This is a genomic window from Gimesia benthica (assembly GCF_009720525.1).
Taxonomy (GTDB): Bacteria; Planctomycetota; Planctomycetia; order Planctomycetales; family Planctomycetaceae; genus Gimesia; species Gimesia benthica.
On the sequence record NZ_CP043930.1, the window covers coordinates 4,377,593 to 4,492,935 of the forward strand.

Annotated in this window: 87 protein-coding genes and 1 pseudogene (2 of these 88 running past the window's edge); 35 read left to right on the forward strand and 53 right to left on the reverse strand. The window is 53.6% G+C overall.

Annotation, left to right across the window (positions count from 1 at the left end):
- Both F1728_RS16995 and F1728_RS17000 read left to right on the forward strand, forming a co-directional pair.
- Window positions 1-501, forward strand: the end of a protein-coding gene (locus F1728_RS16995) for a lactate racemase domain-containing protein (protein ID WP_228030211.1). Its footprint begins 798 nt before the window's first position; the window shows 501 of its 1,299 coding nt (coding positions 799-1,299); its start codon lies beyond the left edge, outside the window; the stop codon is at window positions 499-501.
- A gap of 24 nt (window positions 502-525) precedes the next feature.
- Window positions 526-1,179 (forward strand): RraA family protein, encoded by a 654-nt coding sequence (locus F1728_RS17000; RefSeq protein WP_228030212.1) that lies wholly within the window; start codon window positions 526-528, stop codon window positions 1,177-1,179.
- Between the two features lie 358 nt (window positions 1,180-1,537).
- Here F1728_RS17000 and F1728_RS17005 read toward each other — a convergent pair whose 3' ends face one another.
- Complete coding sequence (locus F1728_RS17005) at window positions 1,538-2,098, reverse strand: hypothetical protein (protein WP_155365096.1); 561 nt, start codon at window positions 2,096-2,098, stop codon at window positions 1,538-1,540.
- 364 nt (window positions 2,099-2,462) lie between these two features.
- Between F1728_RS17005 and F1728_RS17010 the strand changes: the two genes are divergently transcribed.
- Window positions 2,463-4,256: an ankyrin repeat domain-containing protein gene (locus F1728_RS17010; RefSeq protein WP_155365097.1), complete on the forward strand. Its 1,794-nt coding sequence runs from the start codon at window positions 2,463-2,465 to the stop codon at window positions 4,254-4,256.
- A 7-nt stretch (window positions 4,257-4,263) separates the two neighbouring features.
- Here the strand turns inward: F1728_RS17010 and F1728_RS17015 are convergent, their stop codons facing one another.
- Complete coding sequence (locus F1728_RS17015; protein ID WP_155365098.1) at window positions 4,264-6,333, reverse strand: sigma-54-dependent Fis family transcriptional regulator; 2,070 nt, start codon at window positions 6,331-6,333, stop codon at window positions 4,264-4,266.
- Between the two features lie 374 nt (window positions 6,334-6,707).
- On the opposite strand from F1728_RS17015, the gene F1728_RS17020 reads away from it, so the two are divergent.
- The 4 genes from F1728_RS17020 to F1728_RS17035 all read left to right on the forward strand — a co-directional run bounded on the left by F1728_RS17020 (window position 6,708) and on the right by F1728_RS17035 (window position 10,740).
- A complete protein-coding gene (locus F1728_RS17020) occupies window positions 6,708-6,998 on the forward strand; it encodes a putative quinol monooxygenase (RefSeq protein WP_145044847.1) in 291 nt (96 codons plus the stop codon).
- Window positions 6,999-7,077: 79 nt separating this feature from the next.
- Window positions 7,078-8,769 carry a dihydroxy-acid dehydratase gene (gene ilvD / locus F1728_RS17025; RefSeq protein ID WP_155365099.1) on the forward strand — a complete coding sequence of 564 codons (1,692 nt, stop codon included), beginning with the start codon at window positions 7,078-7,080 and terminating at the stop codon, window positions 8,767-8,769.
- A gap of 434 nt (window positions 8,770-9,203) precedes the next feature.
- Window positions 9,204-10,079, forward strand: coding sequence for a HEAT repeat domain-containing protein (locus tag F1728_RS17030; protein WP_155365100.1), 876 nt, complete (start codon window positions 9,204-9,206; stop codon window positions 10,077-10,079).
- Window positions 10,080-10,275: 196 nt separating this feature from the next.
- On the forward strand, window positions 10,276-10,740 hold the full coding sequence (locus F1728_RS17035; protein ID WP_155365101.1) for a hypothetical protein: 465 nt from the start codon (window positions 10,276-10,278) through the stop codon (window positions 10,738-10,740).
- Window positions 10,741-10,971: 231 nt separating this feature from the next.
- Here the strand turns inward: F1728_RS17035 and F1728_RS17040 are convergent, their stop codons facing one another.
- Window positions 10,972-11,418, reverse strand: a complete 447-nt coding sequence (locus tag F1728_RS17040) for a hypothetical protein (RefSeq protein ID WP_155365102.1) — start codon at window positions 11,416-11,418, stop codon at window positions 10,972-10,974.
- A 797-nt stretch (window positions 11,419-12,215) separates the two neighbouring features.
- Here F1728_RS17040 and F1728_RS17045 point away from each other — a divergent pair.
- Window positions 12,216-12,458 carry a hypothetical protein gene (locus F1728_RS17045; RefSeq protein ID WP_155365103.1) on the forward strand — a complete coding sequence of 81 codons (243 nt, stop codon included), beginning with the start codon at window positions 12,216-12,218 and terminating at the stop codon, window positions 12,456-12,458.
- Between the two features lie 68 nt (window positions 12,459-12,526).
- Here F1728_RS17045 and F1728_RS17050 read toward each other — a convergent pair whose 3' ends face one another.
- From F1728_RS17050 to F1728_RS17070, 5 genes are all read right to left on the reverse strand, one after another.
- Window positions 12,527-16,036, reverse strand: a complete 3,510-nt coding sequence (locus F1728_RS17050; RefSeq protein WP_155365104.1) for an ABC transporter permease — start codon at window positions 16,034-16,036, stop codon at window positions 12,527-12,529.
- A 34-nt stretch (window positions 16,037-16,070) separates the two neighbouring features.
- Window positions 16,071-16,763 (reverse strand): ABC transporter ATP-binding protein, encoded by a 693-nt coding sequence (locus F1728_RS17055; protein WP_155365105.1) that lies wholly within the window; start codon window positions 16,761-16,763, stop codon window positions 16,071-16,073.
- A 20-nt stretch (window positions 16,764-16,783) separates the two neighbouring features.
- The gene (locus F1728_RS17060; RefSeq protein WP_155365106.1) at window positions 16,784-17,215 is read right to left on the reverse strand and encodes an acyl-CoA thioesterase; all 432 of its coding nucleotides are present in this window, start codon (window positions 17,213-17,215) and stop codon (window positions 16,784-16,786) included.
- A gap of 94 nt (window positions 17,216-17,309) precedes the next feature.
- Entirely contained in the window at window positions 17,310-19,316 is a 2,007-nt protein-coding gene (locus F1728_RS17065; protein WP_155365107.1) for a sodium:solute symporter family protein, read from the reverse strand.
- Window positions 19,316-19,600, reverse strand: a complete 285-nt coding sequence (locus F1728_RS17070) for a DUF3311 domain-containing protein (RefSeq protein WP_155365108.1) — start codon at window positions 19,598-19,600, stop codon at window positions 19,316-19,318. The genes F1728_RS17065 and F1728_RS17070 overlap by 1 nt, the downstream gene beginning before the upstream one ends.
- 415 nt (window positions 19,601-20,015) lie before the next feature.
- On the opposite strand from F1728_RS17070, the gene F1728_RS17075 reads away from it, so the two are divergent.
- The 6 genes from F1728_RS17075 to F1728_RS17100 all read left to right on the forward strand — a co-directional run bounded on the left by F1728_RS17075 (window position 20,016) and on the right by F1728_RS17100 (window position 26,306).
- Entirely contained in the window at window positions 20,016-21,032 is a 1,017-nt protein-coding gene (locus F1728_RS17075) for a 3-keto-disaccharide hydrolase (RefSeq protein ID WP_228030213.1), read from the forward strand.
- A 250-nt stretch (window positions 21,033-21,282) separates the two neighbouring features.
- Entirely contained in the window at window positions 21,283-21,879 is a 597-nt protein-coding gene (locus F1728_RS17080; protein ID WP_155365110.1) for an NfeD family protein, read from the forward strand.
- A gap of 138 nt (window positions 21,880-22,017) precedes the next feature.
- Window positions 22,018-23,067 carry a flotillin-like protein FloA gene (gene floA, locus F1728_RS17085; protein WP_145443011.1) on the forward strand — a complete coding sequence of 350 codons (1,050 nt, stop codon included), beginning with the start codon at window positions 22,018-22,020 and terminating at the stop codon, window positions 23,065-23,067.
- 83 nt (window positions 23,068-23,150) lie between these two features.
- A complete protein-coding gene (locus F1728_RS17090) occupies window positions 23,151-23,867 on the forward strand; it encodes a hypothetical protein (protein WP_155365111.1) in 717 nt (238 codons plus the stop codon).
- A gap of 67 nt (window positions 23,868-23,934) precedes the next feature.
- Complete coding sequence (locus F1728_RS17095; protein ID WP_155365112.1) at window positions 23,935-25,041, forward strand: glycosyltransferase family 4 protein; 1,107 nt, start codon at window positions 23,935-23,937, stop codon at window positions 25,039-25,041.
- A 62-nt stretch (window positions 25,042-25,103) separates the two neighbouring features.
- Window positions 25,104-26,306, forward strand: a complete 1,203-nt coding sequence (locus tag F1728_RS17100) for a CinA family nicotinamide mononucleotide deamidase-related protein (RefSeq protein WP_155365113.1) — start codon at window positions 25,104-25,106, stop codon at window positions 26,304-26,306.
- Between the two features lie 16 nt (window positions 26,307-26,322).
- Here F1728_RS17100 and F1728_RS17105 read toward each other — a convergent pair whose 3' ends face one another.
- From F1728_RS17105 to F1728_RS17145, 9 genes are all read right to left on the reverse strand, one after another.
- Complete coding sequence (locus tag F1728_RS17105; protein WP_155365114.1) at window positions 26,323-30,579, reverse strand: DUF4332 domain-containing protein; 4,257 nt, start codon at window positions 30,577-30,579, stop codon at window positions 26,323-26,325.
- Window positions 30,576-31,907 carry a metallophosphoesterase family protein gene (locus tag F1728_RS17110; RefSeq protein ID WP_155365115.1) on the reverse strand — a complete coding sequence of 444 codons (1,332 nt, stop codon included), beginning with the start codon at window positions 31,905-31,907 and terminating at the stop codon, window positions 30,576-30,578. Before F1728_RS17110 ends, F1728_RS17105 begins: the two co-directional genes overlap by 4 nt.
- Window positions 31,908-32,104: 197 nt before the next feature.
- Entirely contained in the window at window positions 32,105-32,524 is a 420-nt protein-coding gene (locus F1728_RS17115; RefSeq protein ID WP_145044797.1) for a response regulator, read from the reverse strand.
- A 325-nt stretch (window positions 32,525-32,849) separates the two neighbouring features.
- Complete coding sequence (locus tag F1728_RS17120; protein WP_194242410.1) at window positions 32,850-33,881, reverse strand: alpha/beta hydrolase; 1,032 nt, start codon at window positions 33,879-33,881, stop codon at window positions 32,850-32,852.
- A gap of 213 nt (window positions 33,882-34,094) precedes the next feature.
- Window positions 34,095-35,378 carry a beta-ketoacyl-ACP synthase II gene (gene fabF, locus F1728_RS17125; protein ID WP_145192235.1) on the reverse strand — a complete coding sequence of 428 codons (1,284 nt, stop codon included), beginning with the start codon at window positions 35,376-35,378 and terminating at the stop codon, window positions 34,095-34,097.
- Window positions 35,379-35,553: 175 nt separating this feature from the next.
- Window positions 35,554-36,042, reverse strand: coding sequence for a 3-hydroxyacyl-ACP dehydratase FabZ family protein (locus F1728_RS17130; RefSeq protein WP_145192232.1), 489 nt, complete (start codon window positions 36,040-36,042; stop codon window positions 35,554-35,556).
- A 144-nt stretch (window positions 36,043-36,186) separates the two neighbouring features.
- Window positions 36,187-36,573 carry an acyl carrier protein gene (locus tag F1728_RS17135; RefSeq protein WP_145044789.1) on the reverse strand — a complete coding sequence of 129 codons (387 nt, stop codon included), beginning with the start codon at window positions 36,571-36,573 and terminating at the stop codon, window positions 36,187-36,189.
- Between the two features lie 192 nt (window positions 36,574-36,765).
- Window positions 36,766-37,518, reverse strand: coding sequence for a 3-oxoacyl-[acyl-carrier-protein] reductase (fabG, locus tag F1728_RS17140; RefSeq protein WP_145044787.1), 753 nt, complete (start codon window positions 37,516-37,518; stop codon window positions 36,766-36,768).
- A 75-nt stretch (window positions 37,519-37,593) separates the two neighbouring features.
- The gene (locus F1728_RS17145) at window positions 37,594-38,082 is read right to left on the reverse strand and encodes a 3-hydroxyacyl-ACP dehydratase FabZ family protein (RefSeq protein ID WP_145044785.1); all 489 of its coding nucleotides are present in this window, start codon (window positions 38,080-38,082) and stop codon (window positions 37,594-37,596) included.
- 676 nt (window positions 38,083-38,758) lie between these two features.
- Between F1728_RS17145 and F1728_RS17150 the strand changes: the two genes are divergently transcribed.
- Complete coding sequence (locus F1728_RS17150) at window positions 38,759-39,241, forward strand: PilZ domain-containing protein (RefSeq protein ID WP_194242411.1); 483 nt, start codon at window positions 38,759-38,761, stop codon at window positions 39,239-39,241.
- A 2-nt stretch (window positions 39,242-39,243) separates the two neighbouring features.
- Here F1728_RS17150 and F1728_RS17155 read toward each other — a convergent pair whose 3' ends face one another.
- A complete protein-coding gene (locus tag F1728_RS17155; RefSeq protein WP_155365118.1) occupies window positions 39,244-40,038 on the reverse strand; it encodes an SDR family NAD(P)-dependent oxidoreductase in 795 nt (264 codons plus the stop codon).
- A gap of 409 nt (window positions 40,039-40,447) precedes the next feature.
- Here F1728_RS17155 and F1728_RS17160 point away from each other — a divergent pair, with 409 nt between their 5' ends.
- The 5 genes from F1728_RS17160 to F1728_RS17180 all read left to right on the forward strand — a co-directional run bounded on the left by F1728_RS17160 (window position 40,448) and on the right by F1728_RS17180 (window position 47,158).
- Window positions 40,448-42,094 (forward strand): DUF1549 and DUF1553 domain-containing protein, encoded by a 1,647-nt coding sequence (locus F1728_RS17160; protein WP_155365119.1) that lies wholly within the window; start codon window positions 40,448-40,450, stop codon window positions 42,092-42,094.
- 63 nt (window positions 42,095-42,157) lie between these two features.
- Complete coding sequence (locus F1728_RS17165) at window positions 42,158-43,432, forward strand: DUF1501 domain-containing protein (RefSeq protein WP_145044777.1); 1,275 nt, start codon at window positions 42,158-42,160, stop codon at window positions 43,430-43,432.
- Window positions 43,433-43,558: 126 nt separating this feature from the next.
- Window positions 43,559-44,125 (forward strand): sigma-70 family RNA polymerase sigma factor, encoded by a 567-nt coding sequence (locus F1728_RS17170; RefSeq protein ID WP_145044775.1) that lies wholly within the window; start codon window positions 43,559-43,561, stop codon window positions 44,123-44,125.
- Window positions 44,118-46,262, forward strand: coding sequence for a DUF1549 and DUF1553 domain-containing protein (locus tag F1728_RS17175; RefSeq protein ID WP_155365120.1), 2,145 nt, complete (start codon window positions 44,118-44,120; stop codon window positions 46,260-46,262). Before F1728_RS17170 ends, F1728_RS17175 begins: the two co-directional genes overlap by 8 nt.
- Window positions 46,263-46,405: 143 nt before the next feature.
- On the forward strand, window positions 46,406-47,158 hold the full coding sequence (locus tag F1728_RS17180) for an SDR family NAD(P)-dependent oxidoreductase (protein ID WP_155365121.1): 753 nt from the start codon (window positions 46,406-46,408) through the stop codon (window positions 47,156-47,158).
- Between the two features lie 18 nt (window positions 47,159-47,176).
- On the opposite strand, the gene F1728_RS17185 is transcribed toward F1728_RS17180, so the two are convergent.
- The 3 genes from F1728_RS17185 to F1728_RS17195 all read right to left on the reverse strand — a co-directional run bounded on the left by F1728_RS17185 (window position 47,177) and on the right by F1728_RS17195 (window position 50,040).
- Entirely contained in the window at window positions 47,177-47,581 is a 405-nt protein-coding gene (locus F1728_RS17185; protein WP_155365122.1) for a PilZ domain-containing protein, read from the reverse strand.
- A 169-nt stretch (window positions 47,582-47,750) separates the two neighbouring features.
- Window positions 47,751-49,094, reverse strand: coding sequence for a Trk system potassium transporter TrkA (gene trkA, locus F1728_RS17190; protein ID WP_145044767.1), 1,344 nt, complete (start codon window positions 49,092-49,094; stop codon window positions 47,751-47,753).
- A gap of 49 nt (window positions 49,095-49,143) precedes the next feature.
- Complete coding sequence (locus tag F1728_RS17195; protein ID WP_145442997.1) at window positions 49,144-50,040, reverse strand: ABC transporter permease; 897 nt, start codon at window positions 50,038-50,040, stop codon at window positions 49,144-49,146.
- A gap of 332 nt (window positions 50,041-50,372) precedes the next feature.
- On the opposite strand from F1728_RS17195, the gene F1728_RS17200 reads away from it, so the two are divergent.
- From F1728_RS17200 to F1728_RS17220, 5 genes are all read left to right on the forward strand, one after another.
- Window positions 50,373-51,035: a hypothetical protein gene (locus tag F1728_RS17200; RefSeq protein WP_155365123.1), complete on the forward strand. Its 663-nt coding sequence runs from the start codon at window positions 50,373-50,375 to the stop codon at window positions 51,033-51,035.
- 336 nt (window positions 51,036-51,371) lie between these two features.
- The gene (locus F1728_RS17205; protein WP_155365124.1) at window positions 51,372-52,616 is read left to right on the forward strand and encodes a DUF1207 domain-containing protein; all 1,245 of its coding nucleotides are present in this window, start codon (window positions 51,372-51,374) and stop codon (window positions 52,614-52,616) included.
- 88 nt (window positions 52,617-52,704) lie between these two features.
- A complete protein-coding gene (cobA, locus tag F1728_RS17210; protein ID WP_155365125.1) occupies window positions 52,705-54,228 on the forward strand; it encodes a uroporphyrinogen-III C-methyltransferase in 1,524 nt (507 codons plus the stop codon).
- Window positions 54,229-54,452: 224 nt separating this feature from the next.
- Window positions 54,453-55,121 carry a hypothetical protein gene (locus tag F1728_RS17215; protein WP_145044757.1) on the forward strand — a complete coding sequence of 223 codons (669 nt, stop codon included), beginning with the start codon at window positions 54,453-54,455 and terminating at the stop codon, window positions 55,119-55,121.
- 76 nt (window positions 55,122-55,197) lie between these two features.
- Window positions 55,198-56,733, forward strand: coding sequence for an HTTM domain-containing protein (locus F1728_RS17220; RefSeq protein WP_155365126.1), 1,536 nt, complete (start codon window positions 55,198-55,200; stop codon window positions 56,731-56,733).
- Between the two features lie 29 nt (window positions 56,734-56,762).
- Here the strand turns inward: F1728_RS17220 and F1728_RS17225 are convergent, their stop codons facing one another.
- On the reverse strand, window positions 56,763-58,145 hold the full coding sequence (locus tag F1728_RS17225; RefSeq protein WP_155365127.1) for a hypothetical protein: 1,383 nt from the start codon (window positions 58,143-58,145) through the stop codon (window positions 56,763-56,765).
- Between the two features lie 382 nt (window positions 58,146-58,527).
- On the opposite strand from F1728_RS17225, the gene F1728_RS17230 reads away from it, so the two are divergent.
- The 3 genes from F1728_RS17230 to F1728_RS17240 all read left to right on the forward strand — a co-directional run bounded on the left by F1728_RS17230 (window position 58,528) and on the right by F1728_RS17240 (window position 70,981).
- On the forward strand, window positions 58,528-62,073 hold the full coding sequence (locus tag F1728_RS17230) for a hypothetical protein (RefSeq protein ID WP_155365128.1): 3,546 nt from the start codon (window positions 58,528-58,530) through the stop codon (window positions 62,071-62,073).
- Between the two features lie 84 nt (window positions 62,074-62,157).
- Complete coding sequence (locus F1728_RS32440) at window positions 62,158-70,221, forward strand: hypothetical protein (protein ID WP_155365129.1); 8,064 nt, start codon at window positions 62,158-62,160, stop codon at window positions 70,219-70,221.
- Window positions 70,222-70,297: 76 nt separating this feature from the next.
- Window positions 70,298-70,981 (forward strand): metal-dependent hydrolase, encoded by a 684-nt coding sequence (locus F1728_RS17240; protein WP_155365130.1) that lies wholly within the window; start codon window positions 70,298-70,300, stop codon window positions 70,979-70,981.
- Here the strand turns inward: F1728_RS17240 and F1728_RS17245 are convergent.
- From F1728_RS17245 to F1728_RS17270, 6 genes are read right to left on the reverse strand one after another with little or no spacing between them, the layout of a single operon-like run.
- Window positions 70,978-71,331 carry a Rieske (2Fe-2S) protein gene (locus tag F1728_RS17245; RefSeq protein ID WP_145044745.1) on the reverse strand — a complete coding sequence of 118 codons (354 nt, stop codon included), beginning with the start codon at window positions 71,329-71,331 and terminating at the stop codon, window positions 70,978-70,980. The genes F1728_RS17240 and F1728_RS17245 overlap by 4 nt on opposite strands.
- 13 nt (window positions 71,332-71,344) lie before the next feature.
- On the reverse strand, window positions 71,345-72,595 hold the full coding sequence (locus F1728_RS17250; RefSeq protein WP_194242412.1) for a DUF4350 domain-containing protein: 1,251 nt from the start codon (window positions 72,593-72,595) through the stop codon (window positions 71,345-71,347).
- Window positions 72,567-73,349, reverse strand: a complete 783-nt coding sequence (locus F1728_RS17255; protein WP_155365132.1) for a DUF4129 domain-containing protein — start codon at window positions 73,347-73,349, stop codon at window positions 72,567-72,569. The genes F1728_RS17250 and F1728_RS17255 overlap by 29 nt, the downstream gene beginning before the upstream one ends.
- Window positions 73,346-74,266 (reverse strand): hypothetical protein, encoded by a 921-nt coding sequence (locus F1728_RS17260; RefSeq protein ID WP_155365133.1) that lies wholly within the window; start codon window positions 74,264-74,266, stop codon window positions 73,346-73,348. Before F1728_RS17260 ends, F1728_RS17255 begins: the two co-directional genes overlap by 4 nt.
- A complete protein-coding gene (locus tag F1728_RS17265; protein ID WP_228030214.1) occupies window positions 74,263-75,342 on the reverse strand; it encodes a stage II sporulation protein M in 1,080 nt (359 codons plus the stop codon). Before F1728_RS17265 ends, F1728_RS17260 begins: the two co-directional genes overlap by 4 nt.
- Window positions 75,332-76,225 (reverse strand): RDD family protein, encoded by an 894-nt coding sequence (locus F1728_RS17270; protein ID WP_155365134.1) that lies wholly within the window; start codon window positions 76,223-76,225, stop codon window positions 75,332-75,334. Before F1728_RS17270 ends, F1728_RS17265 begins: the two co-directional genes overlap by 11 nt.
- 342 nt (window positions 76,226-76,567) lie before the next feature.
- Between F1728_RS17270 and F1728_RS17275 the strand changes: the two genes are divergently transcribed.
- A complete protein-coding gene (locus F1728_RS17275; RefSeq protein WP_155365135.1) occupies window positions 76,568-77,698 on the forward strand; it encodes a prenyltransferase/squalene oxidase repeat-containing protein in 1,131 nt (376 codons plus the stop codon).
- A gap of 29 nt (window positions 77,699-77,727) precedes the next feature.
- On the opposite strand, the gene F1728_RS17280 is transcribed toward F1728_RS17275, so the two are convergent.
- The gene (locus tag F1728_RS17280; RefSeq protein ID WP_155365136.1) at window positions 77,728-78,450 is read right to left on the reverse strand and encodes a creatininase family protein; all 723 of its coding nucleotides are present in this window, start codon (window positions 78,448-78,450) and stop codon (window positions 77,728-77,730) included.
- 90 nt (window positions 78,451-78,540) lie between these two features.
- A complete protein-coding gene (locus F1728_RS17285; RefSeq protein WP_155365137.1) occupies window positions 78,541-79,002 on the reverse strand; it encodes a GNAT family N-acetyltransferase in 462 nt (153 codons plus the stop codon).
- Window positions 79,003-79,418: 416 nt separating this feature from the next.
- On the opposite strand from F1728_RS17285, the gene F1728_RS17290 reads away from it, so the two are divergent.
- Window positions 79,419-80,561, forward strand: a complete 1,143-nt coding sequence (locus F1728_RS17290; RefSeq protein ID WP_155365138.1) for a hypothetical protein — start codon at window positions 79,419-79,421, stop codon at window positions 80,559-80,561.
- Window positions 80,562-80,650: 89 nt separating this feature from the next.
- Here F1728_RS17290 and F1728_RS32240 read toward each other — a convergent pair whose 3' ends face one another.
- The 8 genes from F1728_RS32240 to F1728_RS17330 form a co-directional block, all read right to left on the reverse strand.
- Window positions 80,651-83,032 (reverse strand): hypothetical protein, encoded by a 2,382-nt coding sequence (locus tag F1728_RS32240; protein ID WP_155365139.1) that lies wholly within the window; start codon window positions 83,030-83,032, stop codon window positions 80,651-80,653.
- Between the two features lie 157 nt (window positions 83,033-83,189).
- Window positions 83,190-84,602: a sulfatase family protein gene (locus tag F1728_RS17300; protein ID WP_155365140.1), complete on the reverse strand. Its 1,413-nt coding sequence runs from the start codon at window positions 84,600-84,602 to the stop codon at window positions 83,190-83,192.
- Window positions 84,603-84,631: 29 nt separating this feature from the next.
- Window positions 84,632-85,402 (reverse strand): DUF480 domain-containing protein, encoded by a 771-nt coding sequence (locus tag F1728_RS17305; RefSeq protein ID WP_155365141.1) that lies wholly within the window; start codon window positions 85,400-85,402, stop codon window positions 84,632-84,634.
- Window positions 85,403-85,449: 47 nt separating this feature from the next.
- On the reverse strand, window positions 85,450-86,337 hold the full coding sequence (locus tag F1728_RS17310) for a M28 family peptidase (protein WP_155365142.1): 888 nt from the start codon (window positions 86,335-86,337) through the stop codon (window positions 85,450-85,452).
- 83 nt (window positions 86,338-86,420) lie between these two features.
- Window positions 86,421-86,957: a tetratricopeptide repeat protein gene (locus tag F1728_RS17315; protein ID WP_155365143.1), complete on the reverse strand. Its 537-nt coding sequence runs from the start codon at window positions 86,955-86,957 to the stop codon at window positions 86,421-86,423.
- 125 nt (window positions 86,958-87,082) lie between these two features.
- Complete coding sequence (locus tag F1728_RS17320) at window positions 87,083-88,459, reverse strand: MBL fold metallo-hydrolase (RefSeq protein ID WP_155365144.1); 1,377 nt, start codon at window positions 88,457-88,459, stop codon at window positions 87,083-87,085.
- 17 nt (window positions 88,460-88,476) lie between these two features.
- Window positions 88,477-89,043 carry a rhodanese-like domain-containing protein gene (locus F1728_RS17325; protein WP_155365145.1) on the reverse strand — a complete coding sequence of 189 codons (567 nt, stop codon included), beginning with the start codon at window positions 89,041-89,043 and terminating at the stop codon, window positions 88,477-88,479.
- 53 nt (window positions 89,044-89,096) lie between these two features.
- Window positions 89,097-89,405 carry an ArsR/SmtB family transcription factor gene (locus tag F1728_RS17330; RefSeq protein WP_145192139.1) on the reverse strand — a complete coding sequence of 103 codons (309 nt, stop codon included), beginning with the start codon at window positions 89,403-89,405 and terminating at the stop codon, window positions 89,097-89,099.
- 177 nt (window positions 89,406-89,582) lie between these two features.
- Here F1728_RS17330 and F1728_RS17335 point away from each other — a divergent pair, with 177 nt between their 5' ends.
- Window positions 89,583-90,497 carry a metallophosphoesterase family protein gene (locus tag F1728_RS17335; protein WP_155365146.1) on the forward strand — a complete coding sequence of 305 codons (915 nt, stop codon included), beginning with the start codon at window positions 89,583-89,585 and terminating at the stop codon, window positions 90,495-90,497.
- Between the two features lie 113 nt (window positions 90,498-90,610).
- The gene (locus F1728_RS17340) at window positions 90,611-92,083 is read left to right on the forward strand and encodes an arylsulfatase (protein ID WP_194242413.1); all 1,473 of its coding nucleotides are present in this window, start codon (window positions 90,611-90,613) and stop codon (window positions 92,081-92,083) included.
- 27 nt (window positions 92,084-92,110) lie between these two features.
- Here the strand turns inward: F1728_RS17340 and F1728_RS17345 are convergent, their stop codons facing one another.
- The 7 genes and pseudogenes from F1728_RS17345 to F1728_RS17365 form a co-directional block, all read right to left on the reverse strand.
- On the reverse strand, window positions 92,111-93,319 hold the full coding sequence (locus F1728_RS17345) for an SGNH/GDSL hydrolase family protein (protein ID WP_155365148.1): 1,209 nt from the start codon (window positions 93,317-93,319) through the stop codon (window positions 92,111-92,113).
- A 58-nt stretch (window positions 93,320-93,377) separates the two neighbouring features.
- Entirely contained in the window at window positions 93,378-94,973 is a 1,596-nt protein-coding gene (locus tag F1728_RS17350; RefSeq protein ID WP_155365149.1) for a CehA/McbA family metallohydrolase domain-containing protein, read from the reverse strand.
- Window positions 94,974-95,065: 92 nt separating this feature from the next.
- On the reverse strand, window positions 95,066-95,200 hold the full coding sequence (locus F1728_RS32245) for a hypothetical protein (RefSeq protein WP_261344453.1): 135 nt from the start codon (window positions 95,198-95,200) through the stop codon (window positions 95,066-95,068).
- A gap of 51 nt (window positions 95,201-95,251) precedes the next feature.
- A pseudogene (locus tag F1728_RS32250) lies at window positions 95,252-95,596 on the reverse strand (outer membrane protein assembly factor BamB family protein); the annotation flags it as partial.
- Complete coding sequence (locus F1728_RS31700) at window positions 95,578-96,330, reverse strand: PQQ-binding-like beta-propeller repeat protein (RefSeq protein ID WP_228030215.1); 753 nt, start codon at window positions 96,328-96,330, stop codon at window positions 95,578-95,580. The pseudogene F1728_RS32250 and the gene F1728_RS31700, both read right to left, overlap by 19 nt.
- A 114-nt stretch (window positions 96,331-96,444) precedes the next feature.
- On the reverse strand, window positions 96,445-97,923 hold the full coding sequence (locus tag F1728_RS17360) for a sulfatase-like hydrolase/transferase (protein WP_155365150.1): 1,479 nt from the start codon (window positions 97,921-97,923) through the stop codon (window positions 96,445-96,447).
- Between the two features lie 70 nt (window positions 97,924-97,993).
- The gene (locus F1728_RS17365; RefSeq protein WP_155365151.1) at window positions 97,994-99,301 is read right to left on the reverse strand and encodes a phenylacetate--CoA ligase family protein; all 1,308 of its coding nucleotides are present in this window, start codon (window positions 99,299-99,301) and stop codon (window positions 97,994-97,996) included.
- A gap of 309 nt (window positions 99,302-99,610) precedes the next feature.
- Between F1728_RS17365 and F1728_RS17370 the strand changes: the two genes are divergently transcribed.
- Together F1728_RS17370 and F1728_RS17375 are read left to right on the forward strand one after the other, a co-directional pair.
- On the forward strand, window positions 99,611-100,183 hold the full coding sequence (locus F1728_RS17370) for a hypothetical protein (protein WP_155365152.1): 573 nt from the start codon (window positions 99,611-99,613) through the stop codon (window positions 100,181-100,183).
- A 230-nt stretch (window positions 100,184-100,413) separates the two neighbouring features.
- Entirely contained in the window at window positions 100,414-102,168 is a 1,755-nt protein-coding gene (locus F1728_RS17375) for a DEAD/DEAH box helicase (protein ID WP_390644247.1), read from the forward strand.
- Window positions 102,169-102,171: 3 nt separating this feature from the next.
- On the opposite strand, the gene F1728_RS17380 is transcribed toward F1728_RS17375, so the two are convergent.
- The 4 genes from F1728_RS17380 to F1728_RS17390 form a co-directional block, all read right to left on the reverse strand.
- Entirely contained in the window at window positions 102,172-103,452 is a 1,281-nt protein-coding gene (locus F1728_RS17380; protein WP_155365154.1) for an alpha/beta hydrolase family protein, read from the reverse strand.
- Window positions 103,453-103,568: 116 nt separating this feature from the next.
- Window positions 103,569-104,003, reverse strand: coding sequence for a diacylglycerol kinase family protein (locus F1728_RS31300; protein ID WP_194242414.1), 435 nt, complete (start codon window positions 104,001-104,003; stop codon window positions 103,569-103,571).
- A gap of 14 nt (window positions 104,004-104,017) precedes the next feature.
- A complete protein-coding gene (locus F1728_RS31305; RefSeq protein ID WP_194242415.1) occupies window positions 104,018-107,071 on the reverse strand; it encodes an LPS-assembly protein LptD in 3,054 nt (1,017 codons plus the stop codon).
- A gap of 244 nt (window positions 107,072-107,315) precedes the next feature.
- On the reverse strand, window positions 107,316-108,680 hold the full coding sequence (locus F1728_RS17390; protein ID WP_155365156.1) for a glycosyltransferase family 39 protein: 1,365 nt from the start codon (window positions 108,678-108,680) through the stop codon (window positions 107,316-107,318).
- 467 nt (window positions 108,681-109,147) lie between these two features.
- Here F1728_RS17390 and F1728_RS17395 point away from each other — a divergent pair, with 467 nt between their 5' ends.
- A complete protein-coding gene (locus F1728_RS17395; RefSeq protein ID WP_155365157.1) occupies window positions 109,148-111,442 on the forward strand; it encodes an efflux RND transporter permease subunit in 2,295 nt (764 codons plus the stop codon).
- Here the strand turns inward: F1728_RS17395 and F1728_RS17400 are convergent.
- The 4 genes from F1728_RS17400 to F1728_RS17415 form a co-directional block, all read right to left on the reverse strand.
- Complete coding sequence (locus F1728_RS17400) at window positions 111,431-112,552, reverse strand: citrate/2-methylcitrate synthase (protein WP_155365158.1); 1,122 nt, start codon at window positions 112,550-112,552, stop codon at window positions 111,431-111,433. The two genes, F1728_RS17395 and F1728_RS17400, sit on opposite strands and share 12 nt — an antisense overlap.
- Before the next feature lie 177 nt (window positions 112,553-112,729).
- Complete coding sequence (gene hemC / locus F1728_RS17405) at window positions 112,730-113,698, reverse strand: hydroxymethylbilane synthase (protein ID WP_155365159.1); 969 nt, start codon at window positions 113,696-113,698, stop codon at window positions 112,730-112,732.
- A gap of 78 nt (window positions 113,699-113,776) precedes the next feature.
- Window positions 113,777-114,961 (reverse strand): DUF502 domain-containing protein, encoded by a 1,185-nt coding sequence (locus F1728_RS17410; protein ID WP_155365160.1) that lies wholly within the window; start codon window positions 114,959-114,961, stop codon window positions 113,777-113,779.
- 73 nt (window positions 114,962-115,034) lie between these two features.
- Window positions 115,035-115,343 carry the end of a ComF family protein gene (locus F1728_RS17415; RefSeq protein ID WP_155365161.1) on the reverse strand. It continues 450 nt past the right edge of the window, so 309 of the gene's 759 nt are visible here — the last part of the coding sequence; its start codon lies beyond the right edge, outside the window; the stop codon is at window positions 115,035-115,037.

Genomic DNA, 115,343 nt, shown 5'->3' on the forward strand with positions numbered 1-115,343 from the left:
GGGAAGAACATCAGCGGTTCGGGAATGGATGCCTGCGTGGTCGGACGCAAGTTCAATGACCATGCCGCCACGGAACGGGATGTCGTCGCCTGCAAACGAATTATGATTCGCGGTTTGACCGAAGAGACGCATGGTAACGCGTGCGGCATCGGTCTGGCCGAGTTCACGAACGAGCGGACCGTGGCGGGGGTGGACTGGCAGAGCACCCGCATTAATACGATTACGGGGAGTCATCCTACCGCCGGGATGGTTCCACTGGTGTATCCGAATGACCGTGAAGCCATTGAGGCGGCCCTGCAGACTGTGGGGCTGGTGGAACCCGAGACCAGTGGCATCGTACAGATTTACGACACGCTTGAACTGAGCGAAGTTGTCGTCAGCGAAACGTACCTGGAGGAGATCAACAGCCGTGACGACCTGGAAATCATTTCCGGGCCGTTCGACTTGCCTTTCGATGCAGAAGGGAATCTGGCCTCCGTTTTTAAGAAACCGCAACACTGAAATTTAACCAACAGGAACCCATTCATGTCCACGACTGAAGGCCTCTCCAACGAAGCTTTGGATGAACTTGCCAAGTATGACACCCCGACCGTCTGTAATGTGATCGAGCTGTGGAACATCCGTCCGCGGAACGTCGGCTTTATGAACGATACCATCAAAGCCTGCTTCCCCAAGATGCCTCCCATGGTTGGCTACGCGTTGACTTCCACTTTCCGCAGCATGGCACCGCCGCGCAGTGGTGACGTTTACGCCGGTCTGGATAACCAGGTCGCTGCGTTCGAATCACTGCCGGGTGCACCGGTTGTCGTTTACCAGGACATGGACGAGCCCACCGCTTCTGCCACGTTCGGCGAAGTGATGTGCAGCACTTATAAAGCATACGGTGCGAAAGGGATCATCACCTCCGGCGCCGGTCGTGACCTGGACCAGGTCGAAGCCCTCGACTTCCCCGCGTTTACGAACGGTGCGATCTGTGCTCACGGATACTGTCACACACTGGCCGTCAACGTGCCGATTACCGTGGGTGGCATTCCGATTTATCCCGGCGACCTGCTGCACGGTGATTTGAACGGCGTGACGACGATTCCTCACGAGATCGCTTCCGAAATCGCGGATGCGTGCAAGGATCTGATGAAAGCTGAAGACATCGTGCTGGACTACCTCAAGGGGGCAACCTGACTCCCGAAGGTCTGGGCGAAGCCCGCAAGGAACTGGCGGCCGAAGTCGGCAAGCTGGGCAAACGGCTGCGGGGTGAGTAGTTGATACTCTTCGCGAAGTAATAAAAGAAAAGCCGGCTCGTTGGGGCCGGCTTTTTTTGTTCCTGATTTAATCTTTAACTGCCGCAGGTAACAGGTGGTCGCGGTGTAAATGTCGTCCGTTGATGAGATGGGCCTTGCTCTTTAGATTTTGAGTGTTGGGAAAGGCTGCTCTGATGGGGACGCGAGAACCGGGACCTCCTGCTCGCTGCGCTCGGCTCGGATTTGATCCGAGCCCACCCGCTGACAGAGTGGTTTCTATTTAAGAAGGGACGCTGCGTTTAATTCATCTCGACGATGTCGACGTCGTCGATGATGGCGGTGCCGCCGGCGTTGCCTGCTGCGGGGATGCCGATGCGCAGTCGGACGGTTGACGTTCCTTCGGGGACGAAAATGTCGGTATGAATCTGTTCCCAGGAATCGAGGTCGCCGGGGAGATCACGCTGTGGAGAACGTGCCATGCCGACGAATTTTCTGCCACTGGCGTCGATGCACTGGACAACGATCATGGGCATCGTTTTCAAACCTTTAGTGCAGACGCGGGCGGAGACGCGGTAGGCTTTGCCGGGAGTCAGCCCTTGCAGGTCCTGGTGAATGTTGTAGGCGACGATCTGCTCGGGGTGATCCGAGGCGACGGTGATGGACAGCGCGCTGCCCTGTTTTTTCGCGGCTGTGACCTGTGTGGTCTGGTAATTGACCAGGTGCTGTCTGCCCGGTAGCGAAGTGTAAGACCAGCCGGTCGGCAGGCCGGTGCGGACGTCTTTCTGTTCGAAGTCTGCGTTGATGACTGTGGGGCCTGCTGCCGTGGCAACACCCAGTAACATGGTCAGCATGATTTCCATAACCCGATCCTCCTTGAATACAGATGGTTTTCGAATGCCCGCAGTCTGGGGATGAGACAAGGCAAATCGGATGCCAGTTCTGGAAAACGATAATCCTGGTAAGCTGGCAAGCTGAGGTGTGAAGTCAGCGGGGTGAGATGCCTCCTGATGTGAAAGAATTACAGGGTGCGGCACCCGGATGTTACATTTGGATATGCTGTTGTGTGGATTTGTTGGCGGACGGGTAGGTTCCGGACTGGCTAAATTACGACTCTCACCCCTCCTGCTTTGCTGAATTAGTTTTGGACGAGGGGGGCACGAACCTGATACACTACAGGTAGTTTTTCCGAGAACCCTTCTGCTCACTGACCATGAGGAATGTACCATGCTCAGCCGCCTCTCTTTTCTCACATTGTTTCTCCTGATCACTACAAATGCCTGGGCAGAAGAGGAGCCACGGAAATACACGCTCGATCATCGACTTGTAATCGCTGCGTTCCAACTGGATGTGGCACAGGTGAAGAGCCTGCTGCAGGCGGGAGCGAAACCTGATGCCCGTCTTGGTTTTTATGATGGTGAGCTATTTCAGGACATATGGTCGCTGGGTTATTCGCCTTACGGCTCTGATAAATGGACGCCTCTCCTGGCGGTTGCCCACAGTCACCGCGAACCTCAGCCGGAGAAAATGACAGAGAATACTTCTGAAGCTCGTGATCGAGCGGAAGAAAAACGTAAACAGATTGATCCCCGGTTGATTCAGGAACGCGATAAGCGACGCGTGGCTATTGCAAAGTTGTTGATCGATCAAGGGGCGAAACTTGACCTGGATGATGGGTATGGTTCAACCGCGCTGAGTACATCAATTTATCAGGGGCACGATCCGCTTTCGCTGGCTTTACTCAAAGCGGGAGCAGATCCCAATACGAAAACGGGGGTTTATATCGATGGAACGGATGGTATTACTCCGTTACATCGGGCGACAAAAAGTCCCCCAGTACTCAAGGCAATGATCAAACGGGGAGCCCGGCTCAATGTACAAGATAGTGAGGGAGAGACGCCCCTGCATTGGGCCGTCTCGGAACCCAATGCGGAAAGTGTGAAATTGCTGATCGAGGCTGGGGCGAATCTGAATATTAAAGATAAGCGCGGATTTACCGCAATGCCCGGTCTGGTGGACCCCGAGTTGTATGAGTTATATGACGAGACTGAGAAACAGAAAGCGTTGGAAAAAAAGAAGATCAGAAAATTATTCCTGGCGGCGGGAGCAAGGCCACCCGGTGAAGAAGCTAAGGTTCCTGAGGTTGATGAGTCAGAATTATCTGAAGTGGAGCGACTGCGTCTGAAATTCCTGCGAGCTGCGTCGGGGTATTCCAAAGGAGAAGCAGCTCGAAAGTTGTTTCTGTCGCGGACTGCCAGTGAAATAAATGGGCTCTGCTATGACGAATCTGATTCGGTTGCTCTTTCAGCTGCCTGGCAGCGACTGGAAAAGCAGACGGATGCGCTTCTGTTGGGGTCTGACAGGGGGGCCGCAAATATCCCCATACCGCAAAAATACTCACGCGAGTTTCTGGGCTTTGTCGAGGGGCGGCTCAAAGTTTCTATTCCTCATGCCTGGTCCAGAAATCTGTTAAGAGCAAGTTTCAACTCTGAGGTGAAAACAATATTTGATGTCAGGTACCGGCCATTTTCAGACTATCAGAAGAAAGGATTGCATACTTTTCCGTATGTTTATGCAGACAGAGAATTCATCAGCTATACCGGAACCGCAAGTTTTGACGAAGACGAGAAAGCTTTCGAAGGAGAATCTGCGCATGCCGATTATCCAGAGGAACTAAAAGGCAGAATCGAAAAAGCATTGAAAGAGGAAGATCCCATTCGCGTGACGGGGATTGCCAGCCAGGGACGTGCTGTTTTTGTTCTACATCAGGATGGACCGGTCAATCCCGTCTTGACGTGTATTGCGACAGAAGACAATCAGGAGCATCCTAAATTATACTGGCAGACAAAGCTGGATACGATGTGGGTAGGGACCAAGCTGGGTGCCTGGTTCTCCGAATTCCGGGTCAGGAAGGGCAAAGTCTTCCTGTTTCATTGTAATACCAGTTCCATCGGCATCGAATGTCTGTCACTCAAAGATGGCCAGCGCGTGTTTTCATTCAATTCAAGATTGCCAGAGTAACCGACCCTTAGTCGTCGTCTTCTTCGGACATGTCGCTGGCTTCCTGCATTTCCAGCTGGCCCATTTTGCGGTAGAGGTTGGAGCGGTGCAGGCCAAGGCATTTGGCGGTTTCGCTCATGTTGCCGCCCACGCGTTTGATGGTGCGGCGGATGTATTCCTGCTGGAAAAGGCGGGTCGCTTCTTTGAGGCTCAGGTCGGATGACATGTCGACGACGGAGTCACGGCTGGGGCTGAGGATGAAGGCGAGGTCTTCGACTTCGACGCGGTCGCCCGCACAGAGGAAGGCGACGCGTTCCATCAGGTTCCGCAGTTCGCGAACGTTGCCGGGCCAGAGATGGGCCTGTAAACGCTTTTTGGCTTCAGCAGACATCTTCAGCACGCGGCGGTTGGCCTGGCCACAGAACTGGGTGAGGAAAAACTCGGCCAGCAGGATGACGTCTTCCGGGCGTTCGCGGAGGGGCGGCAGTTCGAGGGTGACGACACTCAACCGGTAGAACAGGTCTTCGCGGAACTTTTTGTCGCGGACGGCATCGGCGAGCTTTGCATTGGTCGCGGCGACGACGCGGACGTTGATCGGGATGCTTTCAGAACCGCCGACGCGGGTGATGACTTTCTGTTCCAGAACCCGCAGCAGTTTGGCCTGGCCGCCCAGGCTCATGTCGCCGATCTCGTCGAGGAAGAGTGTACCTCCTTCGGCGAGTTCGAACTTACCGATACGGGTTTCGTGGGCGTCGGTGAAGGCACCTTTCTCGTGGCCGAAGAGTTCACTTTCGAGCAGGGTTTCGGTCAACGCTGCACAGTTGACGGCGATGAACGGTGTATTCGCGCGGGGACCCTGGTAATGCAAGGACTGGCTGACGACTTCTTTCCCGGTTCCGCTTTCGCCGAGGATCAGTACGGGGAGATCGGTGCTGGCGAGACGTTCGATGGTCGAGCGGAGCGCATCGATGGCCGAGCTCTTGCCGATGATCCGGACTTTCTGCTTGGCCTGTTCGGTGAGCTGGTCGCGGCTGCGGGAGAGCTGTTCGAGTTCGCGGGTGTTTTCCAGTGCGGTGGCGGCCTGGACGCCGAGCTCTTCGAGGCTTTGTGCGTCATCGTCGTCGAAGTCGGACTTGCCGGCCTGCTTGTTCATGACTTCGAACGCGCCGATCAGTTCGCCGGCGTTGTTGCGGAGCGGGACGCAGAGCAGGTTGCGGGTGCGGAAGCCGCTGGACTTGTCAACACTGGGATCGAAGCGGTCGTCGTTGTAGGCGTCGTCCACGGTGACGGTCTTGCCGCTGTGAATCACTTCGCCGACGATGCCGACATCATCGGGGAGGCGGAGTGTGTTGCCTTCGACACCCAGGGCGGGGCAGGCGACGACCTGTTTGTGTTCCTGGTCCCAGATGAAGATACTGGAGCGTTCGCTGACGAGCAGGCGGGTCGCTTCTTTGGCGATCAGTTCCAGCAGCGACTGGGTATCGCGGGCCGACGAAAAGCTGGAAGCGATGTGCAGTGTGGTTTCGAGGCGGCCGATCCGTTTGACGTGCTTTTCGCGTTTCTCCACGATCGAGAGCGCGTAACCCAATACACGGGCCGCGACGACGGCGTTGCTGAGGGCTTCGCTGGTCAGGTCGCGACCGCCGACGAGCAGTACCGTGCCGGGACGGACGTCTCCCAGGGGGGCGGCGATGTAGAACCAGTCGGCCTTTTTCTCGTCCGCACCGAGGCCGGCGGCGTCGCGGTCGAGGGCTTCGTTACAGAGGTTGGTGGGGAAGCTGGCGGCGGAGTTGCGGCCGAATTCGAAAATGGTTTCCCACTCGGGCTTGCGTTCGATGAGCGTACACCACTGGCAGGAGAGTTCGGTGGCCAGCTGGGGCAGAAACTGGCGCAGGTAGTCGGCGGCCGTGGTCTGCTGGGTCGCTTCTTCGAGCAGCTGGTCGCCCAGCTGGATCAGAGAGGCTGCGTCGTCAAAGCGGGAAAATAATGGCAGTCGCTTCCAGTCCAGCCATTCCACTGTTTCGATTTTACTCACCGGATACTCCCTCAAAAGAATCAAAAGAGCCTCTTTCGTGATGGAAGGGGCAGGTTTTGTCATCCATTCGCTGCTCTTTCATGTCGGAATGATAACAGAAGGTTGGGAATGCGTCATCCAAGTGTGGACTCATTTTGCGTTTTTTTCCGCACGCCTTGATGAAAGCCCACTGCAGCTTGCCGAGGCGGGAAGATTGCGGTGATCGGCAAAGCTTCGCCAGACTGTTTATCCTTCTGGCTATGTCGTATGTACTGGCGAATAGTTCAGGTGGGGTGATGCGGGGTCTGCGGGGGTGATTTGGTGTGGGGTGTAGTGATTGAATCGCGGTTTACTGTCACTTCAGGCGGCGGAGTGTTACTGTATGGGAACAAAAGAGAGTCTGAGGTCTGACTTCTCAAACAGCAATGTTTCATTCCCTGTCGCGAGTGAGAGCGCTTATGTTTTGTCTCAATGTGATTCTGACCTTGAAAGACGCAGCGGACGCGACCGAAATCGAAGGTCTGCTGGCGGAAGCCTGTCGCCTGTCGCGAACAGAGCCGGGCTGTCTGCGATTTGACGTCTATCATGCGGAAGCCGATCCGGCGACCTTCGTACTCGTGGAACACTGGGCCAGCGAACAGGCCTGGCAGGACCACCGCGAAGCAAAGGCGTTTAAGGAAATCTACGAACCGCAGGTGCTGCCCCGTGTCGAACGGGTGCCCCACCGGGTGAAACTGCTGGTGGAATAAATCGGGAGCGTGCCTGCGTGCCGCTCCGTGTCTCCCATCATTGAACGATATTGTACTACACAACAGAGGAAAACCGTCGATGTCATCCGATTCCCAACCGATTCTGAACCGTTACAGTTCCCGCATCACCCAGCCCCGTTCGCAGGGGGCATCTCAGGCCATGCTGTATGCCACGGGCATGACCGAAGAAGATATGAACAAGGCCCAGGTCGGGATTTCCAGCGTCTGGTACGAAGGTAACTCCTGTAATATGCACCTCAACATTCTGGCTGCCAAGGTCAAAGAGGGTGTGCAGGCAGCCGGCCTGGTGGGAATGCGGTTCAACACGATCGGCGTGAGTGACGGGATCTCGATGGGAACCGACGGCATGTCGTACTCTTTACAGTCCCGCGATTTGATCGCAGACAGCATCGAGACCGTGACCTGTGCCCAGTGGTACGATGCGAACATTTCACTGCCCGGCTGTGACAAGAACATGCCCGGGTGTCTGATCGCGATGGGTCGTTTCAACCGTCCGTCGCTGATGGTCTATGGCGGAACCATTGCTCCCGGCTGTCTGAACAATCAGAAGCTGGACATCGTCTCCGCATTCCAGTCGTACGGGGAATACCTGGCCGGTTCGATTGATGACGAAACACGTAAGCAGATCGTGCAGAAGAGCTGTCCGGGCGCTGGTGCCTGCGGCGGGATGTATACCGCGAACACCATGGCGTCAGCGATTGAAGCTCTGGGGATGTCACTGCCTTACAGCTCATCGATTCCGGCTGAGCATCCCGATAAACTCGAAGAGTGTTACCGGGCCGGTGCAGCGATCAAGAAGCTGCTGGAACTGGACCTCAAGCCACGCGACATCATGACACGCGAAGCCTTTGAAAATGCGATGGTGCTGACCGTTGCTCTGGGCGGTTCGACCAACGCCGTCCTGCACCTGCTGGCGATTGCCCGCTCGGTGAATGTCGAACTGACCATCGACGACTTCCAGTCGGTCAGCGATCGCATTCCGCTGCTGGCAGACTTCAAGCCCAGTGGTAAGTACGTAATGGCTGACCTGCAGGAGCAGGGGGGAACCCCGGCTGTGCTGAAGTACCTGATCTCCGAAGGTCTGATCAACGGCGACTGCATGACCGTCACCGGCAAGACCCACTCCGAAAACCTGGCCGATCTGCCCGGTCTGAAAGAGGGACAGGACATCGTGCACAAAGTCAGTGACCCGATCAAACCAAGCGGTCACCTGCAGATCCTGAAAGGGAACCTGGCTCCCACCGGTGCGGTTGCCAAGATCACTGGTAAAGAAGGTCTGGTTTTCGAAGGAACCGCCAACGTATTCGATTCCGAAGAAGACATGCTCAAGGCCCTGGAAGACAAGAAGATCAGCAAAGGGGATGTGATCATCATCCGCTACGAAGGCCCCAAAGGGGGACCGGGGATGCCTGAGATGCTGACCCCGACTTCGGCCATCATGGGTGCCGGCCTGGGTAAAGACGTGGCCCTGTTGACCGACGGTCGTTTCTCCGGCGGTTCACACGGCTTCATCGTAGGCCACATCACTCCCGAAGCCCAGGAAGGCGGACCGGTTGCCCTAGTGAAGAACGGGGACAAGGTGATCATCGACGCCGAGAACAATCGCATTGATATGGAAGTCAGCGACGCAGAACTCGAAGAACGCCGCAAAGCCTGGACGGCTCCTCCGTTCAAATACACGCGGGGTACTTTGTATAAATACATCAAGAACGTGAAGTCCGCTTCCGAAGGTTGTGTGACCGACGAGTAAGCGCTGGCTTGAACTGGTGAAATCAGAAACGCCCGGAGCCGGTTGGCTGCGGGTGTTTTTTGTTGGCAGGGTGTAGCTGTTTTTATCTACCACGAAAGCCACGAAAAGCACGAAAGTAGTGATTGTGAAAAGAACCTGGGTGGTCGCGGATGTAATCCGTGATTGCCAGAGGCAACAGGATGTCTCGGTGTGAAGGTTGTTTGTTGATGAGTTGAACCTCACTGGTCTGTTACAGGTGGGGTAGGTTGTTCTGATTTGTGTGAGTGAGCTGGGACATCCTGCTCGCTGCGCTCGGCTCGGATTGCATCCGAGCCCACCCGGTTATTTGTTTATTTTGTCTGAAAATTCAAACTCTGGGGATTTCTGGAAACCAAAGTGCAGTGGTGGTCGTCTCTATCAGGAGTGGGCGAATTCTTTCAGAAGGAGAGACTGCCATGCGTGTGATGTTCCTGAGCTGGGGTGGATGTCTGTTGCTGCTGAGCTGTCTGACTGCGCCTGTGTGGGCGCTGGGCATGGAAGACTTTGGCAATAAACCGTTGAATGCGGGGAACTTCCAGGAGTGGCCGGGGATTATGCCGGTGGTGAATGATACGCACCGGGTGTACCACTACTGGGTGAATGGCAGCGAGGCTTGTTTCTATCAAGGCGATACTGCAGCAGTCAACGCGGCGTTAAAGCACTTCGCGGCGACCCCGGAGAAGGTGCATGAAGTTGTGCTGCTGCCGGGACCGGCTGAAATTAACTCATTTATGAAAGACAAGACATTCAAGTTCAACTGGAAACTGCAAATGGTCGGCGGGGTAGCAAAACATATGGCATCGCAGGATCAGGGAGCCCAGATCTGGAATGAGCATCCGATCCTGACGATTTATATCGGGGGGGAAATCCAGTTTGACAAGTTACAGATCCCCAAAGGGGTGGTCGTACTCGAACAGGCCGATCTGGAAAAACGTTATGCCCGGGCCCTGAGCAGTACTGACCGAACTGTACGCGGCTGGAGTACTGGCTACCTGGCGGCGGTGAACCGCTATAGTGAATCGAATATGAAAGCGATTGCGAAATTACTGCAGGACGAACAGAACTGGGTGCGGCTGAATGCAGCCGGGGCGCTGGCGACTTATGGCTGGCAGGCGAAGCCACTGTTGCCGGCCTTACGCGAGGCAATGCAGACAGAAGACGAACAATTGAAAACGCGGATCCAGCAGACAATCGAACGCATCGAACAGGCCCCAGATGAGAGTGCCGCTGCGAAAGCACGGCAGGCAAAGCTGGATCAAATTCACGAGTATTGCGCGGGGTTGAAGAAGTAAGCGTAGGTTGATTTTGATTTTACTACCACGAAAGGCACGAAAAACACGAAAGTGGTGGAACCGGGTTTGAGGGGGAAATGTCTCTCTGGTTGTTGTGAGAGAAACTGGGACTTCTGGTTTGTTACTCTCGAGCTCAGGTTATATTTGGGCGTACCTGATTGATTCGTCGTTTTCTACTGGAGACCATTCCCGAGCCATGAATTTCCTGATTTACCGCTATCAGTGTGGTAGTTGTCAGTGCTGGTTTGAGCATTACGAGATGACTCCCGTTGTCTATGGTGAGTTTCTGATGCGGAGTGCAACGCGGCGGGCGGAACGCTATTTAAATGGGCTCACCGACCCGGTTTATGAGGAAGTCGCTCGATTACTTCGCCTGGAAACGAGCGTTGGGAGCCGGAGTGACAGGGAACAGTCCGATCTTTTGCAAACCATTTTTGGGGTGGCCTGTGATCCGGATGCGGATGGTGGGTTATTCCAAATGAATCTGCTGCCCCGTTGTCCTGATTGCGGGGGTGAGGAGATCAGCCATTATGTAGCCTCCGAGCCACCCCGATTTGTTGATCTGGAGATTCCTCACGTAACACATCACCGGTGGAATGCGCTGAATCAGGCAGAGAAACTTCTGGTTCTGGAGAATGAACTCAAACAACATGGGTTTTGAGTTTACTACCACGAAAGGCGCGCAAAACACGAAAGTGGTGGCCAGGTTGTGCTTTTTATTTGCACGGTTCATACCAAAGTTGTTTCAACCGGGGCTAAGGCCCTGCGGCTAATGGGTCTGTTGTGCTGGCGATGTGTTATCTGCAGGTCTGTTGTAGAACCATGGTGTCTGGTTTTCACTGGTGTTGCAAGTGTACCTCGCTTCGGTGGTGCCTTTGGTTAGGATTCGGGGTCAGCTGTATTTTTTCTTGAGCTTGTTGTAGTAGTCGTTGAGCTCTTCGTCGGTCATGTTCTCGATCTCTTCGATGGACTTGTTGAAGTTTCGGCTCTGGGTGTACTTGACGGTGAGTTCGATGCCCAGAAGTTTGTCGATGCGTTCGCAGGCGCGGAGGCGTTCGTGCCGGGATGATTCCGGGTCTTCGATGATACTGCGGTAGAAGTAAAAGGAATCGGTGCGGTGTTCGTCGTCTTTGCGTTCGACGAATTCCTGCATTTCGCGGCGGGCACGGTGGAGATAGCGTGTGGCGGAGCGACGGCTGAGATTGTAACGGGTGGCGATCGCGGTTTTGATGTCGGACGCGTATCTGCCGAGGGCGATCATTTTCTGGATGAGACGGACGACGACGGTCTGTTCGTCTCGGGAGAGATATCTGCGGGGAGGAGTTGTGGGTTCGGTCATGGGTGAATCCTTTGCTGTTAGGAGCTTCGGTTTTGGGTTGGGGCAGGTTGTTGCGACCTCCTGCGCGCTGCGCTCGCCCGATTCTGTGAGCGGCAAGGCGCCAGCCGCCGGTATAAAAGGTTGACGCGAACCTTAGTACCGGTGGCTCGCGGCATTCCGCTCATGAGGGGGTGTTCTATGAATTCCCATCATGGATCAGAGCATGCGGGCTGTCGCGAGGCGGGCGACCACACAGGGTCGCCCCTACGTTTAGTGGAATTGATAGTCGAGTGTTTGTGATGGAACTGATCCTTTTCTCTTGCAGGTTTTGTAAAGTGCTTCCGGGCCGGTTAACCGTTGTTCGGAGTGAGGCTGATTGTGTGGAAGGGCACGTGGGGGTCAAGACAGAATTTTGTCCTTTTGTGTCCGGGATTTTGTCCTGGTGTGTCTCGGATTTTGTCCCGATCTGTCTGGGGTTTGTCCCGCTGTGGCCTGGCTGCTTAAGGGGGAACGATTGCGAACCGCTGCGGGTTGTTCCAGTGAATCGAGAGTGAAAATCGATGGTGATTCAGGTGTTGTTGAGACAGTGATGCTTGATGTTCCCGTGTGTGTTGACGTGCCTCGCGCGCGAGCCAGAAAGGGAACAGCATACGCTTCGGCAGGTGGGGAACAAGGGGAGTCTGTTCAGCTGGGAGTGCGGGAAGTTCAGTGGCGCAGACGCCGTGATGAAAAAATGTTTCGTACTGTGACTGGGATGTGTTAGGATGAATGACTTACTGCTGAGTGTCGTTTGAGGGACCGAAGTGAAAGGGCTTGAGATGATGAATGAATCAAAAGAGAGCAAAGCCGATGTGAATCAGGCGGTTCCCAAATATCAGATGGTGGCTTTATCCATCGGTCTCTTTTTTGGTTTCGTTGTCAGCCGGGAAATTCGTGAGGCCTTTCGAGAATCGGCGGGCGACTGGGGATCTTTGGGGATTGCGGTCGTGCTGTCTGCTGTGAGTGCAGGTACGCTTGCCTACATCGTTGCCAAAGTACTGGAACGCAAATCTGCATCGTGAGCCGTTGCTGGCAACCGTTGTTAACACGGCCGCGCCGCTGGGAATAATCACACCCACCAGAGGCGGGTTTAATGCGATCTCAATGTTGCCAGGATGGGAGCCCGGACCGCGGAGAGGACTGCGAAAAAGGCAGACATCATACCGGTAATCAGCACCGCGAGAAGAATCAACATACCGCTGAACCAGGGGATGTCCGCACCGGTGGAGAGCAGGTGCGGCAGCATGGCCAGCAGAGCTGAGACGATGCCGGACGCGAGACCCCAGATCAGCAGGAAGGCGTTTTCCGCGAGGACGATCAACGCGACATCGGAGCCAGTCATGCCGACGGCGCGGAGCAGGGCCAGTTCGCTTCTTCGTTCAACGACGTTTCGCAGCATGACGGTCGCCAGCCCCAGGGTGCCGAGGAGGAGACCGAGGCCGCCCAATGTCTGGAAGGTGGAGAGGTAGGTGTTCTGGACGGCGAGGAAGTCAGCAAGACGATTGGCGACGAGGTCGGCATCGAAGCCGTATTCGGTGAGGCCGGTCTCGAGTATGGACGAGAGTTGGGCGGCGTCCTTCGGCGGGATTTCGATCAGGAAATACTGGAAGCCGGTCTGTTCGGGGAACAGCTGCTGGAAGTGCTGTTCGGAGATGAGCAGCACGCCCTGGAAGATGCTGCCATCGAACATGCCTTTGATTTTCAATTTGTGTTCGGGACGTTCGTCGGAAGGAATGCCGACACTGGCGCCGATGCCTTTATGGAGGCTGTACATGAGCGTATTCATATCGCCCAGGGCGGGGATGGAACCATCGTCCTGCGGCTGGTTGAGCAGTTCCCAGGGATTGTCGCCCGGGGTGTCGGCGAATTTGAAGCCGCCGCGTTCGATGAGTTCCTGCGGCACGCCGAGGATGGTGGGGACGGTGGTTTGATAGATATTCAGGCAGCTGGCGTTCTCACCCGGTTTGACGCGGAAGGGGATCGCCTGCATTTCTTTGAGCAGCCGTTTCGTTTCGGGATCGTCGGGAGCGTTGACCAGCATTTTGTCGCGACCATCGACTGTGTTGAGGTCAAAGATCAGGGGGGACGAAGTTTCCGCGACGAGGGTGAAGCCGCCGTTACCGGAGTCTTTGTCGGGTTCTTCGACGGCGGGGTTACGATGTCCTGCGGCGACGGAGACAAGGACGAAGGTCGCCGAGGCGATGAGCGCGGTGGTAAGGACGCTGCGTTGACGGAAGCGACCGGCGTTACGGAAGCCGAGCTTCATCAGTGCAAAGCCGCCGTTCCCCTGGATGGGGGTGGTGGAATCGGTGCGGAGAAAACTGGAGAGGAAGCTGAGGCTGGCAACCAGCGAGAGCGTTCCCACCAGGAAGAAGCAGACTGTCTGCCAGGAGAAGCCGGAAAAGGCTTCCTGTTTGGGAATGATTCCGGTCACGGTGGCGAGGACCAGTACGAGCGCGAGGACCGTGGAGATCTTCCAGGTGAGGCCGACGCGTTTTGCGGCGCGAGCGGGTTCCTGGTCGGGACTGTTTACGCCGGAGAGGAGGCCGCGAATCGAGATCTGTTTCAGTTCGGACATCGATTTCCAGATCACGAAGCCGGAGAAGAAAACGGCGATCAGAAAGCCGATAGCGAGACTCTGGGGAGTCAGGTCAACGAACAGAAAGCGGGTGCCGATAGCGCCGATCCACCAGGTTCTGAGACCATAGAGCATGAGCGATGCATAGCCGATGGCAGCCAGAATACCGAGGATGCCTCCGGAGAGGATGACGAGGAGGGCTTCCTTGAAAATGATCTGCCGGACTTGTGCGGGGGTAAAGCCGATAGCGGAGAGCAGGCCGATGGAAGAGACGCGACGATCGACGCCCAGCTTGAACAGCAGCCGAATGAGGATGATAGCCGAGAGGATGATGAAGAAGCTGAAGCCGATAAACAGACCACTGAAATCGGTGGTTCCACTGGCGGCAGCCAGTCCGAGAAATTTGATGGGCTGGACGGCGAGTCCCATTTTGAGAACATCGATATTGCTGAGCAGAGACGCTGCGAACGCGGTCGATGTTTCCTCCGTGTTTTTGTCGGGCAGGGTTGCGAAGCGGAGCGACGTCAAGGTACCGTAGCGGCTGTTCCAGAGCGTCTGGGCGGTTTCCAGAGCGAGGAAGGCTTTGGGAGTGGCTTTATATTTGTCCCAGTATTCTTCGTCGCGGTCGGTGACTTTATCGAGTTTCATGGGGAAGGGCTGTTCCCAGTCGCCGAAGGTGTCTGCATCGGTGATGCCTTCCATATCGGGCGTCAGTTTGCGATCGGCAGCGGGAGTGCCATCGAGGGCAACGATGCCGGCGACAGTGAAGGTCTGTTCGACTTCGGGCAGTTCTCCCCGGGAGCCGACGACGTGGTATTTCATCCGCAGTTGATCGCCGACTTTGGTCTTAAGGTCGTTGGCCAGCCATTCATTGAGGACGATTTCGTTTTCCTTGAGCGGAAGCTTTGGTTTAGCGCCGATGAACTTAAAGGGGCCGAACGGTGGCTGCTCGGGGAAGTCGAGGCCCGCGACGATGGAATACATGGAGTAAGGAGTTTTTTCCTCGCCGGTGGGGGTTTTCAGCGGACTGAATTCATTGGCGATGTAGACCATGACGGGCGAGGTGGCGACGTCGAGTTTTTTCGCAGCTGCGCGGCCGGCCTGTTCGATCTGCGGGTCGAGGATCATCTGCTCGCTTTCGAGCGAGAGGTAGTTCCGTTCTTTGTTGGGAATGATCTTGAGGTTCAGGTCTGCGAGAGTGAGGCTCTGTTTGAGAGCCGCTTCCAGGCCCTGGGCGACGATGCGGGCCTGGGGAGAGTCGGGGATCGATTCCGCGTGGGAGCTGAAAAAGAGGGAGTTGACCCGGGCGGGCCGTTGCTTGGGATCGCGGCGAGAGGGTTGAATTTCATCGAGATCGAGCGCGGCCTGCAGGGTGTCGAGCGAGAGAAACAGGTCGAGCGGGAGCTGTTGATTGGGGAGCAGAGCGAGGCGGCCGGCCTTGGAGTCTTCATCGAGAATCTGACTGACGGTGAGGGTGATTTCGACCGACTGTTCTTCTTTCTCACCCAGCAGCGAATCGCGGGGGATGGCAGAAGGGAGTTCGATCCAGAGGGTGATCTGATCGCCGACCGAGGCTTCGAGCTGCTCTGCGACGCGGGAGTTGAGGATCGCCTGATCGTCTTCGGGGGCAGGGATGTCGCCATGATCGAGGAGCGACCAGAGACGTTGATCGGTGCCGAAGATGTTGACCTGACCGACGCGGAGGTGCAGGTCTTCCCGGTTCTTTTCCAGCGCGCCACGGAGGACGAGCGCTGGTGCGATGGTTTCGATGCTTTCCGGGAGAGCGGAGGACTTCTGCAGATCGTCGGCCAACTGCTCGCGGAAGAAGCGATGACCGGAGACGACGTAGTCGATTTTGCCGAGACGGTCGAGTGTCATCTGTCTGAGGCTGGCGCGAACGGAATCGCCGACGATGAGGGCGCCGCCGATGACAGCGGTGGCCGCGATGACTCCGAGGAGTACGGCGAGGTTGGTGCGCCAGTGATAAGTCAGACTTTTGATGACAAAGCGCGCTTGATTCATAACTCGAACTCTTCTGCAGTTAGAACATTCGATTTCAGACCGATTCGGTCACGAGGAGACCGTCGCGTAATCTTTGATGTTGCGGAAAGAGGGCCGCCAGTTCGCTGCTGTGGGTGACGCAGATCAGAATGGTGTTCTGTTCCTGGTTGATTTCCAGCAGGAGTTTGCCGATGGATTCGGTATTGGCCCGGTCCAGGTTTCCCGTGGGTTCGTCAGCGAGCAGCAGACGCGGATTATTGATCAAGGCCCGGCAGACTGCGACCCGCTGGCGTTCGCCTCCGGAAATCTGGGCGGGACGATGATTGAGTCGATCTTTGAGCCCGACGCGTTCCAGCAGGTGGCGGGCACGTTCCTCGGCGTCGCTGGAAGATCCCTGATGAACCATGGTGGGAATCAGGACATTTTCGAGAACCGAGAACTGAGGCATCAGGTGATGGTCCTGAAAAATGAAACCGATATTCTGGTTGCGAAACTCGGCCTGTTCTTTGTCGCTGAGGACGAACGGGTTCTGGTTGAACTGGATGACTTCACCCGCGGTGGGCTGATCGAGCACGCCGAGGATGTAGAGCAGCGTGCTCTTGCCGGAACCGGAGGGACCGGTAATGGCGAGCGCTTCGCCGCGGTTGAGGGTGAGATCCACGCCGGCGAGAATCGACAGCGATTCATCGGCGAGGGTGAACTGTTTGGTTAAGTTGCGGACAACTAATTGCTCGGGAGCGTCGTTCATGTCAGTCCCTGCCGGTAGAGTCAGGTTGTGGGATGCTGTGAGTCTTCAATTTTCTGTTGAATCCACTCGGGGATCTCGATGGACTTCATCGGTTCGCCATGCGTGAAATGGCAGCAGACGGTTTTCATGCGTCCTTTGGCGATTTTGGTGTCATCCCGCCAGAAGTCGTATTCGATAGTCAGCGATTTGACGCCGACCCGTTCGATGGTGAGACGAATTTCGAGGAGGTCGCCGTAGAAAGCGGGAGATTCAAAAGAGCATTGGGCGGAGACCCGCGGCCAGCCGATGACGGAGCCGTCGGGCTGTTTATCGACGATGGTCATGCCGAGTGAGCGATAGTATTCGTGCTCGGCCTGTTCCATGTATTTGTAGAAGTTTGAGAAGTGGACAATGCCGGCCATGTCCGTTTCGTGAAATTCCACGCGGCGAATTGTTTTAAAAGTGCAGGACATGCATCTCTCAATAGAAATCAGAAAACAGCAGACTGCGGCCTTAAATCTGCAGTCTGCTGTGAGATTAAAACCTGTTACAGGCGGTTCCGGGGAATCAGTCTTCCGGGAAGAACCGCACGAGGGTTTCCTTGCTGGGAGGTCTGGTGACCAGGGAGACCAGGATCATGGCGACCGCGGAGGCGACCACCATGGTGGCTACCGGCATCATGCCCAGGAAGGTGTAGTTCGGCTTCAAGGCGTAACCGGCTTCTTTAAACAGGTAGAGCCAGGTACCGAAGGCGACCAGGACACCTGCGTAAGCGCCAGGCTTGGTGAGGCGTTTCCAGTAGACCGCAGCAAAGATGATGGGGAACAGGCTGGAAAACCCACTGAAGCACCAGACACCGAGGGTAAAGACCCGCCGCGGTTCCAGCAGACTGAAACCGTAGGTGATCGCTACCACCAGAATAATAAAGGTCCGGGCCATGAGGACAACCTGTTTATCTGTAAAACGGTCTTTTCCGCCGTAATGCACGACAATGTCTTCAGTAAACATGGTGCCGATACAGAGGAACTGACTGTCCAGCGAAGACATGATGGCGGCCAGAATCCCTGCGGTCAGGAAGCCGGCGAGAACGGGGGAGGTCATCTTCTTCACCATCGCCGCAAGGACCGCGTTCGCCGGGAAGTGTGGCGGGAAGAGCGGTGCCCCGTTGAAGGTGGCGGAGGTTGCCCAGACACCGACCAGGACGCAGGGAACCCAGACAATCATGATGAACAGCGGGTGTGCGACCACGGGAAGTTTAAATGTCCCTGCAGAACGGGCGGTGAGCCAGTGCTGGAACAGGTGGGGGAACATGCCGACCGAGAGGGGGACGAAGAAGTAAGTGAAGAAGACGAGCTTGCTCATGGGATGCGGTGCATCGGGAGCCCAGTTGGTGGCCCGGTAGACGCCGAGCGCTTTTTTGATCGTCCACTTTTTACCTTTGGAAGGATCGTTGGGATCCAGATCGTGGTTGGGATGGCCGATTTTATCGCCGAAGATCAGCATCGCCTGTTCGTCTTCCGCGTTAGCTTTCCGCGGATATTCCTGCAGGGCATGATGCGACATCAGGTCGGTAGTCCACTTCTCGGGGAAGGGATCCGGCGTGACGCGGTCGTCCTGTTTGAGCAGGGCGCGGTTGGTCTGTTCGGTGGTCAGTTCGTAGAGACCGTTCTTGGCAGCGTAGACGGCTTCGGCAGTCATCTGCCAGTTGGGCATACGGGGTTTGAATTCCTCGTAGGCTGCGGCTTTCTGCTCGGGAGTGAGTGTCAGTGTTTTAAGGACACGGGTCGCGTAATTGTATTTAGCGATCAGGGTCCAGGTCTCATATCGTTTCGCATAAGCGGCGCGGTCTTTGGGATCGACGGCCCGCATGAGTTTCGAGGGGTTCTTTTCGAGCACCGCTTCGCTGGCAGCCTGCAGACCACCCAGTTTGCTGGAAATCACGAAGAAGGTGACGACGCCGAGTATCATGAACACGATGGTCTGAAATGTGTTAGCCCAGGCGGTTCCCCGCATCCCGCCGAAGAAGACGTAGATCAACACGACGAGGCTGATAACCAGCGAACCGAGCCAGGGGGGGATGCCGTAATCGTAGGCGGCGAAGGCGCTGTCGAAGGCACCTTCCGTAATACTGCTGATGACCACGCCGGAAGACATGACGCCGATCAACAGGTAAGGAATTACCAGACCGACGAGAATCGGGAAGAGGATCACGCCGATCTTGTCGCTTTCCAGACGTTCGCGGAAGAACTGAATCTGGGTGGTGTAACCGTATTTGTGTCCCCAGGACCAGAGTTTAATCCCGAGCAGGAAGAAGCAGAGCGAGTGGATGATCCCGCTGGAAGAGGCGAGCATCCCGTAGACGCCGACCCCTTCTTTGTAGGCTTCCCCACTGGAACCGACCAGGGCGAAGGCGGTCATCGTGGTGCCGAAGATCGACATCAGCAGCAGAAACGGGCCAATCGAATGACTGGCGAGCATGTAGTCCTTACTGGTTCCTTTAAACAGACGACTGGAGAACACGCCCAGAAACAGCAGCAAACTCAAGTAGATTCCAATAATTACCAACTGAATCATTATTCTGTGTCTCCTGTTTCCTGGTCAGATTCTGGGGCAGATTTGAGGGCTGCTGTGGGAGCAGGTGCCGGGGCGGGGGAATCCTGGGCGATTTCTTCCAGATGGTGAGGCCAGGCAAATTTGGTCGCCAGAAACCAGACAATGGCGGCACCGATAGAGATTCCTGCCTGGTAGAGCAGGGTGATCGGCATGAATCCGAAGATGAGTCTTTTGTCATCCCAGAGCCAGTTGTCCTGGTGGAGAATGATTAGTATGACAACCAATCCATATACGGCGTATCTCATAGGTCATCTTTTCTGTGTTGCAAGAGTCATGACAGGGTGGGTCAGGCTCTGCCGGGGCAGAACCGATTTCGGCGGGAAGCAGGCTCAAGCGACGACCTGCAGAATCGCACTGTTGAACTATTGTGCCAAAAATGAAGTGAGGTCACAACATACCGGTTCGTTTTGTCGTCATAATCCTGCTGATCGTACCCTCGGTTTCGCGGAAATGTTAATGTTCGTTAACACCTGAACTGCTCTGCAGGAGCCGTGATAGAGATAAGCCAATCCTGAATTCAAGGCTTGCAAATCGGGGTGAGTCTCCTCAGAATGGGGGCTTACATAAAAGGGTCGGACTATTTCGACTATGGCTTTTAGAGAGGATAGGGAATCAATGTTGCGTCAGGCGTTCGTAGGATTGTGCTGTTTAAGCTGCGTAATGACATCCGCAGCATTTGCTCAGGCCCCTAAAGGCGACAAGAACTATGCCGTGGTCGATCTGAAGAATGTCGACGATGATTTTTTCTATCAGGGTGAATACTATGGATCGCTCGGATCCGACTGCAACTGGTGTGGCTCCGCTGCCCTGGGGTTGCAGGTGGTCGCCCGCGGTGATGGACATTTCATCGCCTCGCTTTACCAGGGCGGACTGCCCGGTAATGGCTGGGACCTCTCTGCCCGTGAAGAGTTGGAAGGAACCCGGGACGGGGACGTATTGACACTGCAGGGAAAAGACCTGACGCTGCAGGTTTACAAGAATGGTCCCGTAGAAATTCTGGATCACAGAGGGCATCTGCTGGGTCAGCTGACTAAATACCAGCGGAGCAGTGTGACTCTGGGCGCAACGCCACCACCGGGGGCCACTGTGATTTTCGATGGTTCTTCCGTGGATGAGCTGACCGGGGGCGAGATCACTCCCGGAGGTCTGCTGAAAGAGGGGACCGAGTTCAAGCATACCTATCGCAGCTATCGCCTGCATGTCGAATTCCGTCTGCCTTATATGCCTTACGCTGTCGGACAGGCACGCAGCAACAGTGGGATTTATCTGCAGAGCCGCTACGAAGTCCAGGTGCTGGATTCATTCGGCCTGGAAGGGGTCGAGAACGAGTGCGGTGGTCTGTACAAGCAAAAGCGTCCCCGCATCAACATGTGTTTTCCACCTTTGTCCTGGCAGACATATGACATCGGTTTTGTTGCTCCCAAATTCGATGCGGACGGGAAGAAGATCAAGGATGCTTACATCACCGTGCTGTTGAATGGGGTTCCCGTCCACCAGGACTACGCGATTGTCGCCAAGACCGGCGGTGGTAAGCAGGAAGGACCGGAGCTGTATCCGATCAAGCTGCAGGATCACCGCAATCCGGTCCGTTTTCGCAACATCTGGATCGTGGATCTGAGTGACCAGCCTGATCCGCAGTACTGCTTTCCCTGCCAGTCACTGTTGTGTGACAAATAAGCAGGTTTCAGAGCCTCGTCAGTCTCATCCCGGCTGCGCTGAGAATACGCACAGCTGGTAGAGCGGGATATTTCCGTTCGCGTCTTGTCTTGCCGATCAAAGCAGGTACAATAGGAAAGCGGTGTCGTAAGCTGCTGCCTGGCACAGGCATACGATATTGATGCCCCGTGTGATTCACCTGTCGGTCCCAGCAGTTCCTTGCGGGATTCCAAGTCGGGTGAGCTGATCGCAAGGAGAGTCGAGAGGTCTGATGGATTATTCGCTGATTGCCATTCTGGGCTTGATCATAGCATTGATGATGTTCGTGGCTGAGATCTTCATTCCTTCGGGAGGGCTGATTGCCGTGCTGGCATTATCGAGCATGGCTGCCTCGCTTTGGGGGGCCTGGATGGCCTGGTGGGGAACCAGCCCCGGTTTCTGGTGGACCTATATCGCCAGTATTATTTTGCTGATACCAACGACAATCGGCATGGCAGTCAAAATCTTTCCGAATACAGCCTGGGGCAAGAAGTTCATTCACGAAGCGCCGACACTGGAAGAAGTCAGTGGTTTCCAGGCCGAGACCGATCATCTGCGGTCATTAGTCGGGAAAACAGGAAAAACGCAAACTCTTTTGAACCCCAGTGGGTTTGTCATCGTTGATCATGAACGGCACCACTGTGAAAGCCAGGGCATGATCATCGATCCGCGTGTGGATGTGGAGATCATAGCCGTGGAAGGGACGCGTCTGGTCGTGAAAATGGTTAAGAAACCCGTCAAAGAGAGTTCCGATACAGAAGAAAAAACTGCCCCAAAGCGCGAATCGCTGGCCGATGGTTCTCTCGATTTTGAGGTTCCCGAAACCTGATTCTATCGGCAGGCTCTGGAGTCGAGCCCAAAAATTCTCTACAATGACTAAATCCGGATAGCCGACAGGTTGCCAAGTCGAGTTCCGCCGTAGCAAACAACACCAGGATCTACTTTTTCTCAGGACAGGAAAGCAGGAATGAGCACCTTGAATCTATTAGCGGCCGATGATAACACCACAATCATCTGGATTGTGGGGATTGTCGTCTTTCTGTTTGCGCTGTTTATATTCGCGTTGTTTGCCCGGTTTGCCGGTTTGTGGATTCAGTGTAAGTTGACGAAAGCCAAAATCGGTTTCTTCGATCTGGTGATGATGACGATTCGTAAGGTCAACCCGACCATTATCGTCCGCAGTAAAATCATGGCAATTCAGGCTGGGGTCACCAAGTCGTATGATATTTCGACGCGTGATCTGGAAGCCCATTACCTCGCGGGGGGGAATGTACCGAATGTGATTCGTGCCCTGATTGCCGCCCAGCGGGCGAAAATCGATCTGGACTGGCAGTCTGCCCAGGCGATCGACCTGGCGGGCCGCGATATTTTAGACGCCGTGCGGACGAGCGTGTACCCCAAGGTGATTGACTGTCCCGATCCCCGGAAGACCAACAGCACGTTGGATGCAGTGGCTGGCGATGGAATTCAGTTAAATGTACGGGCCCGGGTTACCGTGCGAACCAACCTGAAACAGCTGGTCGGTGGTGCAACCGAAGAGACCGTCATTGCCCGTGTGGGACAGGGGATTGTGCAGGCCATCGGTTCGACTTCTACTTACGAACAGGTCCTGGAGAATCCGGATAAGATTACGCAGATCGTGTTGAACGAGGGGCTGGAAAAGCAGACCGCTTACACGATTGTTTCGATCGATATCGCAGACATTGATGTGGGTGAGAACATCGGAGCCCGGTTGCAGGCGGATCACGCTGAAGCGGAAATGCGTGTGGCACAGGCGAAAGCAGAACAGCGACGAGCAGAACAGAAGGCTCGCGAGCAGGAAATGGTCGCGTTGACCCAGGAAAACCGGGCCCAGGTAGTGTTGGCAGAAGCCAAAGTGCCCGAAGCGATCGCCGAGGCGTTTCGTTCCGGAAAAATCGGGATCCTGGATTACTATGAACTCAAAAACGTGCAGGCCGATACCAAGATGCGTGACATGATCGGGACTCCCGAACGGGAACCGTCTACAACCAGCTAAGCATGAGCCGTGTTTGATTGTGAAAGGGATTCACAGCCAGGCTGATGCGACTGGACAGGATTAAAGAGCAACTGGGGTAAATTATGAATCTTCCGATCTTAGCAGCAGACTGGGTGGGCGCCGTAATCGGTATCCTGTTTCTGCTGATCAGTGCCGCCAGTGCAATCGCGAATGCCGCCAAGGAAAAGAATAAAGCACAGCCCGGCAAGGCTAAAGAGAAAGCGCAACTGCAGAAAGAGCTGGAAAAATTTCTGCAGGACGCGATGAATCCCCAGCAGGCAAAGAAACAGGAACCGCGCGCACAGCAGGCCCGGGCAGCGGAACCGACGGAGATCGATTTCTTTGAGGATGACGGTATTGAAGCGGCTGCCTCGACGCCGCGACGACAGCGCCGTCAGAGAAAACCATTGCCGTCGGCTTCGAGCAGTTATCAGCAGAAGATGCAGCAGTCCGCCAGCAAACCCCCTGAGCCGAAGCCCAAGAAGAAAAAAGTCACTCATCGCGAACGCAACGAACTGGAAGAACAGAAGCGGCAGAAGCGACTGGGTGGATCGCTGCGTGATCGGATCGAAAAGACTCAGAAGAAACATATGCAGTCCCGGGTGCATAGCCAGATCGACAGTAAAGTCGGCCAGCATCTTTCAGACACTTTTGGTAACCGGTCGGGAGGCAGCAAGCTGGGCCCGCGGATTGGGGCAGCCCAGCTTCTGCGCGATGCACTCAAGGACAAACAGTCATTTCGCCAGGCTTATATCCTGAGCGAGATTCTCTCTCCACCGAAGTCACGACGTCGTTCCTGATAAGCGTTTCAGGCGGTCGCGTCTCCCCGAAACACACAGAAGCAATACAGCGCTGGAAAAAGAGTGAATGAGTAAAGTTGATTCCTCGATGAAAGTTTTGCTGTTTGCCGGGCCGTTTGAACTGAGGGGGACCTCTGCCTATACCCTACGACTGGCCCATTACACCGCCGATTATGGCATCCGGGCACGCGTGGTCTGTCCTGATGCGTCGAAAGTCGATCCGGGCATCCGCAGTAAGCTGGATATTACCGAGTATCGGAACCTGAATGTACCGATTCTGGGGCAGGCTGTTCTGCGTCTGGTCAAACAGGAAGTCGAGAAGAACATCCCGGATCTGATTCACATCCAGTCGCGACATGTGCTGCCGCAGGGACAGTGGATGGCGCGAAAACTGAAGCGTCCGTTTTTGCTGACCGTGAATGACTATCTGCAGAGCGATGAAAAACTGCGCATCGATTTAAAATGGTGCCGGGGGATCATCACCGTCAGTGAGTCGGTCAAAAAAGATCTGATCGCCCGCACCGGACTCCCGGAAGATTTCGTACTCGTGATTTCCAGTGGCGTGGATGTCCCCGATGTTTCCCACCTGTCACCAGTGCTATCACTGGATCATCAGCCGGTAGTCGGAACGGCTGGTCCGCTGGAAGCCATCAAGGGACTTCCTTATTTCCTGGGAGCCGCCAGTCGTGTGCTGGCGGAAAATCCCAACGTACAGTTTCTGATTTCAGGCGCCGGTCCCGAGGAAGGGAATCTGCGGCATCTGGCACGTGACCTGGAAATTACGGCGAATGTGACCTTTGTTCCCAACCTGTATGACTTCGCCATCTCACTGGAAGCGATGGATATATTCTGTCTGCCCTCATTAAGGCAGGGGCTGGGAACGATTATGCTGGAGGCGATGGCGCTGGCCAAGCCAGTCATCGCGACTGGGGTTGGGGGCGTGTATTCGGTGATTCGCGATGGTGAAACCGGGCTGGTGATTCCGCCGTCCAACAGCGAGTCGCTGTCCAACAGTATTCTCGAACTGCTCAATGACCCCTTGAAAGCTCGAGCAATGGGTGAATCGGCGCGAGAACTGGTGCGTCAGCAGTTTCGGGTGGAGACGATGGTCGAGAAAACAGTCGAACAATATCAACTGGCTGTGCAGGGTGCAGTCAGTACGGGAAGTGCCTGAGGCACATTCTATCAAATAGCAGCAGGTGGAACGAACAGTTCCACCCGAGACGGAAATTAAGAATGCAAGCAGAGATTATTGCGATTGGCAGTGAGCTGACAAACGGCGAAAAGCTGGATACGAACAGCCAGTGGCTGAGTACGGAACTGGCGGCGGCAGGAATTGCGACGCACTTTCATACGACGATTGCTGACAACCTGGATGAGATCATTGATCAGTTGCGACTTTCGGCTTCCCGCTCCGATCTGATTCTGATCACAGGGGGGCTGGGACCCACACTGGATGACCTGACGCGACAGGCGATGGCGGGACTGACGGGTACGGATCTGGTGCTTGATGCAGAATCGCTGGCGATCATCGAAAGCATGTTTCAGAAACGGTATCGCGAAATGCCCGAGCGGAACCGGATCCAGGCGATGTTCCCCGAGGGGGCAGAGCCCATCAAAAATGAACATGGGACTGCACCGGGAATCTGGATGACGGTCTCCCGTGATGGGGGAGAGGGGATCTGTCATATCGCGGCGATGCCGGGCGTGCCTTCCGAAATGAAGCCGATGTTTTTTGAGTCCGTGCTCCCGCGACTGGTTCGTGGAACGCGGATCATTCGCTTTGCCCGCATCAACTGCTTCGGGGTCGGTGAGTCAAAGACCGAAGAACTGCTGGGAGATATCACCAGCCGCGGTCGCGATCCGGAGGTTGGCATCACAGCCCATGAAGCGACCATCACGCTGCGAATTAAAGCGATGGGTGAGTCCAACGATGATTGCGAGCAGAAGATTTCAGCCACCTATGAGCAGATTCGCGAACGACTGGGCGACTACATTTTCGGTTACGAAGATGAAGAACTCGAACACGTGGTGGTGACCCTGTTGAATGAGAGCAAACTCAGTGTGGCATCCAGCGAATGCGGCACCGGAGGACTGCTGTCCTATCGGTTGACCGAAGTCGCGGGTTCGGCGGACTGTTTCAAAGGGGGAACCGTACTGGCGCGTGTAGATGCGTTTTCTGCAGACGGTGCACTGGCCTTGGCGAAATCCACGCGGGAAACGCAGGCCAGTGATTTTGGTCTGGCCATTCTGCTGGATCTGAATCAGTCCTGGCAGGATCGTGAAAATGCACCGCAGGCTTTCGTGGCTCTCGCGAGTGACGACGGAGCCTGGGTGGAGGAGATCGGATTAACGGTTAATCGGGCGATCGCCAAGAGCCGCATTTCCAAAGCGGCTTTGGATCTGTTACGACGCAAGCTATTGAAGATCGAACGTTAACTCACAAGGTATGCCATCAGGCGGCCTGCAGCTTGCGGGCTTTCTGTGACCAGTGAATCCAGTCGGAGACTTCTTCCAGGTCGGGACGTTTGGCGTCTCTGAGGATGCGTTGCCCCTTTTTGGTTTTGAGGAACGAATTGACCTTCCCGAGCAGATCCTGCGGGATCGCCCGGGCGATCATTTCGGGTTCGGTCAGGCCGCACCCTTCGAGGATCTGGGCGTCGTGTCCGCGGAGTCCGGGAATACAGCAGACGAGCTTCGTCTGTTTCTTCCATTTGCGGATGGTCTGTTTTCTGATGTGCTGCACGTTGAGTTTGTTTGCGACGAATTCGGGATTACATTCCAGCAGATCATTCACGGTAAAGACGCCCGCGGCTTCCAGACGTTCGGCTGTCTTCGGGCCGATGGAAGGCGCATCTTCAACGGGCATTGATCGATTCAGGTAAAAGGGGGGAATGTTCGGTCCCTGTGAATCGGGAGTGGGGTGTGAACCATCGTGCCGATATTCTCGTCTTTCCTGAGGTGGTTCCTGCTCTGATTGTAAGAGGGACTCAGAGGCTTCTGGCGAAAACGTACGCGCCTGTTGTGCGCCGCGGATCCATTGTTCCACACGGATTTCTGTGATAACAGACTGCAGTGGAATGTCCGAGGAATCCTGGCAGGCTTCCACCAGCGACCAGAGTTCTTCAAAGGTCATTCCGGCGATTTCGTTCGGTTCGGTGATGCCACAGGAGACAAGTAACAGCGCGTGAGTGGGTGCCAGACCGCGGATACAGGCAGCCAGTCGAGCCTGGCTCTGCCATTCGAAGATCAGACCGGCGGTCAGACTGTCGTCGTCAACCCCGTCAGCAATCTCGTCGGCAGAGAAGGTAAGCAGATCGCGGACGGTCCAGATGTCCGCTTCCGTCAGCGACTGAATCTGTGAGTCACTCAACCCGGAAAGGCAGTCCAGCGGATCTGACCAGTCGAGCTCATAAGAGAGTACTTCGAGTGTGGCTGGTTCTTCATAGATCGACTCCTCTGAGGGCTCCGTATATTCGTCTTCTTCGATTTCCTCATCAACAACTTCTTCAATTACAGTTGTCGGGATCACTTCGGGGGCGTGACTGCGTGCCACATCAGAAGCCGGCAGGCGGACCGCAGTGATGCCCTGTTCTTCGAAGAGTTGCGTCAGGTGCAGGTGGCAGGTGAAAAGCAGAATCTGCTGTCCCTTGGCTGCAACGGCATTCAAAGTTTTGATCGCAGCCCGGGTCCGTTCCTGGTCGAAGTTAACCAGGACATCATCCAGGATCATCGGGAGCTGTACTCCTTGGTTCCGGAAGCGTTCTACCATCGCCAGGCGAATTGCCAGGAACAGCTGCTCGCGGGTACCGCTACTGAGTTCATCGACGGTCAGCGTGTGCCCCTGGTCGTCGTCGATCTTGGGGAACTGCTCGCCGAGCGGAGTCCAGATATTGGTGTATTTGTCGTTGGTCAACTGACGCAGGTAGTCTGAGGCGATCGCCAGTGTTTCAGGCTGACTGGTCCGTTCGAATTCGGAACGCAGCTGATTGATGCCAACGGCGGAGAGTTCGTTCGAGAACCAGAGTGAACCCGCTTGTCGGATCTGTTCCTGAATCTGTTCCCGCTGGAATCGCAGTTGTGCAGAGGAACGATCCGTTTTCGCGTTCTGGTAGTCCTGTTTGAGTCGCCCCATGTTCTCAGCGACGCTGACCAGATCACGTTCGATGTCTTCCAGTTCCAGGTTGAGCATGTCCAGGTGGTCGGTATTCTGCTGCAGATCGAAATTGAGCAGATCCTCTTCGACGATGGCCATTTCCTGTTCGCTGCGACTGATTTTCTCGAGTTCCGCCTGGGCATCAGCGAGCAGTTCTTCCAGTTGCAGACGCTCATCAATTGAGTTCGCCCGCTGCAGGAATTCCTCGCGATTAGCGGCACCCCCCTGGATCAGCAGCGAAGACCGCTGATGTTGCAGTCCTTCGAGTGAGAGCTGCAGGGTATCTGCTTCCTGACGCAGACGCTTTTCTTCTTTCCGCAGTCGAGCCCGCTCTTTCCGCTGTCCCGAGAGTAGTTCGAGTTCGCGTTCCCATTCCCCGACCACTTCAAACGGGCGATCAAGCTGCTGCTGATTCCGGTTCAGTTTCAGACCCAGTTCCCGCACGCGACGGTAGAACATGTTGACGATGTCGCCCAGTGGCTTGATTCGTCTCAGTTCCTGCTCGCGCTGGGTGGCGTACAGGCTGGCATTGGAAACCTGGTGCCACATGCGGAAGGCGTCTTCAATTTTCAGTGTTTCGGTGAGGCCCAGCTGTTTCAGGCATTCGCACCATTCGTGACGCTTGCTGCTGAACTCGCGCTGGATTTCCTGCGACCGGTTGCGGAGTCGCACCAGTCGCTGTCGGGTTTTCTGAACCTGTTCCTGCGAAGCCTGCAGCTGTTCCAGCTCTGAGATTTTGAAAGCCAGATCGTGCAGCAGCTCAGTCCGCAGGACATTCTCGTCATTGAAGCTCAGTGCGGGTAACTGTTCGCGATGACGCGGGTTGCTGAGTGAGTGGCCTTCTTTGACCAGCTTCAGGGAGAAGTACTCGTCTTCCAGCAGACGGTCGATTTCCTGACGCGTTTCACGGAGGTGGACGTCGAGAGCCCAGTTTTCATCCTGGAGTTCATCCGCCTGGTCGTTGACATCGATTTCGAAATGCTTCTTGATCGCCCAGGTAAGTCCCCCCAGAAACAGGCCGGTCAGACAGTAGATAAGACCGACCAGGGAGGCATCGGTGACACCACGCCAGATACCCGCCAGTAACAGCAGCGTACCAGCGATGGCAAAGCCGAAGAGTGTTTTTTTGGCCCAACCCGGAATGCGGGAGTGGGTCTGCAGGCGATCCAGTTGTTCGCGGACGGCTTCCTGGCGAATCGAAAATTCGGATTCGCGGAACCGCAGCTGACTGAGTCGCTCAAGATGCTGCATGCGTTCGCGGGCTCGTTTCAGTTCCTGTTCGATGGACTGTCCATTGAGCAGGCGTCCCGATTTATCCTGCAGTTCAGCCAGTTTTTTCTGGTAGCGGCGGGAGACCTTCTTATAACGCAAGTGAGCCTGTTTGCGTTTGTGTGACGCCGCCCGGTATTCGCGGGCTGCCTGAATCAGTCGCTGATTATTGTCCGGCGTGGTTTGAATGTGTGACAGGGCATCGACCGACAGATTCTGAGGACGATACTGTTCGAGAATCTGTTCCAGCCTGCGGACTTCGGTCTGACCTTCCTGGAAATCATGCTCCAGGGAAGCGATCCAGTCTTTCTGGTCTGCCAGGCTCTGGATCTGAGCTGCATGTTCCAGCAGCTCATTGTCCGATTCGTATTGTTCGATTTCCTTACGGAGCCGTTTGATTTCGGCTTTAACTTCGATCAACCGGGATTCGGTCTGTTTAATTTTACGATCATATTCATCAAGTTGAGCGACGCCATCGACGGGGAAGTCATGGACAACGGGCAATTGCTTCAGTTTGTGATGCAGGTTCTGAACGTCCTGCCAGGGCTTGAAGACCCGTTCCAGGAAACGATGTCCGCGGATCTGGTACTGCAGTCCTGACTTCCGTTTCTTCAGACTGTCGGATTCTTCGCGGAGCTGCTGGAGTTCGTTAGAAAGCTGAAAGAATTGCTGCGACTGCTGCTTCAAGCTGGCGAGCTTGCTGTTGACTTCATCCAACTTACGGTACAGGTCGACCAGCGAGCCCGATTTGAGATTGTGGCTCAGGCAGGTCTGTCTGTTGGCTGCGATCTGCTGCGATACATCGAGGATCGCCTGACCTTCGGGGCCGAGGGAAAGACCATAGATGTGGCGGGCAACCTGCTCGCCGTGCAGCGTGCCCAGTTCCTGCAGTTCGTTCAGACCAATGGCGAACACATTCTCGTAAACACTCTCTTTGACTCCCGCATGGAGTGAACTCAGCAGTTCCTGGCTGGAAATACCGCGTGCTTCTGCCTGGAAGGAGAATTGTCCGCGACCGCCGGCCCTGGACTGGCGACGGATCTCGTACCGCTGTCCCTGATGTTTGATGTCCAGCAGTGCAGACCATGGAGTTGAATCCGGTACGCGTGGCTGTTCGCGATTTTCCTCGGGACGAAATCCATAAAGGATGCCCCGGATCATGCGCATCAGGGTCGACTTGCCCGTTTCATTGGGACCGTAAAAGACATTGATTCCCGCCTGCAGGGGGGCCAGATCCAGGTCATGCCAGTTTCCAAACCGGTCGACGTGAATGCGAGTGATTTTCATGAGTGATGTTCCTCATCCGTCGAGATGTTGAGCCAGGACTGTCCGTTGCGGATGGCTGTATTGAAGATCTGCACTTCATCGAGCTCTGCAGCGATGGACTTTAACCGCTGCTGCCACTGCGGGTCGAGATGACCGGCGCGGGAGATCAGTCGCTCAAGGGGGGCATCAAAGCGCGTGCGAAAGGATTCCACCTGTCGCAGATATGAATCGGTCAGTTCGGTGCCCGATTCCCGGTGCTGTTGAATGGGGGTGAATTCCAGCTTGAAAGTGTGTTCCAGTTGGGAAAGCTGTTGCTGTTTCAGTTCCTGCTGCAGTGCAGAAGTCAACTCCGCCTGTTGTGTGGCGTCTTCCAGTGCATCAAGCAGGGATCCACTGCCAGACAGTTTCCAGCAGACCATCCAGAGTCGTTCGTGCTTGCCTGGTTTCCGCGATAACAGTGCGGATTTCATCTGCTGTCGCAGTTGTGCTGTGGAAGTGTGTGGCTCCAGTTCCAGCTCAAGCGGGAGCCAGCGCACCGGGGCGACTTTGATTCGTCTGAGTTCCAAAGGTGCCTCTGAATTGACGATGGCCAGCGTTACGCCATTCTTCTGGTATTCACCGAAGTTCAATCCCTGGGCCGTTCCCGGATGATGGGCAACGCCGGGCTGCATTTCAAACGTATGGTGGCTCGTCCCTTTGGGGAGTGAAAGGTAATCCACGGCCACTTCGCTGCTGTCATCGTCGTTCTGGAAAGCATCCGGGACGGCCAGCGAGAATGAATCGAGTTCGAAGGTCGCTGATTCCTCAGCGGTAGTTGATGAAGCGGGAGTCATGCAGCCGATTGAAAGGGGACGCTGGTTGTGTTTGTTGAACAGTTGATTCCGCTGTTTCAGTTTCAGTGTCTGGTAGGTTTTCGCCGGTGCAGATCCGAAGAGCTGCAGAGTTGCCACCGTTTCCGTTTCGCGGAGAATGTCGAACCGTTCGTGATCGCCGGGGGAGAAGAAGGTGACATTCTCGGGCCAGTGATATTGCAGGTCCCAGGCACTGAGCGGATCTGATTCACCGGGAATGACCAGTACTTGAATATTGTGCGCGGCCAGTTTCTGAAAGCCATCGATGAGTGCGATACGGGCACGGATACTGTGATCTGATTCGACGAACGTATTTCCCGTCAGCAGCAGGAAGTCGACACTCTGGTCGAGGCAACACTGAACCAGATTGGCAAACGAGTGCAGTGTGCAGTCTTCGAGCAGATGCTGCGCTGCTTCCGAAATGGTAGCGACTCCCTGCGGCTGATGATCGAGGCGCAGGTTCGCAGCATGAATAAAGCGGGTTGGTACATATGACATGGCAGACTCCTTTCCGCCGCATAACCTGTCTGGCTCAAAAACTCCGTGGCCCGGATGATCGCCGTAGACAGGTCAGCATTCCAGAAATTAATTTCGGGCCGAAGTGTACTTCACTGTGCGGTTTAAGAAAAGTCGAGTCTGCAAAAATCCGTTGTGCAGATTGCCAGGATCACCAGGATGTTCAAAAAGCTATTGGCTCAGTTACCCAGCCAGAAAGGGACGTTGGGGTCCTGGTAGGTGTCGACCAGAGCATGTGAAACGGTCGTGACTAACTCCTGTCGCTTGACAGGTTTAGACAGCACTTCGTAGGCATTCGCGGCACTGGCATCCTGACGCAATTCATCTGTCGCATCGGCGGTAATCAGAATGCAGGGGAGCAGGGCATTGATCTGTTTCAAAATCCGGACGGCTTCCAGACCTGTCAGAATGTCCATATGCATGTCGAGCAGAACGATGTCGACGTGTGTCTGTTCCACGAGCTCAATCGCCTGTTCCCCCGATTCCGCCTCAAACAGCTGGAAGTAAGGGGCCAATACCTCTCTGAGGACTTCACGGAAACCGGAGTCGTCATCAGCAATCAGTAATTGATAAGGAGTTTGCGATCTGGCTTTGACCATAACACAGCTCACCGGAAAGACAGAGCCCCATTGTCAGGGGAGATTTATGCTAACCCTATCTCAAAATCGGGATGGGGCAAATAGTGATTCGACAGCAAAAACATAAGCAAATCAGATACCAATGTCGGTTGTATTCAGGCGTGTCTTGTTAAGTTCTTACAACAGAGGTGGTTATATGATTATTACAATTTGGTGACTGCGTTTTCAACTGTTAATTTTCCGGGGCAAACACACTCAATCTCTGTCAAATAGGCAGAGATGCATAAAGAATGAGGCTCGCACAACAGGTGATCTACGGCTGTTTTGGTTGCAGAATTGCCCCGGTTCACTGGTGTGAGACGAGTGCAGACTCAGATTTCACACTAGGATCAGCAGCGTCAGAGGCAGCTTTCTCTTGCGTCTCGACCATCCGTGAGAAGAACTCAACGAGCCGTTGATCGTAAAGTTCTTGTTGAGCGAAGCGGCCGGCATTGTGCACCGCACCCGGGAGTGAGCACAACGAGGTCTCAGAGTGATGAATGCGGTCGATGATCTGATCTGACATGCAAGGCACGACACTCTGATCTTTCTCGCCGACGAAGAACAGCAGTTTTCTGTTTTCCAGGTTGCGGAGCAGGGGCTTGAGATTTACGAAGCGACACCCCTGACGCCGTTGAGTGAACCAGACCATAATGCGAAATGCCCGGGTCACCTCCCACGTTGGAACCAGCTGAATGAACAGGCGTGGCAGAAAACGTTCGCCCCAGCGAATCGCATGATCGAGGAACAGGGATTCGTTGATAAACGCGCCTTCGCAGGCGATGTACTGGATTTCGGGTTTTCTGGTCGCAACTGAGAGGGCTGCTGCTGCGCCGCGACACATCCCCACCAAGCCGAGAGGAAGCTCTTTCAGTGCCGAATGCTGGCGGAGATATCTGATGGCTGCGCGGGTGTCGTTGAGTTCGTGTTCCGACAGCCAATGCACTGATTTGTAATTCGGGTCCTGGTCGCTTTTGCCATGATTGCGAAAGTCAAACGTAAACACGGCGAAACCAGCATCCAGTAAGCCGCGACACTGGTAAAGTCCGATCTGTCCCGACAGTCGAAATGGGTGGCAGAACAGAATGACTCCCCGCGGTGGGGATTGCGCCGGAAGTGCCAGCAGACCTCGCAGTGTCAGTCCGTCAACGGAAGGAAAGGAGACTGACTCAATATGAATCCCGGATTCTTTGTCAGGCAGAGTATTGAGCGTTCCAGCCAGCTGAAAACGATCTGGCAGGGGCGCATAGAGAACGGGGTAAGCAGCCCGGATGATACAATATTGGATGATTAACTCGATGCCGATCAGTATCAGCAGGCACCAGAACAACCAATTCACTACCGTCTCCCTGGAAGCGAAGTCGCTGCCTAATCCTGCAGCAGCGACGATGATCATACGTTGTTGAAATCTTGATGACGCACCGCCCACAGATCTCTCTTTGAGGGAGATCCTGGGGCTGCTTACAGTGTAATCAGTTTTTGTCTGAGCGTCTCTGTCAATCTGGACGGTTTACGGGATATTGTGAAATAACCCGTACAGATCAGCAGCGGTCTAGCCATTGAATTCAGAGAAGATCAGAGAGATGTTCTGACCACCGAATCCAAAGCTGTTGGAGAGTGCTGATGTGACGTTCTGCTGGCGGGCTTCGTTGGGAATGTAATCCAGGTCGCAATCCGGATCAGGGGTTTCGTAGTTGATCGTGGGAGGCACGACGTTGTCACGAATTGCCATCAGGCAGGTGATCGCTTCCACGCTGCCTGCTGCGGCGATCAGGTGGCCCATCATGCTCTTAATGCTGGAAACGGGTACCTTGTAAGCGGTGTCGCCCAGGGCGCCTTTGATAGCCCGGGTCTCCACTTTATCGTTGACCGCAGTACTTGTTCCGTGCGCGTTGATGTAATGAATGTCTTCGGGATTGAGCTGGGCGTGGCTCATTGCCATTTTGATACATTTGATCGCCCCGCGACCTTCAGGATGAATGTCGGTCACGCGGTAAGCATCGGCACTGGAACCATAGCCAACCAGTTCGCCATAAATCTTGGCGCCCCGTTTCTGGGCCCGTTCGAGGTCTTCCAGAATCATCATACCGGCACCTTCGCCTAACACGAAACCATCTCGGTTGCGGTCGAAGGGACGCGATGCCTTGGCCGGATCTTCATTGTGTGTTGAAAGGGCCGTCAACAGACTGAAGCCGGTGACGCCGAAGGGGTGAATCATGCTGTGGGCGCCACCCGAAAGCATGATATCGACATCGCCACGACGGATCAGTTCCGAGGCTTCGCCAATCGCCTGGCTGGAAGCGGCACACGCGGTCAGACAGTTGAGGTTAGGACCCTGAGCGTTGAACAGGCTCGCCAGGTGACCGGCGGGCATGTTGGGTTCCTGTTCCAGTTCGAACAGCGGATTCAGCTGTTCCAGACCGGCTTTGGTGAATTTTTCCAGGTCGACGTGTCCGTCATTCTGGGCCTGGGCGATCAGTTTCATGAACTGGTAAAAGTCCTGCTGACCTTCGCCGGCACCGAGGTACACACCGAAAATAGAGGGGTCGAAGTCTTCGTCGAGAATGCCCGAATCTTTCACGGCCTGGGTGGCTGCGCCGATGGCGTAGCGGATGTTGCGTCCAGAATATTCAAAGCGGTCGAGGTTATCGACATAATCTTCGAGGTGGAAGTCGTGGACTTCGGCTGCGAAGCGGGTGGGAAAATTGGAAGCGTCAAAGTGAGTGATGTTGGAGATTCCGCACTTGGACTCCTGGAGTGCTTTCCAGGTATCTTCCACGGTTTTCCCTAAAGGAGTGATGGCCCCAATACCTGTGATCACAACGCGGCGGTTCATAGCTTTGAATTCTTGTTTTAAATTGAAATTGGTAACAGCAGGCAAATCAGAGTGTTGTTTGACCCAGCGAGTATGATTTGCAGCCCGTAATTAGTTTGATGCTTCGATCAATGAATTATTATTGTAGCCCATTTGGAATCAAGGCTTCCATACCAAGGTTTCAAAAATAGCCGCACTAAGCCTGTTCTTCACCTGTTCCAGCCTGACCCACGTCCAGAATTCCCAGCAGATTCATGGAAAAGACGAAGTTTTTCTGGTCGATCTTGCCAAATTCGGAATCACTTTGATCGAGGTGAACAAAGATGATGCTGCCTTCGGCAACCAGACGGTCTCCCACCATGGCGGTCACATCGACGGCGCCCCCTTCCTCACCAGCATTGGTGATTTTGGCGGTATAGATGAGCTGATCACCCGGGCAGGCCCAGCTGTGGAACGTCATCTGGGGCACTTTGGCCAGAATCACGATGTGTTCGAAATCATTGATCTCGCCCAGCAGAATTCCCCCCGTCTGGGCCATGCCTTCGATCATCAGGGATCCGGGCATCACCGGAAAACCGGGGAAGTGGTCGTGCAGATGCTCCTCGGCCAGCGTCACGTTTTTGACACTCTTGGCGTAAGAGCCGCTCTCGAATTCAATAAAGCGGTCAATCCAGAACCAGCGCATTTCAGCGAACCTTATTGCAGGTGACTTAAAGCTAAAGCAGACCGAACAGCTCTGAATGCGATTCGATCAGACGAAGCGGCACAGCCCACCCGGAGTGAGCTGTGCTGCATTCGACAGTTTTTCTAAATCAGAGATAACTCTGGCTTACTTTAGACGGGCATCCAGGAAGTTAACCAGCATCTCGACGGTGAACAGGTCCTGCATCTTTTCGACTTTGGGATCGTCGGCAAAAGAATCGATGTCTGCGTGTGGCATCTTTTCACGCAGTTCTGCAATCCCTGCTTCGGTGAATTCGCCATCTTTCACGAAACCGGAATCGGAAGAAGCGATGTTTTCCGGGAAGAGTTCCCCACGGGGAATCTTGATGTCGAATGCTTTTTCCAGACGGAACGCGATGTCCAGAAAGTCAATTGATTCTGCACCGAGGTCTCCCATCAGGGTCGCTTCGGGCACTACTTCGTCGTCATCCAGTCCGAGGGCATCCACGAGGGTTTCACGAACGGAATCGAAGATTTCATCTCTAGTTGGCATCTAAATACTCCTTGATTTCGACCCGCAGGTCGATTATTCCCGCCGACCCAGCCTGTGTAAAACTATTCGGCGAGAGGAATAGTTTTGACAATTTCCGTGTCGACGATCGGAATTGACCCAATTCCAGAATGGTCGACAAAACAAAATATCTCGATTCGTCACAGCCACGAGCTGCTTCGAATTTTACGCTTATTAAATTCCACCCAGAGTCAGACCACCGTCTACGGCCATAGTCTGACCGGTGACGTAGGATGAGTCTTCACTGGCAAAGAACAGCACTGCATTGGCGATGTCTTCGGGAAGACCCAGACGGCGGGCGGGAATGTGTTTCTTAATCTGATCGCCGGCGGCATTACGCACGTCAACGGTCATGTCTGTTTCAATAAAACCGGGAGCGACCGCATTAACGGTGATACCCCGCTTGGCAACTTCGGTGGCCAGGCAGCGGGTGAATCCGATGATCCCCCCTTTACTGGCAGCATAGTTGGACTGTCCTGCGTTACCGAAGTGAGCAGCGACGCTGGACATGTTGATGATGCGTCCATAACGTTTTGACATCATCGGTCGTGTCACTGCCTGGGAGAAGTTGTAGACACTGGTCAGGTTGGTGTCGATGACAGCCTGCCAGTCTTCAGCAGACATGGTGGCCAGCAGACCATCGCGGATAATACCGGCGTTGTTGACCAGGATGTCAATCTTTTCCCATTTTTCGATGACCTGTTCCACAACGGCATCGGTCTCGGTTTTGTTGGCGACGTCAGCCTGAATCGCGAAGGCTTCGCAGTTTTCGTCAGCCAGTTCTTTGACGATCTGCTCTGCAGCTTCTGCACTGGAACGGTACACAAAGGCAACTTTAGCCCCTTCCCGGGCCAGGGCCTGCACGACGGCTTTTCCAATACCGCGGCTGCCGCCGGTTACCAACGCTACTCTTCCTTCCAGTTTCATTCCTCAATCCAATCTAAATAGTTAACAAGATTTGTTAGTGCTTTGACAGAAGTCGTATTCCGGATCGCTCTGATTTCAGGGGGTAACCTGTTTAGCCGGATTCCAAAGCTGGGCAAATTGAGTCTTCAGATCCTTGATCCGGTCTGCATCCTTGTCGGCCATCGACGGGTTCTTATCAGCCAGATTAAACTGCTCCAGAACGATTCGTCCGCTGACAGCCGCTTCCCCTTCGACTTCGCTCGAAGCTTTCAGTGTGCAGAGGTTGTCCTCCCACTTCTGAATGCTGAGCGAAACCCGCAGCTGTTTGCCGGGGGTGACGAAACTGTTGAAGCGAATGGCCTTGGTCTGTTTCAACAGGACAGTGCTGTATTGAAAGTCATTGGTATATCGCATCAGCCAGGCACCCGCCTGCACGATGGATTCGACCATGAGTACGCCCGGCATGACAGCGAAGCCGGGAAAGTGGTCCTGCAAATACTCTTCGGCGAGAGAAAGGTTTTTGACAGCCGTGATCGACTTGCCTTTCTCGAGTTCTTTAATTTGATCGACGAGCGAAAATCGCATGTCTGTATTATCTCGCTACCTGTCAGGGAAAGGTGTTCTCGGTGTAACCGGAGAGCAGAGGCGTTACTGAGATCTTCAGGGCACTCATCCTGCGGTCATGATCAATCGGATTGAAATATAGAATCCCCTATCGATGATCCGTCCGAAAAACTTCATTCGTTTCTTCAGAGTCATTGGAAACGTGGCAGTATAATTGCCCGATACTGGTTTCTCAAGCTTGTTGCTCACCAGACAAACCCGAAATCCCCTGAAAATTCAACGTTTCGATAAATATGGCCGTAAGTGTAAAGCAAGTAACAGGATACGTGGAATGATCCAGGTTCGAGAGTCTTATCTGGCCAGGTAGCAACCTATTTATAATGAATCTCGATGTAGTGTGGGAGCATATTGTCTGGCAGGCAGGAGTCAATAGGAGGTGAATGATTGTCGATTGAACTTTGACGTGACCCATTTTGTGACCTAGGTTTAGAGAGAGTCAGGTTCTGTGTGCGAACATCCGGACCTGTTAAAAAGAACAGACCTTTCATCCTGTAACGGGTTTACACTAATGGGTATTGTCACAGAGAGTCAGCCGGACGTTAATTTGAGAAAACAGGCGATTGAGGAGATTTTACCGCCGGGAATCTCTCGAAAAAGTGAACCTGTTTCTTTTCGCAATTGCAGAAGCGCTGCTGGGTTGACGACTCGGGTGGCCACCACTTCGACAGGTCGAACCTGGGGAAGTCTGCTGCAGAAACTGGAGCAGAAGCAATCTCCCGCCGTTCCCAAGCCGGAGCGTTTCGAACAATCGCAGGGGCACGCCGGTGAACGTCGTGCCTTTCCCCGGCATTCAAGTGATGCCATCATTCTGGCCTTCAATCAGGATGAAGCAGGGCTGACTGCTACAGGGGAAGCAACTGGTAAAAAAGGCTATGCGATTAATGTCAGTCGCAACGGGATTTCCTTTGCTGCCCGATCTGAATTTCAGCCGCGGGAACAACTCCAGTTGCGCGTCGAAGAAACACAACTGAATTTTACATTGAATGTCTCTGCAGAGGTCTTACGGTGTGAATCGTTGGACAGCGAATTCCATCGCGTCGACTGCAAGCTGGTGACCCCGTTAACCGATCAGCAGATCCAACTGCTCAAAGAGCACGTTCCCTCCTGTTTTGCAGGCTGAAACTATTTAGCCTGTGGTGGTACTCCCAGCGATTTGCCACCATCAATGCGGAGAGCGGTGCCGGAAACCATCAGGGCGTCTTGGCTGGCCAGGTAGCAGATGGCAGATGCAACTTCCTGTGGGCTGATCATTCGTTTGTTGGCGGCAGCGATCGGGCTGGCGTTGATCATAGACTGGGTCAGCCCGTCCGGATCTACGGCTCTGGCAATGTCATCATTCATCATGCCGGTCTCTCCGACCGGTCCCGGGCAGACACAGTTGATACGAATGTTGTCTTTTCCGTGGCAGAGTCCCAGGCTTTCCGTCAGGGCTACGACCGCGTGTTTGCTGATTGAGTAAACCGGGTCATGCGCCCGTGGGAGTAGACCCGCGTTGCTGGCGGTGTTGACGATTGCTCCCCCACCTGTGGTCAGCATGTGTTTAATCGCATGTTTGCAACCCAGGAAGGTCCCTTTCAGGTTGGTGTCGATACAGGCGTCCCACTCTTCCTCAGAGACGAGATGAATCTGTTTCACCATGCCGATGCCAGCATTGTTTACCAGCACATCAATGCGACCATACTGGTTGACAGCCTGTTCGATTAATGCCTGTACGTCCGATTCCTGACGCACGTCACAGCTCACTTCAACAATTCCAAGTTGCTCGAACGTGTCCCGGTTTTCTGCGAGATGTTTGACGTCCCCTGCAAACACGTGAGCGCCGGCTTCAGCCATCATGATTGCGGTGGCGCGACCAATTCCGTTTCCTGCACCTGTAATAATGACTACCTGGCCCTGGAACTGATACTGGTTTGTCATGGATTGATCTCAATATATCTAGAATAAAGTATACGTATGTGTCGTTGAGCCCGGGCAGATGAAGGGCTGATTCCCCTGAAGAGGGGTAAATGTTAGGATAGTATCGTTTATAAGGTCTATGATATCAGAGTGTTATGTTGATATTAGCTGTCTCGGGGATTCAGAGTTAGCATCAAAAATGATTGATATTCGCATTGGAAATTGTGGAAAATCGTGTACTCTATAGTAAGGTAATTAGCATAATTTCCAGATATTATTGAGAGTCGCCTCGAATGTTTTGCGCTTTGAGTTAGTTATTACAGTAGCGAGACAGCTTTCTTTTCGCAATTTGGTGGAGCACAGCAATACCGGTGCGACTGCTGTAGCGTCTTCAGTCTCTCATTTTTTTACAACAGTGGAGTACTCGAAAATGCGTCGTTTTTCTAAACAACTCAGTGTTGTTTTCACAGTATTACTTTGTGCCAGCGCTGTGGCGCCTGCCGTCAAGGCTGCAGGTCCGGAGAGCAGAACGAAGGCATTTTCCACCGGGGCTTTTGATCCATTTATCGACTTCATCAACCAGCGGGTGCGCCAGGGTTGGGAAGACAACGAAGTCGATCCTTCTCCCGTCGCTTCCGACGAGGAGTGGATTCGTCGAGTTCACTTGGATCTGATTGGTCAAATCCCTTCCGCAGAAACGGTTGAGAAGTTTGTCAAAGATCGTGACTCTGCCAAGCGATCTAAATTGATTGATCAGTTGCTGGACGATCCCGGCTATGTACAGAACTTTACGAATGTCTGGACGAACCTGCTCATCGGTCGTCGTACTCCACGACGGGTGAGCCGCAACGGGATGCAAAAGTTCCTGCGTGAGGTGTTTGCCAAAAACCGCCCCTGGGATGAAACCGTTCAGGATCTCGTGACTGCGGAAGGGCATTTTGAAGAAAACGGGGCAGTCAACTACCTGCTGGCCCAGATGCAGAACAATGACGAAGCAGTGCAGGTTACAGCCGCCACGACGCGACTGTTCCTGGGAATCCAGGTGCAGTGCACCCAGTGTCACAACCATCCGTTTAACGACTGGAAACAGAACCAGTTCTGGGAATACAACAGTTTCTTCCGTCAGATGCGACGGGTGAACCATCGTAAGACTGATCCAAAGACCGGTCGTCAGGTTGACGATTATTCAGAAATCGTAGCCACCGGATTTGACGGTCCTGTCTATTACGAAAAACGTTCGGGTCTGATGCAGGTTGCTTATCCGATCTTTGAAGAATTTAAAGTCAGCCCTGATTCAGGCGTTGAACGGCGTAAGGAATTTTCCAAGCTGATCGTAAAGGGAGATCGTCCTCTGATCGCCACTGCGATTGTCAACCGGATGTGGGGTTACTTCATGGGCTACGGTTTCACCCGTCCCGTGGATGACATGGGTCCTCATAACCCTGCCTCACACCCTGAACTGTTAAATAAAATGGCCGAAGAACTGGTCAAAAAAGATTACGACCTCAAACAGCTGGCCCGCTGGATCTGTAACAGTGAAGCCTACAACCTGACCAGTCAGTATGGCAGCAAGAATGAAATTGACAGTCCTGAACGTGGAGAGACTCCTCTGTTCTCTCATATGTACGTTAAGAACATGACTGCCGAACAGTTGTACGATTCACTCATTGTCGCCACGGGTGCTCACAAGTCCGGACAGTCTAACTGGGAACGGGCCGAACAGCAGCGTCGTCAGTGGATGAATCAGTTTATGGTTGCCTTCGATACAGATTCCGGGGACGACGCCACCACATTTAATGGCACCATTCCTCAGGCTCTGATGATGATGAACGGAGAATTAACCAAGAACGCAATCAGCGCCGAGAGCGGCAGTTATCTGAATCAGATGCTGCTGTCGAAGGGGAACGATCAGGATAAGATCCGTAAAATGTTCCTCTCGACTCTGAGCCGATATCCTGATCGTCGGGAAGTGACCAGTGCCCAGAGGCTGATCGCCCGGTCTCCGGATAAACTGGCCGCCTACCAGGACCTGTACTGGGCTCTGCTGAACTCCAACGAATTTATTTTCAATCACTAAACTACAGCGTCGTGCTAAAGACAAATCAATAAACAAACATCCTTTTCGCAAAAGGCCACTATCATGACTATTATGAATCCTTACGGAATGACGCGTCGGCACTTTATGAAGCACGTCGCAGGTGCAGCGACCGCGATTCCAACCATGAACTTCCTGTCACATCTGGAAGCGAATGCTGCTCAGGTTACGAAGCAGCAGAAAGCCTGTATCCTGATCTGGATGCCGGGTGGACCACCGACCATCGACATCTGGGATCTGAAACCGGGTTCCAAGAACGGCGGCGAATTCAAGCCGATCAGTACCAAAGGTGATATGCAGATTTCTGAGCACATGCCCAAGACCGCTCAGGTCATGGACAACCTCTCGCTGATTCGCTCCATGAGTACTCGTGAAGCTGACCATGCCCGTGGTACCTACTACATGCACTCTGCATACGTACCTAACCCCACCGTGGTACACCCGACCTTCGGTTCGGTGGTCAGCTACGAACTCGGTTCACGTCGTAAAGAACTGGATATCCCCTCGTTCATTTCCGTCGGGGGCAGCCGGGGTAGTGCCGGCTTCCTGGGAATGGCTCACTCGCCATTCGTAGTATCCAGCAATGGAACTATTCAGAACGCTGATATCAACATGGCTGAAAAACAGCGTCTGGGTCAGCGGCTGGACATGCTCCAGGTTCTGGAGTCCGGATTCATTAAATCCAAGCGTGGTGAGTCCGCCAACTCTCACAAGGACATCTACAAGAAAGCAGTCAACCTGATGACTTCCAGCCAGATGGAAGCCTTCAAAGTTGATCAGGAACCAGCGGCTGTCAAAGACGCCTACGGTACCGGCAACTTCGGACAGGGACTGCTGCTGGCCCGTCGTCTGGTCCAGGTCGGTGTGCCTTTCGTCGAAGTCTCCGCTTCGGTTGGCAGCTGGGACCTGCACCAGGGTGTGTTCGATTCACTCAAGAATCAGAACCTGCCTCAGCTGGATAAAGGGATCTCAGCTCTGGTAACCGACCTGAAACAACGCGGCATGCTGGATGATGTGACCATCGTCTGTATGGGTGAGTTTGGTCGTACCCCGCGGATTAACCAGAACGTCGGTCGTGACCACTGGGCCGCCAGTTGGACCGCCATGGTTGGTGGTGGCGGACTGAAGAACGGTCAGGCTATCGGTAAGACCGACAGCGATGGTATCGGCATCGAAGGCAAGAGCTATCTGCCTGGCGACCTGTGGGCAACTGTTGCTCACTCTCTGGGTATTCCGCTGGATATCGTACATACCTCAAAACGCGGTCGTCCGATGAAGCTGGCCAATGGTGGAACTCCGATTAAAGAACTGATCGGTTAGTCTCAGTCTGATGATCAGCTGAATGAAGCCATAAAACAGCGGATGCTCGCAGGGGCTTCCGCTGTTTTAGTCTCGTTTCTGCTGGAAAGTGATATTTGAAATTGATGTAAAAGATTGGGCAGTCCATTGACCAGTTCGACCGATCTACCTGCTTTTCCAGATACGTCATCGGAAGAGAGTCGGGAATTCATTTCGCTGTTTACCAGGCATCAGCGGCGGATCTACCTCTACATTCTCTCGATGATTCCACATCCACTGGAAGCGGAAGAGATTCTGCAGAATACGAATCTGGTTATCTGGAAGAAGGCAGCTCAGTTTGAAGTGGGAACTAATTTTTTTGCCTGGGCCTGCCAGATCGCACATTATGAAATTCTGAAATATCGGAAAAAGCGTGGTCGAGACAAGCACCAGTTCAGTGATGAGTTTGTCTCACAGGTGGCAGAAGCCGTCAAAGAGAACCAGGACCTGTTTGAACTGCGGCGGAATGCCCTGACGTTCTGCCTCGCGAAATTACGTAAGAAAGATCGTGAACTGATTCAACGACGTTATCAGGGAAGTAATCAGGGAAAAGAGCTGGCAGACGATCTGGGACGTCCTGTGAATTCGGTTTATCAGTCTCTGGGCCGGGTTCGTCGAACTTTATTTGAATGCATTAACCGTTACATTGCAGCTGAGTCGTATAGTCATGAGTAAGCAGGAAGTACAATTAGCTGAGCTTTCTTTGCTTATGGAAGCATTGTGCGAGGAGCGTCTGACTGCTGAAGAGCAGCGGAGGCTGGAAGAGATCGTTCTCTCCAATCCGGACGCGATGCAGTACTACCTGAATTATGCGCACCTGCATGGAACACTTTACTGGGATCAGGCATTAGGCTCTGACGCTGAGATGGCCGTTGCATCCCCTGTTACTGACGCAGAGCTGCCGGTGCTGAAGCAGCCTCATGATCAGGTTCGTCGTAGATCGCTGTCCCGGGCCGGGCTGGCAGCGACTGCAGTTCTGGGGCTGGTGGTTGTGGTCTGGTATGTATTTCGAGGACCCTCCACCGAACCTCAACTGGCTGACAACCAGCAAGCCCCGTCTGAATTGACACCAGGGCCAGCGAAAACACTGGTCACTGAAGATGGTATTCGGCGGTCTCCCCAGTTCGATTCTTCACAGCATCCCATGCTGCGACTGCGTCAGGATGGAACCGTAACTCAGCTTACAGACCAGCCTCTGGTGGCTGCCAAACCGAAAGCATTACCACCGGTAGAGAAGCTCCCCGCGGATGCGTCTGATGAAGCGATCGTTACTTTTATCAACCATCGGATTCAGGATGGCTGGCAGGCCGCGAATATTACACCTTCTCCTGCTGCCACTGACGCGGAGTGGGTCCGTCGGGTCTACCTCGATGTGATTGGTCGCATTCCAACACCCGAAGAGGCCGAAAACTTCCTGAAGTCCAAACAGCCTGACAAACACCAGCAGCTGGTTCAGAAGCTGCTGGAAAATCCATCTTACGTAACGAACTGGTCGACGATCTGGACCCGTCTGTTAATTGGTCGGTCCACTTCACGCGGAATCAACCGTCGCGCATTACAGGATTTCCTGGTACAGAGCTTTGATGATAACCGTCCCTGGAATGATATCGTATTCGATCTGGTGGCTGCTGAAGGAGACGCCGATACCAACGGCGCCACAAACTTTCTGCTGGCCCATCTGAATAACCAGGCAGTCCCAGCGACCGCAATCACAACCCGTCTGTTCCTGGGAACGCAGATTCAATGCACGCAGTGCCATAATCATCCCTTCAATGATGCCACCCAGAGTCAGTTCTGGGAAATCAACAGCTTTTTCAAGCAGACGAAGATCGTTCGCAAAAAACGGACTGACAAGAAAGGGGAAAAGGATCAGACTCAACTGGCTTTGGTCTCCCTGCGTGATGGCGGTACGACGTTTTACGAAACCCGACAGGGATTGATGCAGCCCGCCTATCCTAAATTTGCCGGTGTGAAAATTCCCGAAGGTCCGAATGTGAATCGTCGTCAGGAACTGGCGAAACTGATGACCTCCGGCAAAACCGATCAACTGGCGCGGGCGATGGTCAACCGCATGTGGGCTCACTTTTTCGCATACGGTTTCACTCGACCGATCGACGATATGGGCTACCACAATTCACCCACACATCCTGAGCTGCTGGACGAACTGGCGCGGCAGTTCGCTGATAGTAACTACAACATCAAACAGCTGATTCAGTGGATCTGCCTTTCAGACGCCTATCGACTCAGCAGTCAGTTTACTGCCGATAATGCATCCGATGATCCGGATGACGGCAGTACTCCCAATTTCAGCCGGATGTACGTGAAACAGATGACGGTAGAGCAGCTTTATGATTCACTGCTGGTAACAACCAATCCGGCAGAGATCGTTACCGATTATCAGTCGGCCTGGAAGAAGATGCAGAAACGTGATCAATGGCTGCAGCAGTTTGTCTACACTCATCAGAATGAAGAGAATGACGAAACGACCACCTTTGACGGTACCATCACCCAGGCTCTGCTGATGATGAATGGTCCCCTGGTACAGAACAGCCTGGATTATAATCGGAAAGATACCATACTGGCCTCGGCGATCAAAGAACGCTCGCCCGATGCCCGCATCAAGAAACTGAGTCTGGCCGCCCTGACGCGTTATCCCACATCCAGGGAGCTGACCGAACTCAAACGGCTGGTCAAAGAACGGACTCGATATCTGACTTCCCGCAATGTACCTCCCCAGATCGCAGTTCAGCAAAGCTACCAGGATGTCTACTGGGCCTACCTCAACTCCAATGAGTTCATTCTCATCCACTAAGCGGCGATCCGAAGCTTGCGATTGCAAGAATGAACTGGTATAGCTGATCGCAGGTTTTCTACTCTCTCCGGCGTGAATCGTTTGCGCCCTGCAGGAGAGGGTTTCTGCAGCATGGACTGCGATTTGACTCACGGAGGGAGCTCATGACCGATCGTCTGTTTAATAAGGTCGCTGTTATCACAGGCGCGAGCAGTGGCATTGGACGCTCCATTGCAGAGCATTTTCTGAATGAAGGGGCCAAGGTCGTTCTGTTCGCCCGCCGGAGTGAACTGCTGGAGGAACTGGAAGCCCGCTATCCAGCACGAACACTGGTCATCGACGGGGATGTAACCAGTGAAGAGGATTTGCTGCGACTCTCCGAGGGGACCAAACGCCGCTTCGGGCGGGTCGATATTCTGGTGCCCAACGCAGGGCTGGCACGGGTGATCCCGATTGAAGATTCTTCGCGTTCAGCAATCGACGAAACCTTTAATGTGAATTTTCATGGTGCCCTGCAGACCGTGCGCACTTTCCTGCCGGATCTGAGCGAGGGCGCATCGATTCTGTTTATCTCCACCTTTCTCACACAGGTCGGCTTTCCAGGGCTGGCTGCCTACTCGGCGTCCAAGGCTGCGGTAAAATCTCTGGCACAGACTCTGGCTGCGGAACTGGGCCCGCGCGGCATTCGCGTCAATTCAATCGCGCCGGGGCCGATCAATACTCCCATCTGGAGTCAGGTCGGTCTGAATGAGGAACAACTGGCGGGAGTCGCGACGCAGATTAGTCAGCGCTTAATATCCGGAAGCTTCGGGAAGCCGGAAGACATCGCAGAGACCGCCGTGTTTCTGGTTTCTGATGCAGCGCATTTTATTGTCGGGCAGGAAATCGTAGTCGATGGTGGCTATACGATTGGTTGAAATCGGTCAGAGCAGGTTTCAGCCACGTCGATCATGCGCCAGTGAGACGGGCGTGATTTGATTGCCGATGAACTCTTTGAGTGTTTTAAACTGTTTGTTGGTCAGAAAGACACACAGCTCACAGCCTGTGACGTATTTTCCGGAATCGTCCTGGTTCTGCCAGACGACTCGGGCGGTCGAGTTAAATAGATGCTCGCCTGCACTATGAACCTGCACAAGCAGTGTCTCTTCGATGGTCAAAGCCACATCCAGCAGCATGCGCAGACCGTCAACGGAAACATCGCACACAGTTCCCTCTAATGGTTCATGACCCGAACCACTGCCGGATCTCAGCAGGCGGACTTCGATGCCTGCTTCCAGTCTCTCATAATTCCGGCGTTCATCTCCGGAACGTCGGTTATTAGAACTTCTACGATCGATCATGAACGCAACCCGCTGTCTGTATTCGAAAATCAGAATCAGTCTATGCAGAGAGATTTCGGGACCAAGTTTAAGAACACTGCAAATGAAGTATAGAATAGATTCGGCAGCGGGAGGGGAGAGAGTTTGAGAATCTCTGCTGGAGATCACAACCGGGCAGTCTGTGCCGATTCTACTGTTTGACCGTTTTAAACAGCGGCAGGATTTCGTTCAGATTATCTTTCTCACACAGCAGAATTACAGTATCGCCTGACTGAATCTGATCATCGGCACCGGGTACACGGACACAGTCCTCTTTTACGACCGCAGCAATCAGTGCCTGCTTCAATTTGATATCTTTCAGTTTAGCCTGGGTAATGGGAGAGTTCTTTCGAACCTCTACTTCCAGGATCAGCGAGTTGCCCCCACCAATTTCAGAGTGGCTGATCACAGGTCCTGAATGAACCATTCCCATGATCTGACGGGTAATGACTTCCCGGGGACTGACGGCGACATCGATCCCGAGTTTTTCCAGCACGTTGGCATAATCGGGCCGACGCACAATACTCATGATGCGGTCAGCTCCCAGCTCTTTGGCCTCCACGCCACACACGATGTTATCCTCATCCCGTCCGGTCGCGGCGACGAAAACGTCAGCCTTTCCGACTCGAGCCTCTTCCATTTCCGTGCGGCGGGTTGCGTCCGCGTGCAGAACGGTTGTGGAACTCAGATGTCGGGAGAGAAATTCACAACGTTGCGGGTCGGTTTCGAGAATTGTTACCGAGTATTCTTTCTTCTGCAGAATACGCGCCAGGTTGAAACCGATATTTCCACCGCCGGCGATAATGACGCGGAACTTCAGTGCCCGCTTATGCTGGAACATGCGATGAACTTTATCGATGTTCTCCTGGGTACCAATCAGAGTCACGATCTGCCCGGCTTCAATTACATTATCTGCACCCGCAATAGACGTACTGTTGCCATCCGAAATCAGGCCTACGCGCACACCGCTGGGCAGTTTGAGATTCCGGAGCAACACCCCGTCCGCTTTGACGCCGGGCTGTACGTCGAGCACCTGAATCACAACTTCGCCACGGGCAAAGTTCTCCACCGCAAACAGGCCTGGCTCTCCGATCTGCTTTGCGAGTTCGAGGGCGGTCAGATGTTCCAGACTGAGCAGGCGGTCGATGTTGAAATGACGCTGATAGTCGAAGGTACTCAGATTCAGATAGGCGTGATTGAATACCCGGGCGACACAACGCCGGGAACCCATGGCTTTGGCAAGGCTGGCGCCAACCATGTTGACTTCGTCCTGGCTGGTTACCGCCAGACACAGGTCTGCTCCCAGGACACCTGCCTGAAAGAGGATGGCGGAGTCACAGGCAGAGCCACAGATGGTCTGCACGTCGACCCGTTCTTCAATTTGTTCCAGAGCACGCCGCGACTGGTCAATGATGGTGACGTTATGTTGTTCGGCGCAGAGCGTGTCAGCGACAAATGTGCCCACAGTTCCCGCACCCATGATGACAATATTCATATTCTACTCAACAGTAAACTGTTTCAGTCTGGTAGTCAGGCTCGCTGTATCAACTGCTGGCACTGCGATAACTGTTCAAAGACCATTTGAAAATCCAACGCGAAACAAACAGCAGCACCAGGGTAATTGAAATAGAGACCAGTGTAATCCAAGATGGCTCTAGCGCTTTAGAAAGTAATTGACGCGCAGGGATTGTAACGACCAGCAGGATCGGGATTACATACGAAAAGGCGAACTGCAGGATCTCGCCAGTGGGAGAGCCACTGTAAATACTGCGTGGATAACGGGCAAACACGGTAATGTAAAACCAGAAGTCATACAGGCCCTGGTTCCGCCCGAACCAGATACTGCTGCTGGCCAGCGCAATCATCAGGCTGTAGAAAAAGGCCACACCAATCATCAGCAGCAGGCAGTACATCAGGATCTGTCCCGTGCCCAGCAGGCAGAGATGAAGCAGCCAGCCCCATTGCCCGGCCTGAATCTGATACTGCAGCACGGACAGCGCCGGTTCGAGTTGCGTCGTATGCGCCAGCGCGTAGAGCAAGAGGGCTCCCGCGAGCACAATCTGATTCAACATCGCCAGATTGACTTTTTCAAATGAAACCAGGAATTGTGTATCGATGGGCTTAAGCAGGACGAAGTCCAGATTTCCATTCCTGATCAATTCGCTGAAGTTGGCGCAGTTGGGCATGAAAAATGTTTCCACGATCGCATTGATCAACATCCCGGTCGCCATAAACGCGAAATACTCCTCGCGTGTCCAGTCATTAATGGAATTGACGTTGCGGTAAATGATATCGAACAGAATCAACTGCGCTGCGAACCAGAATCCACGGGTGACAATCGTGATTATCAGGTTACCACGAAAGGTCATTTCACGAATCAGTGAGTTACGCAGAAAAGTAATCCAGACACGCCCATATTGCGGGCGGGAGTTGCTGGCCATTGGTAGATAATCTTTCTATGAAATCTGAACTGCCCGGAGGACAATTTTTCTTCCCAGTCGTTATGACTATTTTATGCGATTTGATCGGAGATGTCTGCTCTGGCCACCTGATCAGAAACATGAATTTCCATTCGTTTGTTAACTTATTGGGGATAATGTGCTTGTGAAGAATGTACGGAAGACACATCTGACAGAAAAGAAATCGTCGACAGCTCGATTCTGTATAAAAAATCGACTGGTTTCTCCAGGCGAAAACGGCGCGCCTCCGGTTTACCGTGTACATTTAAGGGACGTGCTCTGATATCCGTGTTGCTATTGCTGAGGTGAGATCTATGACCCAGGTCATCTACTCGAATAAACTATCTTTCAAACATTCTGTACTTTCTGTATTGATGCTGCTGGTGGGGGCGACACTCGTTTCACCATCCGTCTATGCCCAAAAAGATCCGTTTGCCACAGATTCCAAGCCGGCTGAACTGACTCCCGAGGAGCAGGAGCAGGCTGCTCAGGAACTTCTGAAAGGTGTGGAGAAGCTGGTGCTCTCACAACAGAAACGGATTGCTGCCAAGGTGATTCGCCTGTATCCGAAATCGGAATCGGCCAAAATCGCCAGGCTACTATTGGAAGAATACGCTCGCTTTGCTGTGCTGACAGAAGATCAGGAACGGGCTCAAGCCGAATGGCTGAATCAGGTACGGGATCACTGGTTTGTTGAGAGAGACCCTGTTCATAATTCCTGCTTCTTCATGATTCTGGAAGGAACTCAGGTTCCAGCCACCAAAATTGTCAATACGACCAAAACACCGCTGTTGTACGAACTGAAGGGACCTTCCATGCCCTGGACAGGCCCTTATCGTCTGCGAGCGGGTGAATCGCATGAATTTCACTATACTGCACAGATTCGGTTCTTTACTGATGCGGGATTAGTCGTCAAGACACTGCACCATGGTCAGGTGCTGCAGATGAATGATAAAGACAGTCTACATATCAAGTAATTTATGATCGGAATCATTTTTTTCTGAAAATTCTTATCGGTCATGCCGGTTGTGATCTGGGGATTGCATACATTGGTTCGGCATGCAAGTTGTTACTCAGTAGTGACTTATCAGATATATATCGGAATCAGACAGGGAACTGTCTGATTCCGGATCCGGGCCGAATTCGTCTTTTCTGACCTTGCACATCTCGCTATACTCCGCCCCACTTCCACGGATCATCTCATCTGTAACCACCTCTCTCTCACTTTTCAGATCTCCTGATCCTCTCTCACTCATAATTACAAATACTGTCTCAGCAATCTTCTGCTGAGGTTCACCTAAGGAGCCTCACAGGTGAGGTTATTTTATTCATCATCCATACAGACTATGATGCTGGTGCTGCTGTCATTCTGCGCTGCTCAAGCTGAGTTGCAGGCACAGCAGCCAAACAGCACCAAGCCTTTTCTGGCTCCTTCGCCTCATGCCATTCAGCAGAGACGGCCCCCTGCGCATCCCACTCAGGCTCAGACTTTTCTGGAAAATCAATATGCGGCCCCGTCCGGTAACCCGGTTCAGCTGGGTGTCCCGTTACATGAATCCGCACCGGTCCGGTCCGCAGACTGGAATCGGGGAATTGCAGATCGCTTACCGCCAATTTATGCCCAGAACACTGTCAGTTCGGGGAGAAGTGTGACCCAGATTCGACAGGTTCAGGCGACGGATACTCTTTACGGTCCCGACCTGCTGGCGGAAGATCCAGAGTTTTCCACACTGGAGACCATTCGCGAGCCACAGAGCACTTATACTGACTCGATTGAACAACTCTGTCAGGAAAATTGCTGGGGCTGGACCGTCCTGCCAACGGATCTGCTTTATACTTCGTATCTCGCAGGCCCCAAAGAACCTCGAATGGCCATGGCCGTATTGCATGAAAAAGATATTGGCTGGCAGCTGGAACTGGAAGCAGGGGCTCGCGTCGGGATTCTGCGATATGGTTCATTAAACGATGATGTGTTGGAAGGCTGGCAGCTGGATGTGGAAGGCGCAGGCCCTCCCCGTCTGAATCTGGAAGAAGAATTTGATGTTGAAGCAACCGATTATCGCGTAGGGGTCCCTTTGACCTGGAGACGTGGTGCCTATCAGGCAAAGCTCGCCTATTATCATACCAGTTCGCATGCTGGCGATGAATATATGGTGCGCAACCCCAGTTTTCAGCGAATCAATTACGTACGTGACGCGTTTGTGTTGGGGGGCGGTTATTTCCCGGATCCCGATTTACGTCTGTATGCCGAACTTGGTTACGCCTTTAACGTCGATGGTGGGGCACAGCCCTGGGAACTGCAGTTTGGTGCTGAGTTCAGTCCAGTCGAGCACAATGGCTTTCAGGGAGCCCCCTTCTGGGCTGTGAACGCATATCTGCGCGAGGAAGTCAACTGGGGTGGTAACGTCAGTATGATGGTCGGCTGGCAGTGGCGTGGCGACCGTAACAATCACCTGTTCCGCGTTGGTTTGCAGTATATCGACGGAAAAACCATCCAGTATCAGTTCTATAATAACTCCGAACAGTTCTTTGGATTTGGTACCTGGTACGATTTCTAAGCAACTCGCTATCCTCAGATTCTCTGCTATAATACCCGGCTGACCGTTAAACCAGGTATTTTTAGAGTCAGGGAGCGAAACAGATCTGATGGCAGGGGGTAAAGTTTATTTAGTGGGTGCCGGTCCGGGCGACCCCGGGTTGATTACCCTCAAGGGGATAGAGTGCCTGCAAAAGGCAGACCTGATTCTGTATGACGGATTAGTGAATCCCCTCATCCTGCAGCATGTTTCCTCAGAAGTGGAAAGAACCTGTCGTGTCTCGGAAGGTTGTAAAAACCGCCGTGTGCTGCAGCAGGACGAAATCAACCAGCGCCTGATTTCCGCTGCCCTGGAAGGAAAGACCGTCGTGCGCCTCAAAGGGGGAGACCCTTTTATATTCGGACGCGGCAGTGAAGAAGCCGCCGCTTTGCGGAATGCAGGCATCGAGTTTGAGGTCGTACCCGGAATTACCGCAGCAACCGCTGCTGCGGGCTACGCCGGAATCTCGGTGACCCATCGGGCGCATGCATCCGCAGTTGCACTGATCACCGGTCATGAAGACCCTACCAAGCCAGATTCTTCACTGGACTATGACGTCCTGGCAAAATTCCCGGGAACTCTGGTGTTCTACATGGGGCTGCATAAGCTGGAGCGGATTGTCGAATCGCTGATGCAGGCTGGAAAAGCAGCAGAGACGCCTGCTGCGGTCATCAGTCGTGGGACAACACCCTTTCAGAAAACCGTTCAGAGTACACTCTCTCAACTACCCGAACAGGTCAGACAGGCAGGCCTGGTGGCTCCCTCACTGATCGTCATCGGCGATTGTGTTTCCCTGCGCGATCAGATTGCCTGGTTCGAAGAAAAACCCTTATTCGGTCTGCGGATTGGAATCACCCGCGCCGAGGAACAGTCAGAGCCTGAAATCAAGCGGGCTCTGGAACTGGGGGCGCAACCAGTGCTGTTACCGACTATCGAAATTGGTCCTCCCGCGGACTGGGAACCTGTGGACGCCGCCATTGCGAGACTGGATGAATATCAATGGCTGGTTTTTACCAGCGCGAACGGAGTGAACTATTTTCTGAACCGCTTGTGGGAAACAGGCTATGATGCGCGGAAACTGGCCCGGCTCAAGATCGCGACTATTGGTCCCTCGACTGCAGAAGCGTTGCAGCAGTTTCACTTGCGGGCGGATCTGATTCCCGATCAGTACCGGGCCGAAGCTTTGGCCGCCGCCCTGAAACCACTGGTCCAAGGTAAAAAGATTCTTTGGGCGGGAGCTAACCGGGGCCGTGAAGTCTTACAGACGGAATTAGCAGAAGTTTCCGCGACGGTCGATAAGATTGTGGTTTACGAAAATCACGATGTCGCCAGTTGGGGAAGCGAGAGCCTGGAACTGCTGGAATCGGGAGAGATTGACTGGATTGGACTCAGCAGCCCCTCAATAGCCCGCAATTTCAGTCGGCTATTGACCGAAGATGTTCGTCAGCACTTGGGGAGCAGAACCCGTCTGGTCAGTATCAGTCCCGTGACAACTCAGGCTGCGACAGACGCCGGTTTGCAGATCGATGCGGAAGCGGAAGAGTATCTCTGGGACGGGATCTTCGCAGCAATTCAAAAGCACGTTTCCTGTTGAAACAGCCCTTTTGATTTTCTCAATGGCTGACTCATAAGAGACTTAAATCGGACAAAAAGGTTGCTATTGACCTGAAATCCAAGATCAGCGATATTGCCGCCTCTGAGAACGAAGATTCCAGGCGATTTCCGGTAATTACTGCCAAATTCACGTGCTTGAAACCTTCGATTTGACTAAGACTTACAAAAATTGATCTCACTGTTGAGCCAGGGAAGGCGACGCTGATGCGATTATTAAAACGCGGCATAAGCTGTCTGACAATCACCGGATATATCGGAATTTTGCTGTTTGGCATTTTCTGTCACACATTCACATTTCGTACCGGCAGTCATCCCGGAATGTATTACATCGTCTGGGATATGTTCTGTGGCTGGTCCGCTTATTCCATCCGAACACACATCATCGGGGAAGGGATCAGCGGTAAATATTACGAATTGTCTCCGGGGCCTTGGGGCGATTACTACCCCTATGGAGGCCTGGGACGTCGACACTACGATACGACAGGTGATGCCTGGGTCCGCATGGCGATGAATACACTCGATAAAACGGATCACGAGCCGATGCTGCGGATCATGTGCATCGAGGAAGCCTGGTGCAAGAAATATAATCTGCCCGATGCCGTCTGGGATCAACGCTATGAGGAGCAGAAGGACTTTCAGAATTACTATCGTCTGAGAAAAGTCATCACTCCGGATGGGATGGTCGCACAAACCTATGTGCCCTGGCTGACACGTCAGCGCACGCTGCAGGTCAGTGATAATCCACGTCTCTTATCAGATATGAATCGTGGGCGTTCGTTCTTCGCGACGACCGTTGGTCAGCAGGTTATGGATGCCGGCTTCCAGCATGATCCGGATGTTCCCGTGCATCTCTCTTCGCCCGTCGGTAACTGAGAAGCCTGATTTCAGCGGTTCCCACCATTTCCCATACATTTGATTTCGATTCGCTACAATAAACAGGATTGCAAGCATGGATGCTCCAGAAGTGATTTCAACGCAAACCGGAAAACTTCGTGATCGCTTCCGTCAGTTCTTTTTCGCACAGGAAGTCCCCTATGGACTGGCAATTGTGCGAATGCTGATTCCCCTGGTTCTACTGGGAACCGTCTGCACCCGCTGGCCTTTTGCCCGGGAACTGTTTTCTGCAGATGGCGCTCCTGCACCACTGGCAGACCTGTTTCGTTATTATGATTACCTTCCCGTGCTGCCCGGCACGGTAGCCGTTGGACTGTTTACCGCCCTGGCATTCTTCCTGTTTTGCAGCTGTATTGGCTGGATGACGCGCTTCTCACTGGTTGCGTCTCTGATCCTCTATACCTACTTCTGCTGTATGGACTGCATTAGTATGGCGACCAAATATTCGGCCATCTCTACCCACGTCCTGTTTATTCTCTCCCTGTCTCACTGTGGTTCCGTCTGGTCGGTTGATAGCTGGCTGAAGGGGAAGAGAGCAGCACGCAACTGGCCCCAGTATGCGAAACTGGATCCCCCCCGCTTTGAAGTCTGGCCGCAGCGATTGATGCAGATTCTGATCGCTCTGGTTTACTTCGGTGCTGCGATTACAAAACTGCATACGCCTGGTTACCTGGAAGGGGATCAGATCATCTACTGGGCCATGTCCCGCTATAATAACCCACATCCACTGGGAGAATATCTCACGCTGTACCCGATTATTGTGTCGGTCATGTCCTACGTGGCGATTGTCTGGGAAATGGTCTTCATCTTTGTGGTCTGGCGCAAATGGGGACGTCCCATCGCACTGGCTCTGGGAGCGTCGTTCCATATCGGGACTCTTTTCTCACTGGGACTTTACATCTTCCCGATGATTTCCATCGCGATCTATTTCTGTTTCCTGAAAGAATCGGATGTGCAATGGGTGTCCGCCCGCCTGCGGCGACTCTATCGCCGGGGAGGTTGGTTTCAGCGTAACGTGGACCGTTGCAGAGCACTGATTGAACAGTTCCGCCCCCAGCCGGTTGCCAGCTGGAAATCACCCACTGCCTGGGTCACCGGAATCGCGGCAGTACTGGCTCTGGGAGTTTATGCTGAATACGAGCAGGATCTGTATGGAATCCGTCGCCCCGAAGGCCGGATGACGCTGCACGAAGTCGAGCCGGAACTTGTAGCGGAGATGCTCAGACCCGAGCAGACGATGCGCGAAAAAGACAAGTTTCTGTCTGTCGATGTCGGAACGCAGATGGTGGGTGGCTGGTTGATCAACCGCAAATCTGAATTTGAACTGGGAGAATCAATTCTCGTTCAATGCAGTCTGAACCCGCCTCACGAAGATCTCTGGGTGGATTGTCATCTCTGTGAAGAGAGTGGCCGCATCGTGTATCGCACCGGTCAGATTGCGACCCGGGAAAATCTGCGGGCCATCTTCCAGTTCTATCCCGAAGAGATCCTGGCACCCGGGAAATACTATATTTCCGTCAAATCGAAGGGTGTGGAAGTGATGCGACGATCAGTGACTCTGCTTCCCAAACTCTCGGCCATGGCGAACTGAAGAGGGAGCCGGCTACCGGAGTCGTGAGCTTACTGCTCCGGTGTCGACTTGAGCAGTTTTTCGATGACGGTATTTAATACCGCTTCGACATGTGGCGCGACCTGGCTGGCGCGGGGACTTGATTCATAGCCTCCCTGGCTGTATGCGATTTCGGTGCAGATGTAGCCCGGACCATAGTCACCATAGGCTGCCAGGCAGACCGTCCGGCCGGGAGCCAGTTCCTGTGCTTTCAGCTGATATTCGATGAACAGTTCTCCCGGCAGATGCAGGATCGAAGCTGATTTGAGGTGCAGGCAGGTGATGGGAATCTGATGTCCCTGGCTGGCCCGCTGGTACCAGACCAGGTTGAATGCAGCCGAAGCTCGTTCGCGCGGAGTTTTACTAGTGTCCTCGACGATGGACTTGAGCTGTTCAGGATCCAGGTGTGCCGCGACGGGTAGCGCTGTCATTTCGGTTTTCCAGTGCAGGTCCTCGGAATTCACAGCCACTTTCTGTTGACTCTCAAATGCCTGCTGCATGGCTTTCTCAATTCGCTGTGCGAGAACCGGACGCATTTCAGGCTCGCCATTATTGTACTTGCCGGCGGCAATATTGCCTGCAGCGCCGTTGAAGTAAACGTTGAGCGTTCCCGGCAGTGCTTGGTTGCGGGACTCCCGGGCCATGCCGACAAATTCATAATTGACATCTCCCTGACCGTAATAGCTTTGGGGATGCGTCGCATAGTAGTTCAGAACAGCGATGGGTTTCTCACCGTTCCAGAAACAGATTGAACGCAGGTAAGGATCGATCACTCCTTCAGGTGCATTTATCGCTTCAGAGGCTTTTGACTTACTCCAGCGCATCAGTCGCACTTTGCCATCATCGCCCAGCAGTCTGCGATTCGATGCCACCTTGTTGACTTTTGCTTTGCCAATACCCAGATGTGTTACTCTTTGAGGTTGTTTCAATCCCTTACGGATGGCACTCGCCACTTTCTGGATGCACTGCAGGCCGTAGGCATTATCGTATTTCAAGCCTCCCAGTCCCTCGTTCTCCAGAATGCGCCCAGTGGCAAAATCGATACGGGGGGCGTCATGTTGATGCAGGGAATGAACGGCGACACGCTCCGGTGTGGTTCCGGCAGCCTCAGCCAGCTTTTTCCGCCAGGTATCGTAGCCTTCGTTTCCAATGCCAATCGCATCCACGGCACACAGGATGACCGGCGCTTCATCAGAGAGCAGGACCACTCCGCGTGCATAAAGGGGCGTCACGATTTTCCGCGCGGGAGCATATGCCACGGGCTGTCCCAACTCTGGAGTGACATCCTGATTGAAAGGAACGATTTGCAGATCGCCGGCGATCAGAGACCGCACGCTAAGAGAAACGATCAGGATGAGTAAAGAGGTCGAGGAGATTCGGTGCCGACACTGCATGTGGCTGTTTCCTGAAGCGAGTTATTCAGAACGCGTTGGTTCAGACGTTTCGATGAAAGCAGCTATTGAACTTATACAGTACTCTCAGTGGAAGCAAGCAGGTGGGGAAGCTGGTTGGGACTCCCGAATCTATACGTCCTGATAACAGACAGGAAAAAGTTGAAAGCAGGCTCTCTTCCCTTAATCGAGCATTTTGTGAAATTTTTTAATTTTTTCGCAATTTCGCATCTCTCACAGACGTCCAATCTTCCAGTGAATGAGCCAAAAAAACTATACTTAATTCTATAAACTCTGAATTTGACGCTTTTTACGCGATTACCCTGTTTACTGTCCATTCTCTACAGATGCCAGGGTACTGAGTAATGTACAAAAGGTGGGTTACATGCGCTGTCTGAGATGCACTCTTCGTTTCGTTCTTCTGATCTGTCTGGCATGCACATTACTGGGAGGAGTGTCCCGCTCGGCACTCGCTCAAGCCAAAGTCGAAGCAGAAAAACCTGCCGCTGGCGAGGCTGATTCATCAGGGAAAGAACAGGATGACTGGGATCGCCTGATCTATATCCCTTTTAAGAATATCAAGGACGTATTCCAGAAATCGGATGCGACGGTTTTCATGCCGTATGTCGAGTATCTGAAACTCTGGTCGCAGTCAGCGGGACTGGGGACGGACGGGAAGATTCAGTTTCCTGTCAAAGCCGTGGTGACGAGTTCGTCTTACACGGCCACGATCGAAGAGAATGTCGCCCGGATCCAATGTAATCTGACCGTTCAGGTGATGGTCGATCCCTGGGTCGAGCTGCCCCTGCAGTTTGGTGATGCCGCCATTGGTAAAGTCACTTCGGAAAAATCAAAGGTCTTTCTGCGCGGCACCGGGCCGGGGCAGTACGCGCTGCTCCTGTCCGAAAAAGGCGAACACCAGGTTCAGATTGAACTCTTAACGCGGGTGAAAAATTCGCCGGAAGGACATCAGTTTCAGTTTGCCTGTCCGACAGTAGGCATCACCACCCTGGATCTCACGATTCCCGAACCGGATCAGACCGTCAAAATCAATCCGCAACTGGTCCGCCTGCCCGCGAAGTCAGCTGAGAAATCGACCGTTGTGAAATCGACTGTCGGAGCCACCAATCAGATCAGTGTGCTCTGGTATCCCCGGGAAAGCAGCAAGCCGGAAATGGACCTGCTGGCCAGCGTCGAGAACTCTACCCTGGTTTTTATTCGTGATGGACTGGTACATACTCAGGCCACTTTAAAATACGATGTCCTGCGGGGAGACATGAAATCGGCCCGCATCGCGGTGCCCCTCAACGACCGAATTCTGGATCTGTCATCAGCCAATACAAAAATCAAGAGCTGGAAAGTTGAAAAGGGCGATGGGCGTCAGGTGATTCAGGTCGAATTTCTGAATCAGTTACAGGACGACGCGCAGATCGAAGTGCATACTGAAAAAGAAATTCCCGAAGAGCCGTTTGAGATCCTGGGACTTTCCGATTCCGCGACGCACGGAATTCATGCCTTGGACGTCATCCGGGAAAGCGGCCAGATCGCCATCGATGCGGGTGAGACCATGACCTTCACCGTCACGAAGTTTGAGGGAGTGACCCGCAGCGAAGCCAACGGTATCCCAGAAAACATCCGCCGGCCCGGAGCTGTCTACTATCGCTTTTTCAATCCCTCGGCAACGTTGCAGATCCGTGTGCAGCCCCTGGAACCTCGAATCTTCGTTGCGCAACAGACGGACTGCTATTTCGGTGAAGACGAAATCAAAGTCACAGCGCAGCTCAATTACGATATCCAGCGGGCTGGAATCTTTTCCTTCCAGTTGAAAGTGCCCGAAGATCTGGAGATCGATTCCGTGAATGTTTCCGGGCTCAAAGAATATATCTTCGACAAAGAGTCCCGTCTGCTGACGGTGTCCCTGCAACAGAAATTTCAGGGAAAACTGAAACTGCAGGTTCGTGCTCATCGGGATCTGGCTCAGGACGACCTCTCCGAAACGGTCAATATTCCGATTCTGGAAGCGACTGAAGTTGAACGTGAGACAGGCCAGATTGCCCTGTACGCACCGGAATCGATGGAGCTGATTATCAGTAATCCGGATGTGGTTGGTGCCCAGCCGGCCAATAGTCCCCAGCAGCGACAGTCAGCCCGGCTGGCACTGGCGTCGGTATGGGAATACAACCGGCGTCCTGTGGTGATTCCGGTTGAGATTCAGATCAAACCGACGCGACTGGTCGCTGATGTCGCCACCTCCATCAGTGTCAAAGAACAGATTGCAGAGGTAACCAGCCGCATCAATTACCAGGTGCAGTTTGCTGGCGTCGATACGTTTCGGTTCGCAGTTCCGGAGGCGATCGCGGACCTGGTTCAAATCAGATCGCTTTCGCCCGCACCAGCCCCTTCTATCAAACAGAAAAGTCGGGCCGAGCAAGCCGTTGATGGCTGGGTGACCTGGACGATTATCACACAGCGGAATGTGCAGGGCCCCTACACTCTGGAAGTCCGTTATGATATCACACCTGGCCTGCAGGCAGTCGCAAAAGCTCCTGAAGTAAAGAAACCGGCGGCTGCAGGGGAAAAAGAAGCGAAAGAAAACGAAGACGCTGAGCAGGAGAAAACTAAAGAATCAGAGAAAGCGGCCGAGGATCCCTCTGGCGATATCGCCCTGAAGCAGATTGCCTTACAGCCGTTAAAAGTGTTGGGGCTGGAGAAAACTGATGACCAGCCACGCTCGCGAAACGTGCCACTCGCACGCGTGTATGGTGAAATCGCTGTCAGCAAGTCCAAGACCCTTTCGGTAACTACCGCTGAGTTGTCAGATCAACTGGAGCCGATCGACCTGAGAGAGCTGACTTTACTGCCGCGGGATGGTTTTCTCGCTTATCGTTATTTCAGCCAGCCAGTCATGCTCGACCTCGCTTCCACGCGTCATAAGATCCAGGAAGTCGTAGAGACAATCGTACTGAAGTCGCTGGTGGAAATTGTGGTCAGTAAAGAGGGACGTTCTACGTATCGTTGTCGCTATCTGATGAAGTCCAGCGAACGACAACAGTTGAAAGTTGCCTTGCCTGAGGGCATTGAGCCTTTAAGTATCACCGTTGCCGGTCAGCCGGTTCCGCTGGAGAAAGCAGATGACAGCGAGAGCGAAGAAGGCTGGACCAGCTACTTCGTAAATGTCTCTCGCGATCAGGCATCGGACGAGTCGTTCCTCGTCAGCCTGATGTTTACCAAGTCTGTGCCACGTATTACTGATTCGCCCGGCGGTAAGCTGGGATTGCCGTTACCTCGACTGGGAGGTGTGCAGGCTGCGAATGTAGTAGTACAACAGTTGAAAACTGTGATCTGGGTGCCGGATGATTACGCTTTGGTTCGTTCCTCTGATGATTTTAAATCGGAGTTCGAACCTCATCTGTCCGGCGTGATTCCTAAACGGGGTGGGATTGATGCAGACGCATCCTTTTTCGATTCCTGGATCGGCGTTTCAGCCGGATCACTGATCGATTTTCCGACAGAGGGCCGTGCTTACAGCTTCACCCGCCTGGGGGGCAGTCCTGAGATTGAAGTCTCCTGGTGGAAACTTTCCCTCTATAGCTGGGTTCTGGGAATCGCTCTGGTAGTGATTGCTGTCGTGATGCGCAAGACCCCCTGGGAAAACAAAGTGACGGTGCTGATCGTTCTCGGGTTTCTGTTAGCCATGTTCAGTCTGACCAATGCAGACAAAATTCTGCATGGCCTCTACGCGGCCCGATACGGAATTCTGGCTCTGTTTACGATCTGGATTCTGTATTCGATCGCAGCACTTCGCTCCGTGGGTATCGTTGATCATAAAGCTGACGATTCACAGCTGGACCTTGCCGGTAAATCAGCGGCAGTGATTCCGCCTCCCGGTGTATTCGATGATTTCCAGGATGACCAGACTGACGAGAAATAGCAGATAAGTCTGAAACTACCAAAACGGATTCACCGAGAGTTGAATCAAATCCGACTGTGAGCGACTAACTGCATGAGGTTCGCCATGAATATAAAATCAAAAACGATATCCGCATCTGCTGTTACTGGTGTGTCTGAAATACGCCGACTTGTGAATCTGGCACTGGCGATCACAGTCTGCCTGGGTTGCCTCTCGACGTGGTTTCCTCGGGAACTCCCCGCCCAGAAAAAGAACAGTAAAAAAGTGGCTGTCAAACAGAAACAGTCGATGCCCGCACCAAAGCCTCCTCACTGGCCAGAGACTGCCGTCTATCTGCCCCTGGATCAACTGGACGCATTAATGTCACGCGACCGCAGCGGTGTGCTGTTGCCCCGTGCGCAGTATGAGTCGCTCAAAAAACAGGCGGAAGCCAATAACGGGGGGACCGGACTGCCTGATGCACGATCTGTTATTTATGGTGCTGCCTACGAGGCGACTCTCTCAGATCGGCAACTAGTCATTAAGGCCCGCATTTCGATTCGCCAGTTTCCTCAACAACTGACGGCTGTCGAATTGCCTCTGCAGGGGCTGGCAGTGGAATCGGCCGAACTGGACGGGAAGCCTGCCATGCTCGCCCGACAGTCCGGAAAGAATTCGCAACTGCAGTTGTTCAGCAAGGGGGCAGGAGAGCATCAACTGGAACTACAGCTTTCAGCTCCTCTAAATACGGTTGGCAGTGATCAGGTCTCCCAGTTTCAGTTACTACCCGGTGTGCCCAGTCAGTTCAAAATGAAAGTTCCCACTGATCGGCACCTGGTGGTTAATGAATTGAAGGTGAAATCCGCTTCCCAGGAGGGAGAACAGGCTGCTTATGAGTTCCCGGTGGGGGGAGATGGTAAGGTCAGCATTAAAATCACCGAGCAGTCACAGCAGCAGGCCAACGATTCTCTGATCTTCGCACAGAGTGGGATTGGTGTTTCTGTCAGTCCCGGTAAAGTCGCCTGGCAGGCGCAGACCACGCTCAATATCTACGGCCAGTCACTGGATCGGGTGATTCTGAGTGTGCCCCAGTCTCTGGAAATTGTCAGTGTGGAATCAACGGGGCTGGAATCCTGGACGTTGAATGACAGCATGCGGGATCGTAACCGGACAGAAATCACATTGAATTATCGGCAGCCAATCGAGGGCGAACGACAGATTATCTGCCGGGGTGTCATGACCACGGAAACGGATGAAGACTGGAATGTTCCTGATTTGTTCATTGAGAAGGTCAATTCTCATGTCGGTTCAATTCTGATCCGCTACCCGCCAGGAGTTCGACTCCAGGTCGAAAGAACGCGAAACGTCAGACGGAAAGCCCAGACTGCACCGGCGACTCGTCAAAGAACTCCCGTGCGACAGACTACGGGGCCGGGACTGGATTTCGATTTCTGGCAGGAAGATTTTCGTATCTCACTAATCACGCAGGAAAAACGTTCCGAGGTGCAGATGGCAGCATCTACCGTGATTGACATCAATGAACAGGGAATGGATCTCCGCCTGGTGACCACGGTGGAAAGTCTGTTTGCTCCCATGTTTGAGTTTGAAGCAAACCTGCCTGCCGAGTGGACCATTCTGGGAGCGACTTTTAAAGATCAGCCGATCGACTGGAAAGAATCATCTCGTGAAGCGGGTTCCAAACAGATACGCCTTCCTTTCCCGGATGCACTGCCGGCGAACCAGGAAGCACGTGTGATTATCACCGCACATCGCGATCTGGAGAACTGGCCCCCTGAAACAGAAGGCCAGCTACTCAACTTGCCTCAAATTGAATTACCCCAGGCCAAAATCCTGGAGGGAACTCTGGTCATCAATGCGGAGAATGACTGGGATCTGATTCCCAGCGAACTGACCGGCCTGGAGCCGATGCAGGAAAGTATTCCCAACATGCGGTTCGGGTATCAATATCAGGACAACAGCTATTCAGGCAGCCTGACTGTTTCCCGAAAACCATTGCAGATGGCCGCACATCATCTGCAGTATGTCCGGCTCGACCAGACCACGCTCTTCTCACACTATGAGGCAACTCTCAATGTTGAACGCGGGAGCTTCCGGTCTCTGATGGTTGCCCTGCCGGAAAGTGTGGGTACCGATCTGCAGTTTCAATTAATCAATTCCGCTGGACGCATCATTGAACAGGCAACCGAAGAACCTCAGAACGGAGTGCGCGTCTGGAAATTGAAGATGGATCGCCGCTTGAGTGGTAAGCAGACCCTGACAGTAACCGTCGAACAACCTCGACCTGAAGGTGAGGTTGTGCAGATTCCGCAACTGCAGATCATGTCTGCAGATCGTCAGTATGGAGAAGTTGCATTCGAAGCGGAAGGTGATCAGCGTCTACAGATTAAAGCAACCGGCGTTCGAGGTCAGGCTCTGAATTCGATCGATGCCGCCGAGTTACCTGCCCCAATCACTTACATGCCACAGGAACGCATTGTCGCTGCATTCCGGTTTGTGGGCGCCGGTCATCAGATACAGGTTCAGGAAACCCGTTTCGATCAGACGGCTGTACCCACCGCGATTGCGCATCAGCTTCAGATTCAAAGCGTACTGGGCTCTGCAGGAGAAGTTCAAAACGAAGCTGCACTCGACTTTTCTGCTGTCGGGATTCAGGCTCTGCAGGTCATACTCCCGGAGGGGGCAGAACTGTTGTCGGCCCAGATTGGTGGAACCCCGGTTGAGGTACGTCAGACAGGCGCTGCTTTCATGATCCCCGTGACTGCGGATAGCCAGACCGATGGCACGCATACCTTGAAACTCCTCTACGATGCGAATCGTGGAAACGTGGCCTGGAAAGATCGACTCTCCGCTGTGCCTCCACAGGTCGCCGTTGTTGACGGAGCTGGACAGATCCAGCCGCTACAGATTTTGAACCAGGCCTGGACGATTCTGTATCCCCAGGACACTTTCATTACCGACAGCACCGGGGATTTTGTACCCGACCAACCCCTGGGACGACCGGGGATGATCGAACGGGTTCGTCAGCACCTCTCAATTGTGCCAATCCGCGAGATGGGCGGGCGCGTTCTGGCTGCCTGTGGTGCGCTGCTGATTGCTGTGGTAAGCGTCTACTCTTATCGCAGGGGTGGGGTCAACGTCGTAATTTCGCTGTTCGGCGGGTTTATCCTGCTTTGTATCGTCATCGCACTCATGCTGCCTGCTGTGCAGCAGTCACGAGAAGCAGCACGCCGTTCCATGTCTAAAAATGAAATGCGACAGATTGAGTCATCAGTGCAGAGTGATCAGACAGGTGGGACTCAACTGGGATTCGAACCGAACTCCGGTGAAACACCAGCACCATCGACGGCTCCTACCCAAAGTTTTCAAAGAGGGCAACAGGTTGATGGGCTGACGAGAAAACTCAAGGAACCGACTTCGCAAACGGAGGAAATGAATCGGTCTGGTGAATCGAAATCTCGAGATGGCAAAGCCAAATTCGACAGGCTGGCTGGAGGTATGCAGGGCAAGCCGGCCTCTATGGCTGCGGGGGAAGGTTTAATCAAAGAGGCAGAGTATCCTCCTGCTCCGGCGAAAGCGCTGGGAGGTCGACTTTCGGTTGTCGCACCACTGCCTGCTCCAGAAGGTTATCGCTCACTGGAATTTCAATATTACGGCGAGCCACATAAATCCGGGCTGTCGCTGGATGTGACGTTGCAGGCCCTGAAAATTAATCGTCGACTGTTTCTGATTGTGATGGTCGGAGTGCTCTGGCTGGGCTGGTTAATGCGGAGCCGGACTTGCCTGCAGCGTTGCCTGGTGCTGTTATTGGGTGTTTTTCTCCCGATCACCTGCAGTGCGTTTCTCCCTGCAGGATTACAACCGATTCTGGATGGCCTTTTCGTCGGTTCGCTGCTGGTCGGTTTATGCTGGAGTGTGGAATGGATGATCGGCAAACTGGGACGGGAATGCTGTCGCTGGAATGCTTCTGCAGACAAGAAGCAGGCGACGGTCAGCACTTTGCTCCTGCTCGGTTTCTGTCTGGGAGCTCCGGTAAGTGGAATTGCTCAGACGGACGTCAAACCACCTGTTCCCAGCCTGCCTCAAAACCTGGTGATCCCTTACGAAGCAGGCACTGATCCGCTCGACTCACAACGCATCTTTCTGCCGCAGAATGAATTCAGAAAACTCTGGAATGCAGCGCATCCGGATGAACCCGTCGATCAGCAGGCAGCTTCAAAGGGGACTGTCAGCCAGGCACTCTATGCAGCAGAAATAAAACCGGGAGCGGAAACCGGACAGGCGGTCGTGCATGTCAAAGGACGTCTGGTCATCCACACGGTTGGTTCCCAGCCGGTGACAGTCGCCTTGCCTTTAGGAAAAGCGGCCATCAGCAGTGCTCAGCTTGATGGAAAGTCGGCTACCTTGTTGACTCAGCCGGAACACAAATTCACCATTGATAAAATTGTTTCACAAACGATGTATTCAATCGTGATTTCACAGGCCGGACTGCATATCCTCGATCTGGAACTGGATCTGCCCGCGCAACAGAGCGGGACGGCGGGGAGTTTCAAATTTGATCTCCTGCCTGTGGCCAGTGGGCGATTGACACTCGATCTTCCCGATGTGACTTCGGAGGTCAGCATCACGGGAACCCGGTCCACTTATCGGAAACAGACAGCCGCAGGTAAATCGAAACTGGAGCTGCCTGTAGACCAGGGGGGCCAACTGCAGATTTCCTGGCGTCAGGCAGAAGAGCGGGGTGCGATTCAAGGCATTGTGCATTGTGATACCAGTCTGTCAGCGGTCGTCCAAGACGCGGGACTGCGGTTACACAGTCTGCATCAATATCAGGTGCGACAGGGGACGATTAACCAGGCATTATTGAAAGTTCCCGGGGACATTCGCATTCAGTCCGTTACCGGTCCCGATGTGGGTGGCTGGGAAATGGTGGGGACCGGAGATGATCGACGTATCAAAGTATTTTTAAGACGCGATATCAAAGATGGGACACGCGTCAAAGTGGAAGCGTTTCAGTCGCTGTCTGTTGGAAAGCAGAATCGTTCGCTCAACCTGCCCCAGTTTGTTCCTGAAACTATCACAAATGAAACCGGGACCATCGGCGTCTACGCAGAGCCTCAGTTTCAGATTCGTCCGGAGAAAATATCCGGAGCGATACAAATCGATACACAGAAGTATGTGAATCCGGAAACCGCATCGCCGGTCTGGAAAATAGCAGGCCACACTCTGCAGCCCCAATGGGCTTACCGGTTTTCGCGTCGACCCGTGGAGACTCAGTTCTTCCTTTCCCGAAAACAAGCTGAAAAACAGGCCATCGCTGAGCATGGAGTTCTTGTTTCACCTCGCAAGCTGAGCGTTTCCAGCCGCATCCGCTATCAGCTTAAAGGGATTCCCGAATCGACGTTCGTGCTGGAACTGCCTGAAGCCTACCTGGTCTTGAGTGTCCAGGCACAGGGGCTGGATGACTGGTATGTGATCGAGCAGAACGCCGATGACATGCGGGTTCTGGTTCTCGAATTTGCCGAGCTCAAAACCAGTCTGGCAGAGATCGTGGTCGATGGTGTGGTGCCCCGGGAGGGAAATCAGCAACAGGCTGAAGTGATGATCCCTACACCACTGGCGGTCGCCGCGGTACGCAGTGATCTGGCTATCTGGATCGACGAATCTTTGGTAGCACGTGCCCCCGAACTGGAAGACTGGCGGGCGATTTCCTCTGCCGATTTGTCACCTGAATTGAAAGCACAGCGTCCGAGCCTGCCTCAATTCGCTTATCGATCCTCGGCAGAGTTACCGGAGTGGATCAAACTGGAACTCACTCCGGCTCAGCCAAATGTGACGGCTAACTCACTGGTGATGACGACGGTGGGTAATGTGTCGGTCAGCCATACGGTGGGGATTCGCTGGTCGATTCAGGGAGCAGCAACCGATGTGTTGTCGTTTACTACCCCTGCCTGGCTCGGAGAACATCTGGACTTCCGTGGGGATTCGATTCGACAGATCAACAAACGCGTAATCGGCAATGAAATCATCCAATGGACAATTCACCTGCAGAACTCGGTCGAAGGAACGTATTTCATCACCGCAGAAACCACGCAGGCACCTCCGGTGACCGGGAAGATTGAGATTCCCCAGGTACGTGTCATGGACACCAGCATTCAGGTTGATTCACAAACGACCGAACTGGAAATTCAGCAGCATTATCTGATGCTGGTGAATCACAGCTGGGCACGGTTGAACCTGCTGAACCCGGAATCGATCACAACGGTCGATCGTGAGGAAATGCCGCTGACACTCGATGATGCCCTGGCTAATCAGGCAATGACTCTGGCTCGGCTGCAGGGGAATGGTAAACCTCCCGAGTATCAGATTCAGCAGTTCCAGTCAGATCAGGGAGCCGCCGCTGCGGTGAATCTTTCGCAGTTGACGACCGTGCTGGCCCACGATGGTAGCTGGAAAACGCATGCAGAATACCGCTTGCGCAACCGGTCACGACAGTTTCTGGCAGTCATGCTTCCGGAACGGTCGCAGGTGTTGAGTGCGTTCGTCAAAGGCGTACCAACCGCCCCGGTATTACTGAAACAGGTAGCGGAAGCAACAGAGAAGGGTGAAGAAAAAACAACACAAAATCAGGCGATCTATCTGCTGGCACTCCCCAAAACGAGTGCGGCTGATCTTTCTTTTTCTGTCAATCTGATTCTCGTCGGTCGGCTGGAGTCCAGTTTGCCCCAGGGGAGATTTAACTGGCAGGGAAAGGCACTCGATCTGGAACCGCCGCGGATAGTCACACCTGCAGAGAATGCCGAGTATGGAATTCCCGTCGCCCAGACCAAGTGGACTGTCTATGTTCCCGACGATTATTCGGCAACTCCCTTACTGGATAACTCGCGAACGAATATGTCACCGGTTCTGTCGGAATCAGAGTACACCCAATATCAACTTTCGCTGACGAGTGTTCAGAAAGATGTGGAGAACCTTTACTCCGTATACAGCGGCAGTAAGAGTGACCGTGTGCGAAAACGGGTGATCTCCAACCTGAAAGAACTGGGGAAACAGTTAGATACGGATGACGATGCCCAGACCAGACAGCAGGGGCAGCGAATCAAACAGCAGATCAGCGAACTGCAGCGGAAGGAACAACAGCGTCAGGCACAGCAGGATAAAATGTTGAACGACGCGGTGAATACAAATGGAGTCTCCGATTTTGATTCCGAAGACGCTTTCAACAGCCTCGTAATCGGAAATAATGCCTCATTATACAAGTTGAATCGCGCTCCGGCTGAATCCTCGAACGGTGATGGAGCGGCTTCATCAAATACGGCCAGCGACCTGCCCAAACTGAAAAGTTTTACGATTCGCAATGCAGCACCCAAGCAGGCGCCTGGAAAGAAAGGTATTCAGACAACACCTGCCGACAGCCGTGCCTTACGTCGTCAGCAGAGCCTGCAGAATGCGAATGATTATGCGATGCCTCAGCAGGAGTTGCAGCAACAACAGGCGATGCCAAATCAGCCCCCGTTCAATCAGAGACAACACTTTGAAAACGGATCGCCATTTGGTCTCTCTCCCAGTGATCGAACACAGAATATGAGAGAATCACTGGAATATGATGCCTTCCAGAGAAGGGGGAGAGATAACAGCCTGGCTGAGGGACGCGGGCAGGCAGGCGGATTTGGAGGAGCAATGCTACCCAATCAGGGGGCCATCCAGGGGCAACCGATGGGGGATGTTTACGACCCAGGTTCCAGGCCTGCTTTCGGAGAAGCTCCCGCAGAATCTGAGATGCTGGGTGCTGAAGTACAACAGGCTGGCTGGACGCAAGCAGGTGGGATTTCACTGAAGTTTGATATTCCCCTGAAGGGACACAAGCTGGAATTCACCAAGGTCAATGGACATCCCAAACTGGCACTCAAGGTCCGCCCTGAAAATACGTTTGCCTTCGGTTCTGCCCTGGTCTGGACGATCTTCTGGGCAGGGATGCTGATCTTTCTGATTCTGATTGTCACCCGCTACGGAGATTCGATTGTGCTCCGAAAATGGGGCGGTATCATCCTGTCTCTGGTGGGGCTGATCGGCTGGTTGTTCCTCTCCGACTGGTTGGGGAACTTTGCACTGGTCTGCTTTCTACTGGGAGCGATCTGGCTCAGTGCACAGCGAATGAAACCGACTGCTTGAAATTGGACTTCGATCTGTTGTATCTTGCAGGTACGGAAATCAGGATCACTCCTTTCTCTTTACCTTCGAGGCAAGTATGGCAACAAAGATTACCTGGCTGGGACATTCCTCCTTTCAGATTGAAACCAATGGTAAAACCATCCTCCTGGATCCCTTTCTGACAGGGAATCCCAGCGCGAGCGTCTCCGCCGATGCCGTCGAGGCTGATGCAATCATTGTCAGTCACGGGCACGGAGATCATGTCGGGGACACCGTTGAGATCGCGAAACGCACCAAAGCGCTGGTGGTTGCCAATTTCGAAATCATCGACTGGATGGGGAAACAGGGGATTGAAAATGTGCACCCTCAGCACATCGGTGGTTCCTATCAACATGAGTTTGGGACCGTCAAGCTGACAATCGCCCACCATGGGTCGATGCTGCCGGACGGAAGCAACGGCGGCAGCCCCTGTGGGATTCTCTTAAAACTGGAGGATGGGACGATTTACTTTGCCGCTGATACCGGTCTGTTTTACGACATGAAGCTGATTGGTGAAGAAGGCGTTGACCTGGCGATCCTGCCGATCGGCGATAACTTCACTATGGGACCGGAAGATGCAGTACGGGCGACGAAACTGATCGGACCCAAAAAGGTTATCCCCATGCACTACAATACCTGGCCTCTGATTGAACAGGACGCCGCTGCATGGGCTCATCAGGTACGAAGTCAGACCACGGCCGAACCGGTGGTATTGGAACCGGGTGGCTCCTGCGAGCTTTAGTCAGCGGGAGTCGAGGGGGCCTCTTCTTCAGGGAGCTCCAATCCCACCTGGATGTCATCCCCTTCGATTCGCAGTGGGTAAACGGGAACCTGTAATTTCGATTTGGGATTATCCAGCCAGGTGCCATCTTTGATACAGAATCGCCAGGCATGCCAGGGACAGGTAACCGCTCCCTCTTCGTCAACATAGCCGGTTGAGAGGGGCGCTCCCTGGTGAGGGCAGAAATCATTGATGGCAGTATACTGACCTTCTTTGAGGAAAACGGCGATCATCAGGCCTTCGAGATGATAAGCGCGTCCTTCTCCTTCCGGAATGTCGCCGACTTTGGCGATCGAATGGTAGGTAATCACAAATGGGCTTTCGTTATTTCTTCTGATATTTCCCAGGCGAAGCAGCCTGTCTGATTTTAGACAGTTTTCGAATCAGCTCACCCATCTGATGGCGATTCACTTTTTTACTCTTCGCGATTTGAGCAGCCTGTTTCAGGAATTTTTTGATCTGCTTTGGATCTTCATTCAAACGTCTCGCGATGGGATCGAGTACACGATGTTCCTCACCACGGAAATGCCTGAGGTTCAGTTCCGAAAACAGCTGCTTGATATACGCGAATAGTAAAGCACGCCCGTTGGCTTTTTTATAGTGTAAATTGCCGACGTTATCGGTATGCGAAACAATATTATGCCGGGGCAGAATGTGGGAAGAGAGGATCGGCCCGAAGCGATTGCTTCTCCACCAGCCGAAAATAAGCAGTGTGATCAGCAGCTGGATTGTCAGGGGGCGGAAGGTCGGGTCGATCAGCAGAGCGACGACTTTCGATGTTCCCGAAGCATTCAGTGATTCATCAACAACAAAATACTCGGGAGGTCCGGCAGCCTCAATGAGCCGAAATGCCGCAACGCTGCCGCCATCTACCATGGACTGATTTGAAAAGATTTCCGAGGAAGCGGAGACAACCACTGTTCCCAAGCCATGATGCAGCCGGACGGCCTGCTGGGTCTCTCCTGCAGTGACCAGAGCCTGACCCGTTGCGGAGGTAACCCGTGCATTGGTATCCCAGACGAGTGAAGGGACATCAGGAAACACGGTCGAGGCCTGGGTTTCGATCAGGTCATGTTCACCTTTTATCAGCAGGCTGAGATCGGATTCCTCTTTGTCTTCGTCATCCTCTTTTTTCTCAACACGCGGCATGTTTTCCCGTTCGACTTCATCGAGATATTCCACGCTGAGATTCAGCGGTTCCACCTGGAACTGCGGATGTTTTGGATTAGCTGAAATGACCAGTCGCCCGCCCTCTTCGACCCAGGCCAGCAGAGACGACCATTCCAGTGGACTGGGATAGCGGGCCGGGCCGAGGATGCAGACGGTTTCGTCATAATCAAGTGATTGCAGCAGGACGCTCAGAGGAGTCCGGTTGCGTTCTGTTTGAAACGATTCATGATCGAGCAGGAGATAAAATGCTTTTTTCCCACTGGCGGAGGAACTATAGGAATCGTCCAGCGCACCGGTACCGAACTCCGGAAACCAGAGGTGTAAAGGAAGTAGCAGACAGAGTGCGGCCAGCCAGAACCAGCCCGCATTTCTGCGTTCACGTTTCTTTCTGGAAGGCTGCTGCATAATGCTGGAGTGTACTTTCAAAGTGTTCTCGGGTTGCGACCCGACGGCCGAATCCCAGGGGTTCATAAGTGCGAATCATCTGACGCAGTGATTCGCCGGCCAGGCCATGAGGGCGTGCCGCACGCATATAATCGCGATAGGTTAATCCTTTACGGAACCGGATCCATCCCGAGCGTTCAATGAAGCTCATGGATCCATACAGTAGCTGGATGATAGCTTGATGGTAGTTACCTGATCTGGCGAGTTCCTGTGCCCGTTCGAGGTAAGTGGCTGCCGCTAATTCCGCGGGCGAGACATGCTCCTCCAGCACCATCTCCCCTTGCAACTGGGTTTTGTCGGATTTCATGTTGTGCTCTCTGGAAAGCTTAAAGCCAGTCACTGCTTTTACGAGCAGGAACAGAACCAGTAGACAGGCACAAATCACAGCAGCATACGACAGGTAGAGGAAAATCAATCCGGCAACACCGGAGATGGCAGAGGTATCATAGCTGCTCTGTGGGGGAGGATCTTTGATCCAGTCATCCAGATCTACGTCGGCTTCCTGAGCGAGTTCGCGTTCGCGGGTCAGATGTCGAAATTCAGGCCGTTTCAGAATCTCCTGCATGTCCTGCTTCAGCATCACCTGGTCAGGAGATGACAGATCGGTGTAATCATTTTCCTGCTGTGCAGCGAGAAACACCGGGGTCAGCAGGATGATTCCCAAACTGAGAATCAGGGAGACTTTGCACTGGAAGCGAACTCGAGAGGCTGTCATAACGAAACCTCCTTGAATGTCAGATTCTCAGAGACTTCGGTCATTCGGAGTTCCATATCCCAGCAGTCCAGTCGCACCCGCAGGTCGATATAAGTAAAGAACCAGGCCAGGCGGCCAATGGGATAGACCAGCAGGATGAATGCCGTCAGCATGGCCAGCACGCGGGGGTCTGTCGTCATCAGCAGCATGATATTGATCAGTGTATCATCGGCGGTTTTCGGGTCCAGCAGATATGGGATCTGTCCAATCAGGATCGGGAACTCCAGCAGGGTGTAGCAGAGGTAGTCGAAGGTGATAAACAGGATCAGCGTCAGGATGTAGCAGAAGAGAAAGATGGCCAGTCCCCGGCCAAAGAGTGAGCCGAAGTTGGTCTTGATCAGGTCTTTTGTGCGATGATCGTGCGAGGCATCTTCCTGCGAGGCCACACCTGCAAAATCCAGAACGGCCTGTTCGACCCGGAATCCGCTGCGTACCAGAATCCAGATACCGGGAAAGAAACAGTAGATGAATCCCAGCAGGCCGAGCATATTGCCGGAAAAAAAGAGCAGGGCAGGTCCGATAAAGAACAGAGCTCTCTCTGCCAGGCAGAGCAGCATCAAAGGAATCATCCGGAACTGGAACTGGCGTCTCAGGCTTCCCATGCCTGGAGTGTTTCCGAACGCAAACAGGGCTGAATTCCAGGTGAGCAAGACCCCCAGCGGTGATGAAGCAAAGAAGGCCACGGTCAGTGCCATCCGCAGGTCCAGCAGAAAATAATAGCTGAGACAATACACGAGGGTGCAGGCCGGGATTGCGATGATCGCCCAGAGTTTGAGGATCGGGATCAGGAACCGTCCGTAGAAACGGATCGCGAGGTCCAGACAACTGCTGGCCTTCCGGGGAACCAGGGCGATATTGATCTTCTCGAAACGCATCATGCCGATGGAAGCTCCCCTGGTTTCTCAGAAGGACCTGGTTGAGCCGCGGTCTCTCCCGTTTCATCAGACTGAAGTCCGGCAAAGGCGAGGTACAGAAAAACAATCAACCAGAGCACACTGCCGACACTGTACTTCAACATGGGGGATACATCAGAGGGAGACCAGAAGGCTTCGATCAATGCCGCTACCACCAGCATGACAGCTGCGCCGCCTGCGATTTGCACTGCTTCCAGTCCGCGAACCTGCAACGACTGAAATCGCGTTCTCTGACCCGGATGAATCAGGGCATTTCCCAGCATCAGTCCGGCGCCTCCCGCAACGGCAATGGCCGTCAGTTCAAAAGAACCGTGCGAGATAACGAAGCTTAAAAAACGCTCACCGTGTCCCTGGCTGATGACGTAACCGGAGACGGCTCCCAGAAAAATTCCGTTAAACAGGAGGGTATAAACGGTGCCAATCCCGAGCAGAATTCCCAGTGCAAAACATTTCAGTGCAATGCCCACATTATTGTTGATATAGAAACCGGCCATCGTTGCCCGTTCATCTCCAAAGCTGGATCGCCCTTCTGGTTCCGACTCTGACCCTTCCTCGCTCGCATTGTCCGGATCAGACTCGCCATGGTCTGAATACATCGTGTCAAAGCGGGACATGATTTCTTCGGGGATGACCCGCGAGGCGAGACTGGGATTGTTCTGCACCACATACCAGCTGATCCCCAGCGGCAGAAAGAACAACAGGCAGGCTGTCAGGAAGTAGCCAATATTGGCACGAAACAGACGGGGAAATTCGAGGGACACATATCTATAAAAAACGGAGAGATTGCTGGGCGGGGCGCCATAAAACAGGTTATGTCCTCGCGCGACCAGATCGTTCAGGTAAGAGATCAGGTCGTGTCCCCAACCGCGAGACCGAATGGTGGCCAGATCGTGAGAAACTTCTCGGAGCAGCCGGGAAAATTCCGTGATCTGTTCCGCCTCCAGTTTGGACAGGGATTTGCGGGAGGTGCCGTACAGAAACTCTTCGAATCGTTTCCACTGGGGTCTGCGTTGCTGAATGAACTTATGCTTATTCATCATGGAACTCCCCGAAGCCAGACTGTTTCAGGTATTCGGAGACCACATCCTGTTCTTCTTCGGCCTGACTGAAGCTGAATGTTTTATAGACGGCTGCCAGAAATGCCATGGGGTAGTGAGTCACTTTTTTCGGGTCCCCGGAATAGTGCAGTCGATCGGCCAGGTTTTGTGCCAGAATTCCGGCCAGGGCATGCCCCCGTTCATAGGTCAAAACATGACGGCGACCGATGAATTCGTCAATCAGCGACAGGACTTCGTCTCGCGGAAGGAAGCTGCCGATTTCATTTTTGTCGAGGGGTTTGATTTTATCCAGAATCACGGGTTTCCGGGGGAGTTTCAGCGAACGCTCCTGGATCACAACCGTGCCGGCAGCCAGATCCCCAAGTCTCTGGAAGCGACGTGTCAGCAGCATGGAGGTGATGCCGATTCCATAGAACATGATCGCATCGGCACTTCGCACGAGGTTTCTCAGTACGGCGGGCCAGAAGGTAATCGGGTAGCCCCCTTCACGGATCACGCGGATGCCGCAAAAGTGTTTCCCGATGGATTGTCCTTTGAAGAATCCTTCTGAGATCGTGTAGTAACCCCAGGTATTGAGGAACATCAGAACCAGGAACAGGCCGAGGGCGGTTCCGGGCAAGACCAGACTCATCATCGGCATGACGAACATCAGTAATCCAATCATGACAACCATGCGGATGATAAGATCAATCAGATAGGCCAGATAACGTTGTGCTGGCCCTGCCAGCTGGTAGGTCAGAATGACATTCTCTGGGGTCTCAATCTGCATGTCCAGGCTCAGTTTTCGAGGCTGATTAGAATAGACCTCTTCCTGATAGACGGCTGAGGTCTGCGCCAGGTCCAGTTCTGAAGTTGCGGTCGCCATGGGTGGAGTACTGAGTCAGTCCGGAGAATGAATTAAAGCCAGAAATCCCTGCATTCAGGAATTACACAGCTGATTATAGAGGAAACAGGGTACGGTTATCCATGACGCTGACAAATTTTTATGAAAACCGGAAATCGTCATTTTCCATCTGAATGGGGGACGGATATAATTAGCATGTACCCTCTGGTACCCCATCGTAGTGTTTTTCCTGTCTTAAGGTGCAGGCTCTGTCCCGGGCGTCACAGAGCTGAGTTCTCTTTTAGTTCCGTCTGAAATCCGGAATGCAGGGATGATGCTGATTTTTGAGTGATATCCTTGAAAAACGAGAGTGAGGAACTGTTGATGTTATCGAGCAGACGAGTTTTGAGTTTTGTCGGAATCTGTGCAGTGGCCTGGGCTGCGCTGGCTTCAGTCAGTTTTGCTGCCGACGCACCGGCCAAATCAGTCGATGCGGAGAAGTTGCAGAAGATCCGGAAAGCCGGCATCAATTATTTAAAAAACAGCCAGCTGGAAGACGGTCTGTGGACGACTGAAACCGTGCCCGGTATCAGTGCACTGGTCACGACTGCCTTGCTGGAAAGTGGTGTGCCCGCCAGCGATCCCGTTGTGGCGAAAGCCCTGAAGCGACTGGAAGGTTACATTCAGAAAGATGGCGGGATTTACTACTCGAAAAGTAATCACCGTAACTATGAAACCTGTATCTCGATCATGGCGCTGCATGCAGCCAATAAAGATGGTCGTTATGATCAGACCATCAAGAATGCAGAGAAGTTTCTCCGCGGTCTGCAGTGGGATAAAGGGGAAGGAATCGAGTCTTCTGACACCTTTTATGGTGGTGCCGGCTACGGCGGACATCAGCGTCCTGACCTTTCCAATACCCAGTTTCTGATCGAAGCGCTGCGGAAGGCCGGAGTGAAATCAGACGACCCTGCAATTCAGAAGGCACTCGTGTTCGTATCGCGGACTCAGAACCTGGAATCGGAATTTAATACGACGCCCTTTGCTTCGAAAGTCAACGATGGCGGTTTCTATTACACGCCAGCAGCGGGGGGAACTTCGCAGGCGGGGACAACTCCGGATGGCGGACTGCGTTCTTATGGCAGCATGACCTATGCAGGTCTGAAAAGCATGATTTTTGCCGGCGTTGATGAGAAGGATAAGCGGGTCAAAGCCGCTACCGAGTGGATCCGACGTCATTATACGTTGAAGGAAAATCCCGGCATGGGGCTGATGGGTCTGTATTACTACTTCCATACTTTTGCGAAAGCACTGGATGCGATGCAGGTCGATGAGTTTAAAGATGAAAAGGGAACGGCCCACAACTGGCGGGCCGAACTGGTCAATCAACTGGCTGAACTGCAAAACGAAAACGGCAGCTGGACCAACACTCAAAAACGCTGGTATGAATCAGATCCCAATCTGGCAACCGCCTATGCGTTGCTGGCGTTGAGTTACTGTCAGCCCGCGAAATAAAGGCTCAAGCGGCTCTCCCCGTTTCATGCTCAGGGATGAAACGGGGGGATTTCTACCGTATTGCTGCCGTCGATCATGCTTGAGACGTACCCGGCGACCTGTTTGACGATCTCGTCTATCATCTTCTGCCCCGCCTCTGCAGTGGCTTCCAGAGGTTCTTTGTCTTCCTGATCCTGCATCGCATCGTGCCGGACATTTTCCGGGAATGCCGCCATAGCAAATGCCGTTTCGAATTCCTGGGCATGACCGGGCCAGCGCTCTGTCTTCAGATTCGCCAGGGCAATTTCTTCCGGGAGTAGATTCCAGTAGGACTCGAAATGCAGATTGATTTCCAGCCGCTGCTGGAACTGTCCCCACATTCCCAGGCAGGGGGCAATATTTCCGCCATGACCGTTGAGCACCAGGATGTTATGAAAGCCCGCATGGTGCATACTGCGAATGGTGTCAAACAGCACGCTCAGCCAGCTGCCGGGCAACGCGGATAATGTGCCGGGGTGTCGCATGTGGTGTTCGCTGATTCCAATATTCATGGAAGGTGCCACCAGAACTTCTGGTGCCAGCAGGCGAGCGGCCTCGGTTGCGACCAGCATGACGCTTCTCCAGTCATGCTCCATGGCCAGGTGTTCCAAATGCTGCTCTGTGGCTGCCACGGGGATGATGCAGGCTTTCAGTTCGCCGGACTGCATACGCTCGCGGAATTCGCGGCGGGTCAGTTTGGGGAGCAGGATTTCACTTGATTCAGATTGTGACATGGATGTTGTTCCTGGAGTAGTGATTCATTAACTGGAGCCGTGGCGCAGGTGGAGATCCAAACTCGATTTTGGTCGTCTGGGGGCCTTCCGTCAACGATCGAGCATCTTTTCCATCACCTGGTAGCCGGGAAAGCCAAAACCCAGCTGGTGGTAGGTGGACTGCGCACGGTCGTTTTCTTTTTCTACATAGAGACGCAGGCCGACGACATCGGGATTGGAGCGAGCCAGTTTTTCCACGTGGTCGGACAACTGTTTGAACACTCCCTGCCGGCGGTATGCCGGATCGACATACACGCTCTGGAACCACCAGAATTCTCCGTTACGCCAGTCACTCCATTCTCGGGTGAACATGATCTGACCAACTACGGTTTCCTGATGTCGGGCAACAAAATACTGACAACCGCGCGAATCACCCAGTGACTCCACCACGCCTGTGCGTACCAGTTCCGGGTCCAGAATCTTTGATTCCGTTTCCCGCGCCAGCTCAAGATTAAAATGCGTAATGATTTCGCAGTCTTCCAGAGTGGCATAATCGATTTGAATTTCCAGCATGCTTAAATCCTCGTATCTCAGTAGAAAACCAGCACACACTTTATCATGTTGGTACTGCGATTGTCATTGCTGTCAAACGAGTTGAGCAAAAATTCAGGAGACAGACATAGGTCATAGAAGTGATTCGAGCAAGCAGAATTTTTGGAATTGTTTGGGGTTTTGGGCAAGAATGAAGAAACTTCAAATGTAAAAATGGCGATAATAGGTAGTACAGCAGTAATGGTTTTGCAAGGATGCATGGTCAAAACCTACAGGATGTGCCAATTTTACGTCCGAGTTAAATCATCACGCTGGGAGATAGAGCCTTGAGGACTTCAGGGGAAAGACAATATCGTTTAGATACCAACGCACGCCTTTCGACAATCCAGAACACCTGGGCAATGATGCTTGTTGGAGTGGCCGCTGGTCTTCTTAGTATGTATTTTGTAGTAGCACGGCCGATGCTGAGTCAGATCGGTCAGTTGCAGTCGGAGTTGGTGTCAGTCCAACAGGATATGGATAAACTGGTTGGTGCCAAAACCAGTGCCTGGCAGGTCAACAATCTGTTGACCGTACTCAATTCGCAGGCCAAACAGCTCTCCGAAGCCAAAGTAGCTGTGGCAGAGATTCGCGATCTTCGAATCTTACTGGATAAAGAAGCTGAGCAGACCGAAGAGGCGCTCGCTTCCATCCAAAAGATCGATCAGTTTCAGAAACAGGTTCTCCAGCAGGAAGGCTTAACCACCAAAGCCCGTACCGCGCTGGATGATATGCTGGCGATGCAGGATCGCCTGGCCTCACAGGAGCAGCAGGTCAAACAGACCCAGTCGACACTGGATGAAATGATCAAGCTGCAGAAGCTGGCTGCTAACCAGTCCACAGGCATCAAAGATGCTCAGACAGCCTTTAGTGAGTTTCTGAATTTCAAGCAGCAGATTGTTGATCAGTCAGAGCGGTTGGAAGTTGCCCGTACCAACAGCCAGAAGATGATTGACCTGCAGCAGAGCCTGATTTCTCAGTCAGAACCGCTGGCAGCCGCTCAGAAGCACGCTGAGCAGATGGTCTCGCTGCAGCAGACACTGGCTGATGAGAATCTGAAACTGACAGAGGCTGACACCAACTTGAAATCGTTGATGGATATTCAAACGAAACTGCTGGCTGAAACCGATCGCGTGGTCGAAGCTGCTGAAACGCTGGAAGTTCTGGGAGAGCTGCAGGACAGCGTGAAAGAACAGATCGCTTCCATGCAGGGTATGCGACGCGAAATGCTCGACATTATCCTGATGGAGAGCACTGTATCTAAAGCGACCCGCATCCTGGAACCGCTGGCCGAGTTGGGTAACCTGAAACGACTGAGCGATGCAGAAGTTCGGGAAGCAGCCCGCGTGATCATGGATCAGCGAGATACCCGCATGGGCAAAGCCACGACCCGGTTCCGTCAGATTCGTCGCGAGCCTGCTCCAACTCGCACGACTAAGCTGACAACGCTTGACGGGAATGCCCTGTTTGGTGAAGAAGTCAAAGGTCAGGATGGTGAGATCGAAAAACTGGTCCCCAATCCTCCGACCGACAATGAGTGAACAGTCTCCTGGCTGAAAGTGGCTTGAATTAAAACAGGGCATGGATGATCCATGCCCTGTTTTATTATTTTTACAGCTCAGGCTGAAAACTAATTATCTGTTTCAGCAGCTTCTTTCTTGGGTTCCGGCTTCGAGGCTTCCGGCTTTTTGTCCTCTGGTTTGGCCGCTTCTTTTTTCTCTGCCTCAGCAGGTTTCTTATCTGCTTCAGGTTTGGCCTCAGTTTTGGCTTCAGGTTTATCAGCTTTCACCGGAGGTTTTGCTTCTTTGGCAGGTTTTTCTTTCGCGGGAGCGGGTTTCTCTTTGGCAGGCTCGGCGAGTTCCGATTTGTAAGTGAGCTTACCACTTACCGGAACCGAAGCAACCTGGAAAACATCTTTCGAGAGTTCGCCTTGCACGAATACCACGAAGTGCAGTTTTTCCAGACCCAGTGGGACACCGGTGAAGTTTGCACCGGATTTTTCTTCAAAGGCGGAGAGGTAATCGCTGATACGACCTTTGAATTCATCCAGGTCCAGGGTTTTAGTCAGGCTCAGTTTGCCATCTTTGGCAGCGACGCCAGTTGGTTCACCCAGCATCGACCGAACGATCATTTCATGCAGGTTGATGCCGTTCGGAGCTTCATAGTAAAGTTCGTCTTCGGCCAGAACGGCGACAAGGTGCAGCGGTTCTTTAATCTTATCTGTTCCGCTGACATTGGCTTTCAGTTCCAGTTTGCCATCTTTCGCAGCGGCAGAGAGTTCGATTTTGACTTCCGTATCTGCTGAGAGTTCCGGAATCAACGCTTCGACCAGTGAATCATAGGAAGATTCGACTTCTTCCACTCCGCCGGCTGCTCCAAAGACCTGTTGACCGTTCAGATTGATCGAAGGGGTGCCACGGTGGTTGTAGTAAAAGAAACGTGCTTCCGAGTCTGAGTTGGTCAGCGGATCCGGTGCCGGAATGTGCTGGTGATAGCGCAGTACGATGACTTTCGAAGCGGGGAATGAAGACTCAACTACTCCGGTGGCCAGGTCTGCTGCTACACAGGGTGGGCAGGAAGCACCTGTGAATAATTCAATCAGTGAAGTCCGATTTCCTTTTTTGAGGTCGACTTCCTTCGCTTCTTTAGATACGAAACTGTCGAGGAAGCGTTTAAAGGACTCGGCCAGGTATTTGTCCAGCCCCTCGGTGGAGCCGTGTTTCTTTTTCCAGAGTTCGGTCAGAGTCTCCCGAGGATCATCGAATTTGACCGTCTGGGGACTCTGTTTTGAAGCAGCAATCATCTGACGTTCACGACCGGAAAGAGGAGAGCTGGCCAGGATTCCCAGGTACTCAATGGCTTTATCAATGCTGCCATGTTCTTTCTCATAGCTGACCAGTTCAGTAATCAGCTCTCGATCGTGAGGATATTTTTTCGCTTCAGATTCCAGAAGTGCACCGGCTGCTTTAATTTTTTCCGGATCTTTGGATTTCAGTCCGACACGAGCCTTAGCCAGCGCCATTTCCTGATCCCAGCTGCTGAGTGGCTTAACGCCTTCTTTGACCAGCTTATTGAACTGATCCATATATTTCGTGGCCATGTCGCTGTTTTTATCAGTCCGTGCCAGCATGGATGTGATCCGCACCAGGGTGCTGGCTTCCATCCGTTTACCCCAGAGAGCAGAGGTTTCGGTATAGCGTTTAATAATATCTTCGATGGTTTTGGTATCTTTGTCACTGCTCAAAGCGAAGGCCAGCAGGGGAGGAAATGCATCCAGAGCCAGCGGGAACATCTGCATTTTTTCGGTGAATTCATTCAGCGGTTTGAATGGATCTTGCGACTGCATGGCCTGGATCAGTTCCTGAGCACCGGGAGAGGGCATCGGCTCTTTGATCTTGGAGAGATCCTTTTCAATAGTGAAGAGCATCAGGGCGGGAATGCAGTTATCGTTGTTGAAACTGATATTGCCGTAGATAGCGCCACGTTCTTTATTCAGTGATCCCTCGAAGCTGAGCTGAATGAATTCCTTACCTTTATCATCCAGCAGGCTTTCAACAAACGTGACGGTCTGATCTGTCGTCTTTGATGAGACGATTTTGGCGGGGGCTACGTTCGGACCCTGAGAGACGATTTTGACACCCTGAAAATCGGATTTTTCTTTCTGATCTCCCTCGGCGGATTTGACTTCGGTCATGACGCGCAACAGGTAGAGTGGCATCAACTGCTGCTGCTGAGGCAGGACCAGAATCCAGTTGCCTTCAACTGTTTCCGGCATTTTGAACGCTTCGGGGTTTTCTTTCTCTTTTTCTTCAGCAGATTTATCATCCGCTTTCGCGGTCTTGTCGGCTTCAGGCATCTCAGCATCTTTAGAAGTGGTTTCCGCGGGGCTACTGGCGGCGGTTTCATCGTTGGCGGAGGTTTGATTTTCACTGCCTGATTCGGAGCCTTTCTGGCAGCCAACGGTAATCATCAGCAGACAGAGTAGCAGGCTAAAGCGGGAAATCGAAAGCATATTATTCCTCGAAGGTTAAATAGAATTTGGTCAAAACTGGTGCCTATTCCGGTTTTATACGAATTCCATACAAATGTTGATGGATATAAAGCAAAAAACGGTAATCTTCTGCAAATCGAACAGGGAACAGACGTTACGTTGAATCGTATCAGTTTACTTACTGGTAAGCAGGTTTCAAAATGGGATCCTGAATCGACTTTTGCCACTCGATCAGCTGTTGTTCCAGCTCTGTGGCTTTCTCTTTTGATCCAGGGGGCATGCGTCGTCGTATCAGATTTCGGGTTTCGTCCGGATCTGCCTCAAGGTCATATAGTTCGTCCATGTACCGGGCCCGATAGTGTTTGACGAACTTCCATTTTTCAGTGCGGATCATTCGCATGTAGGCCAAACCGTTATTGTGCAGGTCATACTGGCCGTAAATCGCGGTTCGTTCTGGAATCGATTTGCCGAACAAAAGGGGAGAGTAATCGATTCCATGTAAGGACGCATTTTCAGGCAGGGGAAGGTCGAGTGCTCCCAGGACAAATTTGAACATGTCCACGTTAGAAACCATCTCATCGAAGTGGGTGCCCGGCTGTATCACACGCGGCCAGCGCATCACCAGCGGAACGCGGATTGAAGTGTCCCACATGTTGGGACGTTTGGGACCGGTGATTCCTCCCGCCAGCCAGTGACCGTTGCCTTTAGTACTGATGCCGTGGCGGCCGTTGTTGTAACCATGGTCGCTGGTAAAGATTACCAGGGTATTATCCGTGAGTTGTAGCTGATCCAGTTCCTTGAGCAGACGGCCGATGTTCCGGTCCACTGAGGAAATGCTCGCGTAGTATTCTTTGTTTTTCTGCTTGATCTGTGCTGGGATCAGCCCCTCGGCAATGGGCATCTCGATCTCAATGCCTTCGTAGTGGGAAGAGTCCTCTGCAGGGACCGGGCCATAAGGAGTATGCGGAGCCCGGAAGTGCAGACAGAGTGCAAATGGTCTGTCTTTGGATGCCCTGACAAACTGAATCGCATTATCGACCAGTAAATCGGGCAGGGGGCCTGTCTGTTTTTCTGTTACCCCCTCGATTTCCAGAATGGGGTCCATCGGCCGGGTGCCCCCCGAGAGAAATCCCATGAAGTGGTCGTACCCTTTTTTTCGCGGATGGAAGTCGGCCTGTTCGCCCAGGTGCCACTTCCCGATCAGGGCCGTTCGGTAACCGGCTTTCTGTAATACTGCGGGCCAGATGGGAGCGTGCAGCCCCGCGCCCTCGCGGGCTTCATCCGGGGAGATGTAATCTGTGATTCTCAACTCGGTAGGATAACGGCCGGAGAGGAACGTGGCCCGACTGGGGGAGCAGACCGGAGTGGCAACAAAGGCATTCGTAAAGACCGCCCCCTGCTTCCCAATCTGATCCATATAGGGAGTGTGGATCTGTTTATTTCCATACAGGCCCATGGCCCAGCGCCCCTGATCGTCGGTGACGATGGAAATCAGGTTCGGACGCGAAGCTGCGTTGCAACATGTGGAATCGATGGCGAGGAGCAGAAACAGGAACAGCCAGAGACAGGATGCCCATGAGATCGTTTTCATATTGATGCCTCGATCTGTACCAATCAGTTTCAGCTGCCCAGTTCCTGTTTCAGATCTGCCAGCTGTTGTTGTAACTGTTCAACCACGTCGGCCATGGATGCCACATGTTGCGACAGCTGCTGGTTGTCGGACTGCAGACGCTCTACGGCTTCTTGTAAGGCTCCCAGCTCCGAGCTGGTATTGTTGACTGTAGGTACGGGAGCAGGAGTGGGAGCAGGCCGCGTATCCTCAGGCTCGCTGTCGGCTGAAGAATCGAATCCCAGCGCTTTGCCTTCACTTTCCTTGTACCAGTTGTGATCGACTTCGATGCCGCGTCGTTCAATGCTGCCATTTGATTGTACATACTTCTGATCAAGAAGTCCCTTAAATTCCGCCCGCAACTGTTCGAGAGTCTCAATCGGCACCATACGACTCGCCCGGCCGCGGAGTTCTCCCATCGTCTGCCGACCCCGCAGCCAGAGTTCAGTCAGGATGGCCAGTTGGGGTTCGGTAAAATTGAAACGATGACGCATGTAATGGCGGTAACGTTCTGTGCGACCACTGTCTGAATGAATTACGGCTACAAGTCCTAATTCACGCAGCGATTCCAGGGTTTCATACACCTGCGTCTCACTGTAATTGCTGATGGGATCGCGGTTGCTCTTCTGATTGCAACCGGTGGTAACTGCTTTGAGTGTCAGTGGATATTGATCGGGAGTCGTAAACGCTTTTTCCAGTAATACCCCCAGCACGCGGCGCTGGGGTCTGGAAAGTTCAGAGATCTGCAGCAGTTCTTTATCTTCCTGTGTGGCGTCATTCATTTTTCTGTCAAAAGCCCTTTTCGAGCAGAGTGGAACGGGTAGTTGGTCTAGTAGCCCTGGTTCAAGATCTGCCTGGTTGCTTCCAGGCTGCCTTGCGTTACTTTCGTCAGGAACTCGAAATCGAGTGTATCAACGGTATCCGAGGGTTGATGGTAATGCGGATTTCTTAAGAAACTGGTGTCGGTAATCATCAGTGCGGGATAACCGGCATCCCAGAACGGACTATGGTCACTTAAACGCGTGGCCTGCAGCATTTCGCCATTTTGCGGAACCTGTAAGATTTCGACCGGCAGTGTTTCCACTGTTTTGAGACCGGTTTTAAATGCTTCGATCAGCTTTTCGGAATTCTGATTACCGACCACGGCGATAAAATCGCCCGTATCGGGATACAGGCCGACGAGCTCGCGGGGCAGCATCTGACTGCCCGGAGTGGGATCACAGTAGCCCAGCATTTCCAGCGAAACCATGCCGCGCAGATCTGTCTTTTTTTCCTGGTGCAGGCGGGCGTGTTCTGCTCCACCCAGCATTCCGTTTTCTTCCAGGTCAAACGCCACCAGCTCAATACTCCATGCACCGCCTGTCTGTTGTAATTCGGGAAGCAGGCGTCCCAGTTCCAGCAGGGCCGCGACGGCACTGGTATTGTCATCCGCACCGGGCGATTCGGGACGCGTATCCAGGTGGGCGCCAACGCAGAATAATGGTTTCTCCGGATCAGACAACCGGGGATGCCGGGCAATCAGGTTCTGACCTGAGAACGTGACCAGCATGGAATCCTGAGCCTGAAACGGATGCCGTTCGATCTCCCATCCGGAAGTTTCCAGTTCCCGGCTCACATACTGGCGGGCGGCTTCCAGTGCTTCACTTTCAGCGGGACGAATGGACTGGCAGAGGTCTTCACAGAGCCGCTTCAGTCGTTGAGTGTCTATATTCGTCATAATGGCTTTCGATTCCTTGCCAGGCCAGTCGATTTGAAAAAGAGAGTCCGATCTGAATGCACCGTGAAGTGGTCATCCTGCAGTCAGGAATTTTGTGATGTGTTACCTTCTGCAGCTTCGACGACGAACTGAAAATCTTTATCGTTTCGCAGTGTATTGAAGTCTGATTCCTCCGGAATCAGTTTCGTCAGGCGGGGTTCCATGCGTAAAGCACGCCCCAGCCACGACAGGGCGTTGGCTTTGTCATCCGCCAGCGCAAAATAGCAGGACAGGTTGTAAAGCACAACAGGTTCGTCAGCATGATGCTGGTAGGCTTCTTCCATGATCCCGATTGCAGAAGAGAGTTGATCGGTACGTTTAAAGCACCAGGCCATCCCCATCAGCGTTGTCAGGTTTTGGGGATTTTTTTCGTAAGCGTCCCGATAAGCGTCAAGTGCCTCGGTAAACCGCTCGGCCAGTTGCAGCGACTGACCCAGAAAACGGCAGTACTTTTCCGAGTCACGATCTTGACCGGTAATGTGGGACAGCTCACGCAGTGCCTGCACGGGCATTTCCAGCATCAGATAGCCTTCGGCGGCATTGAGATGTCGTTTCCGTCGAGATGCGGGCAGGAGTACCATGGTAAAACCTGTCAGGGATAAATAAAAAACCTTTGCCCCATTTTAATGGATCGGGCAAAGGTTTTTCTATTGTACCTGTGGCGATATTTTCCGCCTTCCGCAAAATCAGATGCTGCTAAGGTTTCTCAGGCAGCGATGGTCTGCCAGGCTTTGAAGCCTCCCACCAGATCGATGATATTGTCAAATCCCTGTTTCTCCAGCAGGCTGGCGGCAATCGAAGAACGGTAGCCACCCTGGCAGTGGACGATCACGGTCTGGTCCCGGGGGATCTCAGACAGATGCTCTGCCAGGTGATTTAAGGGGATGTTGATGCTGTTCTCGATATGCCCCGTATTCCATTCAGCGGGCGTACGAATATCGATAATGGTGACCGGTTCGTCCAGTTCCTGCATGGCCTGGGCAGAAATCCGCCTGGTTTGAGAGACCAGTTCAGGGTAGTCCTGAAGGCTGTTGAGGCCGTCTTTCAGGAATCCTTTCACGTGGTCAAAGCCAATCCGTCCCAGGCGAATGATTGCTTCTTCGATCTGATTCTCTTCACTGGCAATCACCACGATAGGGGCCTGCTTATCCAGCATCGTACCTGCCCATGTGGCGTAGCGACCTTCCAGGCCGATATTGATGCTCCCTTTCAGATGGCCTGCTGCGAACTCGGCGACATCGCGGACGTCGATCACCTGTGTTCCGCTGTTGAGCATCTGCTGTACTTCAGCTAATGAGTAAGCATGCCAGGCGGCTTTGATACTTTCATCCAGGGTCTGACGTTCCTTGCGATTCAGAATCGCATCGTGCACAAAGTACTGAGGTGCTTCCGGTAGATCGGTGGTCACCATATCAATAAAGGCGGCTTTGCTCATTGGCTGCAGAGCGTAATTATAACGCCGCTGCTCACCAAGTGTGGTGACCGCTTCACTGCTGAGCTGTTTGCCACACATGGAGCCCGCCCCATGCGCTGGATAGACCAGAGTTTCATCCGGCAGCTTCAGGATCTTCTCATGGAGAGAGTCATACAACATGCCTCCCAATTCCTCGGCGGTGACACCCAGGGAAGCCAGCAGGTCGGGGCGACCAACGTCTCCCAGGAAGAGGGTGTCTCCTGTCAGAATCATTTGGGGCTGATCCTGATTCTCATTCAGATCGTAAACGACCAGCGAGATGCCTTCCGGTGTGTGCCCCGGGGTTTCCATGGTTGTGATTTTCACTGAACCCAGCAGCAGTTCATCACCTTCCGAGAGGGACTGGTGAGGGAATTCTGCTGCGCCCCTGCTGCCCAGATAGATCTGAGCGCCCACGGCTTTCTGCAGTTCGATGTGACCGGCGATGAAATCGGCGTGGAAGTGAGTGAGGATCACGTGCTTGATTTGCAGGCCGTGCTCTTTCGCATCTTCGAGGTAGATCTCAATATCACGTTGCGGGTCGACGACTACCGCGTCGCCCGTTTCTTCATCGGCAATCATGTAAGATGCCAGCGACAGACAATCCAGATAGTAGCGTTGAAAGAACATTGCAGGACCCTCCGCTTTTAAGCTGCTTTTTGACATTGTTGCTGTTCACAGCCGGCAACCTGATTCCAGGGCATTTTGGCGAGTACCATTGCCATCCCGCAGGTATCAGTAATACCGGCAAACATTAATCCTGCCCCTACGAACCCCGAGATCCCACTGAACCAGGGATTGACGAACATGCCCAGCATGGCACCGGTAAAGACCAGGAAACCAGCTGCAATCCGAACCTGACGCTCCAGGGAAATCGTTTTCTTACCTCGTTCAACGGGCAACCCCTGTGCTTCCCAGGCTTTGGTGCCCCCTTCGACGCTGACTACGTTCAGACAGCCTGCTTCGATCAGTTTCTGGCAGGCGCGGGACGAACGGTTTCCACTCTGACAGATAATGTAGACCGGCTCGGCAGTGCTGCCATTTGTCAGCTCTTCAATATGGTCTGTCCCGATCTTGTCCAGGGGGATGTTGCGGGCCATTGTAGCGTGGACTTCCCGGAATTCCGCAGGAGTCCGTACGTCAATGACTGCAACATCCTGTTGACTGTGCAGTCGGGCCAGTGCTTCCGGTGTGATGGTTTTGACTTCTGCCATGATTGATACCTCGTAATGTCGTGAATATACGATATGTTGTTGTAAAAAAATGCTCAGGACTGGAAAAAACGTCCTTCGATGCAATCCATGATCTTATTTAAATGAGGCTCGGCCACACTGTAATAGACGCTCCGGCCTTCCCGTTCACTCACAAAGAAACCACAGCGCTGCATCAGCCGCAGATGCTCTGAAGCAACGTTGCTTGGAATTCCACAGTCTTCAGCCAGTTCACCCACGGTGTACCGCCCGCGCAGAAGCAACTGCACGATACGGATGCGAGCCGGGTGCGCCAGAACCTTCAGGCATTCTGCTGCCTGTTCCAGTGCGGGGCCGTCATAATTGGGAGTTTCTTTCAGTTTCATATTCTTACCTCATGTATATAATATCGTGATGTTGCGATATGTCAATGAGGATTCTTTGAGATTTTTCAGCCGATTCTCAGCAGATAAATTCACTTCTGGGTCATTGAATCTTCATAAATATATGCAACAATAAGACTTTACGTCAATAAATATAAAACCGGCAGAAGAGGTGATTCCATGTCCCCAATCAATCCTGACTCCCGAATTTCATTAGGCAGACGTGCTTTTCTCCAGCAGGGAGCCCTGATTCTGGGCGGGCTGACTGCAGCGCCGTTGGGGCAACTGGCGGCTGCCGCTGATCAGAAACAAAGGGGGGCAGTCCGCGTGGGGCTGGTTACGGACCTGCACTACGCAGATAAGCCACCGGGAGGCTCGCGTCACTATCGGGAAACTTTGAAGAAACTGGACGAAGCAGTCACTCAGTTTAAGAAAGACGAGCCTGACTTCGTGGTCTTCCATGGCGATCTGATCGATTCCGGTAAGTCGCTGGAGCAGGAAAAACAACATCTGCAGACCATAGTCACAGCCATCGATGCCATTCCCTACCCACGCTATTTTGTGCTGGGGAACCATTGTGTCGACCAGCTGACCAAAGCAGAGTTCCTGAAAGGGGTGGGCCAGAAGGAGTCCTACTTCTCCTTTGATCGGGGCGGCTATCACTTCGTTGTGCTCGATTCCTGTTTCAAAAGCGATGGTACACCCTACGGGCGTCACAATTTTAAATGGACAGACGCTAATATGCCTGCGTCTGAACTGAAGTGGCTCAAGGATGATCTACAGCAGACAAAGCTGCCGACCATCGTCTTTGTGCATCAGCCGCTCGATCTGAAAGACACGGCTGCCCACGCCGTCAAGAATTCTTCGCAAGTCCGTAAAATTCTGGAATCAGCGGGCAATGTCGCCGCGGTCTTTCAGGGGCACAGTCACCGAAATAAATACTCAGAAATTGGTGGTATCCATTACTGCACAATGGTGGCAATGGTGGAAGGTTCGGGACTGACAAATAACGGGTACAGTACCCTGGATGTCTATGCTGACGGTTCCCTGGTGCTCAACGGATTTCGTAAACAGCAGGATTATCACTGGAGCTGAGACGGCACGGACCCGGGAATTCGAAGCAGACCATTGTTGCACCATGGTCTGAGATGCGTATAAGATGGATGAATCAACGATCCTACATCTGTCTGATTCTTCAGGAGCTTATTATGCGCCGTTCAGCCCCCGTGGTCTTATTCTCTCTGTTTATTCTTGGTTGTCTGACCAGCGCTGTTTCCAGTGCAGCTGCAGCCGAAAAACAGCCCCCTAACATCGTCTTCATTATCGCTGATGACCTGGGCTACAAAGAACTGGGTTGTTACGGCCAGAAATATATCAAGACGCCTAATATAGACAAGCTTGCTAAAGATGGAATCCGTTTCACCCAGTTCTATTCGGGTAATGCGGTCTGTGCCCCTTCCCGTTGCAATCTGATGACCGGCAAACATCCGGGCCATGCTTATGTGCGTAATAACGGCAAGCCTGACTATGTGCAGGACATGAAAGAGAAAGAGGGCTGGGAGTATCCGGGACAGCATCCGATTCCCGATGCCGAAGTCACCATCGCAGAGATGCTCAAACAGAAACAATATGCCACCGGTGCCATGGGCAAGTGGGGGCTGGGACACTTCGGGACGACCGGAGACCCTAATAAGCAGGGCTTCGATCTGTTTTACGGCTTCAACTGCCAGGTGCATGCCCACAATCACTATCCCCGCTTCCTCTGGCGGAATCACACCAAAGAAACGCTGCCGGGCAACGACAGGACTTTGAATGGCGAAACCTATTCGCAGGACAAATTTGTCGAAGTCGGAATGGAATTCATTCGAGAAAACAAAGATCGTCCCTTCTTCCTCTATCTGCCGTTCGCGGTTCCGCACCTGGCGATTCAGGCACCGGAGGAATCGGTCGCAGAATACCGGGGTAAAATTCCGGAAGAGGATTATAAGCATCGCGGATACATTAAACGCCCCGATCCCCGTGCCGGTTATGCAGCCATGATCACACACATGGACAAAGGCGTTGGCCAGATCATGAACCTGCTCAAAGAATTAAATCTGGATGACAATACCGTGGTCTTTTTCACTTCTGACAACGGTCCGACATACGATCGCCTGGGCGGATCTGATTCGGTCTTCTTTGAATCGGCAGGCCCCTGGCGCGGGTTCAAAGGCAGTCTGTATGAAGGGGGAATCCGTGTGCCACTGGTAGTTCGCTGGCCGGGACACATTCCTGAGGGTGATGTGACCGACCATCTCTCCGCGTTCTGGGATGTCATGCCCACCATCGCACAACTGACGGGAACTAAAGCACCTGCCGACATTGATGGCATCAGCTTCGTACCGACCCTGCTGGGCAAACCGCAGGAGCAGAAGCAGCACGAGTATCTCTACTGGGAGTTTCCGGCGTACACGGGACAGCAGGCGGTTCACATGGGTGACTGGAAAGGCGTGCGTCAGAATCTGTTGCGAAAGAAAAATCCGCAGATGAAGATCGAACTCTACAACCTCAAAGATGATCCAGGCGAACAGCACGACGTGGCTGATCAGAATCCGGAAGTAGTGGCCCGCATCAAATCCATTATGAAAACGGGCCGTACTCCGTCAAAGATGTTTCCGTTTCCGGCACTCGATCAGCAGTAATCGACGAACAGATACTGTCTGACCGGTTTACCGGGAAACTTCTTTAATCCAGCTGAACACGCTGTCCCCGATCTGCAGGTAACCATTGCTGGCTGGGTGGACAGCGTTGTTCTGACGCAGTGTTTCTTCTGTGCTGTGTGAGTTCCAGGGAACTCGCTTCGCGGGATAGTTGTGTACGCAGTCAAGGTTCAGGTGTGTCGGTACCAGGTAGATCTGTTCTGCTTCTTTGCCACCATAATGTTTCAGCATCCGTTCCGCGACATAGTGTTGATTACGCTTGTATTGCCAGCGTGTCTGCTGCCGACCATTGGTGGTACCGAACGCGTCCTGGCTGGCGGCCGGCGGAACGGGCAGCATGAAACCGATTTTGGTCTTTGGATTAAAATCGTGAATCATCTTGACCAGAATATCCAGGTGCTTGACCATCGTGTCCGTGCGTTCTTCAATGCTCTCATCCGTAGCTGAATAGACATCGTTGGGGCCGAGGAAAATTGTGACCAGGTCAGGCGCGTTGCCGTCATTGAACTCTTTGCAGTAACGGGGAAAGTCGAGTTGCGGCTTCCCGTTTTTATCGGCATACAGGAATGGGCTGCCTCGTTCGCGGTAATTTCCCTGGCGGGCATTTTCCTTGAAGTGGGTCGCAAAACGGACTGCAGTCCAGCCGCCGTAACCTTCGTGTCGCACATTCGCTTCATTGCTTGGGTTGTGAGAACCGATCAATTTCAGTTTAGGACCGTGGAATTTTTCGCTCAGTTCAAATACGTGTCGGGGATAAACCGAATTGTGAGTCAGGCTGTCGCCAATCATCAGGAGACTGGTTGGCTTATCTTTACCGGCTGCTGTGGGGACGACCCGCAGGCGTGATTCCTGGGACGCGATGATCTTGTTGTTCTGATCCAGCACGTTCAGCTTGAACTTGTAATCACCGATCTCTTTTTCGTCGGGCGTGTAAGTCCAGCGTTCCTGCTGCAGATGTCCCCGGTTACAGTGCACGTCAAATACGTAGTTCCCCGGGTTGATCGTGAGCGACACATTGTCAAAGTAGACACTGGTTTCAATTCCGGGGAGCGCGTAGATGATGGGAGGCAGAATCAGCCGTACCGGATCCTGCGGTTCTGCTTCCGCGGCTGGCTGAGATTCCGGGGCTGGTTTGGCAGGTTCATCAGCCAGTGCGAGTGACGGCAACGTTACGATTAAAAGACTCAAGAGAGTGGTCAGACGAAGTAGAGTGTTCATGCTGGTTCCATCAAAGGGTGAGTTCAGGTGGGCGAGTCTTGGAGTATGGTGTTTGAGATTAACCGACCCAGATCGGGCTGGACCAGGCGAGTTGTCCGTTGTTTTGTGTCACGCGTACGTAATACCAGTCGGTTGAGTTTGCATCGGACCGCTGATCCTGCCAGCGGATTTGAGCCGAGTATTCGCTCTGACCAACCAGGCGATGCACTACATAGCTTTCGCTGGTAAACACGCCTGTGAATTCCACGACGTTATCGTCGATCAGATCCTGAAGTTTGGCACTGATGGTTTTCTCGTAAGGTTTGCGAATCTGCAGAGTGAGCACTGTGTCGGGCGTGCCTTCGATTTCGGTAACGACGCCCTTGGTGGGGTCCTCGGCGTAGCAGTTGACGCGTGTGGTGTTTGAATCGAGGCGAAGTTCCTGATTCGAAACGACATTAAGTTTGTCACGCAGCTTTTCATTAAAGGGCGCTGACTGGAAGCAGGGGATTGCGCGGGTGAAACGACCGCCGTCCAGTTTGATGGTCATATCCCAGAAGCAGGTGCGGCCCATCGCCAGATCCGCCCAGGGACCCCAGCCGTACTGCAGACGGCATTTCACTTTGCCGGGCAGAATCGGTTTGTCATCCAGGTGATCTTCGGGGAAATGGCGTTCAATGACTTTGCCGTTGCGAATCAACTCGACCATGGAGATGGCGTCTTCTCCCTGCACGCGAACGTCGATCTGTCGATCGGTGGTCGCCGGCACATCACTGCCCATCGGGTGACCATTCAGCGAAACCTCCAGGGCAATCCTGTCGCCCGTGGCGGCATAAGTGCGGCGGGCGCGAATCGCTTCCATCAGCGAACGCGAAGAGAGATCTTCTGCCCAGACACCCAGAACTCCTTCGCCGTAAGCACCCGGATACCCCAGGTGATCATCGGACGAAGCGACAAAGCCAAAACGCATTCCTTTCTGCAACTGGGGGACAATCATGTTCGATGCGGAACGCCCCCCGTTACTGTGGCGGATCATTGGGAAAGGGCTGCGGTCAGTTTCTGTGCAACCATGTTCGGAAAAGACTTCGACCACGGGAGAAGCTCCCGGACGGAAATGCTTGAAGTTCGCACCGCGCCAGCCCTGCTTGTAACCCACGTGATGTGGAATCGCCAGTGCCTGGTTACCCTCCGCGAAGTCGAGCAGTTTTTCGACATGGTTCGGCAGGAACAGTTCAGGCTGGTCCTCGGGGAAGATCATGCAGTAGTCACCGAACTGACTGGAGTGCCATTCGTAGCCCAGAAACGCCACGAAGTCGTCGGAGTTCGCATCCTGAATCAGTTGCCGGGTCTTGGGCCAGTGTTTGGAGTGGACTTCGAATCCATTGACCCATTTCATGTGTCGGTTGCCCGGCATCTTCGGCATATCGTGCCAGGAAGCATGTCCGGTGAAAGCGAAGAAATCGAGGTGTTCCTTTGCCAGGTCAATGGAACGTTCCAGTGATCCTTTCGCGTAGCCGACGGCGTTGTGATTGTGTAAATCACCCCAGAACAACTGATACTTCTTTTGAGTCCCCGCTCCCTGGAGTTCAGAGTTCACACGCAGTCCAGACAGCGCTGTTGCCGCCATGGTTTCACCCAGAAACGTGCGTCGGTTAATTTGAGGTTGATCAGTCATGATTTTCTTAGCTTCATTTAGTCAGAAGTTGAGTCGAAAAAAGAGGGACAGGTGAGTGACCTGTCCCTCAGAAAGCCTGATCGAAGGCGTTTTTACTTTTTGCCTATACAATACAGCTTGTCGGTCATCTTCAGATAGATCTTACCATCCGAGAAGACCGGTGTGGCCAGGGCGAATCCTTCCAGCGGGTTTTCGGAAACGAGCTTGAATTCGTCTCCCTGTTCCACAACCAGGGTGGTTCCGTCTTCGCGGGTTACATAAATATGTCCGTCAGCCAGAATTGGCGAGGCACTGAATTTATGACGGCTGCGGGGCAGACGACCTTCCCAGATCTGTTTTCCTGTTTTGATGTCGAAGCAGAGGACTTCACCTTTGTCCGAACAGACGTAGACACGACCGTTGATGGCAGCTGGAGTCGGAACATCCGAGAAGGCGCCTTTGCCTTCCCCTTCTTTGGTCCAGACAACATTGGATTTTGTGACATCTCCCTGGCCGCCGAGTTTGATTCCGGTGAGTGAACCACCACGGGCGTAGGGAGCGATCAGGTAGCCATCGCTGATGACGGGTGAAGAGATCGAGCGGAAGTATTCATGCTGTGTGGGGTTCAGTCCCCCACGCGCCAGATTTCTTTACCGTTCTGTGCATCGTGGGCGGTGACATGGTCGGCTCCCAGAACGTAGATGATTTCTTTACCATTCTGTTTGGCGACTACCGGAGTCGTGTAACTCTGGTTGGCTTCTTTCGGGGCATCCAGGTTGCGGCCCTGTTTCCAGACTTCTTTCCCGGTCGCTTTATCGAAAGCAGCGATGTAGGAATTGTCGCTCTGGATGCAGGCGATGACAACCAGGTTGTCGGTCAATACGGGCGAGGTTCCCAGGTCCCACCAGAGGGTGTCTTCGCCATATTCTTTCTGCAGGTTTTTCTGCCAGACGATTTTTCCTTCTTTGGTCAGGCAAGCCAGATCCCCGCTCTTAAAGTAACCGAAAATGAACTGGTCATCGACTGCAGGCGAGGGGCTGCTGCCGCTCCCTTTTTTGTGCTTGCCGGCGCGTTCGGTTCCGAAGTCGGTGTGCCACTTTTCTTTCCCGGTGTTCTTGTCGAGACAGATCACCCGGTTCTTACCTTCTGAGTTTGTGGTCAGAAACAGATCATCGCCCCAGATCACGGGAGTAGATCCACTGGGCCCGGGGAATTTGACTTCCCAGAGAATATTTTTGGAGCTGTCCCATTCAACGGGATAACCGCTGCCTTCAGCGACGCCATTCGAATTCGGACCACGCCAGCCGGGCCAGTTGCCCGCATAGGTGGGGGCGGCAATAAACAGGGAGAGTAAGGCAGTCGCCAGTAAAGCTTTCATTCTGAATACCTCGGTATGTGTAAATTAGTGGGAATGAATTCTGGTTCATTCAGTTTGTATGGGGATCACAGTCTGGGTGAGAACTGCGATTATAACATGCCCGGAAACGCGATTTCATTCCGAATCGAAGTATTTTTTCACGATCCAGTCAGGTTGATGTGCGTCCGGTTTTCGCTTGCGGCCCGTCAGATCGATTTTTTCTGACTTGGGATGTTCGGATGTGAGCGGCTGCTTGTCGTCTGTTTTCTGCTGCCACTCTTTCAATGTTGTCAGCATCTGTTCGATGCGTGCCTGTTGCTCCGGATGTTCAGAGAGATCCTTCAGCTCAGCAGGATCGGTTTTGAGATCGAAGAGCTGTGTTTTATTGATCTGTGGATAGCGAATCAGCTTCCAGCGGTCATCACGGACCGCCCGCATCAGATCTTCGTAAGTCGTAAACAATGAAGTTCGAACGCCTTTCTGCTTGCCTCGCCAGATGGGGGCCAGGTCTAAACCTTCCACTCCAGAGGGAACACTGGTCTGTGTCAGGTCGCAGACTGTGGGAAAGATGTCATAGAGATAGACGAGGGCCTCGCTCGATTCATTCTGCGGAATACCAGGGCCCTTAAAAATCAGGGGAGATTTCATGCTGTGTTCATACAGATTCTGTTTTCCCAAAAGCCCGTGACTGCCCACCGCCAGGCCGTGGTCTGATGAGAAAATCACGATTGTATTTTTGTCGAGCCCCTGTGCTTTGAGCGTTTTCAAAATACGGCCGATCTGCGAATCCATGTGCGTGATCATCGCGTAGTATTCGGTCAGCTGCTCGCGAACGACTTCCGGCTGACGCGGCCAGCCGGCCAGTGCTTCATCGCGGCCGGTCATCCAGCCATTGTTGAACGGATGCTGGGGCATGAAGTTTTTGGGAAGTGGCGGCTGTTTGTCCTTGTATGTTTCCAGCGCGGAAGCGGGAGGCATCCGTGGATCGTGTGGTGCAGTGAAGGCGACATACGCATAGAATGGTTTGTCCGCGGGCTGCGTTTTCAGAAAGTTGACTGTCGCGTCGACAAACAGTTCGCTGGAGAATTTCTCTCCCATGCGTTTGTTCTCAAATTTGCCATCCTTCAAATCAACTACGGGGACTTTGAGGTGATTCGACATGCCTCCCATGAAGGCAGCTGTTCCCAAAGTGAAACTTTTCTGGAATGACTCGCGGTGGTTGTGCCACTTCCCGGTGCCGAAGGTAGTGTAACCGGATTCTTTCAGCAACTGGGGCATCGTCTTCACCCCTTTGAGATCCATGGGCACATGATAGAGGGAGCGTCCGCTATTGAGCATGGCCCGACTCGGCTGGCAGACTGCGCCATGAATCGACCCCATGCAGTACGCGTTCCGGAAACTGAAACCGGCGTGTGCCAACTGGTCCAGATTTGGAGTCTGAATGTGAGGGTTCTGATAAGCGCCGAGGGCGTCCGCACGCTGGTCATCGCTGAACAGGAACAGAATGTTCGGACGCTGGAATGGTTTCTCTGCTGCGGAGACGGCATTTGGACCGATGAGCACACTCAGCGGGAAACAGAGAATAAGCAGCAGGTATCTCAGGTAGGTAGTCATATTCAGGTTCCTGATTGTAATGAGCGACGAATAGAGAGGGGAACGCTGATTCCTGTTTCAGCGAACTGCCTCAGTCGATTTTGAAGAACCGCTTTCCTTTCAGTTCAAAGCGGGGCAGGGCACCAGGGGCAACCGTGGTGACCTCAGCATTGAAGTTCAACCGATCTTTGATCGCATGGCTGACTTCATTGACGATTTGTTTCTGCTGGTCCGTGGTCGAAAGGGATTCGATCGGTTCCAGTTCGATTTTCATGTGTTGCATGGCGCGAATGGTGCGGACTTCGATCCGGTATTCGGCTACCTGCTCGAACGTACGCAGGATCGCTTCCAGGCTTGAGGGGAAGACGTTGTTGCCGCGAATGATCACCATGTCGTCTGCACGACCCAGGATGCCCCCTTTCAGACGCAGCAGGTTGCGACCCGAGGGACAGGGGGTTGTATCTTCACAGACCAGGTCACCTGTGCGATAGCGGATGAGCGGGGAACCGACGCGGCCCAGGTTGGTAATCAACAGCTCGCCCTGGGCTCCGCGTTCGACTGGTTGCAGTGTTTCCGGATCGACGATTTCGGGAATGCATTCGGTTTCGAGAATGTTGAGACCGCCCGGGTTTTCGAGGGGCTCAATCCCAAGGGCGCCGATTTCGGTCATGCCCCAGTGATCGAATACGCGGGCGCCCCAGCCCTGGCCGATCCGCTGTTTGGTCGCTTCGATGTTGCCCCCCGGTTCTCCGGCAACCACGAGTGCCCGCACACGGCTGCCTGCCAGGTCGATGTTTTCCACCTCCGCGACTTCGGCCAGACGCAGGGCGTATGTCGGTGTGCAGCAGACGGCGGTGATTTTGTTGTCGAGGATCATTTTCAATCGGGCTTCGCTGCCCATGCCCCCGCCGGCCAGACAGAAGTTGCCGCGACGAGTGGCCCCTTCGAAGGCTGCCCAGAATCCGACGAACGGTCCGAATGAGAAGGGAAAGAACAGTCGGTCTTCCGGAAAGAGACCCACCATGCGATAAATCTGTGCCCAGCATTCCCCAAACCAGTCCCAGCTGGCTTTGGTGTCCAGCCAGCGCATGGGTGAACCGGTGGTTCCCGAGGTCTGATGCATGCGCGTGTAAGTTTCAAGCGGGTAGGTCAGGTTGGTGCCATACGGGGCGTTTGAGAGATGATCTTCAACCAGCTCGGCTTTGGTCGTGATCGGCAATTTCTGCAGGTCCGCGAGGCTCTGGATCGAGTTGACGTCGACACCCGCGGCGTTCCACTTCTGCTGCCAGAACGGATTCGAGGCCGACACCTCTTTCAGAAGGTGTTGCAGTCGCTCAAGTTGGCGGGCTTCCAAAGCGTCCCGATTCAGGTTTTCCGGCTGGCTTTCAGATGGATTCATAAACTTGCTTGTCTGGTTGGAGCAGGGGCATGGGGAGATTTCTTGCAGGTATCCCTTATTCTGCCGCAACTTGAGTGATTTTCCAACCTAATGAGCAATCTCTGCCGGAAAAAACTGTGCTCTGGGCGGCTGATGAGAGAATCTGGAACCAGTTGTTATTTCAAGGGTTATTGAAGTGAAACTATCTAATACGACCATTCCAACAACCTCTCAAGTCATGAAATGGTGAGGACGATGATATCGATACAGTAGGTTTTCCTGATTGACGAAAGAAGTACGGTTCAGATGAGAATCAGGATCACCTGATCATTGTCGACAACACAAGAACTGACATCCGGAGAAGAGAACTTTATGGCCGCGGACGGTAACAGCAAAGAGTTGAAACTGGGATTCCTGACCACGATTGAATGCCCGGATGGGGCGCTGATCGGAGGTCTGCTGGTGACGAATCATTTCGGTCGCCCCCTGGAATTTCAATGTACGACTCCCGTCAAACCGAACCGGACACAAGAGGTATTGTATGGACCGACGCTGGTTCCGTTCCTGCTGGGGGAAGTGATTGGCCAGACGCTGGTTGACAAGATGAACGTCAAACCGAGCCTGATCCTCGTAGAGCAGGAACAGGCGCTGGAACTGCAGAACCATACTTCTATACCGGTCGCCATCCTGACCGATGTGGAGCAACTGGTCGAAGAGAGTGACGCCTACCTCACAGAGCAGGTCGGGCGAAACCGGCTGCGGTTTGATGCTGCACACCAGATTGGAAAGTCTGCGATTGAAAAGACAAGTCAGCATATCCCGGGAGATGCTGATCTCGGGGAGCCGTTTGAACGTGTGCGTGAAGCCTTGACGGAAGCGGTAAAGATGGGTTCCTCCCGTTAGACCGCTTTCTGAGGCAGCGTTGAATCAATTTATCAGGCACTACTTCCAGATCAGGCAGAGACGTGGATTTTACCGAGTCATCATTTCAGCAGCAACAGGCACAACAAAAGGCACCTCACACGGGGGGACCGCATTTTCTGACCCCTTCTGCAGCCCCCGAGACACAATCTATTTCCGACACGGATCGCGAAGAACTGTTGCGGCAGATCAGCAGCGACACTGTCCCACTGATGGTCAACACGTCCGTGTTTGCATCCGGAATGAATGGTGCCCTGACCCGGAAATTCAATCTCGATGCTTCTGAAATCGAACTGATTGAACGCGCCGGCCTGCAGCCCAAGTGGAAGCCGACCAGGCCACGTGTCAGAACCTTCGGCATGACCTTTCCTGATGGCATGGAGTTTATTCCGCCCAAAGAGGAGAAAGAAGACAAGCCCGAACTGAGCAAAATGAAAGGTCCGGAAGTCGAAGGGGCCGAGGTCGCCCCACGTAAAAAGTCGACCCAGCTTAAACCACCGGCTAACGCGCTTTCACTCGAAGACCGTCTGTTTTACCTGTTGCAGCCGCCGCTGGAGACCTGGCTGGCCGGGCAGGAACTGATCATGCCTTTCGAACCATTCCCCTATCAGTATGAGGGGATCGCCTGGTTGTTCTCTAAAAAGTCTGCGTTGCTCGCTGATGAAATGGGACTGGGGAAAACCATGCAGACGATTACCGGCGTGCGTCTGCTGCTGCGTAGTGGACAGGTGCGTCGGATCCTGCTGGTCTGTCCCAAACCGTTGATTCCCAACTGGCAACGCGAGTTCAAATTCTGGGCTGAAGAGCTGCCGGTCACCGTGGTACAGGGGGATACGAACCGCCGTCGCATGATCTGGGAGATGCCCAATACACCGATCCTGATCGCTAACTATGAGTCGATGGCACGCGACTTTGAAGCGATGGGCGAAGAGAACCTGCCCCGTTTCGACCTGGTGGTGCTCGACGAAGCACAGCGCATCAAGAATCGCGATTCACGGACCGCAGAAGTGGCCCGGTCGATTCCCCGCAAACGCAGCTGGGCGTTGACGGGGACACCGATTGAGAATCGTCACGAGGAAATGTCGTCGCTGTTTGAATGGATGGAGATCATTCCGCCCCGAGGCACGCCCGATCTGCGTCAACTGCAGACGCTTTCGAAAGAGTTCATTCTCCGGCGGACCAAGGACCTGGTGATGACTGACCTGCCGCCCCGTCTGGACCGGCCCGCTTACCTCGATCTGAATCCGGCGCAACGAATTGCTTATGAGACAGCAGAGAAAGACGGTGTGATTCAACTGAATGAGATGGGTGACTCGATCACGGTGCAGCATGTGTTTGAGCTCGTACTGCGGTTGAAGCAGATCACCAATTTTGATCCGGTAACCGGCGACAGCGCGAAACTCGATCGCCTCGAAGCCGACATGGAAGAAATCGCTGCCTCGGGGGGGAAAGCGATTCTATTCAGCCAGTGGACCAAGCCTTTGGACTTCATGGCGCAGCGGCTGGAACGTTTTGGAACCCTGGTTTATCACGGGGGGATTCCCACAAAACAGCGCGAACCGATTCTGGATCAGTTCAAGCACGATCCCGATTCGCATCTGCTGCTGATGAGTTATGGCACCGGAGCCGTTGGATTGAATCTGCAGTTTGCTGGATACGTCTTCCTGTTTGACCGCTGGTGGAACCCGGCGATTGAGGACCAGGCGATTAACCGCGCGCATCGCATCGGGCAGAAAACGCAGGTCATCGTTACCAAGTTTGTCTGCAATAACACGATTGAAGAGCGGATCGACATGGTGCTTGAACAGAAGCGGGAACTGTTCCGCTCGATTCTGGGCGATGGCGATACGACCTGCGAGTCACGCAGCCTGACTGCAGCCGAGATCTTCGGCCTGTTCGATCTGAAGCAGAAGAAAGGGGATATGACCCAGAAGATCGCCCCCAAGGTTCCGAACTCCGCTGCCTGATTGTTACTTTACCAGTTTCGAAGAGAGCGGGCTGGAGGTCATAGCGTCCTGTTCATCGGTCACATTGATGAACCAGATGACGGCGTTTTTGGGGGGCGCTGGTCCGGTGATCTTTGTGCCTTCAATCGTCAGAGGCACCGCTTGCCATTTGCGTTCGAGGTTCGGTCCTTCATCCGTCGTATATTGCAGGACAGCCGATTTCAGTTTGACCGGCTGTGCGAGTTCAGCAGTGATCTGTTCTCCCTGGATGACCGGTTTCTGAACGACGGCCAGCGGTGCTGCCTGCTTCAGCTTTTCATTGAAGAAGCGGGCGATCTCTTTTGGCTCCCAGCCTGCCGGATGGCTGTGCCGCATTTTGACTTCGATGCGAATATTCTTCGGCGTTGATGCGGGGACTGCTTCGTAACTGCGTTGATAGGCTTGGAGCCAGTAATGAAAATCGTTGGTACCATTCAGGAATAAGATCGGCATCTGAACTGCCCGCAGATAGTGCCCCGGGTCATAGAGTTGCATCCAGCGCTTGGCATCTTCGTCGGGGAGTTGGTTGATCGACCGCTCAAATACGGAATGGTTGTTGAGGAAGCCACAACCATAAACGGGAGCGGCTGCTTTAAATCGATTGTCCAGACCAGACACGATGCAGGTCAGGTAGCCACCCCAGGAGATGCCGGTGACGGCGGTTTTATCTTTATCGACTTCGGGGAAGGAGCGAATCAGCGAGTGAGCCAGGATCGCGTTGGCAGGGGCATGGTAGCACCAGTGTTCCGACTTGTCGTCTTTGATCGCGTTGAATTTTTCCGCATGAGACTGGTTCGGACCGCCGGCTGACAGACGCTCGCGATGCTCGCGTTTGTGTGGATTCTTTCCTTCCAGCGGTCGGCTGCCTGCCAGGTCCATGGAGATCGCTGCATAGCCCTGCTTCGCCCACAGTTCGGCCCATTCACGAAATGCAGTCCCACCACCGCCGTGAATCAATACGACGCCAGGGTAGGTTGCCTGCTTGTCTTTAGAGAGACCCAATGTGCGGGGAGAAGCGTAGTAAGCGAAGACCTGGGTCGGCTTCCCTTTGTATTCCAACCCCTGATACAGGAGCTCGTGAACCGGACCGGTCTGATCGATCCATTCAAATTCGGGTGTCTGGCTGAGTGCTGTCAGATCCCAGGGAGTCGATTCCGGCAGTCGAGGATCCGGTTTAATGACATCTGCGGCCGAAACGACGTCGGTACTGAGCAGAGTAATTCCGCAGAGCAGGAATATGATGATCGAAGTTCGTTGTTGTTTCATCAGCAGCGCCACCAGTGATCTCAGGTTCGAATGGATAAGTGTTTTGATGATTATCCGATACGACCGAGGCAGACGCAAGACTCTGATGAAAATAGGGTACTTGTCAGCACTCTCTGCTAAAACAGTAAGCGGTAAATTGCAGAGCAGAAAATGATCCCGATGGTGATGATCGAACCAATGATACTCACGCCTACCGCCGCTGTTCCGACTTTGAACGTATTCTGTGATTCCGCCGGCAGATGGCTTCCCAGCAGTTTCCAGATGGACTTCAAGACCTGGTTAAACATCTGCGCGCAGAGCACGGTGGTCATTGCCAGAATGACGATTGCCCAGTGTGTGGCCGACAGGCCCAGCAGCATGCCTGTGGTAAGTACGGCACTGCCTGTAAAGAAGTGGATGAAGAACGAACTGTCCAGGCGCACGCCGAACGTGATGCCCCGCTCGACGTCGACCAGGCGCTGCCGCCATTCGGGACGGATTTTTTCGGCGTCTGAATTTCCAGCCGAGTGGATGCGAATTTTTCGGGACTGCGTTTCCGGTGATTGTAACACTGTCAAAATTCCTGTTATTGAGGCGGATTGCCAAAGAGTGAATTGAAGGCCCCTGGCCCGGCTCCAAAGTTTCCAAAGCGCGGCATAATCGTCAAGCCGATTCCGGCATTGCCCGTACTCTGGTCGTAGTTCATTCCGAGGCTCATGACGAAGTCGGCCCCGGTTCTGGTGATCATGAAGGTCTGCCCGCGGTTCAAGTTTTCGCCCAGGTCGTATGCAGTACTGACGCCGGCGCTCCATTTTTCGCTCATGATGTAATTCAGCGTGGCAGAGATGATCTGGCTGTCCAGGCCGCCGCCACCTTTGATCTGTTGTAATGCCACGTTAACTGTCATGCGGCGGGTCCGTTGACTGGTCAATGACATGTCCCACAACTGCTGTGCGCCATCGAACAGGTCGTAGTAGGCGTTGGCTGCCAGTGTTGTTCGGTCACCCAGGTACCAGCGGTAACGTCCACCCAACAGACCAAAGTCTTCGCCAAAGTTGTCACGCGTTGCGTCCGGGAAGTAGGACGCTTCCAGATCCAGGCTCATCCAGTCTTTGATCCGTTGTTGATCGGGGGGACCCGTTTTGGTCTGCAGACGATGCCGCCACGCCATCCGCAGGACCTGTTGATCGTCTACCATTTCATAGTACGGATCGGTCACACCCCGTGCGGCTCCCGTTCGTACGGCGTAAAAGCGGGGGTCGAACTGGGGAGGCAGCGTGCCACCGAAGGTGTTGATGACCAGACGTTCGCGGAATCGTTCCTGAGCGTTGTCATCGAATTCATTGTATTGTGCGATGTTGGTCAGGTTTTCACTCGAGTCGCTGAAGGAGTAATCCGCTTCAAGCACCATCTTGTGAGCCAGACCGTTCAGATTGAAAAACGGATTGTAAACCGTGGGGAAGACCCGCTCAGCCATGATGCTGCTCCGCAGACCGGCAGAACCATACAGACGGTCGATCTGCTGTTGCTGCAGACCCTGTTCCCAGTAAGCGGCTTCCCCCATGACATAGGGAGTCATGATGAAGGGACCCAGATTGAAGGGGGCTTCCAACTGGTTCCGGGTCATCGCAACCAGTCCTTCTGAATCCGCAACGAAGGGCAGGGGAGTAAAGACGTCCTGAGAGAGGTTGTATGGTGCGGAGCCGGGCTTCAGCTTTCCGTAACCGACGGAGGAATGGGAAGTCCAATTGACCAGGTTTCCGAAGAGGGGCTCGCCCAGCAGGAACAGATCCGCTTTGGGCAGCCAGTCTGTAGTGGTTTCGAATCCGTTCAACCGGGTTCGACCAATCATCGACCAGGACCAGTTCTCCTGTTGCTGCTTGAGGTGCAGCAGGGATTCAACATCTTTACCGGTGTCGAACGTATCTTCGAAGTATTCGTTCAGGAAGTTCCGGTCTGAGAGCAGACCGCCTTCGCCGGTGAGAGTCATGCCGAACGGCGATTCCTGACGATGATGCAGATTAATGAAATAGCGGTCCTCAGTGGAGGGGACCAGAGCCCGACGGTCGGCACCCAGGTTGTCGAGACCGGTATCGTGGATGTAGAACATCTTGGCGTCGCCACGGAAGACATTATCGAAGCCCAGCATGTTGGCTCCCTGATAGTCTCCGGACTGACCAATGCCGACGCCACGGTATGAGTAGTAATCGACCTGACCTTCCCACTTCGTGCCGGGCAGACGTTCGAGGCCGAGCAGCTTATACATATCCCATTCGGTCTCGACCTGGAAACCAAAGATACGGTCGTTCCCGAATCTCAGACCCGTGATCGGAAAATAGATGTCTTCGGCCGGACTGGAGACGTACGGCAGATAAAACAGCGGTACGTCACCAACCTGGAAGGTATTGTTCGAACTGGAGATCCAGGCGCGCTTATTCGGTACTGGTTCACCAGTGAGGGGATCAATTTGCGGTGAGCCTGTTCCCAGCCACGGAGTCGTATAGCGATCTTCGATGAACACATCCGAGGATTGAATTTTGTAGCCCGGCTTTCCAAACTGGCTGCCTGTTGCCCAGGCGTTCTGAGCCAGGTAGGCTCCTTTCGACAGCTGACGGATCTGGCTGGCCCGGACGCGGACATCTTCTCCCAGTTCGGGGATGTATGTTTTGAGCTCCGCATCCAGCAGTACGCCTCGTTCTTCGCGGGCATCGTAGTAGGCACGGTTGGCCTGGAGATAATAGGTTCCCTGCCGGATCTCAATATTGCCTTCGAGGTAGATTTCGAAAGGCGTTTCTTTGGACTGGCGGATTTCCGAGTTGAAGTTCTGCGTGTCCCGTCCATCGGTCCAGATGATAATCCGATCCGCGGACATGTCGACCATGCCCAGACCTTCCACACCGTCGATCAGCAGGTTGACACCGCCGGTAATCACCCAGATCTGTTCCGGGGGAACAGTATGTGTCGAGGGAAAACTTTGTACGTTGTAAGGGACCGCACTACGGGGGAACAGGCGAATGCGGCGGAATCCGACGTTCATTTCCGGTTCGGGCATGGGAGCCAGTTCCGGTCCTTCAATCGGCGGTTTCTCAACGATGAACTGAGCACGCTTCAACTGATGATCGTGGGGGATACCCCGACGTTGTGTCGCCCGTTTGAGCAGGGGATCATCCTCGGCGGGCGTTCCGTTCGTCGGGCGACGGTATTTGGTTTTCAAGCCACTCTGCGTGACCAGATTGACGAGCAGGCTGTTCTCGCTTTTGGATTCTCCCGGCAGATCGACGCGGACTTCCCCTTCCAGATAGACCGAAATGCGATCCATCTTACGGGATTTTGCATGCCAGATAACCATCTGTCGCGAACGGAGAACGGCGTCGCCCTGTTGAATGCGGCAGTTCCCTTTCAAAATCGAAACATTGACGAAATCCTGCTCCCACTGCTGGGAGTATTCCGCCTCGATCTGGATCGATTCCTGTTCCGATGGTTCGTATTCCGACTCTTCGTAAGACGCTTTGGGAGCACCGAAGAAACTGGTCTGAGCAGGCGCAACGGTGGTGACACCGCCGAGGATTGCAATCAGCAAAATCACTCGCCAGATACGAAGCGAAACATACCGAGAATCGGAATAGATCTCGCCCGACACGGGCACTCCTGAAGTGATAACCGGGTAGGTCAATCTTCTGATGAGAGGATAGGATCGAAGTGGAATACGCTCTGCTGCCAAGGGTTTAGCAGGGAAGAGGGTAACGGTTTGAGGTCGGCAGGCGGTAACTCAGTCTGTCGACCCGAGATAAATGGGTGCGGATTATAGGTCGATTTCTGAAAGAGTGTCAATAACAATCACTGGCCGGGAATGAGAGTCAGCCTGCTTGTAAGTGATTGATTATTCAGACTTTAGGGTGACCAGTGTTCGGGCGGTTCCAGAGTCGGTCGATTTTGCAGAAATGAATCAGATGGGACCAGCCAAAAACGCTCAGCAGGGCGATCGCAGGCACCAGCGGCGCCCGCATTCGCATGTTGGTCCAGTAGAACAGATGCACGATGGTAAAGCTCACCAGCAGCCAGATTAGTGGTGACCAGTTTCGCTCTCTTTTCCAGACTACCAGACACACCCCCCAGAGACAGCCCAACAGGACAACAAAATAGTAGCTCGCCACTCCCAGTAGCAGAGTACGAGAGGGTGTCTGCCCCGCACTTGCGAGAGGGGCGATATTCCAGAATCGTTTGAGTCGCAGCAGACATGATTGGGCAAACAGCGAAGGTTGGGATGAAATATTCTGGCGTGCCCGCTGGTACATCCAGCGATCCCGTTCCTGTTCGGTCTCGAGGGCTGGCTGCAGTTGCGCGATGTCCGCCTCCAGACTTTTCTGCCAGGCATCCAGACTCTCACCTGTCCACACCGTTCCCCAGGGCTGCTGCACCACTTCGTTGTAAAAGACCGGATTATTACCCAGCAGAAGCGTGTATCCTCCATGCGTGGTCGTCAGAATCGGTGCGCGAAACACGACCAGATTGCGAATCAGCCAGGGGGAAACAGCCAGAATAATTCCCGCTGCCAGAAATGCGAGCTGCTGGCTGACTGACGTAAGCCGCAACTCCTCACTCTTTGAGAGCAGTCTCTGTTTGAGTGAATCCGCCAGGCGGATCACCAGCCAGACTCCCAGAAACGCCAGAAAAGTGGGCCGGCAGAGAATCGCCAGCCCCCAGACTGCGCCGGTCCAGAACAGCAGTGGTTTGTTGGTTGACGCTGATAATTCCTCTGCACGTGTGGAAAAACTGCAGATCAGCAGGTAGAGCAACAGGCTGCACAAGAACGTGGCCAGCACTTCGGTCATGGAGTAAGAGGTGTATTGTAGCAGAATCGGATCCGTCGCCACGATTCCCGCTGCGAGCACAGCGGCCCATTGTAACTGTAATCGCTGCCCTGTTTTCCAGGTGAACCAGACGGTGGCGATTCCCAGCAGAACCTGGAGAATTCCCGTCGCCTGGGGACCTGCATTCAGATAGTAACCCACGGCCAGCAGGCAGGTGTAAAGGGGTGGACGAAAGGCCGTCGGTTCGAGGTCCTGTCCCGCCTCCATGCTACTTGAAGTGAAACCATTTCCCGCAGCGAGGTTACGGGCAATCGCAATATAGGCATCCCGGTCTTCCCGCAGTTGATCACTCTGCCGTATTACGATTCCCAGTCGCAGACCGCCTGCCAGGAGCAGAATCAGTACAAGGGCCGTCGTTAAGAATCCGGTTTTGGTCACAGACAATGTTCCACTGTGGAATAGAGAGATCCCGGGGGGGCAACCCGACTGGATCAGCGTATTCTCGATCTGGTGTTTCGATTCCCCAAAGTATTAACAATACGGCAGTTAACCATTGGGAAGACTGCCCTAAGTATGCAGATCTCACACGGCAGAAACAAGGGGACTCTGCTCACCAGAAAAGGGGTTTATGTGATTTCTGACGGCTGTAGGGACTGAACAGACCTGCGATTCGAAATGATCCAGATATCAGGAAATATCAATGCTGCAGGTTCTGAAGTATGCCCGTTGGAAAAAAACAACACGATGCAAAAAAGGCACACTTTGTCGTGAAATCATAGTTTCCGTGAGCTATAGTTCGACAAGAGTAACTGGGTTGCGTGAGCTGCGGAAGTTTTCCTGCATTATCGCAACGGGCCGAATTTTAATCGTATTGCCTGTCGGGCAGCAGGAAGTGGTTTCCCCTTATGAGTCGTCAACCAGAGAGCTGGCTGGAATCAGGGGTAAACCTGCTCTATAAACTCCGCTGGGGCCTGCTGGTCGTTTTTTTGATTCTGACCGGCTTCGCTTATTTTCCAGCGTCGAAGCTGGACTTCGAACAGTCGATTGAATCGCTCTATGCTAAAGATGACCAGCACCTGCTCGATTACCTCGAGAGCAAACGGCTCTTCGGCGGCGATGAACTCGTTTTCGTTGCTTATACCGTACCCGGCCTGCTGGGCGAAGAAGGTTCCCGGGAAACCGATGAACTGAAAGAGGTCCGTAAATTCTCCCAGGAACTCAGTCAGATCCCGGGCATCAATGCAGACGTCACACAAAACCTGGCAAATGCGCTCAGCCCTCCGAAATTAAACTTCCTCTTACGGGTATTGATTCGACAGAAACGCGACGAACTGATCGAACTCTCGCGCGGCGTGCTGATCGGTGACGACAACGAAACCACGGCCATCGTCCTCCGCCTGCTGCCTGAAGATCAATCGCCCGTTCCCCGTGCTGAAACATTCAAACAAATCCGCGAGCTGGCACATGCCCACGAGCCCCGCGCCTATGTGGTCGGCGAGCCCGTGCAGGTCTATGACATGTTCCGCTACGTGGAAGAAGACGGCGATGTACTGTTTAAAGTCTCGCTCAGTCTGCTGGCGGTCGTATTGCTGCTGTTGTTCCGTCGGCTGCGTTGGGTGGCCCTACCTCTCCTGGTTGTGATCTGTTCGATCTGGTGGACCGAAGCAGTGCTTGTCATCGGAAATCTCCAGTTGAGCATGGTCAGCTCCATGTTGAATTCCCTCGTGACGATCATCGGCATCGCGACGGTCGCACACGTGGCCGTCCACTTTCAGGCCCTGCAGCGCGAGAACGTTCCCCGCCCCGATGCGATCCGCCGGACGATGGTCGAACTCTTACCCGCGATCTTCTGGACCTGTGCCACCACGGCTGCCGGATTCCTCTCGTTGTTGACCAGTGAAATCGCTCCTGTCCGCAGCTTCGGGATCATGATGGCCCTGGGTACTCTGATGGTGCTCATCGCCTCCACGGTCCTTCTGCCCGGCGGAATGTCGCTGGGTTATCTGCGTCAACCTTCAAAACAGTCGGACGATAAAGGTCTGGCCCGAAAGCTGAAACAGGTCGCTCAGATGAATGAGCGTTATCCCAAACGGATTCTCTGGGGTTCGCTGGTCTTCGTGATTTTTGCTGCAGCCGGCTTCAGTCGCTTAACCATCGAAACGGATTTCAGTAAAAACTTCCGCGACTCCAGCGAGATCGTCAAGGCGCTCGACTTCGTCGAAACCCGGCTCGGCGGTGCTTCCACCTGGGAAGTCAACTTTCCTGCTCCGTCTCAACTGAATAAGGAATACCTGGACCGCGTCCTGGCCCTGGCGGAAGACCTGCAACAGGTTAACCCTCCTGACAAAACACAGTTAACTAAAGTCATCTCCATTACGGACACGCTCGACTTCGTGCCGGCAAAACCGTTCGCCTCCGACCCGATCCAGTCCAAGCTCGACCAGATCGAAGACCTGCAGGCGGACTTCGAAAGCAGCCTCTACAATCCCGAACAGGGGCGCATGCGAATTGTCCTGCGGGCCCTCGAACGACAGTCGGCTGAGGAAAAACTCTCCCTGATTCACAAGGTCGATGCCCTCGCGAAAAAACATTTTCCCGGCTCGGAAACGAAAGAGTCCGATCAGGAATCAAAGGCCGTTCATGGCGAGCCTGGTAAGGCCGCCGGTATTTTTATTCTGCTCGCTTATCTGATTGACAGCCTGCTGCGAGATCAGCTTTACAGCTTCCTGCTCGCTGCCACCAGTATCTGGTTAATCATGTCACTCGCCTTCCGTAGTCTGAAACTGGGGCTGATTTCGATGGTTCCCAACCTGTTTCCGATTGTCGTCGTGATTGGTGTCATGGGCTGGACCGGACTGACGTTGAATATCGGTACCGCCATGATCGCCAGTGTTTCAATGGGACTCACGACCGATTCGAGCATCCACTTTATCTCAAGCTTCTTAAGAGCACGTTCGCGTGGTGCTTCGACAGATGAAGCGCTACGATCCACACAGCACAGTGTCGGCCGGGCAATCATTTATGCCACGTCCGCCCTGGTTGCCGGCTTCAGTGTACTCACCCTGTCACACTTCATCCCCCTGATTTATTTCGGGGCGCTGGTGAGTGTTGCTATGGTGGGCGGCGTCTTTGGTGACCTCGTCCTGATGCCCATTCTGCTGCGACTGACCTATCCCGACAAAGCGGAATCAGCTGCGTAACGGCATCGGTTTGTATTTCCGCTGATCCATGCCCACATAGCGTGAGAGCGGCTGGTACAGGTGATTGTTCTCCGTCTGTTCGACGATGTGTGCCACCCAGCCTGCCATTCGCGAAACCGCAAAGATCGGCGTGAACAGCTCAGGCTCAAAGCCCAGGTAATGCAGCAGTCGACTCGCGTGCCATTCCACGCGGGGATGAACGCGGGAGACTTTCGCCATGACATCTTCGATGGCATCCGCGGTCGCTTCCATGGCATTCAACCCCAGTGCATCTGCAACCTGCACACAATAATTCTTCAGAACCGTAGCCCGGGGATCGCGTGGGTTACGCGGTGAATGCTGGAATCCGAGTACCCGACGCCCCTTGGTGATTTCCTGGCAGGCCCATTCCTCTGCATTTCCTGAATGCATCGCTTCCTGTAACGCATCCAGCACGCCGGCTCCGGAGCTGCAGTGCAACTGACCGTTCAGCGAACCGATGGCGGCGTTGATCGATGAATACAGGGGGCTCCCCGTCGATGCCACCACGCGGGCGGCAAAGGTGGATGGGGCCAGACCGTAATCGGCCTGTGAGATCAGCAGGGCATTGAAGGCTTCTTCTTCGAGCTGGGTTGGCTCGTCCCCTTTAAGCATGTACCAGAAACTGCCCGCATATGAATGCTGGAAGTTAGGCACCACCGGTTTCTTCCCGTTGACGTAATGATAACGGAACGAGATCAGTTGCGGCAGCATCGCCAGCAGGTATTGGGCATTGGAAATATCCGACATGAACATTCCATATTCCATCTGCGGGTCGAAGTGTGCCAGCAGGCTGACGCCGCTGCGGACCACTTCCATCATGTCGATGTGCGGAGGAATCGATTCCAGAGCCTTCAACACGGGGTAGGGGAGCTGACCCGATTCGATCAGCATCGTCTGAAAGTCAGCCATCTCTTCGTGGCTGGGAAGTTCACCATGCAGGAGCAGGTAAGCAACTTCGAGGAACATGGCCTCGCGGGCCAGTTCATCTACCAGGTAACCCCGATAAGTCAAACCATCCTGGATTTGTGAGATTTCAGTTTCTGTCGCGACGATCCCGGCTAACCCGGGGCGATAAGGGTGACGTTCCATGTCTCAAACCTTTCGCTCTTCCTGAATACGATTTTAAGAGGCAGTCCATTTGCACAGAGTATAACCCAATTGAATCACAGAATCGACATACGTTACCGTCTGTTTTTTACAGGAACAGGGAAATAATTTACAGGTCCTTTTTTTGGGTTGACGTCCCGTAGGACAGTCGTTCGCACTTTAAAGCGCTTCCGGCGACCCGGGACCGGGCGAAATTAGTCGGTCTGCACCCGCTTCCAGCAGCGACTCCGCAGCCTTGATTCCGGTTTCTGCAGCCGCTTCCAGTGCGCCACTTTCGGAGACGAAAATCCGCTCCTGACCGTCGCCGCTCAATACGACTGCTTCCAATGTCAGTTGATTCTCTTCCAGCCGAGACAGACTGCCGATCGGAGCATGACAGCCCGCACGCAGATGCGAAAGCAGACTTCGTTCAGCCGTGGTCGCGGCGCGCACCGCGGGATCGGAAATCGCTCCCAGAATTTCAATGGTTTCAGTATCGTCGTCCCGGCATTCGATGCCCAAGGCGCCCTGACCGACGGCCGGATAGACTTCCGGCGGACTTAAGAGCAGCCAGTTCCGTTCGGCCAGCAGTTCCAGTCGCACCATTCCCGCTTTCGCCAGACACAGGGCGTCGTATTCACCGGAGTCCAGTTTCTTCAGACGTGTCTGCACGTTTCCGCGGACTTCGAGCATTTCCAGGTCGCTTCGCTGATGCAGCAGTTGAGCCCGGCGCCGCAGACTTCCCGTTCCAATCCGTGCCTGTTCGGGCAGATCAGCCAGCGACTCAATCGGCTCGGAACCCTCGGGCAGAATCAGCACATCGAACAAGGGACCCCGGTCCGGGATTCCCGCCAGGGTCAGACCGGGAGCTGGCTCGGTCGGTAAATCTTTGAGACTGTGAACCGCCAGATCAGCCCTTCCGTCCAAAACCGCTTTCTGCACTTCGCGAGTGAACACACCCAGTCCGCCGAACTGGGATAGCGGCGAGGTCAGATCGCGGTCACCTTCCGATGTGATATGCACGATTTCAATCGGCCGTCCGCTCCCCTGAGCTTCCAGCAGGGCAGACACATGCTCTGCCTGCCAGAGCGCAAGCTTGCTTGCTCGGGTCGCGATGCGCAAGGGACGCGGTTCCGCTGTCTGATTCATCAGTCAAATCTGCTTTCTATCCTGCGTATTCTGTTTTCGTGTCTCTCGTGACCGCATCGATCAACGTCAGACCGCGGTCTATTTTTCCGGTGGCTGCTCGGTGCTGTCAGTGGAATTTGACTCGGAAGCATCAGTCGTTTCTTCCGATTCGGAATGTTCGCTGGCGAGTGTGGTGGTCTGAGTCGTGGGTTCGGGCGGAGCGATCTGAACTTTGAAGCCGGCCAGCTTGCGATCGCCCAACAGACGCTTACCCAGTTCCTCCCGCAGCAGTTCATCAGTCACTTTCTGTTGCGGAGGCACCAGCACTCCACAAGACAGGCAGAACTGAAACGCCTGGTCGACGGTCAGGTTCAAATCTACAATCTCGCTGCGGGGAACACTCATCGTATAACCGGTAACCGGCATCGGTGAGGTGGGAATCAGGATCGCTACCAGGGGTTCACCCGCGGTCACCGTCATTTCGAGCATACTGTCTCCCGTGACGAATCCCAGCGACCAGATGCCGCGCCGCGGGTATTCCACGGCGACCACGCGACTGTAATCGACCGAGCGTTCGCTGAAGAAGAAGTCGGTCACCTGCTTCACCGAAGAATAAACGTTGCTCACGACAGGCAGTCTCGCCAGTACGCCCTGTTCGAACTTGTAGACCATCCAGGCGCCAATCCGGGCTGTCACGAAACGACCCAGGAAGTACAACGCTACAATCGTCAATGCCACGGCAACCGCGCTCAGGTTGAACAGACTTTTGAACCAGCGGGTCGTCGCCAGTTCCATATAGAGCCCCATCGCCGTTGTCGGCATGTCGGACGCGCGAATTCGCTTCGCGACTTCCCGATAGTCAGTATAAGGTACCGCCCGATCTCCAAACGGAACCCAGGCCTTATCCGTAAGCTGACGACGGGGAATTCGCCCCAGCGTCTGATCGTCAATCGCTTCCAGTTCCGCTGCATCCGTCCTGCTGACGAGGTAATCTTTGCGACAGTATTCCAGAGGAGGCAGTCCTTCCACCTGCACGAAGCTATCCCGCGGCTGGGAATCGTCGGTGAAGTAGGCGATACAATAGCGCACCGTGGTTGTGGTAGGCGTGATGATATAGTCATTCACGATTCCCGCGACCCAGATGACGATCACCAGCGTCAGAATCGGCGGCAGGCTGATCGCCAGGCCCCGCAGAAAGAAGTGATGGGTTCTCCCGATCTTTTTCTTCTCCTTTTTTTCAGGCGAATTCTTACCAGGGGGTGGCGGTGTGGTACTCGCATCCATCGAGATAACTTACCTTATCTGTTGTATCCACTGAAACAGCAGCCATTTCCGTGGAGTATCGATCTTAAATCTTCTATTGGCCCAGGGCCCTGGCAATGACTGCCACGTTGATCTCGCGGGCTCCTGCCTCCAGCAGCGCCTGCGTCGCAGCGTTGGCGGTTGAGCCCGTAGTCAGGACATCATCCACCAGTAAAATGCTCTGCCCCTGGATTCGCCTCGCTCGACGCACTCGAAACGCATCCCGTAAATTTCGTCTTCGTTCTGAAGAATTCAATCCGAGCTGCGCAGGGGTCCGTTTTCGTTTCGCGAGTATATTCACGTCGAAAGGGGCTTGCAAGCGGCCCGACAAAGCCTCACCAATCAGAGTCGACGGATTATGAGA

Bases quoted from the DNA above. Each gene is read 5' to 3' on its own strand.
- F1728_RS17000 (WP_228030212.1), top strand. From the start codon at position 526: ATGTCCACGACTGAAGGCCTCTCCAACGAAGCTTTGGATGAACTTGCC.
- F1728_RS17005 (WP_155365096.1), bottom strand. From the start codon at position 2,098: ATGGAAATCATGCTGACCATGTTACTGGGTGTTGCCACGGCAGCAGGC.
- F1728_RS17010 (WP_155365097.1), top strand. From the start codon at position 2,463: ATGCTCAGCCGCCTCTCTTTTCTCACATTGTTTCTCCTGATCACTACA.
- F1728_RS17015 (WP_155365098.1), bottom strand. From the start codon at position 6,333: ATGACAAAACCTGCCCCTTCCATCACGAAAGAGGCTCTTTTGATTCTT.
- F1728_RS17020 (WP_145044847.1), top strand. From the start codon at position 6,708: ATGTTTTGTCTCAATGTGATTCTGACCTTGAAAGACGCAGCGGACGCG.
- ilvD (WP_155365099.1), top strand. From the start codon at position 7,078: ATGTCATCCGATTCCCAACCGATTCTGAACCGTTACAGTTCCCGCATC.
- F1728_RS17030 (WP_155365100.1), top strand. From the start codon at position 9,204: ATGCGTGTGATGTTCCTGAGCTGGGGTGGATGTCTGTTGCTGCTGAGC.
- F1728_RS17035 (WP_155365101.1), top strand. From the start codon at position 10,276: ATGAATTTCCTGATTTACCGCTATCAGTGTGGTAGTTGTCAGTGCTGG.
- F1728_RS17040 (WP_155365102.1), bottom strand. From the start codon at position 11,418: ATGACCGAACCCACAACTCCTCCCCGCAGATATCTCTCCCGAGACGAA.
- F1728_RS17045 (WP_155365103.1), top strand. From the start codon at position 12,216: ATGATGAATGAATCAAAAGAGAGCAAAGCCGATGTGAATCAGGCGGTT.
- F1728_RS17050 (WP_155365104.1), bottom strand. From the start codon at position 16,036: ATGAATCAAGCGCGCTTTGTCATCAAAAGTCTGACTTATCACTGGCGC.
- F1728_RS17055 (WP_155365105.1), bottom strand. From the start codon at position 16,763: ATGAACGACGCTCCCGAGCAATTAGTTGTCCGCAACTTAACCAAACAG.
- F1728_RS17060 (WP_155365106.1), bottom strand. From the start codon at position 17,215: ATGTCCTGCACTTTTAAAACAATTCGCCGCGTGGAATTTCACGAAACG.
- F1728_RS17065 (WP_155365107.1), bottom strand. From the start codon at position 19,316: ATGATTCAGTTGGTAATTATTGGAATCTACTTGAGTTTGCTGCTGTTT.
- F1728_RS17070 (WP_155365108.1), bottom strand. From the start codon at position 19,600: ATGAGATACGCCGTATATGGATTGGTTGTCATACTAATCATTCTCCAC.
- F1728_RS17075 (WP_228030213.1), top strand. From the start codon at position 20,016: ATGACATCCGCAGCATTTGCTCAGGCCCCTAAAGGCGACAAGAACTAT.
- F1728_RS17080 (WP_155365110.1), top strand. From the start codon at position 21,283: ATGGATTATTCGCTGATTGCCATTCTGGGCTTGATCATAGCATTGATG.
- floA (WP_145443011.1), top strand. From the start codon at position 22,018: ATGAGCACCTTGAATCTATTAGCGGCCGATGATAACACCACAATCATC.
- F1728_RS17090 (WP_155365111.1), top strand. From the start codon at position 23,151: ATGAATCTTCCGATCTTAGCAGCAGACTGGGTGGGCGCCGTAATCGGT.
- F1728_RS17095 (WP_155365112.1), top strand. From the start codon at position 23,935: ATGAGTAAAGTTGATTCCTCGATGAAAGTTTTGCTGTTTGCCGGGCCG.
- F1728_RS17100 (WP_155365113.1), top strand. From the start codon at position 25,104: ATGCAAGCAGAGATTATTGCGATTGGCAGTGAGCTGACAAACGGCGAA.
- F1728_RS17105 (WP_155365114.1), bottom strand. From the start codon at position 30,579: ATGAAAATCACTCGCATTCACGTCGACCGGTTTGGAAACTGGCATGAC.
- F1728_RS17110 (WP_155365115.1), bottom strand. From the start codon at position 31,907: ATGTCATATGTACCAACCCGCTTTATTCATGCTGCGAACCTGCGCCTC.
- F1728_RS17115 (WP_145044797.1), bottom strand. From the start codon at position 32,524: ATGGTCAAAGCCAGATCGCAAACTCCTTATCAATTACTGATTGCTGAT.
- fabF (WP_145192235.1), bottom strand. From the start codon at position 35,378: ATGAACCGCCGCGTTGTGATCACAGGTATTGGGGCCATCACTCCTTTA.
- F1728_RS17130 (WP_145192232.1), bottom strand. From the start codon at position 36,042: ATGCGCTGGTTCTGGATTGACCGCTTTATTGAATTCGAGAGCGGCTCT.
- F1728_RS17135 (WP_145044789.1), bottom strand. From the start codon at position 36,573: ATGCCAACTAGAGATGAAATCTTCGATTCCGTTCGTGAAACCCTCGTG.
- fabG (WP_145044787.1), bottom strand. From the start codon at position 37,518: ATGAAACTGGAAGGAAGAGTAGCGTTGGTAACCGGCGGCAGCCGCGGT.
- F1728_RS17145 (WP_145044785.1), bottom strand. From the start codon at position 38,082: ATGCGATTTTCGCTCGTCGATCAAATTAAAGAACTCGAGAAAGGCAAG.
- F1728_RS17155 (WP_155365118.1), bottom strand. From the start codon at position 40,038: ATGACAAACCAGTATCAGTTCCAGGGCCAGGTAGTCATTATTACAGGT.
- F1728_RS17160 (WP_155365119.1), top strand. From the start codon at position 40,448: ATGCGTCGTTTTTCTAAACAACTCAGTGTTGTTTTCACAGTATTACTT.
- F1728_RS17165 (WP_145044777.1), top strand. From the start codon at position 42,158: ATGACTATTATGAATCCTTACGGAATGACGCGTCGGCACTTTATGAAG.
- F1728_RS17175 (WP_155365120.1), top strand. From the start codon at position 44,118: ATGAGTAAGCAGGAAGTACAATTAGCTGAGCTTTCTTTGCTTATGGAA.
- F1728_RS17180 (WP_155365121.1), top strand. From the start codon at position 46,406: ATGACCGATCGTCTGTTTAATAAGGTCGCTGTTATCACAGGCGCGAGC.
- F1728_RS17185 (WP_155365122.1), bottom strand. From the start codon at position 47,581: ATGATCGATCGTAGAAGTTCTAATAACCGACGTTCCGGAGATGAACGC.
- trkA (WP_145044767.1), bottom strand. From the start codon at position 49,094: ATGAATATTGTCATCATGGGTGCGGGAACTGTGGGCACATTTGTCGCT.
- F1728_RS17195 (WP_145442997.1), bottom strand. From the start codon at position 50,040: ATGGCCAGCAACTCCCGCCCGCAATATGGGCGTGTCTGGATTACTTTT.
- F1728_RS17200 (WP_155365123.1), top strand. From the start codon at position 50,373: ATGACCCAGGTCATCTACTCGAATAAACTATCTTTCAAACATTCTGTA.
- cobA (WP_155365125.1), top strand. From the start codon at position 52,705: ATGGCAGGGGGTAAAGTTTATTTAGTGGGTGCCGGTCCGGGCGACCCC.
- F1728_RS17215 (WP_145044757.1), top strand. From the start codon at position 54,453: ATGCGATTATTAAAACGCGGCATAAGCTGTCTGACAATCACCGGATAT.
- F1728_RS17220 (WP_155365126.1), top strand. From the start codon at position 55,198: ATGGATGCTCCAGAAGTGATTTCAACGCAAACCGGAAAACTTCGTGAT.
- F1728_RS17225 (WP_155365127.1), bottom strand. From the start codon at position 58,145: ATGCAGTGTCGGCACCGAATCTCCTCGACCTCTTTACTCATCCTGATC.
- F1728_RS17230 (WP_155365128.1), top strand. From the start codon at position 58,528: ATGCGCTGTCTGAGATGCACTCTTCGTTTCGTTCTTCTGATCTGTCTG.
- F1728_RS32440 (WP_155365129.1), top strand. From the start codon at position 62,158: ATGAATATAAAATCAAAAACGATATCCGCATCTGCTGTTACTGGTGTG.
- F1728_RS17240 (WP_155365130.1), top strand. From the start codon at position 70,298: ATGGCAACAAAGATTACCTGGCTGGGACATTCCTCCTTTCAGATTGAA.
- F1728_RS17250 (WP_194242412.1), bottom strand. From the start codon at position 72,595: ATGCAGCAGCCTTCCAGAAAGAAACGTGAACGCAGAAATGCGGGCTGG.
- F1728_RS17255 (WP_155365132.1), bottom strand. From the start codon at position 73,349: ATGACAGCCTCTCGAGTTCGCTTCCAGTGCAAAGTCTCCCTGATTCTC.
- F1728_RS17260 (WP_155365133.1), bottom strand. From the start codon at position 74,266: ATGATGCGTTTCGAGAAGATCAATATCGCCCTGGTTCCCCGGAAGGCC.
- F1728_RS17265 (WP_228030214.1), bottom strand. From the start codon at position 75,342: ATGATGAATAAGCATAAGTTCATTCAGCAACGCAGACCCCAGTGGAAA.
- F1728_RS17270 (WP_155365134.1), bottom strand. From the start codon at position 76,225: ATGGCGACCGCAACTTCAGAACTGGACCTGGCGCAGACCTCAGCCGTC.
- F1728_RS17275 (WP_155365135.1), top strand. From the start codon at position 76,568: ATGTTATCGAGCAGACGAGTTTTGAGTTTTGTCGGAATCTGTGCAGTG.
- F1728_RS17280 (WP_155365136.1), bottom strand. From the start codon at position 78,450: ATGTCACAATCTGAATCAAGTGAAATCCTGCTCCCCAAACTGACCCGC.
- F1728_RS17285 (WP_155365137.1), bottom strand. From the start codon at position 79,002: ATGCTGGAAATTCAAATCGATTATGCCACTCTGGAAGACTGCGAAATC.
- F1728_RS17290 (WP_155365138.1), top strand. From the start codon at position 79,419: ATGTATTTTGTAGTAGCACGGCCGATGCTGAGTCAGATCGGTCAGTTG.
- F1728_RS32240 (WP_155365139.1), bottom strand. From the start codon at position 83,032: ATGCTTTCGATTTCCCGCTTTAGCCTGCTACTCTGTCTGCTGATGATT.
- F1728_RS17300 (WP_155365140.1), bottom strand. From the start codon at position 84,602: ATGAAAACGATCTCATGGGCATCCTGTCTCTGGCTGTTCCTGTTTCTG.
- F1728_RS17305 (WP_155365141.1), bottom strand. From the start codon at position 85,402: ATGAATGACGCCACACAGGAAGATAAAGAACTGCTGCAGATCTCTGAA.
- F1728_RS17310 (WP_155365142.1), bottom strand. From the start codon at position 86,337: ATGACGAATATAGACACTCAACGACTGAAGCGGCTCTGTGAAGACCTC.
- F1728_RS17315 (WP_155365143.1), bottom strand. From the start codon at position 86,957: ATGGTACTCCTGCCCGCATCTCGACGGAAACGACATCTCAATGCCGCC.
- F1728_RS17320 (WP_155365144.1), bottom strand. From the start codon at position 88,459: ATGTTCTTTCAACGCTACTATCTGGATTGTCTGTCGCTGGCATCTTAC.
- F1728_RS17325 (WP_155365145.1), bottom strand. From the start codon at position 89,043: ATGGCAGAAGTCAAAACCATCACACCGGAAGCACTGGCCCGACTGCAC.
- F1728_RS17330 (WP_145192139.1), bottom strand. From the start codon at position 89,405: ATGAAACTGAAAGAAACTCCCAATTATGACGGCCCCGCACTGGAACAG.
- F1728_RS17335 (WP_155365146.1), top strand. From the start codon at position 89,583: ATGTCCCCAATCAATCCTGACTCCCGAATTTCATTAGGCAGACGTGCT.
- F1728_RS17340 (WP_194242413.1), top strand. From the start codon at position 90,611: ATGCGCCGTTCAGCCCCCGTGGTCTTATTCTCTCTGTTTATTCTTGGT.
- F1728_RS17345 (WP_155365148.1), bottom strand. From the start codon at position 93,319: ATGAACACTCTACTTCGTCTGACCACTCTCTTGAGTCTTTTAATCGTA.
- F1728_RS17350 (WP_155365149.1), bottom strand. From the start codon at position 94,973: ATGACTGATCAACCTCAAATTAACCGACGCACGTTTCTGGGTGAAACC.
- F1728_RS31700 (WP_228030215.1), bottom strand. From the start codon at position 96,330: ATGAAAGCTTTACTGGCGACTGCCTTACTCTCCCTGTTTATTGCCGCC.
- F1728_RS17360 (WP_155365150.1), bottom strand. From the start codon at position 97,923: ATGACTACCTACCTGAGATACCTGCTGCTTATTCTCTGTTTCCCGCTG.
- F1728_RS17365 (WP_155365151.1), bottom strand. From the start codon at position 99,301: ATGAATCCATCTGAAAGCCAGCCGGAAAACCTGAATCGGGACGCTTTG.
- F1728_RS17375 (WP_390644247.1), top strand. From the start codon at position 100,414: ATGGTCAACACGTCCGTGTTTGCATCCGGAATGAATGGTGCCCTGACC.
- F1728_RS17380 (WP_155365154.1), bottom strand. From the start codon at position 103,452: ATGAAACAACAACGAACTTCGATCATCATATTCCTGCTCTGCGGAATT.
- F1728_RS17395 (WP_155365157.1), top strand. From the start codon at position 109,148: ATGAGTCGTCAACCAGAGAGCTGGCTGGAATCAGGGGTAAACCTGCTC.
- F1728_RS17400 (WP_155365158.1), bottom strand. From the start codon at position 112,552: ATGGAACGTCACCCTTATCGCCCCGGGTTAGCCGGGATCGTCGCGACA.
- hemC (WP_155365159.1), bottom strand. From the start codon at position 113,698: ATGAATCAGACAGCGGAACCGCGTCCCTTGCGCATCGCGACCCGAGCA.
- F1728_RS17410 (WP_155365160.1), bottom strand. From the start codon at position 114,961: ATGGATGCGAGTACCACACCGCCACCCCCTGGTAAGAATTCGCCTGAA.